The sequence below is a fragment of the Pseudomonas paraeruginosa PA7 genome (assembly GCF_000017205.1).
In the GTDB taxonomy this organism is placed as follows: domain Bacteria; phylum Pseudomonadota; class Gammaproteobacteria; order Pseudomonadales; family Pseudomonadaceae; genus Pseudomonas; species Pseudomonas paraeruginosa.
Window position 1 is genome coordinate 3,099,591 of sequence record NC_009656.1, and the last position, 114,872, is coordinate 3,214,462.

General features: G+C 62.8%; 94 protein-coding genes and 3 pseudogenes (2 of these 97 cut by a window edge). 47 read left to right on the forward strand and 50 right to left on the reverse strand.

All coding sequences use genetic code 11. From position 1 onward, the window contains the following. The 6 genes from PSPA7_RS14310 to PSPA7_RS14335 form a co-directional block, all read right to left on the reverse strand. Positions 1–73 carry the start of a GumC family protein gene (locus PSPA7_RS14310; RefSeq protein WP_012075778.1) on the reverse strand. 1,916 nt of this gene lie to the left of the window's left edge, so only the first 73 of its 1,989 coding nucleotides appear in the window; its start codon is at positions 71–73; the stop codon falls past the left edge of the window. A gap of 14 nt (positions 74–87) precedes the next feature. Further along, on the reverse strand, positions 88–858 hold the full coding sequence (locus PSPA7_RS14315) for a polysaccharide biosynthesis/export family protein (protein ID WP_003089227.1): 771 nt from the start codon (positions 856–858) through the stop codon (positions 88–90). A gap of 29 nt (positions 859–887) precedes the next feature. After that, positions 888–1,799: a glycosyltransferase family 2 protein gene (locus PSPA7_RS14320; RefSeq protein WP_012075779.1), complete on the reverse strand. Its 912-nt coding sequence runs from the start codon at positions 1,797–1,799 to the stop codon at positions 888–890. Then, the gene (locus PSPA7_RS14325; RefSeq protein WP_012075780.1) at positions 1,799–3,265 is read right to left on the reverse strand and encodes a mannose-1-phosphate guanylyltransferase/mannose-6-phosphate isomerase; all 1,467 of its coding nucleotides are present in this window, start codon (positions 3,263–3,265) and stop codon (positions 1,799–1,801) included. Before PSPA7_RS14325 ends, PSPA7_RS14320 begins: the two co-directional genes overlap by 1 nt. Beyond that, positions 3,265–4,701, reverse strand: a complete 1,437-nt coding sequence (locus PSPA7_RS14330) for an undecaprenyl-phosphate glucose phosphotransferase (protein WP_012075781.1) — start codon at positions 4,699–4,701, stop codon at positions 3,265–3,267. The genes PSPA7_RS14325 and PSPA7_RS14330 overlap by 1 nt, the downstream gene beginning before the upstream one ends. 605 nt (positions 4,702–5,306) lie before the next feature. Continuing rightward, positions 5,307–5,903, reverse strand: a complete 597-nt coding sequence (locus tag PSPA7_RS14335) for a transglycosylase SLT domain-containing protein (protein ID WP_012075783.1) — start codon at positions 5,901–5,903, stop codon at positions 5,307–5,309. Between the two features lie 374 nt (positions 5,904–6,277). Here PSPA7_RS14335 and PSPA7_RS14340 point away from each other — a divergent pair, with 374 nt between their 5' ends. Further along, the gene (locus PSPA7_RS14340; protein ID WP_012075784.1) at positions 6,278–7,201 is read left to right on the forward strand and encodes a LysR family transcriptional regulator; all 924 of its coding nucleotides are present in this window, start codon (positions 6,278–6,280) and stop codon (positions 7,199–7,201) included. A gap of 61 nt (positions 7,202–7,262) precedes the next feature. Here PSPA7_RS14340 and PSPA7_RS14345 read toward each other — a convergent pair whose 3' ends face one another. Then, positions 7,263–7,883, reverse strand: coding sequence for a hydrolase (locus PSPA7_RS14345; RefSeq protein WP_374119556.1), 621 nt, complete (start codon positions 7,881–7,883; stop codon positions 7,263–7,265). Between the two features lie 322 nt (positions 7,884–8,205). On the opposite strand from PSPA7_RS14345, the gene PSPA7_RS14350 reads away from it, so the two are divergent. The 4 genes from PSPA7_RS14350 to PSPA7_RS14365 all read left to right on the forward strand — a co-directional run bounded on the left by PSPA7_RS14350 (position 8,206) and on the right by PSPA7_RS14365 (position 16,249). After that, entirely contained in the window at positions 8,206–11,016 is a 2,811-nt protein-coding gene (locus PSPA7_RS14350) for an ATP-binding protein (RefSeq protein WP_012075786.1), read from the forward strand. Further along, positions 11,013–12,212, forward strand: coding sequence for a response regulator cyclic di-GMP phosphodiesterase PvrR (gene pvrR / locus PSPA7_RS14355; protein ID WP_012075787.1), 1,200 nt, complete (start codon positions 11,013–11,015; stop codon positions 12,210–12,212). The genes PSPA7_RS14350 and pvrR overlap by 4 nt, the downstream gene beginning before the upstream one ends. Positions 12,213–12,293: 81 nt before the next feature. Beyond that, positions 12,294–15,545, forward strand: a complete 3,252-nt coding sequence (locus PSPA7_RS14360; RefSeq protein WP_012075788.1) for a hybrid sensor histidine kinase/response regulator — start codon at positions 12,294–12,296, stop codon at positions 15,543–15,545. A 53-nt stretch (positions 15,546–15,598) separates the two neighbouring features. Then, positions 15,599–16,249 carry a response regulator gene (locus PSPA7_RS14365; protein WP_033999836.1) on the forward strand — a complete coding sequence of 217 codons (651 nt, stop codon included), beginning with the start codon at positions 15,599–15,601 and terminating at the stop codon, positions 16,247–16,249. Between the two features lie 95 nt (positions 16,250–16,344). Here PSPA7_RS14365 and PSPA7_RS14370 read toward each other — a convergent pair whose 3' ends face one another. The 8 genes from PSPA7_RS14370 to PSPA7_RS14400 all read right to left on the reverse strand — a co-directional run bounded on the left by PSPA7_RS14370 (position 16,345) and on the right by PSPA7_RS14400 (position 25,120). Further along, positions 16,345–17,061 (reverse strand): fimbrial biogenesis chaperone, encoded by a 717-nt coding sequence (locus PSPA7_RS14370; RefSeq protein WP_012075790.1) that lies wholly within the window; start codon positions 17,059–17,061, stop codon positions 16,345–16,347. After that, a complete protein-coding gene (locus PSPA7_RS14375; RefSeq protein ID WP_012075791.1) occupies positions 17,051–18,397 on the reverse strand; it encodes a fimbrial protein in 1,347 nt (448 codons plus the stop codon). Before PSPA7_RS14375 ends, PSPA7_RS14370 begins: the two co-directional genes overlap by 11 nt. Further along, positions 18,394–21,000 carry a fimbria/pilus outer membrane usher protein gene (locus PSPA7_RS14380; protein WP_012075792.1) on the reverse strand — a complete coding sequence of 869 codons (2,607 nt, stop codon included), beginning with the start codon at positions 20,998–21,000 and terminating at the stop codon, positions 18,394–18,396. The genes PSPA7_RS14375 and PSPA7_RS14380 overlap by 4 nt, the downstream gene beginning before the upstream one ends. Continuing rightward, complete coding sequence (locus tag PSPA7_RS14385; RefSeq protein WP_012075793.1) at positions 20,984–21,730, reverse strand: fimbrial biogenesis chaperone; 747 nt, start codon at positions 21,728–21,730, stop codon at positions 20,984–20,986. Before PSPA7_RS14385 ends, PSPA7_RS14380 begins: the two co-directional genes overlap by 17 nt. A 94-nt stretch (positions 21,731–21,824) precedes the next feature. After that, positions 21,825–22,373, reverse strand: coding sequence for a fimbrial protein (locus tag PSPA7_RS14390; RefSeq protein WP_003157878.1), 549 nt, complete (start codon positions 22,371–22,373; stop codon positions 21,825–21,827). A gap of 349 nt (positions 22,374–22,722) precedes the next feature. Beyond that, positions 22,723–23,106 carry a hypothetical protein gene (locus PSPA7_RS31105; RefSeq protein WP_069734892.1) on the reverse strand — a complete coding sequence of 128 codons (384 nt, stop codon included), beginning with the start codon at positions 23,104–23,106 and terminating at the stop codon, positions 22,723–22,725. A 246-nt stretch (positions 23,107–23,352) separates the two neighbouring features. Beyond that, complete coding sequence (locus tag PSPA7_RS14395) at positions 23,353–24,072, reverse strand: MOSC domain-containing protein (RefSeq protein ID WP_003157877.1); 720 nt, start codon at positions 24,070–24,072, stop codon at positions 23,353–23,355. 121 nt (positions 24,073–24,193) lie between these two features. Next, positions 24,194–25,120 (reverse strand): LysR family transcriptional regulator, encoded by a 927-nt coding sequence (locus PSPA7_RS14400; protein ID WP_003157876.1) that lies wholly within the window; start codon positions 25,118–25,120, stop codon positions 24,194–24,196. An 80-nt stretch (positions 25,121–25,200) separates the two neighbouring features. Here PSPA7_RS14400 and PSPA7_RS14405 point away from each other — a divergent pair, with 80 nt between their 5' ends. Both PSPA7_RS14405 and PSPA7_RS14410 read left to right on the forward strand, forming a co-directional pair. After that, positions 25,201–26,523 (forward strand): MFS transporter, encoded by a 1,323-nt coding sequence (locus PSPA7_RS14405; RefSeq protein WP_012075794.1) that lies wholly within the window; start codon positions 25,201–25,203, stop codon positions 26,521–26,523. 9 nt (positions 26,524–26,532) lie between these two features. Continuing rightward, on the forward strand, positions 26,533–27,465 hold the full coding sequence (locus PSPA7_RS14410; RefSeq protein ID WP_003152465.1) for a carbon-nitrogen hydrolase family protein: 933 nt from the start codon (positions 26,533–26,535) through the stop codon (positions 27,463–27,465). Between the two features lie 184 nt (positions 27,466–27,649). On the opposite strand, the gene PSPA7_RS14415 is transcribed toward PSPA7_RS14410, so the two are convergent. The 10 genes and pseudogenes from PSPA7_RS14415 to PSPA7_RS14460 all read right to left on the reverse strand — a co-directional run. Continuing rightward, positions 27,650–27,961 carry a c-type cytochrome gene (locus PSPA7_RS14415; RefSeq protein ID WP_012075795.1) on the reverse strand — a complete coding sequence of 104 codons (312 nt, stop codon included), beginning with the start codon at positions 27,959–27,961 and terminating at the stop codon, positions 27,650–27,652. Continuing rightward, a complete protein-coding gene (locus PSPA7_RS14420) occupies positions 27,958–29,541 on the reverse strand; it encodes a nitrite reductase (protein ID WP_012075796.1) in 1,584 nt (527 codons plus the stop codon). Before PSPA7_RS14420 ends, PSPA7_RS14415 begins: the two co-directional genes overlap by 4 nt. Positions 29,542–29,558: 17 nt before the next feature. Continuing rightward, a complete protein-coding gene (pdxR, locus tag PSPA7_RS14425) occupies positions 29,559–31,172 on the reverse strand; it encodes a MocR-like pyridoxine biosynthesis transcription factor PdxR (protein ID WP_012075797.1) in 1,614 nt (537 codons plus the stop codon). A 169-nt stretch (positions 31,173–31,341) separates the two neighbouring features. Then, positions 31,342–32,082, reverse strand: coding sequence for an SDR family NAD(P)-dependent oxidoreductase (locus tag PSPA7_RS14430; RefSeq protein WP_012075799.1), 741 nt, complete (start codon positions 32,080–32,082; stop codon positions 31,342–31,344). Positions 32,083–32,114: 32 nt separating this feature from the next. After that, positions 32,115–32,477, reverse strand: coding sequence for a YMGG-like glycine zipper-containing protein (locus PSPA7_RS14435; protein WP_012075800.1), 363 nt, complete (start codon positions 32,475–32,477; stop codon positions 32,115–32,117). A gap of 202 nt (positions 32,478–32,679) precedes the next feature. Next, on the reverse strand, positions 32,680–33,123 hold the full coding sequence (locus PSPA7_RS32095) for a hypothetical protein (protein ID WP_138009460.1): 444 nt from the start codon (positions 33,121–33,123) through the stop codon (positions 32,680–32,682). Positions 33,124–33,471: 348 nt separating this feature from the next. Continuing rightward, entirely contained in the window at positions 33,472–33,843 is a 372-nt protein-coding gene (locus PSPA7_RS14445) for a hypothetical protein (RefSeq protein WP_012075801.1), read from the reverse strand. Continuing rightward, positions 33,840–34,166: a hypothetical protein gene (locus PSPA7_RS14450; RefSeq protein ID WP_012075802.1), complete on the reverse strand. Its 327-nt coding sequence runs from the start codon at positions 34,164–34,166 to the stop codon at positions 33,840–33,842. Before PSPA7_RS14450 ends, PSPA7_RS14445 begins: the two co-directional genes overlap by 4 nt. A gap of 323 nt (positions 34,167–34,489) precedes the next feature. Next, positions 34,490–34,762 carry a colicin immunity domain-containing protein gene (locus PSPA7_RS14455; RefSeq protein ID WP_012075803.1) on the reverse strand — a complete coding sequence of 91 codons (273 nt, stop codon included), beginning with the start codon at positions 34,760–34,762 and terminating at the stop codon, positions 34,490–34,492. Positions 34,763–34,870: 108 nt separating this feature from the next. After that, positions 34,871–36,985, reverse strand: a pseudogene (locus tag PSPA7_RS14460) (S-type pyocin domain-containing protein); the annotation flags it as partial. Between the two features lie 354 nt (positions 36,986–37,339). Here PSPA7_RS14460 and PSPA7_RS14465 point away from each other — a divergent pair. Next, positions 37,340–37,870, forward strand: coding sequence for a recombinase family protein (locus PSPA7_RS14465; RefSeq protein WP_374119554.1), 531 nt, complete (start codon positions 37,340–37,342; stop codon positions 37,868–37,870). 113 nt (positions 37,871–37,983) lie between these two features. Here the strand turns inward: PSPA7_RS14465 and PSPA7_RS33025 are convergent. Continuing rightward, positions 37,984–38,718 (reverse strand): annotated as a pseudogene (locus tag PSPA7_RS33025) (ISNCY family transposase); the annotation flags it as partial. Then, complete coding sequence (locus tag PSPA7_RS33030) at positions 38,628–38,975, reverse strand: helix-turn-helix domain-containing protein (protein WP_374119555.1); 348 nt, start codon at positions 38,973–38,975, stop codon at positions 38,628–38,630. The pseudogene PSPA7_RS33025 and the gene PSPA7_RS33030, both read right to left, overlap by 91 nt. Positions 38,976–39,215: 240 nt before the next feature. Here PSPA7_RS33030 and PSPA7_RS31115 point away from each other — a divergent pair, with 240 nt between their 5' ends. Genes PSPA7_RS31115 through PSPA7_RS31125 form a run of 3 tightly spaced genes read left to right on the forward strand, consistent with a single transcriptional unit; the run spans position 39,216 to position 43,092 of the window. Then, on the forward strand, positions 39,216–41,060 hold the full coding sequence (locus PSPA7_RS31115) for a TnsB C-terminal domain-containing protein (protein WP_012075806.1): 1,845 nt from the start codon (positions 39,216–39,218) through the stop codon (positions 41,058–41,060). Positions 41,061–41,071: 11 nt separating this feature from the next. Continuing rightward, on the forward strand, positions 41,072–41,926 hold the full coding sequence (locus tag PSPA7_RS31120) for a TniB family NTP-binding protein (RefSeq protein WP_161440562.1): 855 nt from the start codon (positions 41,072–41,074) through the stop codon (positions 41,924–41,926). Between the two features lie 8 nt (positions 41,927–41,934). Beyond that, on the forward strand, positions 41,935–43,092 hold the full coding sequence (locus PSPA7_RS31125; protein WP_071535376.1) for a TniQ family protein: 1,158 nt from the start codon (positions 41,935–41,937) through the stop codon (positions 43,090–43,092). On the opposite strand, the gene PSPA7_RS31130 is transcribed toward PSPA7_RS31125, so the two are convergent. Together PSPA7_RS31130 and PSPA7_RS14485 are read right to left on the reverse strand one after the other, a co-directional pair. Next, entirely contained in the window at positions 43,066–43,941 is an 876-nt protein-coding gene (locus PSPA7_RS31130) for a tyrosine-type recombinase/integrase (RefSeq protein WP_012075808.1), read from the reverse strand. The two genes, PSPA7_RS31125 and PSPA7_RS31130, sit on opposite strands and share 27 nt — an antisense overlap. A gap of 160 nt (positions 43,942–44,101) precedes the next feature. Beyond that, entirely contained in the window at positions 44,102–45,202 is a 1,101-nt protein-coding gene (locus PSPA7_RS14485) for a tyrosine-type recombinase/integrase (protein WP_012075809.1), read from the reverse strand. 87 nt (positions 45,203–45,289) lie between these two features. Here PSPA7_RS14485 and PSPA7_RS14490 point away from each other — a divergent pair, with 87 nt between their 5' ends. From PSPA7_RS14490 to PSPA7_RS31135, 6 genes are all read left to right on the forward strand, one after another. Beyond that, positions 45,290–46,165, forward strand: a complete 876-nt coding sequence (locus tag PSPA7_RS14490) for a DNA-binding protein (protein WP_012075810.1) — start codon at positions 45,290–45,292, stop codon at positions 46,163–46,165. A 702-nt stretch (positions 46,166–46,867) separates the two neighbouring features. Further along, positions 46,868–48,721: an HAD hydrolase family protein gene (locus PSPA7_RS14495; RefSeq protein ID WP_171941853.1), complete on the forward strand. Its 1,854-nt coding sequence runs from the start codon at positions 46,868–46,870 to the stop codon at positions 48,719–48,721. Then, positions 48,711–49,829 carry a phosphoribosyltransferase-like protein gene (locus tag PSPA7_RS14500; protein ID WP_012075812.1) on the forward strand — a complete coding sequence of 373 codons (1,119 nt, stop codon included), beginning with the start codon at positions 48,711–48,713 and terminating at the stop codon, positions 49,827–49,829. The genes PSPA7_RS14495 and PSPA7_RS14500 overlap by 11 nt, the downstream gene beginning before the upstream one ends. Continuing rightward, a complete protein-coding gene (locus PSPA7_RS14505) occupies positions 49,822–51,717 on the forward strand; it encodes a hypothetical protein (protein ID WP_012075813.1) in 1,896 nt (631 codons plus the stop codon). Before PSPA7_RS14500 ends, PSPA7_RS14505 begins: the two co-directional genes overlap by 8 nt. 5 nt (positions 51,718–51,722) lie before the next feature. Continuing rightward, the gene (locus PSPA7_RS14510; protein WP_033986780.1) at positions 51,723–52,769 is read left to right on the forward strand and encodes a hypothetical protein; all 1,047 of its coding nucleotides are present in this window, start codon (positions 51,723–51,725) and stop codon (positions 52,767–52,769) included. Positions 52,770–52,797: 28 nt separating this feature from the next. After that, entirely contained in the window at positions 52,798–53,865 is a 1,068-nt protein-coding gene (locus PSPA7_RS31135) for a PfkB family carbohydrate kinase (RefSeq protein ID WP_071535374.1), read from the forward strand. Position 53,866: 1 nt separating this feature from the next. Here the strand turns inward: PSPA7_RS31135 and ybiA are convergent, their stop codons facing one another. Further along, positions 53,867–54,379: a riboflavin biosynthesis intermediates N-glycosidase gene (gene ybiA / locus PSPA7_RS14520; protein ID WP_012075817.1), complete on the reverse strand. Its 513-nt coding sequence runs from the start codon at positions 54,377–54,379 to the stop codon at positions 53,867–53,869. A 276-nt stretch (positions 54,380–54,655) separates the two neighbouring features. Here ybiA and PSPA7_RS32100 point away from each other — a divergent pair, with 276 nt between their 5' ends. From PSPA7_RS32100 to PSPA7_RS14535, 4 genes are all read left to right on the forward strand, one after another. Next, positions 54,656–54,865 carry a hypothetical protein gene (locus tag PSPA7_RS32100; RefSeq protein WP_012075818.1) on the forward strand — a complete coding sequence of 70 codons (210 nt, stop codon included), beginning with the start codon at positions 54,656–54,658 and terminating at the stop codon, positions 54,863–54,865. A 68-nt stretch (positions 54,866–54,933) separates the two neighbouring features. After that, a complete protein-coding gene (locus PSPA7_RS14525) occupies positions 54,934–55,335 on the forward strand; it encodes a hypothetical protein (protein WP_012075819.1) in 402 nt (133 codons plus the stop codon). Beyond that, the gene (locus PSPA7_RS14530) at positions 55,332–55,640 is read left to right on the forward strand and encodes a hypothetical protein (RefSeq protein WP_012075820.1); all 309 of its coding nucleotides are present in this window, start codon (positions 55,332–55,334) and stop codon (positions 55,638–55,640) included. The genes PSPA7_RS14525 and PSPA7_RS14530 overlap by 4 nt, the downstream gene beginning before the upstream one ends. An 87-nt stretch (positions 55,641–55,727) precedes the next feature. After that, positions 55,728–55,919, forward strand: coding sequence for a hypothetical protein (locus PSPA7_RS14535; protein ID WP_023435641.1), 192 nt, complete (start codon positions 55,728–55,730; stop codon positions 55,917–55,919). An 89-nt stretch (positions 55,920–56,008) separates the two neighbouring features. Here PSPA7_RS14535 and PSPA7_RS33135 read toward each other — a convergent pair whose 3' ends face one another. Continuing rightward, on the reverse strand, positions 56,009–56,149 hold the full coding sequence (locus tag PSPA7_RS33135; RefSeq protein ID WP_489097713.1) for a hypothetical protein: 141 nt from the start codon (positions 56,147–56,149) through the stop codon (positions 56,009–56,011). A gap of 221 nt (positions 56,150–56,370) precedes the next feature. Here PSPA7_RS33135 and PSPA7_RS14540 point away from each other — a divergent pair, with 221 nt between their 5' ends. After that, positions 56,371–59,061 carry an AAA family ATPase gene (locus PSPA7_RS14540; protein WP_012075821.1) on the forward strand — a complete coding sequence of 897 codons (2,691 nt, stop codon included), beginning with the start codon at positions 56,371–56,373 and terminating at the stop codon, positions 59,059–59,061. A 193-nt stretch (positions 59,062–59,254) separates the two neighbouring features. Here PSPA7_RS14540 and PSPA7_RS14545 read toward each other — a convergent pair whose 3' ends face one another. Continuing rightward, positions 59,255–62,947 carry a hypothetical protein gene (locus tag PSPA7_RS14545; protein ID WP_012075822.1) on the reverse strand — a complete coding sequence of 1,231 codons (3,693 nt, stop codon included), beginning with the start codon at positions 62,945–62,947 and terminating at the stop codon, positions 59,255–59,257. A 195-nt stretch (positions 62,948–63,142) separates the two neighbouring features. Here PSPA7_RS14545 and PSPA7_RS14550 point away from each other — a divergent pair, with 195 nt between their 5' ends. Next, positions 63,143–63,445: a hypothetical protein gene (locus PSPA7_RS14550; RefSeq protein ID WP_010794183.1), complete on the forward strand. Its 303-nt coding sequence runs from the start codon at positions 63,143–63,145 to the stop codon at positions 63,443–63,445. 32 nt (positions 63,446–63,477) lie between these two features. Here the strand turns inward: PSPA7_RS14550 and PSPA7_RS32915 are convergent. Then, a pseudogene (locus PSPA7_RS32915) lies at positions 63,478–63,642 on the reverse strand (BPSL0761 family protein); the annotation flags it as partial. Positions 63,643–63,737: 95 nt separating this feature from the next. Continuing rightward, a complete protein-coding gene (locus PSPA7_RS14555) occupies positions 63,738–64,739 on the reverse strand; it encodes a DNA-binding protein (protein WP_010794184.1) in 1,002 nt (333 codons plus the stop codon). 105 nt (positions 64,740–64,844) lie between these two features. On the opposite strand from PSPA7_RS14555, the gene PSPA7_RS14560 reads away from it, so the two are divergent. From PSPA7_RS14560 to PSPA7_RS14585, 7 genes are all read left to right on the forward strand, one after another. Next, positions 64,845–65,891, forward strand: coding sequence for a site-specific integrase (locus tag PSPA7_RS14560; RefSeq protein ID WP_077488341.1), 1,047 nt, complete (start codon positions 64,845–64,847; stop codon positions 65,889–65,891). Positions 65,892–65,920: 29 nt separating this feature from the next. Continuing rightward, entirely contained in the window at positions 65,921–66,664 is a 744-nt protein-coding gene (locus PSPA7_RS14565) for a DUF5131 family protein (RefSeq protein ID WP_003111049.1), read from the forward strand. A 21-nt stretch (positions 66,665–66,685) separates the two neighbouring features. Then, positions 66,686–68,002: a three-Cys-motif partner protein TcmP gene (locus tag PSPA7_RS14570; protein ID WP_003111048.1), complete on the forward strand. Its 1,317-nt coding sequence runs from the start codon at positions 66,686–66,688 to the stop codon at positions 68,000–68,002. 411 nt (positions 68,003–68,413) lie between these two features. Continuing rightward, complete coding sequence (locus PSPA7_RS31145; protein WP_012075823.1) at positions 68,414–69,823, forward strand: saccharopine dehydrogenase NADP-binding domain-containing protein; 1,410 nt, start codon at positions 68,414–68,416, stop codon at positions 69,821–69,823. Between the two features lie 15 nt (positions 69,824–69,838). Continuing rightward, on the forward strand, positions 69,839–70,567 hold the full coding sequence (locus PSPA7_RS14575; RefSeq protein WP_003111046.1) for a hypothetical protein: 729 nt from the start codon (positions 69,839–69,841) through the stop codon (positions 70,565–70,567). Then, entirely contained in the window at positions 70,564–71,469 is a 906-nt protein-coding gene (locus PSPA7_RS14580; RefSeq protein ID WP_003120172.1) for an EamA family transporter, read from the forward strand. The genes PSPA7_RS14575 and PSPA7_RS14580 overlap by 4 nt, the downstream gene beginning before the upstream one ends. Before the next feature lie 7 nt (positions 71,470–71,476). Next, positions 71,477–71,941, forward strand: coding sequence for a GNAT family N-acetyltransferase (locus PSPA7_RS14585; protein WP_003120171.1), 465 nt, complete (start codon positions 71,477–71,479; stop codon positions 71,939–71,941). A gap of 179 nt (positions 71,942–72,120) precedes the next feature. Here the strand turns inward: PSPA7_RS14585 and tnpC are convergent, their stop codons facing one another. From tnpC to PSPA7_RS14615, 6 genes are all read right to left on the reverse strand, one after another. Next, entirely contained in the window at positions 72,121–72,483 is a 363-nt protein-coding gene (tnpC, locus tag PSPA7_RS14590) for a Tn3 family transposase post-transcriptional regulator TnpC (RefSeq protein ID WP_003111043.1), read from the reverse strand. After that, a complete protein-coding gene (locus tag PSPA7_RS14595; RefSeq protein WP_003111042.1) occupies positions 72,480–75,494 on the reverse strand; it encodes a Tn3 family transposase in 3,015 nt (1,004 codons plus the stop codon). The genes tnpC and PSPA7_RS14595 overlap by 4 nt, the downstream gene beginning before the upstream one ends. Positions 75,495–75,637: 143 nt before the next feature. After that, positions 75,638–76,864 (reverse strand): IS256-like element ISPa1328 family transposase, encoded by a 1,227-nt coding sequence (locus tag PSPA7_RS14600; protein ID WP_010794468.1) that lies wholly within the window; start codon positions 76,862–76,864, stop codon positions 75,638–75,640. Between the two features lie 85 nt (positions 76,865–76,949). Then, positions 76,950–79,481, reverse strand: a complete 2,532-nt coding sequence (locus PSPA7_RS14605) for an ATP-binding protein (RefSeq protein ID WP_012075826.1) — start codon at positions 79,479–79,481, stop codon at positions 76,950–76,952. A gap of 354 nt (positions 79,482–79,835) precedes the next feature. After that, on the reverse strand, positions 79,836–80,108 hold the full coding sequence (locus PSPA7_RS14610) for a hypothetical protein (RefSeq protein WP_041025355.1): 273 nt from the start codon (positions 80,106–80,108) through the stop codon (positions 79,836–79,838). Between the two features lie 804 nt (positions 80,109–80,912). Then, entirely contained in the window at positions 80,913–81,833 is a 921-nt protein-coding gene (locus PSPA7_RS14615; protein WP_012075827.1) for a LysR family transcriptional regulator, read from the reverse strand. Between the two features lie 215 nt (positions 81,834–82,048). Between PSPA7_RS14615 and PSPA7_RS14620 the strand changes: the two genes are divergently transcribed. Next, positions 82,049–83,257, forward strand: a complete 1,209-nt coding sequence (locus PSPA7_RS14620) for an MFS transporter (RefSeq protein WP_012075828.1) — start codon at positions 82,049–82,051, stop codon at positions 83,255–83,257. Positions 83,258–83,350: 93 nt separating this feature from the next. Further along, complete coding sequence (locus PSPA7_RS14625) at positions 83,351–84,454, forward strand: alpha/beta hydrolase (protein WP_073624825.1); 1,104 nt, start codon at positions 83,351–83,353, stop codon at positions 84,452–84,454. A gap of 138 nt (positions 84,455–84,592) precedes the next feature. Here PSPA7_RS14625 and PSPA7_RS14630 read toward each other — a convergent pair whose 3' ends face one another. The 8 genes from PSPA7_RS14630 to PSPA7_RS14665 all read right to left on the reverse strand — a co-directional run bounded on the left by PSPA7_RS14630 (position 84,593) and on the right by PSPA7_RS14665 (position 94,746). Beyond that, positions 84,593–86,176, reverse strand: a complete 1,584-nt coding sequence (locus PSPA7_RS14630) for an aldehyde dehydrogenase (NADP(+)) (protein WP_012075831.1) — start codon at positions 86,174–86,176, stop codon at positions 84,593–84,595. 116 nt (positions 86,177–86,292) lie between these two features. Beyond that, on the reverse strand, positions 86,293–87,297 hold the full coding sequence (gene araD1, locus PSPA7_RS14635; protein ID WP_012075832.1) for an AraD1 family protein: 1,005 nt from the start codon (positions 87,295–87,297) through the stop codon (positions 86,293–86,295). Positions 87,298–87,324: 27 nt separating this feature from the next. Further along, positions 87,325–88,500 carry an L-lyxonate dehydratase gene (locus tag PSPA7_RS14640; protein WP_012075833.1) on the reverse strand — a complete coding sequence of 392 codons (1,176 nt, stop codon included), beginning with the start codon at positions 88,498–88,500 and terminating at the stop codon, positions 87,325–87,327. A gap of 29 nt (positions 88,501–88,529) precedes the next feature. Beyond that, positions 88,530–89,852, reverse strand: a complete 1,323-nt coding sequence (locus PSPA7_RS14645) for an MFS transporter (RefSeq protein ID WP_012075834.1) — start codon at positions 89,850–89,852, stop codon at positions 88,530–88,532. A gap of 186 nt (positions 89,853–90,038) precedes the next feature. Next, on the reverse strand, positions 90,039–91,289 hold the full coding sequence (locus PSPA7_RS14650; protein ID WP_012075835.1) for an OprD family porin: 1,251 nt from the start codon (positions 91,287–91,289) through the stop codon (positions 90,039–90,041). 169 nt (positions 91,290–91,458) lie between these two features. Next, positions 91,459–92,472 carry a 4-hydroxythreonine-4-phosphate dehydrogenase PdxA gene (locus PSPA7_RS14655; RefSeq protein ID WP_012075836.1) on the reverse strand — a complete coding sequence of 338 codons (1,014 nt, stop codon included), beginning with the start codon at positions 92,470–92,472 and terminating at the stop codon, positions 91,459–91,461. Next, positions 92,469–93,428 carry an amidohydrolase family protein gene (locus PSPA7_RS14660; protein ID WP_012075837.1) on the reverse strand — a complete coding sequence of 320 codons (960 nt, stop codon included), beginning with the start codon at positions 93,426–93,428 and terminating at the stop codon, positions 92,469–92,471. Before PSPA7_RS14660 ends, PSPA7_RS14655 begins: the two co-directional genes overlap by 4 nt. Next, a complete protein-coding gene (locus PSPA7_RS14665; RefSeq protein ID WP_012075838.1) occupies positions 93,421–94,746 on the reverse strand; it encodes an MFS transporter in 1,326 nt (441 codons plus the stop codon). The genes PSPA7_RS14660 and PSPA7_RS14665 overlap by 8 nt, the downstream gene beginning before the upstream one ends. Positions 94,747–95,011: 265 nt before the next feature. Here PSPA7_RS14665 and PSPA7_RS14670 point away from each other — a divergent pair, with 265 nt between their 5' ends. From PSPA7_RS14670 to PSPA7_RS14740, 15 genes are all read left to right on the forward strand, one after another. Beyond that, complete coding sequence (locus PSPA7_RS14670; RefSeq protein ID WP_012075840.1) at positions 95,012–96,025, forward strand: tripartite tricarboxylate transporter substrate binding protein; 1,014 nt, start codon at positions 95,012–95,014, stop codon at positions 96,023–96,025. A gap of 27 nt (positions 96,026–96,052) precedes the next feature. Beyond that, positions 96,053–96,583 carry a tripartite tricarboxylate transporter TctB family protein gene (locus PSPA7_RS14675; RefSeq protein WP_012075841.1) on the forward strand — a complete coding sequence of 177 codons (531 nt, stop codon included), beginning with the start codon at positions 96,053–96,055 and terminating at the stop codon, positions 96,581–96,583. Continuing rightward, complete coding sequence (locus PSPA7_RS14680; RefSeq protein WP_012075842.1) at positions 96,580–98,100, forward strand: tripartite tricarboxylate transporter permease; 1,521 nt, start codon at positions 96,580–96,582, stop codon at positions 98,098–98,100. The genes PSPA7_RS14675 and PSPA7_RS14680 overlap by 4 nt, the downstream gene beginning before the upstream one ends. A gap of 67 nt (positions 98,101–98,167) precedes the next feature. Then, positions 98,168–99,115, forward strand: a complete 948-nt coding sequence (locus tag PSPA7_RS14685) for a LysR family transcriptional regulator (protein WP_012075843.1) — start codon at positions 98,168–98,170, stop codon at positions 99,113–99,115. Between the two features lie 81 nt (positions 99,116–99,196). Then, positions 99,197–99,673, forward strand: a complete 477-nt coding sequence (locus PSPA7_RS14690) for a hypothetical protein (protein WP_012075844.1) — start codon at positions 99,197–99,199, stop codon at positions 99,671–99,673. A gap of 298 nt (positions 99,674–99,971) precedes the next feature. Then, on the forward strand, positions 99,972–100,778 hold the full coding sequence (locus PSPA7_RS14695; RefSeq protein ID WP_012075845.1) for an ABC transporter substrate-binding protein: 807 nt from the start codon (positions 99,972–99,974) through the stop codon (positions 100,776–100,778). Positions 100,779–100,857: 79 nt separating this feature from the next. Further along, on the forward strand, positions 100,858–101,574 hold the full coding sequence (locus tag PSPA7_RS14700) for an amino acid ABC transporter permease (protein ID WP_012075846.1): 717 nt from the start codon (positions 100,858–100,860) through the stop codon (positions 101,572–101,574). 1 nt (position 101,575) lies between these two features. Then, positions 101,576–102,253 (forward strand): amino acid ABC transporter permease, encoded by a 678-nt coding sequence (locus PSPA7_RS14705; RefSeq protein ID WP_012075847.1) that lies wholly within the window; start codon positions 101,576–101,578, stop codon positions 102,251–102,253. Positions 102,254–102,441: 188 nt separating this feature from the next. Then, positions 102,442–103,212 (forward strand): HpcH/HpaI aldolase family protein, encoded by a 771-nt coding sequence (locus tag PSPA7_RS14710; protein WP_012075848.1) that lies wholly within the window; start codon positions 102,442–102,444, stop codon positions 103,210–103,212. 34 nt (positions 103,213–103,246) lie between these two features. Then, the gene (locus PSPA7_RS14715) at positions 103,247–105,319 is read left to right on the forward strand and encodes a TonB-dependent receptor family protein (RefSeq protein WP_012075849.1); all 2,073 of its coding nucleotides are present in this window, start codon (positions 103,247–103,249) and stop codon (positions 105,317–105,319) included. Between the two features lie 70 nt (positions 105,320–105,389). Next, positions 105,390–106,589: an ATP-grasp domain-containing protein gene (locus tag PSPA7_RS14720; RefSeq protein WP_041025356.1), complete on the forward strand. Its 1,200-nt coding sequence runs from the start codon at positions 105,390–105,392 to the stop codon at positions 106,587–106,589. After that, positions 106,586–108,358, forward strand: coding sequence for an IucA/IucC family protein (locus PSPA7_RS14725; protein WP_041025357.1), 1,773 nt, complete (start codon positions 106,586–106,588; stop codon positions 108,356–108,358). The genes PSPA7_RS14720 and PSPA7_RS14725 overlap by 4 nt, the downstream gene beginning before the upstream one ends. Next, positions 108,343–109,488 (forward strand): MFS transporter, encoded by a 1,146-nt coding sequence (locus PSPA7_RS14730; protein ID WP_012075852.1) that lies wholly within the window; start codon positions 108,343–108,345, stop codon positions 109,486–109,488. The genes PSPA7_RS14725 and PSPA7_RS14730 overlap by 16 nt, the downstream gene beginning before the upstream one ends. After that, a complete protein-coding gene (locus PSPA7_RS14735) occupies positions 109,485–111,239 on the forward strand; it encodes an IucA/IucC family protein (protein ID WP_012075853.1) in 1,755 nt (584 codons plus the stop codon). Before PSPA7_RS14730 ends, PSPA7_RS14735 begins: the two co-directional genes overlap by 4 nt. Further along, on the forward strand, positions 111,236–112,420 hold the full coding sequence (locus tag PSPA7_RS14740; protein ID WP_012075854.1) for a type III PLP-dependent enzyme: 1,185 nt from the start codon (positions 111,236–111,238) through the stop codon (positions 112,418–112,420). Before PSPA7_RS14735 ends, PSPA7_RS14740 begins: the two co-directional genes overlap by 4 nt. Here the strand turns inward: PSPA7_RS14740 and PSPA7_RS14745 are convergent. Together PSPA7_RS14745 and PSPA7_RS14750 are read right to left on the reverse strand one after the other, a co-directional pair. Further along, positions 112,417–113,301: a PoNe immunity protein domain-containing protein gene (locus PSPA7_RS14745; RefSeq protein WP_012075855.1), complete on the reverse strand. Its 885-nt coding sequence runs from the start codon at positions 113,299–113,301 to the stop codon at positions 112,417–112,419. The genes PSPA7_RS14740 and PSPA7_RS14745 overlap by 4 nt on opposite strands. Before the next feature lie 161 nt (positions 113,302–113,462). Beyond that, positions 113,463–114,872, reverse strand: partial view of an EAL domain-containing protein gene (locus PSPA7_RS14750; protein WP_012075856.1) — the 3' portion only. It continues 192 nt past the right edge of the window; the window shows 1,410 of its 1,602 coding nt (coding positions 193–1,602); its start codon lies off the right edge, out of view; its stop codon occupies positions 113,463–113,465.

Below are 114,872 nucleotides of genomic sequence, written 5' to 3' on the forward strand. Positions count from 1 at the left end.
CGGCCAGCTTGAATTCGCGCTGGTAGATGAACAGCAGGCGCAACAGGTCACGCAAGGAACGGATTTCTATCATGGCGATGGCGCTCCTCAGCGATCGTTGTTGACGGTGTAGCTGACGCCGACGCCGATGGACTTGGCGAAGGGCAGCAACTGGTTGAGGTAGACGTCGACGCCCTCGATGCGATCGCCGACCATCGACTTGGGCACGAAGACGATGTCGCCACGCTGCATGGCCAGGGGCTTGCGGCCTTCCGGGCCGATCTTCATCAACTGGCTGAAGTCGAGGAAGTAGGCGTGGTAGCGGCCTTCGGAATCCTCGCGCATGAGCGCCACGCGGCGGGCGTCGCCCACCGGCAGGATGCCGCCGGCGCCGAGGATCGCCTGCTCCATGTTGTTGGCCGCCGGGATCGGCACCGCCGACGGGTTGCGCACCGCGCCGCCGACGAACACGGTGTTGCCCGGCGCCTGGTTGATGTTCACCGTGACCCGCGGTTCGCGGTAGATCGGCGCGAGCTTGGTGGTCAGCTCGTTGGCGATCTCCTGCGGGGTGCGATGCGCGGCCTGGATGCGGCCGATGAACGGGTAGTAGATGCTGCCGTCGTTGAGCACGGTGTAGAGCGTCAGCTCGTAGATGGTGGCGACATTGAACGCCGAGAGGGTCGGCATCTCACCGGCGTCGCGGACGATCCGCAGGGTGTCCCCGACGCGCACCCGTTCCATCGCCGGAGGCAGCCTGGCGAGCTCCTCCAGGGCGCGCTTGCCGCTGTCCACGGTGTCGCTGTCCGGTGCGGGTATCCGTGCGGGTGTGTTGCATGCGGCCAGGGCGAGCATGGCGAGCATGAGGAGGGTGCGTTTCATGAGGGGGCACTTCCTGTAGGTCATGATGTTCACTTCCAGTAGCCTGGAAACATGCTGATGCGGCGCTTGAGGGCGACCGGCAGGTGGCGTTCCAGCTGGCCCAGGCGGTAGCCGAGCAGCTTGAACGCGCTACGCAGCGCTATTTCAGGTACGCGATACAGGGCGCCGGCGGCACGCAAGGCCTGTATCTCGGCGAGGACATAGCGCTTGCCCTCGCCACCCGCGCCGCCGAAGGCGGCACGTATCCAGCGCTCGCGGCCGTAGAACACGCCGATGTCGAAGTAGCGGCGGAACTCTTCCAGCAAGCGGTAATCGTGGGAATGGTAGACCTCGGCGCTGGCCGCGTAGCGCACCGCGTAGCCGGCCTGCAGCAGGCGCGCGGCGACATAGGCGTCCTCGCTGCCGATGACGTCCTCGGGGAAGCCGCCGACGGCCGCCAGGGCGTCGCCGCGGTAGGCGGAGAACGAGTCGGAGCTGAAGCAGGTCTTGATTCCCAGTTCGGCGGCGTCGGCCAGGCGCTTGCTGCGCCCCTGCGGCGGATAGTTGAAGCGCCGTGCCTGGGCGCCGAGCAGGCCGGCACCGGGGTGCGGCAGTTGGCGGCCGTAGGCCACGCCGATGTCGGCCTCGGCGTAGAGCTCGTCGAGCAGGTTGGCGAAACTGTCGGGCGAGGCGGGAATGGCGTCCTGGGTCAGGTAGATCAGCGCGTCGGCCTCGACCTGCTGGCTGGCCCAGCGCCGCGTCCCGCCGTGGTTGAAGCTGGCCGGCTCGATGACCTCGACCCGCGCGCCGAAGGCGCGGAAGCGCTCCACCGTGTCGTCGCTGGAGCGGCTGTCCACCACCAGGATGCTGTCCGGTTGCCGCCGTTGCGCGGCCAGCGCCGGCAGCAGTCGGTCCAGGTGCGCGCCGGCGTTGCGCGTGGGAATGACCAGGGCGCAGCGCATCAGGCTTTCTTCTCGTCGCTGGCGGGGGCGCGACCGTAGATGTCGTTGAAGCGGACGATGTCGTCCTCGCCGAGGTACTCGCCGCTCTGCACCTCGATCATCACCAGATCGATGATCCCCGGGTTGCTCAGACGGTGGCTGTGGCCGGCGGGAATGAAGGTGGACTCGTTGGTATTGAGGAGGAATTCGCGCTCGCCGTTCTCCACCAGCGCCATGCCGCTGACCACGATCCAGTGCTCGCTGCGATGGTGGTGCATCTGCAACGACAGCGAGGCCTTGGGCCGCACCACGATGCGCTTGATCTTGAAGCGGCGGCCTTCCTCGAGCACGGTGTAGGTGCCCCAGGGCCGGCTGACCGTGCGGTGCAGGCGGAACGCGTCGTGGCCGCGGCGCTTGAGTTCCTGGGCGACGAACCTGACGTCCTGGCTGCGCGCCGCGTCGGCCACCAGCAGGGCGTCGGGGGTGTCGACGATGATCAGGTCGTGCACGCCGACGGCACCGACCAGGCGCTTCGGCGAGTCGATGTAGCAGTTGCTGACGTCGTGCAGCACGCTTTCGCCGCGCACCTGGTTGCCGTTTTCGTCCGCCGGGCTCAGCTCGCGCAGCGCCTGCCAGGAGCCGATGTCGCTCCAGCCGATGGAGCAGGGCACCACGGCGACCTTGTCCGAGCGTTCCATCAGCGCGTAGTCGACGGAAATGTCCGGCGCCTCGGCGAAGGCCCCGGCGGCCAGCTCGCGCTGGCGGCACTGACCGTTCTCCAGGCTGCTGCCGTCGGCCAGGGCGGCGCGGGCGGCGACCAGCACGTCCGGCGCGTGGCGCTCCAGTTCCGCCAGCACGCTGGCGGCCTGGAAGCAGAACATGCCGGCGTTCCACAGGTACTTGCCGCTGTCCAGGTAGGACTGGGCGGTGGCCTGGTCGGGCTTCTCGACGAAGCGCGCGACCCGGAAGCCGTTGCCCAGCGGGGCGCCCTGTTCGATATAGCCGAAGCCGGTCTCGGCGCGCTCCGGGGTGATGCCGAAGGTGACCAGGTAGCCCTGTGCCGCGAGTTCGCGAGCCTTGGCCACCGCCGCGGCGAAGGCCTGCTCGTCGCGGATCAGGTGGTCGGCGGGAAGGATCAGCAACTGCGCCTGGTCGCCGAAGTGTTCCTGCACATGCAGCGCGGCGGCGGCGATGGCCGGCGCGGTATTGCGTCCCACCGGCTCCAGCAGCAGGTCCTGGGCCAGGCCGCTGCGGTTGACCGCGCGGTAGTCGTCGAGGGTGCGGAACAGCAGGTCGCGGTTGGTCACCGTGAGCAGGCGGGCGACGTCCGGCAGCCCGGCGATACGCAGGAAGGTCTTCTGCAACAGGCTCTGGTCATCGGCCAGGCGCATGAAGGGCTTCGGCATGCTCTCCCGGGAAACCGGCCACAGGCGGGTCCCGGAACCGCCGGAAACGATGCAGGGAATCAGCGGGGCGACGGCGTTCATCAGTAGACTTCCTTGGTCAGGAGTACGGCGGGCACCGTACGGAACAGGATGTAGAGATCGAACCACACCGACCACTTGGCGATGTATTCGAGGTCGTATTCCACGCGTTTCTTGATCTTGTGCAGGGTGTCGGTCTCACCCCGGTAGCCGTTGATCTGCGCCCAGCCGGTGATGCCCGGCTTGACCCGGTGGCGCGAGCTGTACTCGCTGACCGCTTCCTCGAAGGGAATGCCGGCGGCCTTGGTCGCCGTGGCGTGGGGGCGCGGGCCGACCATCGACATGCTGCCGGCGAGCACGTTGAACAGCTGCGGCAGCTCATCGATGCTGGTCTTGCGGATGAAGCGGCCGACCCGGGTGATGCGGTCGTCGTCGCGGGTGGTCTGGCGCTCGGCGTTGGCGTCGGCCTTTTCCGCGTACATCGAGCGGAACTTGAAGACCCAGATCAGCCGGTTGTTGTAGCCGTAGCGTTTCTGCCGGAACAGCACCGGGCCCTTGGAGTCGAGCTTGATCGCCAGCGCCACCAGCGCCATCAACGGGGCGAACAGGAGCAGCGCGAGGCTGGCCAGGACCAGGTCCTCGCAACGCTTGATCAGCGGCGACCAGCCGCGCAGCGGCAGTTCGGAGGCGTTGAACATGGGGATGCCGGAAACATCGACGATGCGGTTGTGGGCATGGCGGAAGGCAGCCATGTCCGGCACCAACAGGACGTTCACCGGCAACTGCCGCAGGCGGTGGACGATGGCGCCGATGCGCCCTTCGGCGAACCAGGGCAGGGCGACCAGCACCTGGTCGACCTGTTCCTGGCGGATCAGCTTCTCCAGATCCTTGGTGTTGCCCAGCAGCGGCAGCGAGTTGTAGTTCTCCGGGACCCGCTCGGAGCGGTCGTCGATGAAGCCGATGATGCCCGAGCGGATGTCGTGGTTGCGCATCAGGTATTCGGCCAGGTGCATGCCGCTCTCGGTGAAGCCGAGGATCACCGTGCGCTGCAGGTACATGCCGCGTTTCATCCAGGTCCGGTACAGGCGCAGCACCAGCAGGCGTTGCACGCCGAACAGCACCAGGCTGCCGGTGAACCAGAAGATCACCAGCTTGCTGCTCAGGTAGGGGAACAGGCCCAGGCCCTGGTACATGAACAGCAGCAGGCAGAACGCCGAGGCCCAGGCGAAGAACATGATGCGGAAGCGCAGGCGGTTGCTGAAGATATCGTCGGAATAGACATCCAGGGCCTGGAACATGATCACCGTGAGCGCACCGAAGAACAGCAGCAGCCCGAGCATGTCGCTGCGCAGTTCGACGGGCACCAGGCCCGGGTAGTACAGCAGGAACAGCGCCGGGGCGATGGCGGTGAGCGCGTGTACCAGCTTGGTCGCTACCAGGAAGTACTCGATGAATCCAGCCCGTGTCAGCGACAGGCTATCTACCGACTTCGAATGCATGTTGTTTGCTCTGCCGATCACAGGCAGTCCATTGAGTGGATAGGGAAGAGCAAGGCGATGAAGCGTCAAATTAGTGACTTTTTTTCATTTGCCACAGGGATTAGTCATTTTCCCGTCGAATAGGTTCATTCGTCGATAGTGGCTTTGTGATGGCTATCTTAGCATTGCCTGGAAAATAACCGTAGTCTGGGTAAGTTTTTTTAGTCAATTTATTGACGGATTTATGACGCCAAACTTTTATGCAAACAGTAGACGAGGGAAACTGGCGTCGCCAATGCGCGGGCGCTCTGGCCCGGGAAGCTGGGCGGCGGCGGAGACGGGCGGCGGGCGAGTGAAAGAGAGCGTCGCGAACCTATGGCCACGGCCTGGCCAAAGCGCGCAGGCAGGGCGTGTCGACCTACGCTCTGCGACAAACTTTCGCGCCGGTTCCCCAGGGAGTCGCGTGAAGAGGGAGTGCGCGGTGGCGTTCCTGTGGCCGCTGGCAGTGCGAAAGCGCCGATCCGGCCTGGAGCTGCCTCCGCCCGGCCGTCAACGAACTCGCCCCGCCATCCATCGCGGGACGCTGGCCGTGGCGCGGGAGCGAAGCCGTATCGCGCGCGGACGGGCTACCAGAACCAGCCGCCGCGTGACAGTTCCTGCTGGCAGCTGCGGTACTGGGCGCCGAACAGCGAGGCGCGCGACTGGACCTTCTGTGAGACGTTCTTCAGCCACGGCTTGGCGTCGTAGCTGCGGTTGCGATAGCCGCCCCAACCTTCGTGGTAGTTCAGGTACTGGCCGTAGGCGTCCCACTTGGACACACCGTTGACGCGCTGGCTCTTCTGGATGTACCAGCCCATGAAGTCCAGGGCGTCGGCGAAGTCGTCGCGGCTGGCGCCCCAGCCTCCGGCCTCGCGCTTGTAGTCGGCCCAGGTCTCGTCCTTGGCCTGGGCGTAGCCGTAGGCGGAGCTGACCCGGCCCCAGGGGATGAAGCCGAGGAAGAAGTAGCGCGGCGGCAGGGCGTCATGCCGGAAGGACGATTCCTGGTACATCATCGCCATCGGCACCTGGATCGGCGCGCCCCAGCGCTGCTGCATCTTCAGCGCCGCCTCGTGCCACTTCGGTTTCTCGCGGAAGATCTCGCAGAGGTTGTCGGGGTTGGCGGGAGGCTTGGTGGCGCAACCGGCAAGAGCCAGGAGCAGGGCCGGCATCGAGAGCCGAAGCATTGACGGGGATTCCTTTGGCAGGCGACGGGATCGCGGAACGCTGGCGCTTTATACATTCTTTCGGGACGCATATGAATCGGCGAACGCGACCCGGACGAACGGCATGCTCATCGTGCCGGACGCGCTACGGCGCCCGCCGACACCGGGCCGTGCTGTCGGAAAGGAGGCTCCCGCCAATGTACGAGCCGGCGTGCGGCGGGGCGGGTCCTGGTTGGGCGAGGCGTTCTGGGAAATCGAACCCGATGATCGAGAAAACCGTTCGCCGCGGTCTTGCCGTGCCGGTGCCGGACGACCAATCATGACCGCCTTCCGCACCGGTCGGCCGGTGCTTCCATTCGAGTCCGGGGCCGGGCCCCGCCAGGCTGGAGGCGGCGATGAACAAGTTCGTGGACATGGCCAGTTTCGTCACTGTGGTGGAAGCGGGCAGCTTCTCCGAGGCCGCGCGTCGGCTGGGAACCGCCAAGTCGGTGGTCAGCCAGCGCATCCAGCAGCTGGAGCGGCACCTGGGGGTGGTGCTGATCGAGCGCGGACGGGTGTTCCGGGTCACCCAGCTGGGGCGCCACTATCATGACTTCTGCGTGCAGGTGCTCGGCGACGTGCGCGACATGGAAGAGTCCATCCAGTCCTTCGATGGTGGTTTGCACGGGGTGCTGCGGATCGCCGTGCCGGTGGCGTTCGTCGCCCACCTGGCGCCGCTGATCGCCGAATTCTCGCTGATCTACCCCGAGCTCAAGATGGACATCGACGCCGACGACCGCCATGTCGACCTCAACCTGGGGCGCTACGACGCCGCGGTCCGGGTCGGGGTCCTGGAAGACTCCGCGCTGGTGGCCCGGCGCATCACCGCGAACCGCCACGTCATCTGCGGCAGTCCTGGCTACCTGGACAGGAAAGGCCGCCCCGCGTCCGCGGAGGAGCTGCGCGAACACGATGGCCTGCTTTCCATGCGCCGCGCCCACCATGGCATGTGGAGGCTGGGCGTGGAGGGCCGGGAGCAGTCCTTCCGGATCCGCAGCAAGATGCGCTCCGACAACGCGGACATCCTCCTGGGCGCGACCCTCGCCGGTGTCGGCCTGAGCATCATGCCCACCTTCCTCGCCGGCGCGTACCTGCTGGCTGGGCAACTGGAAATCGTCCTGCCCGGCTGCGTGCCTCCGGGCGGCGAGATCTCGGTGGTGTACCGGCGAGCGCAGCGCGCCTCGCCGAAGATCAATGCGTTCGTCGAGTTCCTCGCGCAGCGGATCGGCCAGCCACCGGCATGGGACCGGCAGCTTGGCGAGCTGCTGGGAGAGCTTTGAATTCGCCGGAGGCGGCGGGGCATGGCGCCGGAAGCGTTCGGGGCTCCCGGCGCGAGGCGCCTCAGCTGTCCAGAAGCTGGGTTTCCCAGGCGAAGGCCACACCGGTGGCGCCACCATGCTCGGCATTCACCGCGTTGACGGCGCCGGCCGTGTCCTCGCGCGCCCAGTCCCGCTGCAGTTCGCCCTGCACGGCCATCCAGGTGATGGGCGTGGCGCCGGCCTGGATCATGCGGCGCACCGCCATTTCGTGGGCCTCCGGGCTCACCCCGCCGGAAGCGTCGGTCACGAAGTAGACCTCATAGCCGTCGGCCAGGGCCTGGATGACCGGCATCGCCAGGCAGATCTCGGTCCACAGGCCGGCCATCACCAGCTTCTTCCGGCCGGTCTTCCGCACCGCGTCCACCACGCGCGCATCCTGCCAGGTGTTGATGAAGGTCCTGTCGATGGGCCGTTGCTCCGGGAAGACCTCCTGCAACTGGGCGATCAAGTGGCCGCCGCGATCCTCGACGACCGTGGTGAGTATCACCGGAATGCCGAACGCCCTGGCGGTCTTGGCCAGGCCGGTGACGTTGTTGATGACCATGCTCGGTTCATGGCTGTGCAGGTTCATCAGTTGATAGGGTTGGTGGTCGATCAGCAGCATGACGCACTCTTCGGGGGTCAGGAGTGCCTCGAGTCCGATGTAGCGCATGGTTCTTTCCTCGTTGTCCGATTGGCCTTGTGGCGCCGCCAGTCTTGTCCATGCGTGCGGACTTCGGAACGGCGTAAAAATGGAAACGAGGTTCCGTTTTCAGGAACGCCGGGCGGCGCCATCGCCGAAACGCCAGGCCCGGGGCGGTGTGCGGAACCTTGTCTTTCCGGGTCGGCTGGTGCCGCCTGTGGTCGAGTCATGCGGGTGGGAGCGGGTTGCATGGTCAAGGCGCATCCGCGGGTGTCAATGTGCGCGAATTCACAATAAGAAACGTCTGATTGAGGGGTTACCTTCATGCCGTCAGTCTTTCGGCATGAAGTTGCAGAATTTCCTACAGCCTTTGGATAGCGGGTTTTCCACTCCGAGTGCCGCGCTCAAGCTGCTGCGCATGCTCGGTGGCGCATTGATGCTGAGCCTGCTGTGTGGCCTGGCGTTCACCGTGAACATGGCTTTCAACCACCAGGTGTCGCTCGCTCGACGCGCGATGAACGCGGCGATGTACGAGGCGCAGCTCTATCTCGGCCAGCGTGAAGCGCTGCTCGATCATCTGAGCGGCAGTGTCGTGCCCCTGGCGGCAGGCAGGGCGCTGGTCAGCGAAGCGTCGAACGATGGCCAGGCGCTCCCGCCGTCCATACTGCCGCTGGGTGGCAGCGGACAAGGGCTCCTGCTGTCTGCCCGCGAGCTCGCCGAACTCGGGGACAAGCGCCTGGGGCTGCTGTATGCCGTCGATGCCGGAAACGGACCGGCGATCCATAGGCTGGTCTCCGGGGTTGGCTCCGAATCGCCGATTACCGCCGCGCTGGCCGAGGCGCTGTACCGAGCCTCGCAGGCGGCGCCGGCGGCGCGCATCCACTGGCTGGCCGAGGGCGGAGAGCGCCGGCGCCTGTTCCTCTTCGAGGCCCTGGACGGCGGGCATGGAGGTGGCTGGCTGGGTCTGGAGATCCATGGCGAGATACTCGACGCGATACTGCGCAGGGCTGGCGCAGGCAGCTATCTGCTATTGGACGGGCACGGGCAGGTAGCCTTCGCCGAGGAGGGTGGAAGCCTGCGCGCGGAGGAGCTGCGCGCGCTCGCGCAGGGAGACGGCTTCGGCTTCATCGGTTCCGCGCCCATGCCGCAGCACATGGCGCTGCTCAAGCACATAGGTTCCTCGAACTGGGTGCTGGTCTATTGCATCGGTATCGAACGGCTGCTGTTGGCGCTGTGGCAGCCGCTACTGCTGGCGTTCTCGCTGGCCATCGGCGTGGGTACGCTGCTCCGTCGGCTGGGCAGGCGTATCGAAGAGCGCCTGATGAAGCCGGCGGCGCAGCGTCTCGAGGCGCTCAAGGAAAGCGAGGCTTTCTCCCGGGCGGTCATCCAGGCTGCTCCCGTGGCCCTTTGCGTATTGCGCCGCGCCGACGCCGCGGTGGTCCTGGAGAATCCGCAGGCGCGGCAATGGCTGGGCGGCGGCGAGGTGGTCCGCCGCGCGGCGCCGGGCTGGATTGCCCGGGCCTTCGCCGAAGGCGGCGAGCCTGTCGGGGAGGAGCTGGAAACCGAGGCCGGGTTGCACCTGTACCTCAGTTACACCATCACCCGCTACAAGGGTGAAGACGTACTGTTCTGCGCCTTCAGCGACATCAGCGCACGCAAGCAGATCGAGGCGGAACTGGCCCGGGCCAAGCTGCTGGCGGACGCGGCCAACGAAGCCAAGACGCTGTTTCTCGCCACCATGAGCCATGAAATCCGTACACCGCTCTATGGTGTGCTCGGTACCCTGGAACTGCTGGGGCGCACCGAGCTGAGCCGCCAGCAGGCCGGCTACCTGCAGGCGATCCAGCGTTCTTCGGCGACCTTGTTGCAACTGATCAGCGATGTACTCGACGTATCCAAGATCGAGGCCGGCCAACTGGACCTGGAGTCCATGGAGTTCGCCCCGGTCGAGCTGACCGAAGAGGTCGTGCAGTCGTTCGCCGCCGCTGCGCATGCCAAGGGCTTGCAACTGTATGCCTGTCTTTCGCCGGAGCTGCCGGAGCGCATGCGTGGGGCTGCGGCTTCCATCCGGCAGATACTCAACAATCTGCTGAGCAATGCGGTGAAGTTCACCGACAACGGGCATATCAGCGTGCGCCTGAAGGCCAGCGTGGTCGATGCCGAATGCGTGATGCTGACCTGGCAGGTCAACGATACCGGGACGGGGGTCGCCGCCGAGGACCAGCACCGCCTGTTCGACCCGTTCTACCAGGTGCGTCGCTCCGAACAGCTGTTGGCCGGCACGGGGTTGGGCCTGTCCATCAGCCAGCGCCTGGCGCAACTGATGAATGGCAACCTGAGGCTGGTCAGCGAACTGGGGCTGGGCAGCAGTTTCAGCCTGAGGCTGCCACTCGAGCGCATCGCGGTACAGGCGGAACCGCAGGAACTGGCCGGGCGGGACATCCGGGTGATGGCGCCAGCCCGTGACCTGGCGGAAAACCTGTGCGGCTGGATCGCCCGCTGGGGAGGCCGGGCCCGCCTCGCCACGCCGTCGACCCTCGACGAGGTGGACGCCAGCAGCGTGCTGGTCGAAGTGTTGCTGCCGGGTACGGCGGCGATGCAGGCGCGATGGCCGGGATGCAGGGTGGTGCTTTCCCCGGAGGGGAGCGTAGAGCCCCAGGCCCAGGGCTGTGACTGGCTGGTGGGCCTGAACAGCCTTGGCGGCTTGCGTCGCGCGCTGGGCCTTGCCCAGGGCTGCGTCAGCGAGAGCGCGGTTGTCCACGGACAGATCGCGCCCCTGAGCAACCTGGGGATACGCATCCTGGTGGCGGAAGACAATGCGATCAACCAGTTGATCCTGCGCGATCAGCTGGAAGCGCTGGGTTGTGTCGTGGAACTGGCTTTCGATGGCCGGCAGGCGCTGCAGCGATGCCTGTCGGGTGACTTCGACGTGGTGCTCACCGATATCAACATGCCGAACATGAACGGCTATCAACTGGCGACGGAGCTCCGCCGGCGCGGCTACCGACGGCCCATCGTCGGCGCAACCGCGAATGCCATGCGCGAGGAGCGCGAGCGTTGCCTCGCCGCCGGCATGAGCGACTGCCTGGTCAAACCGGTGGATCTGGATTCGCTCCAGAACTGCCTGATCGATATCCTCAAGGTGGATCGATGAACTTGAAATCCTATCGGGTGCTGGTCGTCGAGGACCAGCCGTTCCAGCGCGAGTACCTGCTCAACCTGCTTCGCGAACGGGGCGTGCAGTGCCCGATGGGGGCCGGAGATGGTGCCGAAGCATTGCTTTGCCTGAAGCGGGAGAGGTTCGACCTGGTCCTCAGCGACCTGATGATGCCGGGCATGGATGGCATCCAGATGATCCAGCAACTGCCGTATCTCAAGCATCGTCCCAAACTGGCGCTGATGAGTTCCTCGTCCCAGCGCATGCTGCTCAGCGCCAGCCGGGTCGCCCAGAGCCTCGGGCTTTCGGTGATCGACCTGCTGCCCAAGCCGACCTTGCCCAAGGCCATCGGCCAGCTTCTTGAACAGCTGGAGAAATGCCTGAGGCAGGACCTGGAGCCTGAGGCCGATGACCTGCCCCATGGTCGGACGGCGCTGCTGGACGCCCTGCACAACGAGCAACTGGTGACCTGGTTCCAGGCCAAGAAGTCCCTCCACACCGGACGCATGGTCGGGGCGGAGGCATTGATACGCTGGAACCACCCGCAGCGGGGGCTGCTGCTGCCAGGATGCTTCATGAGCGATATCGATGCCTCGGGGTTGCACGAGGCACTGCTCTGGCGCGTACTCGAACAGACGCTGCAGGCCCAGGCCTCGTGGCGCAGGGCGGGCTACGAGATTCCCGTCTCGGTGAACCTGCCGCCGCACCTGCTCGACAGCCAGGACCTTCCGGACCGGCTCTGCGAGTTCGTCGGCAGTCGCGGCGCCAGCGCCGGCTCGCTGTGTTTCGAGTTGACCGAGAGCAGTGTCGCCACCCTGTCGAGCAATTACTATGCCGGTGCCTGCCGTTTGCGCATGAAGGGGTTCGGGTTGGCCCAGGACGACTTCGGTCAGGGCTACAGCTCTTTCTTCAACCTGGTCACGACCCCTTTCACGGAGCTGAAGATCGATCGCTCCCTCATACATGGATGCGTGGAAGACAACGGCCTCAATGCAGCCGTCACCAGCTGCATCGAGCTCGGCCATCGTCTGAATCTCGACGTGGTGGCCGAGGGGGTGGAGACCTGCGAGGAGTTGAATCTTCTTCGTCGCCTTGGCTGCGACCGGGCGCAGGGTTTCCTCATCTCGGAGGCGGTGCCGGCGCACGTGTTCGAGCAGCAACTGCGGGAGGACGGACCCAGCCCCCTTGCCTGACGCCGGCCACCCGACCATCGCGGAGTCGATCGCAGCCAGCAACAGTCAGCGCGCCAGCGTCGCTGGAGGAAACTGCATCCCGTGAAGTCCGTCCGTATCCTGGAACATGACAACAAGCTGCTGCTCAAGTGGGCGAGCGTCTCGCGGAGCCTGAACATCGGGCTGCTCTGCGTGGCGGTATTGACCGTATTGCTGTTCAGCATCTGCTACTGGTCGTTGGGGCGACTGCTCCAGGAAGAAGAGGACAAGGTTTCCTTCCACTTCACCCGGCTGATCGGCGACATACGGGAACACGAGGCCTTCCTCGTGCGCATCGCACGCAAAAGCGACAAGGCCACGCAGAAGCACGACCATGACGTGGTGCCCCTGCAACGCCGGCTCCTGGCCAGGGAAGAAGGTGTCGAGGTCTATGAGGGGCGGGAATTTTCCTTTGCCATGCCGTTCCTCCTGGCTACTCGCCACGGGGTCGACAGGAATGCGTCGTGGGGGCCGTTCTCCCTGGGCGTCCTGCTCGCCAACTTCTACGGCGGCTTCTGGAGCCTTTCGGCATACCCCGCGCCGCAACTGCTGATCTACGATCTTTCCGGAAGTACCCGCCTGGCCGTGCCGGCGATCCACGCCATGGCGGAACGCGAGAGGCTGCGCGAGAACCAGCCGATGATGGTCGACCGCATGCTGGCGCGCCTGCGCGAAACGCCACCGGGCGCCGCCGACCACCCTGTGCATTGGGTGCGCGCGGACCGCTATCGGGGGCAGGCGCCCGAGCTCCTGGGAATCGTCAGGGTCGATCTGCCGGAAGCCCTGTGGTGGCGGGATGAGCCGAACCACCTGATCGTTGCCGCGAGTCTGCTCGACCTGCGGAGGATCAACGATTTCGAGCAATTGATGGAGCGTCCGGTGTTCGACTCGTACAGCCTGGTTTCGCCGGAGGGCGATCTGCTGGTGGGCGAGACACCGGCCGAAGGGCTTGGCGACGGCCTGAACTTCACCCGCCACGGGGTGGCGATTCAACTGCGCAGCCAACCCGCAGGCGGCTGGCTCGCGGTCTACCGCATCGGTTACGCCAGTTTCTTTCGCCATGCCCAATGGCTGCTGGCCGGCCTGCTGCTGGTTCCGGCGCTCGTCCTGGGCGGCTGGCTCGGCCTGCGCTGGTACGCGCGCAGCGTCGTCCATCCCGCGCATCGGGCGCACCAGCAACTCGTCGAGAGCGACACGTTCAGCCGGACCCTGATCCAGACCGCGCCGGTGGCGCTGGTGGTACTCAGCCAGGATGGTCGGCAACTGGTGACCTGCAACCAGCTGGCCGGCCAGTGGCTGGGCGGGGCCGCGGAGATCCTCGCCCTGACGTCCCGCTGGAAACTGCTCGACGCCCAGGGGCAGGTGGCGGGAGGCATCTGTGTGCAGGTCGGCGGGCGCTACCTGCAGGCGGCTTTCGCCGCGACCCGCTATGCCGGCACGGAGGCGGTGCTGTGCGTGTTCAACGACATTACCGTGCATTGCGAGGCGGAGGCGGCGCTGGCCAGCGCCAAGCGGGCGGCTGACGCTGCCAGCCAGGCCAAGACGTTGTTCCTGGCCAGCATGAGCCATGAGATCCGTACCCCCCTGTACGGTGTCCTCGGCACCCTCGAACTGCTCGATCTCACCGAGCTGAACGAGAGGCAGCGCGCGTATCTGCGGACCATCCAGGGCGCCTCCGGGACGCTCATGCAACTGATCAGCGATGTACTGGACGTCTCGAAGATCGAGGCGGGGCAGATGGCCCTGGCGCCTGTCGTCTTCGATCCACTGGAACTCACGCAGGAAGTGCTTGGCAGCTTCTCCGCCAGCGCCATGGCCAAGGGGTTGCAATTCTATGCCTGCATCGACCCCGACGTACCCGCGCAGTTGATCGGCGACGTGGCGCGGATCCGCCAGGTCCTCGCCAACCTGGTGAGCAACGCAGTGAAGTTCACCGATATCGGTCGTGTGGTCCTGCGCCTGAAATTGCTGTCACGGGAGGAGGGTCGGGCCGCCTTGCAGTGGCAGGTTGCCGATACCGGCATCGGTATCGCGATCGAACAGCAGAAACGCTTGTTCGAGGCTTTCTATCAGGTGCCCGGGGTGCCCCATGCCGGCGGCACGGGGCTGGGCCTGTCGATCTGCTGGCATCTCGCGGAGATGATGGGTGGCACGCTGCGTGTCGTCAGCGAAGCGGGGCTGGGCAGCAGCTTCAGCCTGGTGCTGGATCTGCCCGAGACCGAACCGGAGGGACTGGCCCGCCAACCGGAACGCTGGCTGCAGGGAGCTGTCCTGGTGCGTTCGCCGGTGCGCGAACTGGCCGACAGCCTGAGCGGCTGGCTGGCACGCTGGGGCTGTACCGTGCCCGGCGGCGCGTCCTGCCCCGCGGAGCCCGGCCAGACGGTGCTGCTGGATCTGCTGCCGGCGCCGAACGCGACCGTATGCTGGTCCGGGCCGCGGGTCTGCGCCTCGCCGGCGGCGCCGAGCCAGCCGGAACTCCGTGAAGACGGCTGGCATGTCAGCCTGCACGATCTGGCGGGCATCGGCCGGGCCGTGGCCCTGGCCCTGGGGAAGGAGATACCGCAGGCGGTGGCGCCAGACCCCGCGCTGCGCTCGCGGAAGCTCGAACTGCGGGTACTGGTCGCCGAGGACAACCCGGTCAACCAGGCGCTGCTTCGCGAGCAGCTCGAGGAACTGGGCTGCCACGTGAGTCTGGCCAGCGATGGGCGGCAGGCGCTGCAACTGTTCGACCACCAGCGCTTCGACCTGCTGCTCAGCGACGTCAACATGCCGAACATGACCGGCTACGAACTGACCCAGGCCCTGCGCGAACGCGGAGAAACCCTGCCGATCATCGGTGTCACCGCCAACGCCCTGCGCGAAGAAGGCGAGCGCTGCCGGGCGGTGGGCATGAACGCCTGGCTGGTGAAGCCGATCACCCTGCATACGCTGCACGAACAGCTCGGCGCGTTCGGCGCTGGGGGCATGTCGCCAGCCGCCGACGCGCAAGCGAGCGCCAGGCCAGACCAAGCCTGCGACGAGGGTCTGGCGCCGCGGGTGCCTGAACGCATGCGTGGGCTTTTCCTGGCGACCATGAGCAAGGATCTGGACGCGGCCCGGGAGGCGCTCCGCCGGGGCGACCCGGAAGGGTTGCGGCAGGGGCTGCATCGCATGGCCGGCTCCCTGGCGGTCACCCGTGCGCGGGCGCTGGTCGCGCTGTGCCAGCGGGTGGAGGAGGGCCTGGTGGAAGGAACGCTCGACTGCGCCGCCGGAGAGGTCGCCGAAGTGCTCGCCCATCTCGCGCGGGCGCTGGAACAGGTGAGACGGACCGGCTGATGCGGCCGGACCTTCGCTGAGAGGAACAGCTCAAGTCAATGCAAGAGAAGCCTATGAGTAAATTGAAGATAGTACTGGCCGATGACCATCCGATCGTGCGCATGGGCGTATGCGACATGCTCGAGCGCGATCCCCGCTTCGAGGTGGTGGGCGAGGCGTCCAACCCCAGCGAACTGGTATCGCTGTACCGGCAGGCCGATCCGCACATCGCCATTACCGACTACAGCATGCCGGGGGATGAGCGCTATGGCGACGGGCTGAAGCTGATCGACTACCTGTTGCGCAATTTTCCTCGTACCCGGGTGCTGATCTTCACCATGGTCAGTAATCGCCTGATCCTCGACAGCCTCTACGACCATGGCGTCGCCGGCGTGGTGCTGAAGAGCGGTGAGCTCGACGAATTGCTCCTGGCGCTCGACGTCGTGCTGCAGAACCGGATCTACCGCGGCGCGCACATGATCGACCCGGCCAACGTACTGACCAGTCGCGACGAGGTGGAAAACCGCTTCGCCCGCCTGTCGATGAAGGAATTCGAGGTGCTGCGTCACTTCGTGTCCGGAAACAACGTCTGCGACATCGCGCGCCTGCTGAAGCGCAGCGTCAAGACCGTGAGCACGCAGAAGATCTCGGCCATGCGCAAGCTGGAAGTGAACAGCGACCAGGCGCTGATGACCTTCTGCGTAAGGGCCAACCTGTTCCATTGACGGGTTGGCGTTCCCTCGCGGGCAAGGCGCGGAAGACCGGGCCGGGCTCGCCAGCGCGCGGCGGCATCCTGCCGCGTTCGGCTGGGAACCCCGTTTCAGCGCAGGGCGGTCCGTCCCTGCCGGAGGTTGCCGCCGTCGTCCAGCCAGTGGAAGCGGATCGCCTGCTTCCCGCTCGGCAGCGTCTGGCCGGGAGCCTGCATCTGCCGGGAGAAGGGCGCCAGCAGCAGGGCGGAGAGCAGCGGGGCACCGTCCTCCTGTTCGGCGCCGGCGAGGCTGACGAAGTAGGCGGTGGGGTTTTCCACCAGCAGCGCTTTTCCCTGGCGCTGGAAGCGGAGCTGGCGCGGAGCCTCCTCGGCCGCCCTGGCAAGGGCACGGGGACGGTGGATGACCTTCATCTGGGTGCGCAGGGTGACGGTCAGCCGGGACTGTCCTTCGGCCGGCGGTTCCCCGGGGCGCGGCGGGATCTCGTAGATGTTCAGCCAGTACAGCGCTTCGCGGTCCCCCGGCAAGGCCTGGCCGGTGCGCAGCAGGCGCAGGCTGCGCTGCTTTCCGGGATCCAGGCGGAACACCGGCGGCAGCGGCATGAACGGCGCGCGGGCGGTCTGCGGCGTCGAATCCAGGTCGCCATCGTCGATCCAGGCCTGCACGATGACCGGGTAGGCATTCTGGTTGACCAGCAGCAGCGAGGCTTCGCGCTGGCCTTCGGCGATCACCACGCGGGTGCGCTCGGCGGTGACTCCGGCTTGGGCATCCAGCCCGAGCAGCAGCGCCAGGCCGAACAGTGCGCCGCGCAGTCCGCGCTCACTGGACACGGATCACCACCTGGGCGGTGGCCTCGACGCGTCCCGGGGTGACACCGGGCATGCTGCCCAGGGCAAGTTTCTCCAGGCGCGCGCGGAAGGTCTCGCTGTACTGGCTGATGCCGCCCACTTCGCCGGCCAGGTTCGAAGCGCCGCCGATCACCGGATACCAACCACGCGCCTCGGCGTTGCTGCCCATGGCTGAATCCTCGTTCGCCAGCAGGTTCATCGCGCTGCCGTCGCGCAGCAGACGGATGCCTACGCCCTGGGCCATGCCGGGCTGGCCATAGCGGTCGGACAGCAGGTAGGAGAGGCCGCCGCTGGCATTCACCAGGCCCAGCGAAGCGGCCGCCGCCAGGGCGCCGGGAGACGCCTTGATTCCTAGCGCCGTGCCGTTGGCGGCAGTGCTGTTGAGCACCCCGGTTTCACATTTGAAGGCCACTTCGAAGGGCATCTCGCGACTGGCGCCGGCCTTGATCTCACCGAGCGAGATCGAGGGGAACACGACATGCGGGGTGACATTGGTAACGGCGCAGGTGGGATAGCGCTTGAGCGTCACGTCGTTGTACAGGCCGATGGCACCTGGCCAGTTGCCGTGCCAGCCGGAGTAGTTGCCATAGTGGGTCTCGCCCACCCGGGGATAGAGCAGGCCCGGCCCCTTGATGGCGATGTAACCATTGGGCTGGGTGTACCCATACAACTGCGAGGCGATGTTCTGCGAGTAATAGCCTGTGGTTTCCAGCGGCGCCCGGAACAGCTCGGCGCGTATGGCGCTGAGATTCTTCGCCTTGACCAACTGGTAACCGCGCGAGTCGATGTCCAGCCCGGTGAGCAGGCGCTCGCGCCAGACATCGGTGAAGTACAGGCCGGTTTCGACATGGGTCAGGCGCAGCAGCACATTGCGCCAGGCGGTACGGTAGGCGGACTGCAGGCCAATGGAAGTACCCACGCTGTCGCCGCCCTGGTACCAGCCGCTGTAGAGGTTGTCGGCGTTGGTCGAGAACATCTCGTACACCTGGTCCTCCGGCGCGCAGCGGAAGAACACGCGTTCGGGGTCGTAGCCGGCGCTGTCGCCGTACTGAGTCAGCGGCGCCACCGAGCTGGCGATCAGCGTGCCGTCGGGCTGGAAACTGGCATCGCTGACGTTGATCACGCTCGGCAGGCCGAGGGAGCCGTTGCAGGTGTCGCAGGCACCGGCCCAGGTGCCGGCCGTACCTTCGCCGGGACGGATCTGTGTCGTGACGGTGGTGGTGGCGCTGCCCACGGCCGTGACCTTGTAGCAGGTCGCCCAGGCCGGGGCGGCGAGCAAGGGCGCGAGCAGTGCCAGGAGATGCAAGGCTGTCTTCATGGTGCCTCCGGTTCGGGCGTGCAGATGCCATCCAGGCGGATCACCGCCTGGTCGGATGCGCCGGCCTCGCGAGGGCTGGCGTCAAGGTCGTAGTCCAGCAGGCAGGCGTCTTCCGGGCGCTCGCCCCATTGCACGCGCAGGCGGCCCTGGTCGCCTTCGGCGCGGGCATAGACCTGGCCGCCCTGGCCGACCATGCCGATGGTCACGCCGCGCCTGTCGAGTACGTCGGCGCCCAGGGGCAGCGCGCCGCCGTCGGGAAGCTGCGCCTGGATCAGCAGCGGGTGGCCGGTCAGCGTCTTGAACCTCACGTGAACGGCGGCGCCGGCGTAGGGCGCTATCTTGCGTTCGGTCTCCACCAGTTCGGCCGTTTCGCCCATGCCCTGGGGGTCGAGGCTGACCGGGTTGTAGCGGTAGGGCGAGAGCGAGGGCACCACGGCATAGCCGTTGCCGTCCACCCGCGCGCCCTGGCCGCCGCGAACGCCCGCGCCGCTGGCGCCCTTGGCCTCGATCAGGGCGAAGGTGTCGCCGACATAGGGCCCCAGGGTCAGGCCGCCGCGATGCAGCACGGCGGCGCCGCGCAAACCGGCATTCAACTGCCGGTAGCTGGCGCTCTCGGCGTAGCCGGCGTTGACCGTGGCCACGGCGGTCTGTTTCTGCAGGCTGCCGTTGAAATCGGTGCCGCGGGCCTGGCTGTCGCGTCCGGCGTTGATGGCATAGCTCAGGCTGCGGTCCTCCCCGAGAGTACCGTTGAGACCGGTCTGGTAACTGCTGCCACGGCTGTCGCCCGAGCGCCGCGAGGCCATCGCGCTGAGGTTCGGCGCGCGGCTGGAGGAACCCAGCGGCAGGGACAGCGTCAGGGTCAGGGTATCGTTGCGCTCGCTGCCGCGGCGCAGGTTGTACTGCGGCGGCAGCGACGGGTCGTAGTCGTTGTCCAGGTCGCGGTACCAGGTGGTCTGCTGGCGCGAGTAGGCCAGGTTGTAGCTGAGCCGGCGCCAGGTGTTGCTGTAGCCGAACTGCAACTGGGTGTCGCGGCTCTTGCCGTCGTAGTAGTCGCTGGTGGCGCCGGACAGGTAGAGGTTGCCGTATTCGCCCAGGCCCTGGTTGACCAGCACGGTGAACTGGTTGCGCTGCTTGTAGCTGCTGGAGTTCCAGGTGTCGTGGCGCTGGTCCGCGTGGCGTGCCGACAGCGCGTCGCCCAGGTCGCGATAGCCCTCGGTGGAGTACCGGTAGCCGGCGAGGGTGAGGGTGGTCTGGGTCGGCTGGAAGGTGCGGCTGTAGTTCAGGCCGACACGCCAGCCCTGCTTGCGCTGGCCGTTTTCCACCGTGGCGCTGGAAAAGGTGGTGTTCAGGCCGAAGGCGCCGTAGCGCGTGGCGAACACGCCGCCGCCGAGCAGCGCCAGGTAGTCCTCGGCCATGCGCGCGCCAAGGTTGGCGGTCAGGGCGTTGGTCAGGCCGCGCTGGTAGGTGAAGTCGCCGAACAGGTCGTTGCCGTCGCCATACTGGCGCGCCTGGCCGAGGGTGGCGGCATAGCGCGAGATACCGGGGCGCATGGACTCGGGAACCGCGGAAAAGGGCACGGAAAAGCGCGATACGCTGCCGTCGGCCTCGATCACCTGGACATCCAGGTCGCCGTCGTAGGCGGTGCCGTAGAGGTCGTCGATGACGAACGGGCCGGGGGCGACGACGGCCTCGTGGATCTTCTTGCCGTTCTGGCTGATGACCACCCGCGCATTGCTGTTGGCCGTGCCGCGCACCTGCGGCGCGTAGCGGCGCTGCGACTCCGGCAGCATGCGGTCGTCGCTGGCCAGGCGCACGCCACGGTAGCCCAGGCTGCCGAACAGGTTGCCTTCGGTATAGCTTTCGCCCAGGGTCAGCTCGCTGCGCAGGCCGGGCACCGCGCGCTGTACGTAGGTACGGATGCTGTTCCAGTCGCTGCGGGTATTGCCGGCATAGCTGGAATAGGTGTAGTTGGACTGGTGGCGCAGGCGCCAGAGGCCGAGATTGATCCCGCCGCTCAACCCCAGGTAGCCGTAGTCCGAGTGGCCATTGCCCGCTCCGTCGAAGCTGGAGCGGTACAGGCTGGCGTCGTAGTTGACGAAGCCCATGGTGCTGCCGGCGTCCCACTCGTCGGGGCTTACGTAGCCGCGCGGCTTGAGGTCCAGCAGGGCCTGGGGGACCGAGAGGTCCAGGCGCAGGCGGGCGGTGTCGAGGGTGAAGGTCGAGCCGGGCAGGCGTTCCAGCAGGCCCTGGCAGGCTTGCCTATCGTTCCCGTCGGTATTGGGGACCGCGTGGGCGCCGAGCGTCTGGCGCAGGAAGCGCTCGCTGAAGCAGGGCTCGACGCCATCGTTGCGGCTGCGGAATTCGACCCTGGCGCGGCTGGCGTAGCTGCCGTTGAGGTAGATGTCGACGTGGTAGCTGCCGGGGTCCACCTGGTTGGCGCGGTTGAAGCGCTCCAGGCTGCCGCCGGCCAGGCCCGAGCCCAGCAGCAGGTTGTCGTCGAAGCGATATTGCTCCGCACCGGCCAGGCCGGTGACGGCCAGCGCCAGGCTGCCCAGTGCCAGCGGCGCCATGTGGGCGCGGCGGAAGTCAACGCGGCAGAACATGGCGAACATCCAGCCGGGCGCCGTAGTCGTTGATCAGCAGGGCACTCAGCCGGACCGCACCCGGCGGGAGCGCCGAGGGGTGTTCCGCGACCCATTCCGCCTGGCCCATGGGCGGGACCATGCTCGAGCGAAGTTTCCACTGGCGCTCGCCAACGCTGAGCGTCGCCGCCGCGAAGGAGGCATGATAGCCGCTGGGGTTCTCTACCCGCACACGCCAGGCGCCGTGCTCCTGGCGCAGGCTGAAACGCAATTTCTCGGCCAGCGAATCCGAACCGCCGGCCAGCGGGGCGGGGCGGTAGAACAGCTTCAGGCGGTTGCGCTGCAACAGCAGCATCTGGTTTCGGTTCGCCTTGGCGGCATTGCGTGGCGGGATCTGCAGGACGTTCAGGTGGAACAGCGATTCGCGATCCTGGGGCAGGGCCGGCCCGGTATGGACGATGCGCAGGGTCTGGCCGCTGCCGGGCGCCATCCGCGCCACCGCCGGATTGACCAGGAAGGGAGCGTCGGCGCTCTCCGGAGACGAGGCGGGGTCGTCGATGTCGATCCACGCCTGGATCACATTGGGAAACGGGTCCTGGTTGGTCATCTGTACGGTCTTTTCCCGGGCGTCGCCGGGATAGATCACGCGGGTGCCGGTGATCACCACGCTGCCCTGGACCGGAAGGGTGGCCAGCGCCAGGGCGAGCGCGAGCGTCGCCGCCTGAAGCGGGCGTAGTGGAAAACTCTTCATCCTGTTCACCTTGTGGCCGTGGCGGCAGCCGGACAGCGAGCCCGGGAAACCATGGCGGAATGCGGGAGGCGCCGCTGGGACGGCGCCTCCGGTATCACTCGTAGCGCAGGGTGTAGGTGAGCGAGCCGAGCACCGGCCCGGGGGTGACGGTAGCCGCCTCGGAAACGTACTGGACGGCGTAGTCGTAGCTGGTGCTGGTCTGGCCTTCGGCGAGCACGATGTCGCCGGCGGCCACGGCCGCGCCGCCAGCCAGGTTGACCGCGGTACCGCCCGGCGCCGTGAGCAGTTGCAGGGCCACGCCGGTGGCGCCGCCGCTGGCGGTATTGGTCAGGTTGCCGGCGGTGGTCGCGTTGGTGGCCTGGAACAGCGCCGAGAAGTGTTCCTCTTCACCGGTGCCCGGCGCGGCGCAGCCGGTCAGTTGCAGGGTGAAGCTGGTTTCGCCGGCTGTCTTGCCGACCGTACCGTTCAGGGCGCTGACCGGCACGCTGTTGAGCATCACGGTGGGGTCGGTGTTGCCATCGACGATGGCCGAGCAGGTCTGGTCGGTCACTTCGCCATTGAAGGTGATGGTATTGGCCGCCGATGCGATGGCCGGCACCGCGAGCAGCGTAGCGATAGCCAGGGCAGATGCTTGAAGTTTCATTTCATTGAGCTCCTTGTTGAGTTGTGTCCTCGGAGCAATGATGTGGCATGCGCTTTTCCCGGTATCTAAGACGATTCTTAATCGGATTGGATTCCTGACCCAGGCAGGGCCTGCCGTGGCGCGATACGAGGCGATGTGGCGTGAATGGCCGGAAGTTCTTGCCGGGCCTGGAAGGACGACGGCCTGGAATGGGCGAGGGGCCGGCACAGCTCGCGCTGGCCGTTATGGGGAGGGAAGTGGGGGCTTGCGGGACAAATCGCCGACCGTGACCGGATCTCCTCACTTCAATGTCATCGCGAGCGGGAACTCGCTGACATGGGGCGAATGACCATGAAGTGCCGAGCAATATTCATCGGTGCCTCTCGGATCGATATGTCGGGTCTTTGCTCGCGGGAGCCTCGCAGGCCGCACAGGAAGTCGTTTCCTGCCCGACAAGGGCTGACATCGTGCTGCTGTCCAGAGGAGGATCGTATATCTCCCGGATGATGATCGAGTGTCGCGTTGCCCATTCATGGAGTATTCGCCGTTCCCGGCAGTCCATGTCGCTTATCAGAACGAAATGCCGGACGCAGCCACTGCGCGCGAGCAACCTGAGCGTTCCCTTGTCGGTGGCATTCAGCCGGAAATCGTCATGCACACAATAGTCGTAGCGATAGCCCGACTGCAGGGAGGCGCGCAGCTCCTGGCGATCCAGGCAGAGGCTCAGATGGTAGTAGCCAAGGTGGTTGAACAATGCTCCGTACCTGAGCAGGCGACCTGGATTGGCGCATAGCACCAGCGCGCGTCGGGGGTGCCCGGACATCTCTCGATCCCTCTGAGTCGTCGTCGATGGGGCGAAACTCTAAGAGCGTGCAGACGTGCTTTTAATCAGATGTTTCCTAAACGGGCTCCTTCCTCGCCTCAGCTCAAGGGCAGCAGCTTTCCGCACTGCCGTAATCGACTTCGCGTCCACCCGGGGGCGTTAAACCGCGGGGGAATCCTAGCGTGCCGTGGCATCGTCCGCTTGCCTCGCAGAGCCTTCCAGGCGCGGTCCCCAATCCTCGACCTGGCCTTTTTCCAGGCGCCGCTCCAGGGTGCGCCGCCAGGACGGGGTCAGTGGCAGCGCCAGGCATTCGCGCAGCAGGTCGGTGGCGACACGTTTGTCGAACAGCACTTCCGAGAGTCGCAGCAGCGACCATTCGGGATGGCGCCGTTCGACCAGCCGCAGGACATCGCCGGCGGCCACCGCGCCTTCTTCCAGCACCCGGTAGTACCAGCCGGTGCGACCGGTCTCCTGGACCCTGAGGGACATCCCGGCGACCTCGAAGCGGTCGTTCAGCTTCCAGCACGGCATGCGTCCCTGGGACACCTCGAGCAAGGCGCTGCCGGCCCGGACGCGATCGCCTAGGCAGACGTCGGCCTCGCTCCAGCCGGTGGTACTGAAGTTCTCGCCGAAGGCGCCCGCCTGGCGCAGCAGGGGATGCTCGCCCAACTCGGCGATCCAGGCGGCGTAGTGCTCGCGCGGGTAGTGGTGGATCGCTTTCTCGACGCCGCCGTGGACGCGCAGGTCGCCTTGCTCGTCGCCTTCCAGGCCGAGGACGGTCACCGCGACGGCGCCATCGCGCGGCGACTTGGCGATGCCGCTGCGCGAGCCGGGGCGGGTGAAGGGGCGTGCATGGCCGGTGAGCAGGGCATCGAGGGGGAGGGCGGGCTGGGTCATGGCAGGATTCTCGAGGGCGCAATATAGTATCGACTAAATACAATGTACGCAGGATCGGCCATGCCGCCGATCCCTGTCAAGGCGCCGGCCGCTCCGGATCTGCGTGAAAATGCCGCAGCCGCTAGCCGAGACGCTGCGCGATCTCGCCGACGAAGCGCCGCAGCCAGTCGTGGTGGGTCTTGTTGTGCTTGGCCACGTCCCAGACCATGAAGCAGCGGAAGGACGGCACCGGCAAAGGCACCGGGCAGCAGTGCAGATCCATCATGCGGCTGTAGGTCTCGGCGGCGAAGGTGGGGAGGGTGGCGATCACCTCGCCACTCATCAGGGTCGAGAGGGCGCCGGCGAAATGGGTGAAGGAGGCGGTGACCCGGCGGGCGTAGCCGGCGCTCTCGAACAGGTCGTCGATGAAGCCGCGACGGCCGTCATAGGAGATGCGCACATGGTTCGCCGCGAAATAGTCGTCCAGGCCGATCGCCGCGCCGGCCATGCTCCCGCGCGGGCGGAACAGGCAGGAGTAGGACGAGGAGAACAGCACCTGGGACGAATAGCTGGTGTTGAAATCCTTGGGTTCGCTGCAGATCACCAGGTCCATGTCCGGGTCCAGCAGGGACTGTTTCCACAGCGAGCTGTTGCTCTGGTGGAAGGCGAAGCTCACGCCGAGCCCCTCGGCCGCCGCGGCATTGACGATGCAGGGCGCCAGGTAGGACTCGATGTCGTCCGAGAGCGCGATGTTGAACACGTAGCTAGAGTCGTGCGGCGAGAATTCCGGTTCCGCGGCGAGCACCCCGGAGATCGAGGTCAGGGCCTCGGCGATCCGCGGCGCCAGCTCCATGGCCTTGCGCGTCGGTTGCATGCCCGAGGCGCTGCGGATGAACAGCTCGTCGCCGAAATGCTCGCGCAACCGGCGCAACGCCGCGCTTACGGCGCCCTGGGTCACGTGCAGGACGACCGCCGCGCGGGTGGCGCTGCGTTCGCTCATCAGGCAATGGAAGGTGAGCAGAAGATTGAGGTCTATCCGCGCGATATTACGTACGTTAATCCGGCTCATATTTGCTAATCGTTTGCCCTGTGGCCGAGGTGATTCCTAGTCTGGCGCCCACAACAACATAACAAGCGCCGGAGAATCCTGTGGACATCATTCAGCAACGCGTCGCCGCGAGCGACATCCAGGCCCGGGGAGGGCGGTCGGACCTGCGCACGCGGGCGATCGCGGTGGGCATCGGCAACTTCATGGAATGGTTCGACTTCGCCATCTACGGCTATTTCGCCGCGATCATCGGCACGCTGTTCTTTCCTTCCGCCGCGCCGGGGATCTCGCTGCTCTCCTCGCTGGCGGTCTTCGCCGTGGGCTTTCTCTCGCGCCCGTTCGGCGCGCTGCTCCTCGGCCCCATCGGCGACCGCCTGGGCCGTCGCGCGGTGCTGATCGTCACGGTGTTCGGCATGGGCTTGTGCACCACGATCATCGGCCTGCTGCCGTCCTACGCGGCGATCGGTATCGCCGCGCCGATCCTGCTGATCGTCATGCGTTTCATCCAGGGCATGATGGTCGGCGGCGAATGGTCCAGCGCCGGCATCTACATCGTCGAAAGCGCGCCGGCCGACCGCCGCGCCACGGCGGCCAGCGTGATCACCGGTACGGCCGGCCTGGCGTTCCTGTTCGGCACCTTCACCGCGGCGGCCATCTCCAGCGGGCTCAGCGAGGAGCAACTGCATGCCTGGGGGTGGCGCCTGCCGTTCGTGGCCTCCATCGTCATGACCGGCATCGCCGTGTTCATCCGCCGCCGGCTCGGCGACACGCCGGTCTACGAAGCGCTGCAACGGCAGCGCCGCGAGCAGCGGGTCCGGGAGCCGAGCCGCGCGGTGCGCCGGCGGGCGTTCGTCACCAGCTTCGCGTTCTCCGCGCTGTTCGGCGTGTCGCTCTACTACTTCATCACCTACGCCAACAACCACCTGGTCGCGACTGTCGGCCTGCCGCGCAGCAGCGCACTCTGGCTGTGCAGCCTGGCGCTGGTGGCGTACTGCATCGCCAACCCGCTGGTCGGTCGCTTCAGCGACCGCTTCGGCCGCCGCCGCCTGCTGCTCGCGGCCGCCGCCGCGCTGACCCTGCTGGCCTATCCGGTCTTCCTGTTGCTCAACAGCGGCCAGCCGCCGGCGATCCTGCTCGGACTGGTCATCCTCGGCCTGCTGGTGGCGGTTACCGCGGTGATGGACGTGGTGCTGCTGGTGGAAGTGTTCCCGGCCTCGATCCGTTCCAGCGGCGCCGCGCTGGGCCATAACGTGGCGCTCGCGCTGCTCGCCGGCCCCGGGCCGTTCATCGCCGCCGCGCTGATCCGCCAGACCGGCGACGCCAACCTGCCGGCGGCCTACCTGGCGCTGGTTTCCCTGGCCTGCTTGCTGGTGCTGTGGAAGACCCTGCCGGAAACCCGTGACAACGACATCACCCAGTACTAGGAGTACAGAATGACCCGTGTAGCGATCATCCAGGCCGCATCCGTGCCCTACGAACCCATGGCCAGCGTCGAGAAGGCCTGCGTCATCCTGCGCCGGGTGGCGCGGCAGGGTGCCCGGCTCGCCGTGTTTCCCGAAGCGTTCATCGGCGGCTACCCGAAAGGCGTGAGTTTCGGCAGCGTGGTCGGCAACCGCAGTGGCGCAGGTCGCGAACTCTACGAGCGCTACGTGCGTGGCGCGGTGACCCTGGAGGGGCCGGAACTGGCGGCACTGGCGGAGGGCGTCGAGCAGACCGGGGTGACGGTGGTGGTCGGCGTCATCGAGCGCTTCGGCCGCACCCTGTATTGCACGGCGGTGACCCTGGTTCCCGGGCGCGGCATCGCCGGCTACCACCGCAAGCTGATGCCCACCGGCCAGGAACGGCTGGTCTGGGGCTTCGGCGACGGCTCGACCATCGCCGCGGTACCCAGCGACATCGGCGTGCTGGGCAGCGTGATCTGCTGGGAGAACTACATGCCTGCGCTGCGCCAGGCCATGTACGCCCAGGGCGTGCAGCTGTATTGCGCGCCGACAGCCGACGACCGCGACTCCTGGGCCAGCTCGATGGTGCATGTCGCCCTGGAGGGACGTGTCTTCGTACTGTCGGCGTGCCAGGCGATCCGCCTGTCCGAGTATCCGCCGGAGCACCGCGCCGCGTTCGGCCTGGATTGCCCGGAGGAAGGGTTCGTGATGCGCGGCGGCAGCATGATCGTCAGCCCGCTGGGCGAAGTCCTCGCCGGGCCGGTCTACGAAAGCGAGACCGAACTCTACGCCGACCTCGACCTCAGCCAACTGGAAAAGGGCAATCTGGATTTCGACCCATGCGGGCATTATTCGCGGCCGGACGTGTTCCAGCTGAAGGTCAACACCGCGCCGCTGCGGGCGGTGAACTTCAGCGACGAGTAGGGCACTGGGCGCGTGGCGTCCGCCAGCTGGCGGATCGATGGCTGGGAACGTTTCGACCTCGGCCGGCGCTCCGGACCCAAGCCCGGGGTAGCCCTGGCCACCCCGGGACCTGTCCGCCCTCGGCGACCCTGGGCTGCCGGGCAAAAGGCGCGAGCGGCGGCGGCAGCGACCAGGGGAGGGCGGATCAGGGCTCCTGGCCGGCGAAGTAGCGCGCCGCGGCCTCTATCTGCGTATCGGAGAGGCCGGCGGCGATGGGTGACATCGCCGGGTCCTTGCGCGCCCCGCTGCGGAAGTCCTGCATCTGCTTGCGCAGGTACGCCTCGTGCTGGCCGGCCAGCTTCGGGAAGTTCGGCGCGACGCCATGGCCGTCGGCGCCGTGGCAACTGGAGCAGATCGGCAGCAGGTCGCGCATCTCGTCGGCGCCATGGGCGGACGCTCCGAGCGTGGCCAGGAACGTCAGCAGCACGGCGCACCGGTGAAGGGCTTTTCCGCTCATGGCTTCACGCTCCCTTCCAGGGCCAGCGGCAGGCCCACGGTGCCCCACTCGGTGCGGGCACGGGAGAAGATCCCGGCCGGCGTCTCCAGCGGATAGCTGGCCACTTCTTCGAGGCTGTGGCTGTCGTAGATGTGCAGGCGGTCGCCGGTATAGCCGCCGCTGACATAGAGGTATTTGCCGTCGCGGGTGTACTCGGGGAAGTACAGGTGCCCGTCGGCCTCCAGGGTCCTGACCACGCTCAGGGTGTTCTTGTCGATCAGTTCGACATGCCGCGCGCGGCGGTCCTTGTCGACGATATCGACGGCCACGTAGGGTGCGTCCGGATGCGCCGCCGGCGACTCGGTGGCGCCTGAAACCGGGATCTGCTTGACCATTTCGAAGGTCTTCGCATCCCAGACCGTCACGACGCTCTTCTTGTCGCAGGTGCCGATATTGGTGCCGAATGCCAGCATCCGCCCGCCGATCGGCGTGACCGCGCCGGAGCCGACGTGGGGCTGGCAACCGCCCTCGAGGGTCTTGACCAGCCTGCGTTGCTGCAGGTCGACCACCGCGAAGGCGTTGCCGACGTAATCGGCGAGGAACATGTGGCGGCGATCCGGGGCGAGGAAGGCGTCGTGGACGAAGCGCCCGACCTTTTCGATGCGGCTGACGATGGGCGCCTGCGGCTGCCGGGGGTCGAGTATCCAGACCTGGCCGGTCTGCCGGACGGCGATGGCGAAGGTGTTGTCCAGCGGGCTGGCGATGACCATGCTGGAAGCCGACTCCACGGGCTTGCCGTCGTAGTCGGTGCCGCGCAGCTCGACACGGCTGAGCGGCTCCAGGGTGCGTGCGTCCAGCAGGGTGACGATTCCCGGGGCGAAGGAGCCGGACAGCAGGTAGCGGCCGTCCGCCGATACCGCGATCGACGGCCCGCTCAGGCCGGCCTTTACCTTGCGTACCGCCTTCAGCGAGTAGAGATCGATCTTGTAGACCTCCGAGGTGTCGGTCTTCAGGTAGCCCCAGCGCGGGTTGACCGGATCGTAGTCGAGGATGTGCGGCGCATATTCGGTGGCGATCTCGCCCACCTGCCGGTTGCTCTTGCCGTCGTAGAAGACCACCCGTGCGGCCGGCGCCTTGCCGTGCCGGCCGCGGACCATGACCGCCATCAGGTCGCGCACGTCGCCGTCGTACACCGGCTTGTCGGGAAGCGTGGACTCGTCCGCGAGGACCTCGACCGAGTTGCGGATGTCCTCCAGGGTCCATTCGGGCTTGCCGCGCGGGGTGGTCTTGATGAAGTGCGCCAGGGCGCGGATCTGCTCGTCCTCGAGCACGCCCAGCCAGGGCGGCATGAGGGTGTCGGGAATGCCGAACATGATCATCGAGCGTAGCGCCGTCTCGCTGGAGTTCAGCGCGGCGCTGTGCAGTGCCGGAGCGATGAAGCCGCCGCGGTCGGCGCCGTGGCAGGTGGTGCAGTTGTCCTGGAACAGGCGCTCGGCTTCGCCGGGCGAGCTGTCGGGCGGCGCGGCGGAGGCGAGCGAGGCCGCGGCGCAGAGGGCCATCGGCAGGACGCCGAAGGCCGAGGCGGGACGGGCGTTGTACATGGCGCGGTTACCTTGTGCTATGGACTGTCCGGCAGGGTAGCGGCGTCATGCGGGAGGCCATGGGTACAAGGTGCGCCCGGTTCAGGGGTACAGGCGCGGGACGGGGCGCTGGGCGGGGAAGGGTGGTTGCCGGCCTGGCGTTCGAGGTGCGCGGCGATCCGGGCGATCCGCTGGATGCCGCAGGCGATGTGCTGCAGCGAAAGCGCGGCGTAGCCAAGCAGCAACAGGCGTTCGCTCGCCAGGCCCTCCTTGGGGAAGACGGCGGCGGCCTGGTCGAGCGTATAGACGCGGATGCCTTCCTCGGCGCAGGCCCGCGCCAGGGCATGCGCCGAGGGCAGGCCGGGGGGCAGTTGCCAGCACAGGTGCATGCCGCAGTCCACGCCGCTGAAGGCGCTGCCCGGAAACAGGCGCTCGAGCGCCGCGATCAGGCAGTCGCGCCGGCGCCGGTACTCGCCACGGATGAGCCTCAAGTGCGCGGCATAGGCACCGCAGCGAAGGAAGTCGGCGAGGACTACCTGCGGCAGCCAGGGGCAGGCGTGATTGAGCAGCGCCTTGGCACGCACCATGGCCTCGCGCAGGCCGGGCGGGCAGACCACGTAGCCCAGGCGCAGGCCCGCGCCGAGGCTCTTGGAGAAGGTCCCGAGGTAGATCACCCGCTCGTGGTCGAAGGCCTTCAGGGCTGGCAACGGCACGCGCTGGTAGCGGAAGTCGCCGTCGTAGTCGTCTTCGAGGATGTACGCGCCCTGGCGCTGCGCCCAGGCCAGCAGGGTGCGGCGGCGCTCCAGGGAGAGCGTCATGCCCAGCGGGTAGTGCCGCGAGGGCGTCACGTAGGCCAGGGCGCAGGCGCGTTCGGGCAAATGCGCTACGCACAGGCCCTGGTCGTCCACCGCCACCGGCAGCGTTTCGCGCCGATGATAGGCGAACAGGTTGCAGGCGCCGGCATAGCCGGGGCTTTCCACTACCACCGGGCGTCCGTCCTGCGGCAACAGCGAGACGATCAGGCTGAGCGCCTCCTGGATACCCGAGACGATGACGATGTCTTCTGCGTCGCAACCGATCCCGCGCATCCGACCCAGATGCTCCACCAGGCACTGGCGCAGGCCCGCATCGCCTGCCGAGGGCGCGTAGTCGGTCAGGTAGCGCGGGTTGCGCCGGGCCTGCCGGGCCGAGGCCTTGAACCAGGTTTCCTGGGGAAAGAGCTCGGCGGAGGGGCAGCCGAGACTGAAATCGATGGGCGCCTCGACGCACTCCCGGGTGGCGGTGACCCCCGGGGATTCGGGCAACGGCTGGCGCATGTCCGGCAGGAGGGCCGTCGGTGCGCTCCGCGCGGCAGGGCGCGGACGTACCTGGCAGGTGGAGAGGCTGCGGTCGGGCAGCGGATCGGCGACGAAGGTGCCGCGCGTCCCGTGGCTGAGGATGTAGCCTTCGGCGCTCAGGTGCTCGTAGACCTGCAGCACGGTGTTGCGTGCCACTCCGAGGCTCCGGGCGAATTCGCGAATCGGTGGCAGTTGCTGGCCGGGCCGCAACACGCCAGTGAGCAGCTTGCCGCGCAACTGTTCGAGCAGCTGTTGTTGCAGCGAATGCCTGCCGCCCCGTTCCAGCAGCAGCGGAAGCTGATGTATCCCGCGCATGATCGGTTCTCCAGTGACCTGCCCGCATGCTGCTTATGGGCGGGGCCGGAGGGACATGACCTGAATCAAGCCGGGAGAAGACTGGCGGGGAGGGGCGGATGAGGCGCAAGCGGCAGGCGCCGCGCTGGAGTCGCCGGCGCCCCGCCAGGGACGGCCGGAAAGAGCGCTTTCAGCGCAGTCCGTAGCCCTTGTCGACGATCAGCTCCTGGCCATAGAGGCCGGCGGACTTCGTCGACAGCAGGAAGGTCACGACATCGACGATCTCCTGCGGGCTGAGGAAGCGGCCGTCGACCAGTCGCAGGTTGATGTCGCGGGTGACGGACTCCACCTGGTCGCCGCTCAACCCCAGCGAATGCCAGATCGGGGTGGCGGTGGGGCCGGGGGAGACGACGTTGATCCGCACGCCTTTGCCCGCCCACTCCATCGCCAGCGTCCTGGCCTGGGCGATCAGCGCGGTCTTGGAGGCGATGTAGGCGGCGAGGCCGGGGAAGGTCACCTGGGTCAGGAAAGTGCCGATGAAAACCACGCTGGCCGGCGTACGCATCTGCTGGCTGAGCACGGCGAAGGTGTTCAGCGCCCCGGCGCCATTGACCCGCCATTGCTGCTCGAAGGCCTGGCTGTCGAGCCCGTCGGCGAGCCGGGCGATGCCGGCATTCGGCACCAGGTAATCGACCGCCCCGATGGATGCGGCGCGCGCGGCCAAGGCAGCCAGGTCCCGCTCGCAGGTGACGTCGCCCGCCAGCCAGTGCAAGCGTTCGCCCTGGTGCGCCTGCAGCGCTTCCGGCGGCTGCGTATGCCTGGCCATCGCCAGGACCGTTGCGCCTTGTGCGAGCAGCGTCTCGGTCAGTTGCAGGCCGATGCCGGAGCTGGCGCCGGTGACGACGGCGAAGCGCTCGTTGAATTCACTCATGGGAGTTCCTCGTGAGGTGATGGAAGCGGGGCCTACCGGGAGCTGGCCGAGGCCGGCACGAGACGGATGCCTTGCACCTGCACCGGATCGCCGGTCTCGAACTCTGCGTTAGGGGAGCGGAAGCGTTCGGTCGAGCCGTCCGCGTGGCGTACGATGTAGGCGTTCTCGCTCAGGCCCGTCGCCTGCTGGACGGCACCACCGCCCAGGGCGCCCAGGGCGGCACCGGCGATCGCCCCGAACGGCCCGCCCAGCGCCGCGCCGACCATGACCCCGACGACGCCGCCGGCACCGTAGCCGACGCTGTGATCACGCTCCGTGGAAACCACCTCGGTGGCGTAGGAAAAGGGAGTAGCGGTTGCCAGGGTCAGTGCGACGAACAGGGATACGCGTTTCATGGGAAATCCTGAATGGGAAGGAGTCGCTAGTGGCTTTTCATTTCCTGTGCCAGGTTTTTTATTGATCCAGATCAATGGGTTGGGCTTCTTGGTGTCCTTTTGACTTGAAAATTCTGGAGTCAAAATGACACTTTGCTAGTCGGATTGACCGCAAGGCCCGCTCTTGCAGTGCGAGGAAGGAGCACCGGGCGGCGGCCCCATGTCACCACCCAGGGACGCGGCGAAGTGGGGCCGGAATCAATCTCTGCGTATCGTTTTTTTCGGTGGCAAGGCCCGGGGATCGATCAGCATCATGAAGGCGCCAAGGCTGGCTGCATCCAGCGCGCCGGGCAGACGTGCCAGGGTGGCTGCGACGGGCAGGGGCGCGCGCTCGGTGGGTAGATGGATGCTGGCTCCGGTAGACCAGCGCGCTGTGACAGATCCCGGCGAGCGAGGCATCACCCAGCGGTTCGCTGGCGAGAAGTCGCGCGTTGCAGATCAGTACGTCGAACGGATGCCCGGTGCAATGTCCCAGCAGGCAGGCCTCGGATGACGACGTGGCAATTGCGATTCGGTGATAGCTCAGCCGGTTGAGCATCCGTTCGAGGAGCAGCGACTGAGCATGGCAGTTTTCGGCGATCAGGAGGCGCAGGGTCTTGTTGACCAAGGCAGTATCCTCGGGATCGCTCGATCGTTCAGCGCATGATGCAGCCTCAGTCGGCATCGCAGCAGTTCCAGGTGCAGCAGGTCCAGCCGCGGGAGGCGTTCGGGACGCGGGTCACTGTAGTGCCTGATGGCAGCTCCGCCCCGCACGTTGTGAGTCAATGTCAAGGCCAGTTAGTAATGTCTCTCGTCCAGCTAAATAGAAATGTCACTGCATGACTGCTGAAGAGGAATGATCCGGCCACTGGCAACTCGACCTCTGCTAAGTTCAGAAAGGGTAGTGCAAGCAGTCGTGTCACCAACCGCCATCTCGGGGTCCAAAGTTAGACCCGGTGAAATTTCCGTCAGCCGATCAACATCGTTTGTCTCGTGTCTGATCGATGCGTTCCTGCATCGCCTGCATGACTTCTTCGTGGGTGTACAACTTGGCGCTGGGGTCGTTGGCTTCCCGCAGGGCTTCCTCGACCTCGCGGGTCATCCGCTCATAGTCTTCCGGCCACAGGACTTGCTCCATGCGCAGAGACGCCTGCCCCAGTAGGTGCAGCAGGCCGAACAGACGCATGTCGTTGGTGGCGACGATGTGTTCTCGAATCCACTCTTGGATTACTCCGCAGGCCCGATGTGTTTCTGGCGTTGACGTGCCGTCGTAGTCGGCTGGGAATCCCACATCTTTGGCGAGTTGTGCCCAGGTGCTGGCCAGTGCCTGGATGCTGGATGTACTCATTTGCTCATCCACTTACGCAGCAGTCGCTTTTTCAGGGCGGCCCGCTCTTGCGGACTCCGTCCCTTGAGGTTGGCGATGCGATCCGCCGTAGCGTCCTGGCGTTTGATGGGCCAGTAGGAGCGACCATCCTTGCCCATTGATCCAACGTTGCTGACCTGATTCTCCAGCAGCGGCAGATGGGCGCTCAGTGCGTCCGGCGATGCGCTGGCCAGCGCAGTGCGCTCGCCGGTTCGCCAGCGCTGATGCCAGAGCTTTTTGTCCTCGCGCTCGCTACGGCAGGTCGTGTGCCCGACGATGGGCGTTTTGCGGCGGCTGCGACTCATAATGTGATTGTCTCCAAGGGTATTCAGAACAAACTGGTTAGGCTGCAGCCAGGGTAGCTGTAGCGACCAGCAATCGAAAGCGCCCCGACCTGCAATCCATCGTGGCCAACCAGGATTATCTGCGACTGAAACGGGCGGGTCACACGGGAAGCTCGGTCGAAACGCTGAAAATGCCACTACTCGTATCAAAAATGGTGCGTTTACCCGTTTTTACGCGACCGGGACCGAATCTGATGGCTTATTCGGAAGTTTCCCTAAGAAGCAGACGAAGCCTATAAACTGACTTCGCCTGATCTGTATTTTTGGATATAGAAGACTATCAGCTAGATATATTTATATTTCTTCAAAAGCTCTCTAACTTCCTGTTTTAGCTCCTCTTCATTTATCTCGCCATCATCATCCTTCGGGCCATCCGTGAAGCAATCTGCCATTCCAAACATAAGTCTGAGGCAAGCACCAAGATTATCATCATCCTTTTTCAGCAATCCTGACGCACCTTCGCTACGCCACATTTCAAAGAATTTTTTTGTGAAACTCTTTCCGCTTAACGATCCATCCAAAAAATTTCTTGCAAGATCAATAAGTGCCATACTCATTTAAAGCACCTCATTCTCAAGGTAGTTTTTTTCCTGTTTGCTTCCTGGTTCAAGATACCACCCTGACAAAAACATTCCATCCTCTTTGAGAACAACCACAATTTTAGTGTCAGGATTGTAAAATACCTTGGATCCTTGATATCTATGATAAACACCTTTTTCGATAGTTGAAGGTGAGCTAAGGTGTTCCAGAATTTTATCTCTGAACTCCGTCAAGGTGGTGTTATTTGCATTTCTGCCGGCGAAGCCAAAGTCATCGGCATGACTTTGATATTTCTTAAGCAGCTGCTTTCTCGTGAATATACCACTATCAAGAGGACTACTGAGCATTACATAAACAGGTTTTACTCCAGAATCCGCCGGGAAAATCACGATCAAATCATCCAGGCTCAACGGCACTCCCGGATAGGACTCCGGCTCGGCCTGTACTGGGGTGATCGTTGCGCCCTCATACACCGGAATCGGCTGCGGCACGACCGGAGTGGTGCTTGAGGGGTTCTGGCTTCCTGGAGGGGTAACAGGAGTCCAGGTCAAGGTCAGCGGGGGTGTATTCGGCACGGTGGACTTTGCGGGAACCGTCACCTCATACCGGCCTGTCGCAGTATTGAGGGTCGCGGCACGAACAGGCACGCCTTTGGGGACAGTTGCCCCGTCGGTCAGCACCGCGGCAATCTGCGACTTACCACTCGGGCTCTCTTGTGCAGCACTCGTGAGTCGTACCGGCATATCAACCGTGCCACCGGCCTTGGCAGCGCTTTGCAAATCAGCCGTGCCAGGAAGACCCAGAGCGGATGCCTCCAGTGCCAATGCGTTACGAACGCCGGCAGGAACCTTGTCACTGTCTTTACCAGCCTGGTCGGAATACAGCGACAGCACCGCGAAGGCGGCAACGTATGCGCCAGGACCACTACCAGCAATCTGAACCAAACGATTGACAGCATTCGTTAGGGAAGCCGCCAGGCGAGCCGTCTCCACTGCCGCACTACCAAACCCGGCCACCGAAATCAGCGGCGCAGAGGTAGCTGGCATCGCCAAGGTGTTCGCAGCCTGGATGATCTGACCTGGTACTCCATCGGCTGTTTTTTGCAGATCGTTGGTCGCCGCACGCTGTGCTTCGGCTACCGCTGCTGCGACCTCTTTTGCCTTAGCCTGCAGCGCTGCTTCGGTCTGCTGGGCAAAGGTATTCACTTTGGCATAGGTGCTTTCAGTGAACTGTCGAAGGGTTGCTTGTGCAGCTTGCGAAGCCGCCTTGGTGGGGCTGGCCTTGACCTGGGCGGATAGCCTGTTGACCTCGGTTTCGACCTCGGCGGCCGCATTGGTCGCAAACTGAGCCAGCGCTTGTTTTCGTGCTGTCGAAAACGCCGTGGCTTCGTTGACGATCCGGTTGACTTTGGTGTTGAAAGCCGTGACCTGGGCTTCTCCACTGGCCTGTGCTGCCAAGGCAATCTGATTCCGAAATGCCGCGCTGATCAGGTTCGCGCTGGTCGAAATCTGGCTGTTGGCTTGTTGCTGGGCTTGCGTTGTCTTGACCTGCACCGCCTGGGTTGCCGAGGCGACTGCACTACTGATCTGGCTGGAAATCTGGGCCAGACTTGTATCCACGGCTTGCACACGCTGCTGGACCTTGGTGGCGGTCGGAGCGGTGATCGCGTTGAAGTCGGCACCGAGCTGTTGAGTGACCTGCTGGGCTTCCAGGCGTGCCGCTTCTTCGGCTTTGCGTTTGGCTTCCGCTTCTGCTTGACGCTGGGCTTCTGCCTCCGCCCGGCGGCGATCGGTTTCAGCATTGAGCTTGTTCAAGCGCTCTTGAAGACTATTGATCTGATCGTTAAGAATAATAACATTATAGTTTGCCTCCAACTTGCCAATACTACGTGAGCTCTCAACCATGTCTAGAGCACTGTCCAGCTCAGGGCGCTTTTTGTTAAGAAGCTCTGTGGCAACAAGAGTGGCTCTCTCCAGCCACTGTTCAGGTGTAAAGCCTGACGGCAGTGGTGGATACTTGCTGTCTATCGCATCCAGCTCCTTCTGTATATTTACCTCTAGGTTTTTCTTCTTCTCTTTGTAATCTTGTTCAATGGCGTATATGGCGCCAACGAAAGGATTGCCTGCCGGATAGTTATTTAATATATCTTGCCTATCTCTCGATACATTTATGGAGACTCCTCCAGGTTTTCCTGAGCGGCTTGAGTATCTAACAATCAGTGGCGGTGGTGCATCGGCCATAGTTCTTACCTCGATTTGAGCTTGTGAAAATATACAGAGGCATTCTTGCTGGAGTATATGCCCACTGGAACCCGACTTCTAAAATCAACGTCAACGTACTGGGAATACACGACCATCAACTGCAATATCCCGTATCCTGATGACCCAGAAGGTCCAACCCAGGCTATCCCCTTCTGCAGAGTTGCCCCCTTTGCGCAGTAGGTTCGTGTATGCGTCCATCAAACGAACGTTTTCTGGACGCCAGCCTCGTTCACCTCGGCCGGCCCCGAAAGCCGCATACCTTTATTCCAGTAACGAGTTCCCACTTTCAAAATTCACCTATGCTGACCCTTTCGCGAGTTTCTGGACGAAGTCATGCTGATTGGGCACGTGCGCATCTCCACCGACGATCAACTGCTGGACCTGCAACGCGATGCGATGGCCAAGGCGGGGTGCGAGCGAGTGTTCGAAGACACAGCCAGCGGCGCCAAGGCCGATCGGATCGGCCTTGCCGCGCTTCTCGCCAATCTACGGCGCGGCGACACGGTGGTGGTCTGGCGGCTGGACCGGCTTGGCCGCTCGATCAAGGACCTGATCTACGTGGTCGAGCAATTGGAGGATGCCGGCGTGGGTCTGAAGAGCCTGCAGGAGAACATCGACACCACGTCGACGGGAGGGCGTTTGGTTTTCCATCTCTTTGCCGCGTTGGCCGAGTTCGAGCGCAACCTGATCCGTGAGCGCACTCATGCGGGGTTGTCGGCGGCACGTGCGCGCGGCCTATTGGGTGGCCGCAAAAAGCGCCTGGATCCCGCCAAGCGCAAAGACTGCCGCGGATTTCCCGGTACCGATTGCGAGCGCCGACTGTCGCGCTGCGCTTGGACGAGCTGGGCGACCTGCAGCACATGACCCAGGCGCTTGCTCTCGACGATGGCGCCCTGATCTATCTCGCAGAGCTTGTCATAAGTGGTAAAGGGCAGGGCGGTGCCGTTCACCCTGGGTTCGATGCGGCCGTCTGGGTAGTGGTAGATCTCGACATAATCGCCCTCCAGGCGACGGGACTGCGGAGTGTCAGTTAGCAGATACAGCACCTTGTCGTACTGCACGGTCAAACGCTGCGAAACCCGGCGCGCTTCTCGCCAGGCGAATATCAGCTCCAAATCTTCATCACTGCGCAGCGGGCGATGGCAGTCATGCTCTGATCGCGGCAGCTTGGCAAAACGCGCGTTGTAGCTGGCCATAAAGTGGGCTGCAAAGGCATTGGCGTCGGCCATGTTGCTGATTCCGCGAAGCCGCAGCTCCTTGACCAAGCGATCCTGCAGAGTGAGGTTCGCACGCTCCACACGACCTTTGGCCTGGCTGCTGTTGGCACAAATGCTCTCGATGTTCAACTCGTACATCGCTCGGCCGAACTGGGTATAGCCGTCGCCGCCCTGAGGCGCCTTGTGGTTACTACGGAACACGCTGGCTTTGTCGCTGTAGAAGGCCAGCGGCTTTCCATGCCGCTCTAGGTAGGCGCGGGTGGCGGTGAAGTAGCTAAAGGTCGATTCGGCTTCGGTGAAATACAGGTGCATCAGTTGGCTGGTTGCATCATCAATGAAGACCAGCAGCGTGCAGGCCGGTCCACGATCCTCGAACCAGCGATGATCGCTGCCATCGATCTGGATCAGTTCGCCGCAACAGGCGCGCCGGTTGCGTGGCTGATAGACCTTGGGCGGCCGTTGCTTGTGCGGTACCCACATGCCGGCATCGACCATGATCCGTCGTACCGTTTCCTTGGCCAGCTTAAGGTCGTGGCACTCGACCAGTTCTGGCCACGTCGACGAGACGTTAGGCCGGCTGGGCCGTCCTCGCGATAACGCAGAACCAGCCGGTGCACCTGACGTGTCGTCAGGCGCAGACGCTGCGCCGCAGCGGCAGGTTTCAACCGACCTTCGATGATTGCCTCGATGACCTTGAGGCGATCCAGCTCCCGCATGCTCATGGTGACCCATCCGCAAGTTGCCGCAGTCATGGCGTGCCTCCTGTGATGCAGGAGGGAAACCCTAGACGCCGATTTGGGACATTTCTATTTGGCTAGTGTCGATTTCAGTTAACCGCAAGCACAACTAAGCTGTTGTTATTTATAGAAAATATTTCTAACTCCGCAAAAAAACCTCCCCATTACCAATGAATTTATTGCGATTAATGAGAGTTGCGCTTGACTTACTCTAATTAATGCAAATCTACAAAATGTATTATTTTGCGAGCTCTTATGAAGATTTTGAATAAGGGGCAGGGCGTCCTATGGGACGGAAAGCTATGTGCCTACGAAGCCTCCCTGGGGCCAGACTTGGTACAGGTCTACGTGAAGGAAGAAAAGAAATATCAGTCGGTGCCTGTCGGGGAGTTGGCAATAGTTTCATCAACGGAGGGAAGGAGCGAAAAGGCTGTAAGTGATATATCCGAAATAAGCGAAAAAGAGTGGCGGAAAGCAAAGTTTCGATTTGAAATGATAAAAAAGTTTTTAGAGGGTGAGCGAACGACAGAAAATCTATCTAAATTATCTAAAAGGCTCAGGCTGAGCTCTAGCAGGGTCTATACGTTGATTAGAAGCTTCGATGAAAGCATGGGACCTAGATGCTACTTGAGGGAGAAGTCCGGAAGGCCCGTTGGTTGTCGTCAGCTTGACCCTCGCGTTGAAGAAATTATTGAGGCCGCCATAAAGAGCGAATGGAACGGTCCTGGATCTCGTGTAGCGAAAGTTTGGAAGGCGGTAAAGAGCGTATGCGAGGTCGCAGGGTATTCTGTGCCAGCATTTTTGACAGTTAAGTCGCGCCTGCATGACAGAGGGCAGTTCCAGCTCGACAAATTAAGGATCGGGCTTAAGGCGGCAAACGACCTGCACCAGGCTAGGCCTGGAAAGAATGAGGCCAATGCCCCTCTACACCGATGGCAGATTGATCACACGGTGATCGACTGCATTATTGTGGACGAGATAACCCGAAAGCCTCTCTGCAGGCCTTGGGTTACCTTGATAATCGATGTATATACGCGAGTTGTCATTGGATATTACCTTTCAATACACGCACCCAATACTTACAGTGTTGCCATAGCTCTCACTCATGCTGTTCTTCCCAAGAATAAATGGCTTGCCGTCCTAGATGATCAGGACCTAAGTCATCCTTACTATGGGCGACCTATAGAGTTGCACATGGACAATGCAAAGGAGTTCAAGTCTAAGCCATTCAGGAGAGCCGCGGCTGACAACCAAATCAAACTTGTATGGCGCCCCAAGGGCAAGCCATGGTGGGGCGGACATATTGAGCGCTTGAATGGAACACTCGCTATGGGGTATGTCCACTATCTCCCGGGGACCACCCTCTCGAACGTCGAGGCAAGAGGTGACTACGATAGCGAAAAGGAGGCCTGCCTTACATTCTCGGAGTTCAAGTTATGGTTTGCCAGGGCTATTCAGATATACCATCATGAAAAACATAGAGCTCTGGGCGTTTCGCCACACCAGAAATGGATGGAGGCATTCACAAAAAGTGGTGTGCTAACACATCCTGCACTCTTGGATGATCCTATGAAATTTTTATTGGACTTTATGCCGGAGGAGAGTCGGTGCATAAGCAGGTCTGGAATTATATTTAAAAAATTCAATTATTGGTCGCCAGCCTTGGCGCCATACGTCAAATCAGGAAGCTGCAAGGTAAAGTATAATCCGCTCTCGCTTAAACAAATATGGGTATGGGTGCCTGGCGGTAGATATATAGAGGTTCCATATTCAGATTTGTCGCTTCCTGATATTACTCTTGAGGAACTGAATATTGCCAAAAAGCAGGTCTCTGAAGAGGCAAATAAGCATCCGGGTCATGAATCAAAAATTTATTCTCGTTTGGTAATTAATCAGATAAACAAGAATCGCCAATTGGTTGAGCGGGCTAAATTGGCAACCAAAAAGGCGAGAAAGACTAGTGAGAACTTGAGGCAAGGCGAGTTCTTTCACGAAATCTTGCCTGTTGATGTTCCGGAGAACGCCTGTATGACAAGTGAGGACTATACTGATTTAGACTCTTCACCTAAGCCAAGCCTATACGATATAGATCTCTCATGAGTGAGCGACAAATGAGTAGCTTCGAGCATGTTATAGAAGGACGTCGACATCTTGTGGAGGCCGAAGAGTGTCTCCGACTGAACGTAATCTATGAAGATGTCTGGATTAATTACCCAAGCGCAGATTACGTTTTGAAACTGATTGGCACTTTCCTAAGAATGCCAGAGAAGATTCAAGCGCCTAGTGTTCTAGTGTATGGCGACCCAGGCATAGGGAAAACGGCGTTATTTCAAAGGATAGCTCGAACATACGGTTTTAGCTCTGGTGTAGAAAAGTGTGTTGCCTGCCTAACTTTGGCGGAAGAGAATCCCGAAAATAGCAAGGCCTTTCGCTCGCTGGTTGTTCGTGCATTAACGGCAGGGGCTTATGATAATCCCAATCTTGCAGACGAGACTTTGCTTTCCTCCATTCGATCACTAAACATCAAAGCACTGGCAGTAGACGAGCTAAATGATATGCTTCTATGCTCTGCGTCGGAAGTTCGTAAGAATATTAGGCTCTTGAAAAAGCTCTCTGGCAGGCCTTTTGGTCTGTCAGTCATTGGTCTAGGTACTGCTGATAGTGAGTCCGTGATTGGCTATGAGAAACAGATGGATCGCCGATTTGAGAAGATTAAACTCAAGCCGTGGCAAGCCAGCGAAGAGTTTGAGTCATTCTTGGCGAGTTTTGAGGCTACTTTGCCCTTGAAATATCCATCCAGGCTATATTCTCGTCGCAATATAAATTATTTGCTCAAGGAAACGGATGGAATTCTTGACGAGATACTGAAGCGGATCTGCAATGCAGCCGCTTATGCAATCCTTGAGGGTGGAGAAAAGATCACTATGGATCTTCTAAAGAAGGGGGAGCGACGGCCCATATTCTAGGAGGCGTCATGATGATCTTTGCGGAAGACGAGTCTATTTCATCATGGATTTGCAGGCAGATAGTCTATAGGCGTCTAGAGGCTGCTAACGCAAAGTGGTTGCTGCTGTCGGATTTTATTCGCGGAAAAGAGCTACATGGAGATATTGATTTCAATTACAGTGAGCAAGATGCTGAAAGGGTAGAGGAGTTAATTGGTGCACTTCCGAGTAATTTTCTCAATCAAGCCAAGCCCTCTCCGTTCTGGCTGCTACCAGATCACCGAGCTCGTGCTTCGTTCTGCAAGCTGTGCGTGAAGAGAGATCTCCTGACATTCAGAGTGCCAGTGTGGCGGCGTGACTGGTCTACCGGATGGTACGTTGTCTGCCCCGAACACAAAGTGCCTATGACTACTCTCAAAGGCCCATATGGCGTGCTCAGAACCGAAGATCGAAACAAGTCGGCAAGTCGTTATCTTCTTGAGTCCCGAGATCTGCAACCTGCACTCGCAGAGAGTCGCGAGCTATCGACAGAGGGTGTGAATTATCAATGCAGACAGGTTCAGGCGCTGGTCGGCATGGCATGGTCTCTACAGAGACCGATTCTTGCGGCAGTAGAAGCCGGGGATATCAATCAACAACAACACGATGTGGTGCTGGATCTCTGTAGCGCCATGCTTCGCCCCTATACGCCTAGTGTTGAGGGTACTCCCTACGTGCAGTGGATTGCTCAGCACGTTTTTGGTCGAGAATCCCCAGGTCCGCTGGACGAACCCGTAAAAAGAATGCGCGTAGATTATGAGCAATTCCAGATGTCTCTTGAGCAATCGGCCCAGACTCCCTGCGCCCATCGGCGAATGATCGCTCTTGGATTGACTGCATGCATTTTGGGGTGTGATGATGTTTATCCGCCTTGGGCTGATTTCGTGGATGCAAGTAGGCAGCGTGGGTTGTTGGTGGCAGATAGCCCGGACTGGCTTTACTGTGCGGTGCTGGGCCCAGCGGGGTCGCACGCGAGGATGTGGCACCTGAATCGTATTAGAGCGTACGCCCCACCACTTAGAGAGTATTTTTTAGAGCTGATCAATAGCCCAGCGCCAAGCTCTAGATTAAAAAATGTGTCGCGCAACATTATACGTTTGGCTCCTGAAGAGCAACCCGCCTCACCTGGCATACCTAAGCTTTGCTAGCGCAGGTGCCCAACCGACATGGTTCATGATCTCCATGAACCCCCAGCCTTGGTTGTATGCCCACTCTGCAAAACCGACACGAAGGCTGTGACTGGTAAAGTCAATGTCTATTTCGGCCTGTTTAGTTAGCTTTCTAAGAGCCTCATTGACGTTGGATTGCCTTGTGTTATCAATAGTCCCCCAGCGGCTGATTGCAGGGAATACAATTCCAGAGGTGAGGCCTGACACGGTCAGCCATTGCTCCATTGCCTGAACGGGGCAATGTGGTTCCATTGCAGGAATATTGAGAAGAGCCCCTTGGTCGGCGTTACCCTTATAAATTACCATGCCTTCAGCGGGTGTGATCAGTATCTGCTCAACCTTGAGTGAGTTAAGATCACCGGATCTAAATCCACGCCAGAAACCTAACGAGAACATGGCTTTGTCTCGATACATGCGTAGCAACTGCTCCTTCTTATTTTCGCTGACTGCTCGTTGAAGCACGCTTTCATGAGTACTCATGATCTTGTCGAAATTATGAAACTCCAAGGGAGGCCGGCTTCTTCCCCCTACCCGACAGATCCGCTCGGCCTCACTCAAGGCCTGTCTGACGCGCGATGTTTTGGTTGGATCCTGAAATCCAAAACCATAGTGCCAGTGTGACAGCGCAGCCATGCGATGTGAAATTGTACTGAAAGAATAAGTGGTTGATAGATCCGCTATGTAGTTGAGGATCATATGCTCAGTTGCTGGAAGAAGGCCGCCATTGGACTTGAAATGCTCTCGAGCCTGTCGATAGGCTTTTTCGGTGGCAGCAGATATCGGTCGTTCATATTGTGGCGAGCGTATATCCCGAATATCTTTCTCCACAGGAGACTCCTCAATCGAGCGATATGGAGTTTATAGTGTAGCCAAGCCACCGGGAATTCGACTGCTCAACTTTTGTGCGCCTTGTGCATCTACCTCACTCTTTCGACATCTGCGCACCTATCTTCACTCTGTGTGTCCCAAGGCTCCTGCGCCAATAACGCTATTCTTCAGGGTAGTCAGGCACTTCCAACGGCAGAGCAAGCAAGCGAGTCGCGCGACTACCCAGCAAGGTGCCGGCCTGGAAATAGCCCATCACCGTGGGCACCGAGCGGTGTTCGGTCATGGTCATGACCTCGCCCAGCGGTACGCCCTGGCGTCCGGCTTCGCTGACAAAGCCCGATCTCAGGCTATGCGCCGCCCAGTCGCCCTCGAGCCCAGCCAGTTTGGCCCGACGCTGCACGATGCGCGCGACCTGGTCGCTGGACAAGCCTGCCGTCCCCACCCGACCGCCGCGGTAGAGCCGCCGAAACAGCGGCCCCGTAGCGGCGGGCGCCACTGCCAGCCAGGCCGCGAGTGCTTGTGCCGCGGGGCCACGCAGTGGCTTTTCCCGGCGCATGCCTTCTGTCTCGGTTTTGGTGACGCCCAGGGCATAGAGCCAGGTGTCGGCATCCAACTGACGCACATCGCCCACCTGCAGGCCGACGACTTCCGAGCGCCGCCGCCCGCCGCCGCTCCAGGCCAGGAGGAGGAGGGCGCGATCGCGCAGCCCGCGCACGCCATCGGTGCAGGTGGCCAACATCGCCTCCAGTGGCTCGCGCACCGCCGCGGTTTTTTTACGCACGCTGACGCCCTGGCGCGCCTGGGCCTTGCGCGCATCGCGCAGCAGCGTTTTCACCGCCACCGTCTCGGTCGGGCTCGGCCAGCTCTTCAGGTCATGCCACTTGGCGAGCACCGCCAGGCGATGGCGCACCGTGTTGTAGCTCAGGGCGCCGAGTTTGGCCTTGACGCCCGCGTCGACCAGCGCGGCATCCTGCTCCGGCGGCAGTAAGTGAACCCAGTCACCGTCTGCCGGGCGCGCCAGATGATCAAGGATGAACTGCACCGCCACCGCCTCCGGCAGAGCGCTGTCTTCTAGATGGCGGTGGTAGCGCAGCTGCAGCCAACCGGCCCAGTAGGCGAGGGCGCTGCGGTAGCTGCGCACGGTATTGGCCGCCGTGCCCGCCGCCACGAAGGCCGCGGCGGCGGTGCGGGCGTCGGCATCGAGACGATCGACGGAAAGTGGAGCGATTCCACTGTGAAGTGGCAGTAGCGTAGTATTCATTACGTTCAACGTACTAAAAAATATATTTCTATTCGTTTAGGTCGGATAACATTCGATTATCAGACTTAATATAACGGGAGGCAGGGCATGGCGGTAGGCGTACCGGAAACCGAGGTGTTCGCGGCGGCGGATGCGGTCTTGGCGCGGGGTGAGCGGCCGACGGTGGAGCGCGTGCGCCTGGAGCTGGGGCGCGGCAGCCCGGCGCGGGTCGGGGCCCTGCTCGATCAGTGGTGGGAGCGGCTGGCCCAGCGCCTGCGCGGCGAAACGCGCTTACCGGCGCTGCCGGCAGAGGTGGCGCAGGCCTTCGTCGCGATATGGCAGCAGGCCATGCTGCTCGCCGATGGGGTGGCCGAGCAGGCGCTGGCGGAGCGTCGTACCGTGCTGGAAGCCGAGCGGCTGCGCGTCGCCGCGGTCGAGAACGAGAGTCGCCAGGCCGTGGCCCAGGCCCGACAACAGGTGGCCGCCGCACAGGCAGCGCAACAGAGCGCGGAGACGCGCCTGGCCGACCTGGAGCTGCTGCTCGTGCAGCGCCAGGCGCAGTTGGACGACCTGCAAAGCCGCTGCGTGGCGCTCACGACGGAACGGAAGGAGGCCCTGCACGACGCCAGCATCCTGCGCCAAGAATTGCAGGCGGCGCAGCGCCAGCTGACGCGGGAGCACGAATCCTCGGCCAGCTATGTGCGCGGCGTGGAGGACCGGGCGCACCGCGAAGTTGATCGCGCCCGCGAGGAGAGCCGGGCAGCGGCTGCTCAACTGAAGACGGCCGGGAAGCAACAGGAACAGCTGCGCCAGCGGCTCGATACGGCGCTGGCTCAGCTCAGCGAGGCGCAGCAACTCGCTGCCGCGGAGTCGGCACGGGCGCTGACCCTAGCGCAGCAGCTAAGCCCACCGGTACGCACTCGGCGCGCCAGCACCAAGCCAACGAAGTCAGCCAAGCCAGCGAAACGGGCGGATTCGGAATAACGCCCGGGAGTTGTCAGTCGCCCGGACGGGCAGATGGCAAGCGAGGCAAACTTGTCTGGCGGTCTCAAATTCGCTCAGGACTGCGTCCATCATGACCACTGCAGTCACATCTAGCGGTCGACGTGTTGTCGGTCCCAGTTAGTCCAAGTATTCGGCCAGATAATTGACCAGCTTGGAAGCGGTTACCGAGACTGTTGCCAGCACTATGCGCGCGCGGTAGTCGTGTCGTTAGAATTCATGGAGCAGATGCGAGGTCACGGGCGTCGTATCAGGAAGATTCGGCCCACTTGTGTGCCGTTGAGACAGAGAAACTATGCAATCCGAACTCATTAAGAAGCGCATCATTGGCAACCTGATCGACGAGTTCGTCGAACTCGTCGCTTCGACGCTGGAGGTGGCGGCATAACGCAACCGTTGACCTGGTAGCCTGGCGCATTGGCAGCGCTGGGCTCGCCGACCTTGACCCTGGGTTAGTCGACGCCGCTGCACGGGGAATCGATCAAGATCGGGGCAGAGTATTGGAGCTTTTCGATGATTGCTCTAACCTCTGGATCAAGGCGAGATGCCACTACGCAATGGCCGCAAGACTATCAGGCTAGGAAGGGAGACCAGGTGGGAAAGCCATATGCCGCAGAACTAGACGCTATTCCCTCGACGTTTGAGTGGGCAACTCAGCAGTCAGTCGAACCGTTGCAGCGGTACTTGAGTCGCTGGACCGGCGAATACGCGTGCTTTGTCGGCTCCGGCGGCTCGTATTCGGCAGCTTATGCCGCCGCCGAACTTCGGGAGATTGCGCACGGTTCCCCGACGCGAGCACTGACGCCGATGGAGCTGTCGGCTAAAGCCCGGTTCACCCCAAGCTCCAAGGTCATGCTGCTGTCTGCCGAAGGGCGCAATCCTGATGTGCTAGCCGCCGCTTCCTATGCCATGCAGTCGGATATGACCTGCGCGGCGCTGACTTTGACGTCGGACAACCCGTTGATTCGGCGTGCCGGAGAGAACCTTGCCACACGGGTATTTGCTTATGACATGCCGTGGGGAAAGGACGGGTACCTGGCGACCAACACGCTGATCGCCACCGTATTGCTGCTGCACTGTGCCTTGTTTCCCAAAAACTATAGTCAGACGTTTCTCGCCCAACTGTTTGAGGAGCAGAGGCTGCGTAACCTTCGCGACCAGTGGTACCAGGACAGTACCCTCAGGGCTATAGGCGGGCGTAACTTCATCGTGTTGCACGATCCGATGACTAAGTCATTTGCGATTGACCTCGAATCGAAGCTTTCAGAGTCTGCCGTAGCAAAGGTGGAGATCGCCGACTACCGCCAGTTTGCTCACGGCCGCCATTTGCAGTTGGCCTCCGATACCAAGGGAACTGCCGTCATCGCGGCCTATAGCGCTGAGGCACGCGCACTTGCTGAAGCAACCCTGGCGCTGTTCCCGCCGGACATTCTGACCTTTCAGCTCGAAATTCCCGGCGATGAGCCGAACGAATTGGTGGTTGCCGGACTGGTGATGGCGACGCTCTTGACTGAAGCCATTGCCGGCGCGGTGCAGCGCGACCCAGGACAACCGACAGTGCCGCAGTTTGGTCGGGACATTTACCGGCTGGACAGCAGCCACCACTACCAGGGTGTGTCCCAGTCCACCAATCGCTACCGACTGGCAGCGAGACGCAAGTTTGACCACCTCAACGTCTCCGACGAGGAAATGGCGAAAGCCACCGTCGCCGCCGAAATCTACGAGGCCAAGCTGGAAGGCGCACGGTATAGGGCCATCATCAGTGACTTTGATGGCACCCTGTGCAATGCCGAGCAACGATACAGCGGTATGTGTCCGGCCATTGCACAGCGCATCATGGAGTTGATTGAGGATGGAGTGGTGTTTTCGATCGCCTCCGGCCGTGGTGGCTCGTTGCGGACGGACCTCATGAAAGCGTTTCCACCGGACTATCACCCAGTCATCTGGGTCGGCTACTACGGGGGCTCACTGATCCAGCCCCTGAACGTCGAGGTTGAACATCCCGCCGCCAATCAGGACTTCAAGAGCCTGCTGGGGTGGTTGAAAACCACGGTGTACTACCCTCGACTGAAAAGCTTCGATGAGTCGGTCCGGGGCGGGCAGTTGACCATTCGCGTGTCCAGCCCTGAGGAATCGAGAAAGTTGCGCTTGGCGCTGCGCACACGTCTCAATGCGGCGGGCTTGTCGACCTGGCGGGTTTTTTGTTCGGGACATTCCATCGATGTGCTGGATAGCCGTACCAACAAGAACAACGTCGTGCGCACGATCGCACAGAAATTCGGATTCGATCCGCTCACTCAGGTACTGCGCCTAGGAGATAGTGGGGATGAAGACGGCAATGACTATGAGTTGCTGAGTGAGGGCTGTAGCCTGAGCGCAGACCGCGTTTCTGCCTCGCTTACCTCCTGCTGGAATTTTGCCACCCCAGGTTGCAGTCAGGCCGGCGCCACTAAGCGGTATTTGGACCACCTGCACAAAGTCGAGGAGGGGTACGAGTTGCGTTTCGACCTGCCAAGGAAGGTGTCGTTTGAAAAGTAGTATTGCGCTGCGATTGCTCGCAGACCAATTAGCATGGACCGATGAAGAAGTCACCGAGGAGTTTCCCGCCCTCCAGCTGATGGTCACGCACAAGTACGACGGCTACCAGGGATTTCAACCGGCTTCGCGATTTCACGTCGCCCTGTTGAATTGGTTGAGCCAGTTCGCTTCAGTCGAGCAGAGGCGTCTGGCTTTTAACTTCATCAAGGATCGCCTGATCTACATTACGCAGCGCGAGATGCATCATCTGGTGAGCCTGATGATGCCAACCTTGGATCGGCTCATGCGCAAGCAGGTGGCTGCCGAACTGGGCATTCAGTTCTTTGAGACGTGGACAGACACGGCGGCAGAACGACGCTTGGGCTTGCTGCGCCGGAGGACACTGTTCGTCGGGTTGAGCGACGGGGCGCGTATCGACGTTTTCCGCCGCTACAATGAGGGATTGATCTCCAATGAACAGGTAGTGCCCTTCAGCGAAATGTCTGAACAGAAGTGGACAAGCTTGGTCGATGAACTCGGCAAGTGGCTCAAGAAGCACGACTACAAAGATGAACCGGCCATTTTCGAGGCAGTCTGCCTGGTCGACGACTTTGCCGGCTCTGGCGCCTCGCTGTTGCGATTCGACGAGAAAGAGCAGCGCTGGAAAGGAAAGATCAACAAATTCTACGAGGCCAATGTTGGCAAAATTGGCACCTCGCTGGCCCTTCAGTGCCAACTCTATGCCCATCATCATTTGGCTTCGCATCAGGCCGAGCAGACCATTGCCCAGCGGCTGACTGGGTACAGCGCCAACCACACCGAATTTTGTTTCAAGTCCACGTTCTCCTACGTGCTCCCCAGCGACATCGTCATTGGCGAGCAGACCGAACCAGCGGAACTGGTGCAACTGATTAAGACCTGCTACGACCCCGGCATTGAGGATGACCATCTCGGGAGCGCTGCGTGGTTCGGCTATAGCGGCTGTGGTCTGCCGCTGATTCTTGAGCACAACACTCCCAACAACTCCATCGCGCTGCTCTGGGCCGATTCCTCCGGGGCGAGGCAGTCCTGCCCGCATCAAATGAAGCCTCTCTTCGCCCGACGGAAACGGCACTCAAGTCATGGATAACCCATTCAAGAAGCGCGCCACCGAATATGTGGCCGATCCAAGCACGCTGCTGCCGCTGGTCAGCCATACCCCCATCCAGGAGTTCTTTTCACCCGACGGCGGCGAACTCCTGGAGAAGCTGAGCATCGTGGTGGGCACTCCAGGGTGTGGCAAGACCACTATTGCTCGCGTTATCGAGTTTGAGTCGCTGGCGACCCTGGCCCGCGATCCAGTGGAAATCAACAAGGAGCTGGCGACGACGCTCACGCACTTGCGCATCCTGGAAGACAGCACGCCGTCCCTCTTGGCCTATCGCCTGCCGATGACCACAAACTTTCGCAGTATCTGGGATCTACCCTATCCCGAGTCGCTCCGAGCGACACTCTTGCGGGCGTATGTGCAATCAAAAGCCGTACTGGGCTGGTTCCGGCAGCTTGAGAGCATTGAAAGCATCGACCTCGAGCAAATCGAGATCATTACCCGTAGCGATTCGGAGTCGGCACGAGAAGTCCTCAGGGCCGACACGCCCAGCGCGTTCCGCGAGAAAGCGCGGCAGGTCGAGCTCGCCGTATTCAAGGTGATTACCGCGCTAGTCGCACCCAGTGAACGGGACTTGGCCGAAGTCATTAATACCAAGTACGACGTCTTTGAATATATCGAACGCATTCGTGTCAAAAATTGGGTGAGCAGTTCGAACCTTGTATATGCCGAGCTGCGCCCAATGGCCATTGTGGACGATGCTCATGAACTGCATCCATTGCAGTTCGCTCAACTGCGTGATTGGCTAAAAAGTCGGAACATTCGCGTCGGACGATGGGTGATGTGCCGCCCCGATGTGGTGTCACCCGAGGATTACCGGGAGGCAATGGCCAAGGATGTACTGGAAGAAGAGCAACGCCATGGCACGGCGCGTGGGCGTGATTACATCCTCAAACTGATGCAGCCCAGTCACCGCAACACCCGACGGTTTCAGGTGGTGGCTCGTGACATCAGTGCGCGCTATCTCCATGGGATCACAGAACTGTCCCGGCGTTCGGTGAGGAGTTTAGGCGGCGTTCTTGATCACGATCATGTGGTGCTCGCGCCCGCGCAGTTGGAGCAGTTGCGTAATAGCGTTGAGACGTTTGCACGTGAATCAAAGCTCTCGGACGCGGTGCTCCACTCGCTCCGTTCGCGCATTCCCGCAACACTTCCAACTGACGAAGCGACAGCGGCGTTTCGCATACTGCTGCGCCGAGAGTGGAACAGGAGCCCGCAACTGGGTCTACTTGATGATGACCCCGCTGAGGAACCTGTCACGGGTGATCGCCCAGTCAGCTCAGCGCTGCTTGAGGGCGCTCGCCTGCAGTTGTTTCATGAGTTCGGTCGGCCTTACTACTTCGGCATGGACAAACTCGCCGAGGCGAGCAACAACAACATCGAGCAGTTCATTCGTCTTTCCGGCGTGCTGATCGATGAACTTATCGCTCGGGTGGTGCGCGGCAAGACCCCAGAACTTTCGGCGAAACTCCAGCATGATGTGTTGCGAAAACTGGCTGCGCGGATCATGGAGGAGTGGGATTTCCCCTATCATGCGCTGGTTAAGGATGTGATCAGTGGGATGGCACAGCGATGCCTGGAGCGCACCTTGCTGCCCAATGCGCCTCTCGATCACGGCGCTAACGCGATTGGCATACCCCAGGAAGAAATGGACCAGGTGCTGGCACGGTCCGAGCGGCTGACCCGCGTCCTGCACTACGCCTTTGCTTATAAAGCGCTGGTCTTCGTGCCGCAGTATCGCTGTAAAGGGCGGGTATGGTGCCTGCTGGAGCTAGGTGCCATTCCCAGCATTGCCTATGGCCTTACGCTACGTCGGGGGGGATTCATCGAAGACACGCTGTCGGGGCTGCAGTCCCTACTCAAGGAGTGAGCACCTTGCAACTGATCACTCACAAAGATAAAGAAGAGTGCCTAGCTTTCTTTAATGGTTACTTTACGGCCGACAAGAAGGCACTATTTGTCGGCACCTTGGGCTTCAACGATGCCTGCCTGTACTTTCCACGCTTGATTGCCGCGTTGGAATGCTTCGACTTTCTGTTTCTGATTGAACAGCGGCCCGAGGTCTCGGCCATTCTCCAGGCATCTGCCGATCAAAACCGGCACGAGTTAGAGCGCTGCCTGGTCGGACGGAGCGTCAGCTTCGGAACGGTCTCGATCATTGCCGACGACACTGCAAGTATTGCCGGTCGGAGCGCGGCTTCTGCCTTTAGCCAATGGCTAGCCAAGGGCTATTCCGACGTCATAGTGGACGCGACCACTATGTCGCGCGGGGTCTGTTTCCCCTTGGTACGGCAGGCATATGAAAGCGCTCCCACACGCGCCCACGTGGTGATTGCCGACCGACCTGCCAGCCCCTTGAAGGCCGCCGCAATGTATACGGAGTCGCCGCAGTACATGCACGGATTCCAGGCCGATATGGGTACCGACGAAGTGACCAATGCCATCAAGCTGTGGATCCCGCAGCTGTCTGAGAACAACCATGACTCGCTTGAGCGCATCTACCGCAAGGAACAGCCGGATGAAGTCGCACCTATCCTTCCATTCCCGGCGCTCGACCCGCGCCGTGGCGACCGGTTGCTGCGCGAGTTTCGGCGCCTCATCTTGTCGGACTGGGACGTCAATCTCCTGGATATCATCTACGCGCATGAGTCGGACCCAACCGATGTGTTTGAGACGATCAAGCGGATACACAGTGGACGCAGCATGGCCCTGGGAGACTTCAAGGCGACGCCGCCCCGAACCATCTTATCGCCCAGTGGCAGCAAGATGGGCAGTCTGGGGATGCTGTTTGCCGCCATTGCGCTAGATCTGCCGGTGATATACTGCGAGACGATGGGCTACCGATGTGACGACCACGCAGTTCCACTGGTCTCTACGGCGATGCCAGATCGCATGTGGCATGCTTGGTTGCGCAATCGGTAAGCATCTCCCAGGACAGGGAGGAGGGCGTATGTGGCAGCAGAATCGAATAGTCGGTACCGGGCTGTTTGCGCTAGACGTAATTCTTGGGGCGGACTCGCGCCGATTAGGCTCTGCGCTAGGTGGCTCGACAGGGAACGTCCTGTCAATTTTGGGGGCCCTCGGCTGGACCGCAACCCCAGTTGCCAGCTTTGGCCAGGACATTGCAGGTGAACGCCTCTGCAACGAACTGCAGTCCATTGGCGCCGATTTACGCTTTGTGGACCGTTCCAGCGCTCAACGGACCAATGTCATCTATCAGCATCAATTGCCGACAAGCCGTAATGGTTCGGCGACTCATCGCTTTAGCTTTGCTTGCCCGTGCTGCGGGGAAAAACATCATCCGGTGGTCGAGTTCGACGGCAGCATCGTAAGTAAGGCGCTCGAGGGGCAGGCCCAAACCGACGTCTTTTACTTGGACCGGCCCACCAGAGCGGGATACGAACTGGCCAAGTCTTACCACGAATCGGGCGCACTGGTGGTCTTTGAACCTTCCAGTGCGGGAGATGACCCGGAGCTATTTGAGGCGATCTTGCACCATGCGCATATTGTTAAGTACGCAGATGAGCGCTTTAAGGCACTTTCGTGCGACATGCCGAGTTCCGTTCTGGCGGAAATCCAGACATTAGGCGCGAGCGGCTTGCGATTTCGCAGCGCCGCCACCGGCCGCGCGTGGCGTCAACTATCGGCCTTTGCCGTCCCCCAAGTTGAAGACACGTCCGGTGCTGGCGACTGGTGCACCGCCGGACTGGTGTATGCCTTACTGCAGAGATGCTCGCGCACTTGGCACGACTTGCGGGAGTTGGAGCTGGAGCATGCGCTGGCATTTGGCCAGGCCTTGTCCTCACTCAACTGTCTCACCCGTGGAGCCAGGGGGTTGCTGAAGATTCTCACGCCAGCTGAAATTCTCTCGCTGGCATGGGAACTGTGTGCAGACAGGGCCAATCAGCAGGGCCTGCTGGGAGCCAAGCAATTTGGCAAGCTCACCCAGCAAAAGGCGCAGACCTTAACCCTTGAAGGACATGATGCGCCGCAGGTTTGCTGTTCGGCGAAGAGTTAAGCTAAATCGCTGGGACGACCTTTCTGGACTTTTTGGCTGGATTGTTCGCCGGCTTTGACACCGCGTGCAGGAGTTCCTCCCGAACTTCCATGAGCAAAACCCCAAGCATGTTTTTCCCCTTACCGTTGACTTCGCCCCACGTGCGATTGACTTCGTTGTCGACTGTGGCCGACTCCACCAAGCGCGCCTGCTCGGTCGACAGCAACAATGCTTTCAAGTCCTCATGCTGGGTGAACTTGGCCAGGAGGATTGCACGCATCCGATCAAATTTAATCTTCGACCAGCCAGGTCGGATATCCCACCAGTAGAGCCCATGGGCCGCCATGGCAACGAGAGCGGGAGAGGGCGCACTTAGAATCCAATCACGCACGGCTTCCTTGCGTGGCTTCCCCGCCTGGTAGGCGTGTTCAGATGTGGGGTAAACAACCCCCTCAAACAGGACTTCACGTTTGTATAGATTGCTGAAGGCGCCATAGGGCTTTTCGTTTGCCCGATAGAAACGAATTTCCTGCATTGCTGCTCCTTTGCCGAATACGCTCGCGAATGGCCTCGCAACTGCTCAACGAGTGGCCACAGAAGTCCAAGCATATGGCTTGCTCGCGAGTCACGCTAGCAAGCCGATGCAGCTATCTTACGGGGCGCTCGCCATCAGAGCTAAGGACGGTCAGAGACTGGCACTACAAGTCCGGCGCCCACATAGTGCCGATGAAGTCACTCTGCTGGCCGATGAGCAACGGTAGCAATTGGCTGAGACCTCGAGGCCAATGCGCTGAGGCAGGAGCTGCAGGCCGTGCAGCAGCAACTGGTGCAGGAATATGATGGCACGGCCACCTATGTGCGTGGGGTGGAAAATCGCGCCCACTGTGAAGTCGATCGCGCCCGGGAGGCGAGTAGGGCGGTGACCGTCCAACCCAAGACCGTGAGCAAGCAGCCGGTGCGGCCCAAGCGCACCCGCGCCACGCCGGCGAAACGGCAACGAAAACCGACAGGCTCCAGCTAGCGAAGGGACTTTGCCCGCCGCCGGTTTACGGGCATGCTGTGAGTGAAATGCGCCAAGAGGAACGAGCCATGACCCGGGAGGCATTCCAGCCAGCGGCGCCGTCGGCTGCCGAGCTGAACGACCACCTGCGCCCCGCGAAGGGGACGGCCTATTCGGCTGAGCGCTATGCCGAGGTCTTCGGCCTCAGCCCGGCCGCTTTTGCCGCGCAGCTCGATGCTTATCGTCACCGCCAGCCGGGTGCCGTCAGCGCATCCGAAGCGGCCGCCGCGCAACAGTTCATCGAAGATTCCTTGCGCGTGGTACTGACCGTTGTCGAGAGCGGGGTGGCCGTCGAGCGGGCGATCGCCTGGTTTCGCCACGAGTCCTTACCGACCTTCGAGCAGCGGACCGCGGAGCAACTGGTCAGTCAGGGCCAGGTCGAGCAGGTGTTGCAGTTTCTGGCCTCTTGGCAGGCCGGGAGTCAGGGATGAGTCACGTTACCCAACGGCAGGTCGGTCCGCAATCGACCTACCACGCCTGCTATCACACCGTCCTGCGCGCCATGGATGCAGGTTATGACGTTCGCGGCTATGTGCTGGCGGAGATGGTGAAGGCTTGCCTCGCGCATCGCGCCACCCTGTCTGCGGCGCAGCGGGTGTATTTCGCGCAGTACGCGCCGACGGAAGCGGCGGCCTATCTGGAAAGGCTTGCGGCCATGTTGCTGTTTGGCCCCAAGGGGCGCTTTTCGCCGCAAGAGTACCGCTACTCTACTGATGAGCGACCGATCCCAGCATAGCAGGCCGGTCCAGGTTGCACTCACGTGGCCTGGCTGGGACCGTCTACTCGATTGCCTGCGATGTAATTACGTGATGAGGATATGACCATGGTTGAGGCCAAAACCTGGCGAGTGGCCTGCCAAGACCCTGGAGACGGCAGCGGTGACGCCATCATCGAGCTACCTTCCGCGTTGCTCGATGGTCTGGGATGGGCCGTGGGGGATGAGTTGGTCCTTGAGCATATCGAGGGTGTGCTCTCCTTGAAGCGCAAGCTCTCGCCCAGTGAGCCAACCGACTAGATCTGCCCGTCGTGGATATTTCTGATGTGAATTGACTGCATGGGCCGAGGGACCTGTTGATGGGCAACGGAACCCATGCGGCCAGCGCATCAAGTTCCAGTTGGACGGATTCCGCCTCGGCCCGGATGCAGGCATCCTCGGTCGGCAATGCGGGGGGCGCCCTCGACGATGGTCCGTGCCATGGAATGAAGCCTCAGCAGCTCGTCGCGCAGTGCAACGACATCGCCCATGTGGTCGTCTTTTCACCAGTCGTTCGGTCGTGAAAGCGGGATGCAATACATGGTATTGCATCCCACCGCGCTGGGCGAACGTCGCACCTACCTTGTCTACGAGTTCGCGCCCTAACCTGTTTGATTCTTACGAGTTGCCAGGTGGCGGGACGTCTACATTAACTTGCTACGTCTAATCCCATTCCTTATATGTATCGTCTGTTCAGGCAAAGGAGATTGCTATGTCATTGTTGGACGAGATCATCGCGTGGTCGGGTGGACTAAGGCCCTGGCAGCAAGAGGCCCTTCGTCGCATCTTTGCGCGGCCCGAGCTTTCTCAGGTCGACCTCGACGCTATCTTGCAGATGCTCCGCGAGCAGGAAGGCGATGGCACGGCCACTAGCGTCGGCAGACCGTTCAGCATCGATGACGTCCCGGGCGCCGGCAGTGGCGCTACCGTCAGACTGGTTGGAGTATCTGGGCTGGATCAGGTCAACGGTTTCCCTTCCGGCCGAGCCTTTGACCTAGTGCCGGAGGGCATGACCATCCTTTTCGGCCACAATGGTGCCGGTAAATCCGGCTATGCCCGCGTCCTCAAGAATGCCTGCAAGGCCCGGCATCGCGTGGAGGTCCTGCCCAACGCCTTTGAGGCAGTGGCTCCGCCCAGACCGCCTTCCGCAGACTTCGCCATCCTGGTGGATGGCTCGCCGGAAACGGCACGTTGGGTCCAGAACGGGCCGGCCCATCCGCATTTGAGCGCCGTCTCGGTGTACGACGTGGCCTGTGCCAACGACTACATCGACGCGGAGGGTACCCCCGCGTTCCAACCGTACGGCTTGACCCATCTCACGCGCCTGGTCCTACTGCAGCGCGACCTGCAAGCCCGCGTCGCTGCCGAACGCAGTGCGTTGGTCCTCGATACCCGGCCGTTCGAGCAGTTGAAAGGTGACACCGAGGTCGGCCGCTACATCGCCAGCCTGGGCAGCGACTCGGACCTCACGATGCTTGCTCGGTTGGGGACGGTCAGTGACGAGGAACTCAGGCGGCTGGAGTTTCTGAAGCGGACACTGCTGGAAACCGATCCGGGGCCCCAGGCGTTGGCCATGGAGCGTTTGGCTACCCGCCTGGAGCAAGCGCAGCAGCGTGCGGAAGTGGTCCAGCGCTGGGTGAACGACCGGGCAATTGCGCGGGCAAAAGATCTGATCGAAGCCGAGAAGGCCGCGCACATTGCCATGCAACTGGCGCAAGCGCGGCTCCACGGCACGGTCACGGCGGGCGACGATGAGGCGCCAGCAACCGCTACGCTCACCACCTCGTTGCTGGAGGGAACTGGCAACACGCTGTGGCAATCGATGTATCGGGCCGCTGAAGCCTTCTCGCGGCAGGCCGCCTATCCCGAGCACCCGTACCCGCACCTGGAGTCGGACGCGCACTGTGTGCTTTGCCAGCAACCCTACGCAGCGGACGCGGCCGAGCGCATGCATCGCTTTGCAGCCTTTGTGGCTGACAGCGCCACTGCGGACGCTCAGGCCGCCAACGCTGCGCGCCTGGAGGCGCTCGGGAAGGTAAAGGTGCTTGATCGCAGTGTTCTGGACGCGCCCACGCTGGCTGAGGTGGCTGAGCGTCTGCCTGATCTGCATGCCGCCATCACGGCAGCAGTTTCCGTCTGGGCCGCCCGGCACACCTGGGTTACCCAAGCCTTGGACGCTGGGAATTGGGCCCCCGAGTCAGCGCTGCTTCCGCCGGAGGCGAACCTGGATGGTGCCTTCGCCGCCAAGGCCACCTCGCTGCGCGCCGACGCCAAGACCCTGCGTGCCTCCGCTGATCCCGCCGTACGGTTGGCCCTGACCCGGGAGCTGGCAGAGCTGGAGGCTCGACAACGCCTGTCCGGCCAACGCGCTGCAGTTGAGCGTTTTATCCAGGACAGCCAGGTGCATGACAAACTGAGTCGCTGTCATGGCGCGCTCAACCCACAGGCGGTGTCACGCAAACTGACAGCCCTGGCCGCGACGCATGTAACCGAGGCCCTGGCCACCACCATGAATGCCGAGTTGAAGGCCCTGGGCTACAAGCGCCGGGTACAACCAGACCTGACCGGGCGTACCGACCTCGGTGTGACCAAGGTGACGCTGCGCCTGAAGGACATCAGCGCAAAAGCCTCCAAGGTGCTGTCGGAAGGTGAACAGCGCGCCTTGGGGTTGGCCATGTTCCTGGCTGAACTCGAATCGCTGCCGCACACGTCAACGGTGGTGTTCGACGATCCTTCCACCTCCTTGGACCATGTGTATCGCCGGGCCATCGCCCGACGCTTGGTGGCCCTGTCCGAAACGCGCCAGGTACTGGTGCTTACCCATGACGCCGTGTTCTTGACCGAACTGGCCATGGCGCTTCACCGAGCCGAGCGCTCGGCCAATTACAAGACCATCGGTTGGGATGAGTCGCCAGGATTGGTGAGCGAGGGGCTGACCTGGACCACGATGGACACTAAAGCCCGCCTGGCTGATCTGCGCGAGCGGGTGAAAGCCCTGAACGCCATCGACGGCAGTTATCCGGATGATGAACTCGAACGGCAAATTGCAGCGGGCTACTCCAGTCTCAGAGGCACCGTCGAACGGGCCATCCGCGAGATCTTCCTGAACAACACGGTCCAGCCGTTCAGCGACGTGGTCAGCGTCGAAGCATTTGGCGCCGTGGTCGGCCATCCCGCGGAGGAGTGGGAGCAGCTGCAGGACGTCTATGCACGGGCATGTGAAGCCACGGAAGCCCATGACACTCCCGGTGAACGCCAACTGGCGCTGCCCACGCGCGAGGAGCTGCTCGGCGACATCGCCCTGGTCCTGGAGCTGGTCCAACGTGCTGCCACGCGCCGAACCGCCTACGAGAACCAGCGCCGGGAACGGACTACGCAACGGAAGAAAGTCTTCGGCGGCTAGCTATGCCATGATCAGGCCGGGCCCAGTTTGGGGCTCGGCTTCATCCAAGGAAAGGCTGGGCTACTTCTCGTGAACTGGCGATAGATTTGGCTTCTATCGCCCGAGCACTGCAGGACGGCCGTTTTAGCGACCTTCAACCCGCCCTTGATGGGCTCAGCGACTGGTCAAAAGGCACCTCCCAGGAATCACGCCATCAGAGCGAGATGTGGTCTTTTGCGACCTTGAATGTCCGATGCCCATGACGTGAGAAGCCGCCTTGTCTCCCTGCCAACCGGTGGAAAACAAACGAATGTAGAAGTGGACGCATTTGCTGCCAGGCCACGGCAGTTGCGAGCACCAACCATCCCTCGCTGGCCGACTGATCGATGCCCCCTGCATCATGCACTTCGACGTTACCCTCCGCCCAATACAAACTCTCCACCATCGTGTGACCTTCCTCGTTTACCCAGCGGAAGAGCCCCTCAGACGACGGTTGCCAATTGAGTTCCCAGCCAAGTAATGGATTCAGTGCAATGAATTGTGAATTGGCAAAGATTGATCCCCCAGCCACAACCGTAATGGGGATGCGGTCGTCGAGGCTCAGCAGGTGAGGGTAGTCGCGCGCGGCATAGCGTTCCTGGTGCCAAAGCAAACTGATGTCCGGCATTTGGTCCGTGCTAAATGGCAGGCGGGCATGGCCAACTACGGTTAGGTGGCCTTCTTCCTCCCGGTCTCGGCCCTGGCTGACGGTAGCTGTCAACTCAGCCAGGACCACGCAACCGCCTGAAGGAATGGGCTCAAGTTGCGGCAGTACCTCAGCAACCGAATCAAACCATTCCTCAATCGGGTACTTACCCAATGCCTCTCCCGCCGGCACACTCACCCAAGCCGGACGTGTGGTCGGCGTACGCAAATTGATGATCGGATCAGAGCAAGTGAGAAAACGCTCAAAGAAATGCGGCACCCACTCGATGACCCCACCATCGCACAGTTCAGCCAGCAGACAACCGAAAGCGTGCTGCGCGACCGTGGAACGCGAGCGCCGATACGTGAGTTTGATCCCCAAGCACTCTCTGAGCTGCCGCTCTTTGTGTTCAACCTCCGAAGACCACGTTTCTTCCGGGGCGACAAGTGGCATCAACTGCGCCATGCGATGCGTAAGTACCTCGAAGCTGAAATCGGTTGCCTCTGACAGCACCCTAAGCGCACTGTGGAACATGCGCGTCAAATCGAACGGATCCTTGGTATCAGGTAGCGGCGCGCCAGGTGGTGGCTCCCCCGTTAGGCTGGTTTCTGTCCTGCGCGCCGGGGGAAGCTGAAGCTGATAGATGGCCGGAAGAATTCGAGGTCCTGGTGCCGTCGGCAGGGATTCTCCTAGCTCGCCCAAAACATTCTGGGCTGCCAGCCGTACCACCCCCAAAGGCGACCACGCTAAAGCCTCAAGCTCCGAAAGGAATTCGGCGGCCAGGCTGCTGTTCGCAACCGCCATGCAGTTCAACATGGCTAGTGCAGCTGTCTGATGTCGGAAGCTTCCTCCAAGCGCCGCTTGTAAGCGGCATCGCACGCTTTCGGCGTTTCCATTGAGAGCTGCGATATCGATCAGACCGCGTCTGGCTTCCCAGGCCAATTCAATTGCTGCGTCGTCCATATCCCGCCATAGCAATTGAACTGCAGTATCTGCGGGCTCGACCTCGCTAGGCGCAAGCCTAAACTCCGGCGGCTCGAATGGGCTTTCTTGAAGGTCGACAAGCGCCGATATGTGCTCATCGATCTCTTCCCACAATTGGACAACCGGTAACCGATCGGTCAAGGCGAGCAGCAGATCGTCTAGATCGACCACCAGGTCCGCTGCTGAGAGTCTATGGCTAACAAAGTCGTCGACAAACAGCGCAAGCGCCCGGTCTTTCCCCTCCTCGGGATCAAGCAACTGGAAGCAGCGTGCGGCAGATAATCTCGACCCACCATCGTAAAAGCGTGCCCAGCCATATGGCTTCCCTCTTGTAGCGACACGCTCAGTCGCCTGCTCCGCGAGTGACCGCTCCCCGGTCGCGATGGCATGTCGAACGAACAGCTCCAACTCGTCATTGGATAAGTCCATGCTAAGCAGCGCCTGGGCTGCTCTGCGCACGGCGCCGCTGACACTTTGGCCGAAAACTGCTTTTATGGTTGGCTGCCAGTCAAATCGGCCACTCGCCTTCGCGCCCGCCAGCGCAGACGTGAAGTCTGCCGGTCGCCCAGCAAGACTCTCGACTTCTTGTGGCGAAAGCTCAGCTCCATTTGTCTGCACTAATTTAGGCGATGCGTCGCGCTCGCTCTCAGCTTCAGAGGTGTTGGATTCCCTTTTTGACCCATTGAGTAACTCAAGATACAGATGGCCAGACTGCGCGCGTCCCTCGGCTATCGTGCGCAGTACCCCAAGCGCACGTTGGACCTTCAAATCTCCAGCGATTGCTGACTCCAAGAGAGCCTCAAGTCCACGGTGAACATGCTGCTCATAGCCTGCAAACGGCAGAACCAAGCGTGCCGCGGCGATAGTAGCCTCCGCAGCACGAGGCACATCCGTAGACTTAAGCTCTGCGCCAAGCAGGGCGCCGAGAACAGTGGCACGCTCCGCTAAGCCTTGCGCCAGTAACCACTCACCGATTCTCAACGCGGCAACAGGCCAACGTCGTGCCATCGCTTCGAGCAGGTCGCCAGTTGCCTCGGACATGCCCCGGCCGCGTCCTGACTCGTAGAGGAGGGGGATCAATCTGAGGAGCTTGGCTGCTGCAGATTCAACGCATGTCGGCTCTGCTTGCTCTGTAATCAAACGACAGACCCATCGGGTCCAGTCCTGGATTTGCCGATCCTTACGATGGTAGATGCCAAAGCTACTCTTGATCATCGTGTCGAGCGCCACGCGCGCCTTGTCGATGCGGCGAAGCGTCAACCAGGCAATCGCGGAAGCGTGTAAGTCCTCAAGCCGCTCATGCAGTTCCCACGAAGCGTCTATTTCGCCATCCATTTCCTCCAGCAGAGCTTCAGTTCGATATCCGTCCCCATCTACGCCGTATGCCGCGAGGATGACTTTTCGACGCAGCGTGGTGGACCAGATGATCTCACCCGAGCGGGTTGAACGCCGCCACTCCTGAATAAAAACGCCCAGGGTTTCTTCGAAGCACTCACGGCTATGCGCCTCAGCTGCAAGCAGAGCACGCGCGTATAGCTCGCTGCTTGCGCGGTCTATCGCATACCAATCGTGCCAACGATTCACTTCCTGATATGTGCGTCGCCGAAAGGCTAAAAGTGGTTCCAACTGGCGAACGAAGGCGGATGCTGCCAATTTTCGATCTGCGTATGCCTCGCCCCAGAGAGTAGCGACCACTACGACCAGGCGTTGAAACAGTACGCACCCGAAATCCCCCTTTCGCTGACCTCTAGGAATCTCCGACATAGCCATCGGTCGACCTCGGGCCGCAAGCGCTCGGGCCTGTCGGAACAGCGCTTCCACAGGCGCAAATGGTTCATCTTCTCCATGTTGAAACGAGGTAACAGCGAGCGGGGCCACGATCTCATTGAGGTAAACATCTGCGTGACTATCCAGAGGGGAAAGCCGAGCTAGCACATCAGCAAAGTAAGCCGCTTCGAGAGGAGATGCTTCAGTCGCTGGGATACCACTCAGGACCTGTGCCATCGCATCAAGAGGATTTCCAAATAATGCAAGACCATCAACATGCAATCGGGCCATGCGAAAATCGAGTCGAAGCAGGACCTCTCGCCCCAATTCCGTGGTGCCGAGAAACGCTGCAAACTCCGAATATGTCTCCTCATTCGCCGCATCTTGGATAGCAGCACCGACCTTTACCAAGAGACTAAATCTTGCCTCTTCGCTGTCCTGGGGGCATGCCGAGATAAGGGGGAAATTCATTCATTTGGTCTGTAAGTAGCTGTTTTTGATCATGAAAGCCCTAGGGCGATGATCGCATTAACCACACCCGCCTCTATCTTGTGCTGCGAACTCCATTCCCATCCGCCGACAGCGTTTTTGATCCGCTCGTAGCGCAGAAACGACTTTGAGGCTTTTGGATGGCCCTTTCCTCAACCGTCGCAGGAGGTACTGATCATGGAGCACACTGCCGCTCAACCGGTTGAAACGGTCGTAGACATTACCTGTGATGTTTGCCGCCAGAGCACTAGCGTTGAAGGTTATGGTCAACAGTTTGGAACCCTTCAGGCACACTGGGGGTATGGCTCCAAGCATGATGGCGAGCGCTACAAGGTTCATCTTTGCGAGCTTTGGTTTTTCCGCACACTAAGCGGCCTACGTCGCGAGCGCATGGTCAACGCCATGTTCGACGAGGAGCCTGATTCCACGAAGGATGAGTTCGGCCTGGTGCGGCGTGACGAATTCTGGGGCGATGGCTGAGCCTGAGCGCAGATATCAGGAGTGGTAGCCGTTCAGTCTTCAATCGAAGAGCTGAAGACAGGCTCGAAAATCGAACCCGCCGCTTGCTCCTCATTCCGGCCGGCCTGCAGCATGTCGCCCTTGCTCGGGTAGTGACACAGCAGCCGCCGAGCCTCATTGCGGATGGACTCCGACAAGGTGGTGTCACGAGAGAGCTCGACGAGAAACTCCTAGGCCTGCACCACCGAGCGGGTACGTTCGTAGGGTAGCGTCATCTGAACCTCCACTCCGCTTCTGACCTCAGTGTGCCGGATCATGAGCTACTTGCGCCACCGCTGCTCGTGGGCGGTGCCTGCCCGAGCAATTTCAGTTGCGCGGTGGCTTTAGCCAGACGCTCCTGCAGGCTCTGGGTTTGCTGTGCCTGAATCGAGGAGGCTTCACCAAGCCGGGTCACCTCATCCTGCAGAGCGTGGCAGCGCTGCTCCAGGGCTTCATTCGTACGTTCAATGCTGGTCAGCGTGTTCTGGGCGACCTCCAGAGCCTGAGCCTTCTGCGTCAGTAGCTTCTGCTGCGCATGCTGATCCTTCTGCTGCTGCCGCGCCTCGGCAAGCAGGCGCGCATTGTCGCGGTTCAGGTGGGTCAGCTCGTCCTGCTTGACGATCAGGGTCTGCTGTAGCTGTCGCAGTTCCAGTTGCAGTTGTTGTACCTGCGACTCGTGCCGGCGCTGCTCTTGCTCACGCTGCTCCTTGCTGGCCTGGCGATAGTGCTCCAGGGCATCACGGGCATGCTCATGCTTGTCCTCCAGCGAGCGAATCTGCCCGTCGCGGTCTTGCAGGCGCGCTTCCTGGTCGTGGTTGGCTTGCTGCAGGCGGGCATTCTCGACCTCGGCCTGTTGGCGCAGCTGTTGTTCCTGCAGCAGTGCTTGCTGGGCAGCCTGGAACTGCTCCGTGAGCCCAGCGCGCTGACCTTCCAGCTGCTGGATACGGCTTTCGGCCTGCCGAATCTGGTTCTGGTAATCGAGTCGTTCCCGTGCCAGTTGTTCGCGCTCCTGGGCCACGTCGGCCTGCGCTTCCTCCTTGAGCTGATCCGCCAACTGGGCCACCAGGTTGGCCAGCTGCTCGCTGAGCGGCAATGCGGCCGCGTTCCGGCCGCGGTCGGCGTCTTCGAGTTCTTTCAGGTAGCGATGGATGGTGGTTTTCGAGCCGGTATTGCCCAGCTCGACCCGTATTGCGTCGATGCTGGGATTCTCACCCCGCGCCAGGATGGCCTGGCGGGCTTTCTGAACCAGTGCCTTGTTGATGCCGCCGCGGGCCATGGTCTGCTCCTACGATTTCATAATTGATTACATACCATGTATTTACATACTAAATTGTCATGAAGTAAAGCAGGATTTGAAGGCTTGTTTCAGATAAAATAACCGATGATTATTCAATATGATTGGCAAAAACGGCTGCTTCGCGGTCGTTTCCCAGTACACAAAGGGCACGCACGGGCGATGAAGGACGTCGAGCGCTACCTGCAAGCCGGCACGCGGGAAAACACCCGGCGTAGCTACCAGTCGGCCGTCGAACATTTCGAGGTGACCTGGGGCGGCTTCTTGCCGGCCACGAGTGACTCCATCGTGCGTTACCTGGTGGACTACGCCGACACGCTGAGCCTCAACACGCTAAAGCAGCGCCTCGCCGCCCTCGCGCAGTGGCATATCAGGCACGGCTTCCCCGATCCCACCAAGACCCCGACCGTACACCAGGTACTGAAGGGAATTCGCACCCTGCACCCGAGCCAGACAAAGCAGGCCGCGCCGCTGCAATTACAGCATCTGGAGCATGCGGTTGAGTGGTTGGAGCAGGAGGCTATGTGTCTGTTTCAAGCCGAAGACCTGGCGGGATATTTGCGCTGTCGGCGGGATACGGCATTGCTACTAATCGGCTTCTGGCGAGGCTTTCGTAGCGATGAACTGTGCCGCTTGCAGGTGGAGCACATTCAAGCCGAAGCCGGTGCTGGCATGACGCTGTTTTTGCCTTGGAGCAAGGGTGACCGGGACAACCTTGGCACCACTCACTACGTACCTGCGCTGAGGCGGCTGTGCCCAGTACAGGCCTATCTCGACTGGATCGGTGCAGCAGGGATTGCTCGAGGGATGGTTTTTCGTCGGCTGGACCGTTGGGGCAACTTGAACGAGGCTGGCTTGAATCCTGGCAGTCTGATCGTCCTACTGCGGCAGATACTCCAGCGTGCGGGGATCCAGGCTGACCTTTACACCAGCCACTCATTGCGTCGAGGCTTCGCCACCTGGGCCACGGCCAATGGCTGGGACATTAAGGCGTTAATGACCTACGTGGGGTGGAAGGACATCAAATCGGCGATGCGCTACATCGACCCTGCCATCTCCTTTGGCGGCCTCGCTGCGAGGCCTGCTCTCGAACTAAATGCCAGCACTTTGACTCAAGTGCCAGCTTCTCACTAACATCGACGCACGACAGGAGTGACGGTGCAATGAGTACGCAGACCAGCATCGAATGGACGGAAATGACCTGGAACCCGGTGGTGGGTTGCACCAAGGTGTCGCCGGGCTGCAAACACTGCTATGCCGAGAACATGGCGCGTCGCTTGCAGGCCATGGGCACGCCCGGCTACGAGAACGGCTTTCGCCTCAGCCTGCGCCCAGAGAAACTGCAGGAGCCTCTGCAGCGCAAGAAGCCGACCATCTACTTTGTCAATTCCATGTCTGACCTGTTCCATGAGCAGGTGCCGGACACCTACATCGACCAGGTGTTCGCGGTTATCCACCAGGCCTCACAGCACACCTTCCAGATCCTCACTAAGCGGGCCGAGCGCCTGGCCGACTATTTCAGCCAGCGCACACCGCCGGCCAACGCTTGGCTGGGGGTCTCGGTCGAGGACCGGGAGTACGGCGTGCCCAGAATCGACTGCCTGCGTGGCATCAACGCCGCGATCCGTTTCCTCTCCGCGGAACCCTTACTAGAAGACTTGGGTGAACTGAACCTGACTGACATCCATTGGGTCATCGTCGGCGGCGAGTCCGGCGCCAAGGCCCGGCCAATGAAGCAGGAGTGGGTGGATAACATCCACCGCCAGTGCGATGCCTTTGGCGCTGCTTTCTTTTTCAAACAATGGGGCGGCTGGGGCTCCGATGGCGTGAAGCGTTCAAAGAAAGCTAATGGCCGGCTGCTGAAGGGCCAGACCTGGGATGAAATTCCGCTGCTGACCCTCGCCTGATACCAAAACAAGGACGACCCGATGGCCAAGGATGACGAGAAGTACCGCTGGGACTGGGCAACCCAAACCTTTCCCACCATCGATCCACACAGCAAGATCAAGCACCAGATCATCGACGACTACATCCAGGCCTACATCGATGTCCTGATGCGGAATCAGCAAATGCCACTGCTTGGCCTATCAATTGTCGATGGCTTCAGCGGTGGAGGTATATATAACGACAGCGCAGGCGGTCACCACTTCGGCTCCCCGGTGATCGCCCTGGAAGCAATCCAGGAGTCGGAAGTGCGCAACAACGTGGGGCGCATCAAGCATCGACCGATCTGCTCGCAGCATCACTTTGTGGATGTGAAGCCGAAGAATACTGCTTGCTTGCACGCCGTCCTGGCCAGCCGCGGACATCAGGCCCGCATTGGACAGGACATTCACCTGCATACCGCCGAGTTCACCAAAGCTCTTCCGGCCATTGCGCAAAGCCTCAAGGCCTTTGGAAAAAGCGAGCGCGTTCTGTTTCTGCTCGATCAGTACGGCTACGGAGACGTGCCATTCGGCCAGATCAAATGGATCTTCCAGCACCTCAGCAATGCTGAGGTCCTGCTGACCTTCAATGTCGACTTTCTAATCACGTACCTAGCGGACCGCCACGCCAACCGCAAGGCTATTGCCAGTATCGGTCTAGAACAGTATGTCCCCTGGGAACAGCTACGGCACTTAAAAGCACATAGCTCCCAGGATTGGCAGTACCTGATCCAGCGCTATCTGTCGGACGGGATCAAGCAGGAAAGCGGCGCGCAGTTCATGACGGTGTTCTTCATTCGCCCACACGGCACCAACCCCATGGCCTACTGGTTCATCCACCTGGCGAACAGCTACCGCGCCAACGACGTGATGAAAGCCATACACTGGAAGTACGGCAACAATTTCTCCCACCTGTTATCACCGTCCTGCTTCTTTGGTTACGACGCTAACCGGGATGTGGGGGTGACCGGCCAGCCGGACCTACTCTGCGAAGGAGAACACCAGTTCGACCAAGTGACTGATACCCGGATTCGTGGGGAACTGTCCGAGCTGCTACCCAAACAGGTATTCGAAGTCGAGCGTCGTCCCTTCATCCAGCTCATGACGGAGCTCACCAACTTCACCATGGCAGACGAAAGTCGCGTGAAGCTGGCCCTGGATGTCGCGGTGGCCAACGGCGATATCCAGGCAGTGGACAAGGAAGGCAAGAGCAGGCGGCGCAAAGGCACGAGCATCAAGTCCACCGATATCCTGATCGCGCCGCCGCAGAAGACGTTTTTCTTCTTTCCCCAACAGAAGAAGACGTCCAGGGACACATGACCATCAACACCGCTGCCGCCAACAGTGTTAGATCTGATCCTGGCCTTGTCGACCGAAACGCTGGTCAAGCGCTCCACTGCGGTTAAGGCCTGGCCCCTTCTCTGGGCCTGGCTGCCAGTCTTGATTGCAAGCTCCAACGAGTGCGGCGATAAGAAGGGAGTTTCAAGCGGGCAAGCCCAAAAACTGCATAGTGCGTGATGTGCAAGTGAAAATCATTGTCACTTGCCACGGAGCTGACTAAAACCTGCCCAGTTGGCACCTCCCTCTCCGAAGTTAACTATCGATTAAGTATTTGATTTAAAAAGAAAATATAGGCGATCCAGAAAAATAATTTGACATGCCAGCCAAGTTCAAAGTAGACATGCAGGCATAGGGAAACAGATTTTCATAATAGACAGTAAGGATGCTTGAATGGGTTTTTCAATTAATCCCCCCCAGCGAATTGTCTTTGTGGGACTAGGAACGATTGCCCAGTCCTTCCTTCCTCTCCTTTCTAAGGTTCACGACTTATCTACTTTAGAAATCTACGCGATCGATCCAAAAACACCACCGCTTATTGAGTACTTTGCTAACAGTTTTGGCTTAAAATTTATCAACTCTGCAATTGATCAAATCAACTATCGCGACATTCTTGTGCCGATTCTTGGTGAAGGGACGGTTCTAATAAATCTATCAACCGATGTCTCAAGTCTTGCCCTGATAGAATTATGCCGCTCCGCAGGGGCTCTTTATTTAGACACATGCATTGAGCCGTGGAAGGGCGGATATGATGACCCAACCATACCACTGCATAAGCGAACTAACTATCACTTAAGAGAACAAATGCTGTCTCTGAAAAAGAGGCTAGGCTCAGGGGTGACGGCTCTCGTGGCGCATGGCGCGAATCCTGGGTTGGTATCCCACTTCGTTAAACGTGCTCTTTTAGATTTAGCGGAAGAGATATTGGGTGATTGTAAAAAGCCCTCTAATAAAGAGCAGTGGGCTATCCTAAGCCAAAGATTGGGTGTCAAAGTAATCCATGTCGCAGAGTACGACTCGCAAATTTCTCAGAAATCTAGGGAGAGGGGTGAGTTCGTAAATACTTGGTCAGTGCATGGGTTCATAAGTGAGTCGCAACAACCGGCAGAGTTGGGCTGGGGAAGTCACGAGCGAAGTCTACCCACGGATGCGTCAATGCATACAGATGGATGCGGAGCAGCAATCTATATTGAGAAGCCAGGGGCCTCTGTTAGAGTTAAGACATGGACGCCATTCAACGGCCCTAGCTTAGGTTATTTGGTAACTCATCACGAGGCAATTTCAATTGCTGACTTTTTGACGCTCAGAACTGCCGATGAGACATATAGACCAACTGTCCATTATGCCTATCGCCCAAGCGATGAAGCAATTCTCTCTGTACATGAATGGTTCGGCAATGATTGCATGACTCCAGAAAAGACAAAAGTACTTCGTCCTGGTGATATCTTGTCGGGTTCTGATTACCTCGGTGTTCTTCTTATGGGGCACGAAAAATCTAGTTATTGGTATGGATCTATCTTAAGCATCGAAAAGGCCAAGGAACTTGCCACTCTCAACACTGCAACAACGTTACAGGTAGCAGCCGGAGTTCTTTCCGGTTACTTATGGATCCTGAGCCATCCGTCGGCAGGAATAATTGAAGCCGAAGACATGGATCATGAAGTGGCACTATCTTATATTTCACAGTATCTAGGCGAACTAAAAGGGGTTTATTCGGACTGGAATCCTACCAAAAACAACCCAGGCACCTTTTCGGCCATAGATAGCGACTCTCCCTGGCTGTTCTCAAATTTTGTCCTCTGAACAAGGAGCGTTCAAGTGTCAAATGTTAAGTCGGGTATTGGTCTTAAAAGCTACGAATGGTCATCCCTGGAGTTGCTGAAGGGTTTGTCAATTGAACAGATAAAGTCGAATCCCTCAAAGCTCGAGGAGCGTCGGCCTTTCTTTTGGCATGACATGAGCTCTGAATTTGATTCAATAAACTTCTTGCGCTACTTGTTTGGCCGTCGCGACATTCAATTTAGCAATGAATTTATCGAGTTCGTATGCCTGTGGCATCTCGATGAGCAAAATCATTATCGCGGACTGAGAAAGATTAATAGCGTACTTTACTCCATGCCGGAAGACATGATTGATCGCGAGATTAGATCGAACTCTCCGGACTTTTCTCATATCGAAGACTTCATGAAGGATGAATTCACAATTCTTCTCTCTATCGCATTTGATGAAGTGACCAGCACAAGAGCCTACAAGCAAGATGTAAGCTTCTTTGACTCGTTTGAAAACGAGTCTCTTTCAACCTGGATTAGATATGCTGCCCGTGATGAGGCAGCCCATTACGGTAATGCAATGAAAATTCTTCGCCTTAATCACTCTCATCGCTTTGATGAGGTTGAGGCGATTCTAGACAAGATCGTGGAATTCGAAACTTCAGAGAGCTTCGACTATCAGCGAACCTTTATATTTGACCATGACACCGACGACTTTTCTCATGTTTTATTGAAGGATAGTCGCGATACCATATTAGAGGTACTTCGAGGAAAATGACCTGGTTAGTTATGGCACTTATGGCTCCACTGCTGTGGAGCCTTTCAAATATCCTGGACAAGCTGGCAGTGATCCATCATGCGAATCACTGGACTACATTTATATTTCTCCTGAGCATTGGAAATCTTCTTTATTCTGCGCTGATTTTTCTTCTCTTTACACCATCTGACTTTGACACAACCTCAGCGCTTCTGAACCTGCTGTCAGGATTATGCATTTTTGGAATGTATTTCCTATACGCAATGCCGCTGAAGTCGGTCGATATCTCTACTGCGATTGCGCTTCATCAGTTAACTCCTTTGCTGGTGCTTGTCGTATCGATCCTCTTGCTTGGCTATTCGCCAACAGGGATTGAGCTGCTCGGCATTGCCTTGGTTTTTGTCGGGGTTTACTTTGCTGTGGCAATCGGCAAAGGGAGACCAGGCTCGATAAGTTTATCAGCAGTATTGCTTCTAATAGGTTCAGCAGTTTTTGGGGCGGTGGCTACGCTACTATACGATCACCTGCTCCTGAGTCACAGCCTGCCCTCGGTTCTTATGTTTAACTATGCAGGCTACGGTCTTGGCGGGACTCTGATGCTGCTGGTTCCGAAATGGCGCCATTCCATCGCAAAGGATGTCTCCGAAATGCCACCAAAGGGCTGGGCGGTGTATGCGCTGAGCAATCTCTTCGACGCCGGTGGATACGCGCTTTTTATTGGCGCATTATCTGCTGGTGGAAACGTTGCGGTGGTCTCGGTTTTGGTCAGTCTTCACCCGGTATATGTGCTAGCCTTAAGTCATTGGCTAGCAATAGTTGACCCAAAGATACTCAGCGAAAACTTTAGCTCGTCGGACGCATATAAGCGCATGAGCGCCATAGTCGTAATCGTTGCCGGCGTAATAATGATGACCAAGATCTGAAGATGCCATGAGCAAAAATTCAAATATCAAGTTGATCTCAGCCTCAATAGATGATGAGCTCTTACTCGTGGAGCTAATGAAAAAATACCACCTATACGATGGTATTGAGATGACTGACGAAGACAGGCTGGCTGCACTTCGCCCTCTCTTGTCATCTTCAGAAAAGGGCAACGTTTGGATTATTTGTCTTGGCAGCAAGCAGATTGGATATATTGCTACTTGCAATTGTTACAGTATCGAGTTCAGGGGGATTGAGGTCTGGATTGATGAATTTTATATCGATGAACAGTGCCGAGGACAGGGATTTGGCAGTGAGATTCTAGAAAAGGTCAAGTCCTTCTTGAAGTCTCAAGGTGCCGCAATAGTTCATCTAGAAGTGGACGAAAATAATCCTAAAGCAGTAAGCCTTTATAAGAAGTCAGGTTTCGAATTTCGCGAGCGATTCGTTATGATGAGTCATAGTCTCAAGTAAAGATATACATTTTGAGTGGTGCCTATGATTACGCAGCCCCTTGTCAAATTGGCTGCTGAACTGGTCGACGTTCGGGCAATGCCGGCGTTTCTTTGTCGTGATCGCTCAGCGGCTACCGAATCGCTAGGTCACTGATCAAGCCGGGCTGATTCCGGCTCGGCTTGATACGGTTTAACGAGCTACTGCTGATGCTCAGGCTCAAGACTGGTCAAGGGAGTTAGGAAGCCCTGAGCGGAGCGAATCCACGTCGCCAGCGCTTCTAGGCCCAACTGCACAGATTCTGCTTCAGCCCAGATACACGCGTTCTCGGTGGGCGCAGCCGGGGCAGTCCCCTCGACGATAGTCAGTGCCATTGCGTGCAATTTCAGCAGTTCGTCACGCAAGGCGGTGATACCACCCATTTCCGAGAGGCATGCATCCAGACCTTCAACTAGCCGTAGAAGTTGGGATGTATCGAATCCGGCTCGCATTCTGTCCAGTGCTGCGATGTCCACCTCACCGTAGGGTGTGACTCGAAAAGACGCTGACGCAATCTCGATCATATTGCCTCCTCGGCCGCGGCCTTACTGGTCGAGTTGACTCGCAACGAGCCGGCAGCCTGTTGGAATACCGAATCCTTGATCCAGGGCTCCGGCGGTCGGTTGAGCTTAAGGTTGAACTCGCCGAAACGCTTGACGTTACTGGTCAGGTAGGGGCTAAGAAAGGACACGTCCTCATCGGTAAACTGCCACCCTTCGCGGGCTAGTTTTTGCAAGATGCGCATCATGTCCACGGTGTTCTGCAGAATCACCGACGAAGCCACCATGTCGTTGTAACGCAGACGTTTCTGCTGCTCGTCCGGATCGTTTTCGGCAATTACATCGCCGCCAAAAGAGAGCCACTTGGAGAAGCCGTTGTAGGACTCGATCTTGTTGGTGTTCGCAGTGACTTCCTGGCGCAGCTCTCGGCTGCCAATCCAATTGAGCAGGAAAATCGTGCGGATAACACTGCCCAGCGTCTGTGCTGCGAGGTAGAGCTTGTTGCGCCGGCTGTAAGAGCCAAGTTTACGTAGCAGCATGGGCGAGGAAATCTTGCCGGCCTGGATCGACAGCGCAATCTGCATCAGATCCTGCCAGTGAGTTTCGATCAGGTGCCAGTCGGCAGTGTCGGTGAACAGTCGGTTTATGTGCTTGTACGATACGCCTCGATCCGGTCGGCACATCACTAGGTCGCGCCAGTTGCGGATACGCGGCATCAGATTGATACCCAGGAGATGAGTGAAGGCGAATACTGTGGCCGACTGGCCCTGGGTGTCGGAGTAGACCGTATCGGGCTCGACGCTAAGGCTGACTTTGAGCAGTCCCTCTATCACATAGATCGCCTCCCAGATGCCTGGCGGGATGAAGTGCTGGAACACTGCAATGTAGTTGTTGGCCACGTGTCGGTACGCCACGGCCCCCATCTTGCGATAGCGGAAGTGGTAGCCGGCCAGTAGGTTGTCGTCATAGAAGTCGAACTGGGTACCGTCTGCGGCCACTGCTTTGCCATCGCCCCAAAGCTTGGGCAGGTCAAGTTGCAGATAGAGCTCCACCAACTCGCGATTAGCCTTGTCCAGTTTCTCCAGCGAGAGGTGGCGGCGATTGGTATAGGACAGCATATGCGGTGTGACATTACCGGCCAGATGCCGCGCGGCCTGGCTGGGACCGAGATTGCAGCCCATGGCGAAGATCGTCATCAGGTAGCGCTCGGCCGGCTCTTTGAGCTTTGGCTCGTTGCCGGACATCGGTCCGAAATGCCGCGTGAACTGAATCCAGTGCTCAATGTTGGCCATAATGTCCAGCACGTGCCTGGCTGGCATACGCTGCATAAGCGCCGTCTGTAGCGAGATGGCTGAAGGCGGGATGTCCCGTGCCATCACCCGCCGCAGTACCGGCTCGCCTGCATCGTTGATCGACACATCCCCTCGACAGGAAGGGAACTTGTCATCTAACTGTTGCGCGGTTTCCTCCAACTGGCTCTTGAGCGAGGCGACAAACTCCTTCGCTGTGGTAGGAAGGCCCACCTTCTCGCAGTATGCCGGTAGCCGCTGGAGACACTCTTCCCAAGGCAGCAACTGTTTACGGTAGTCGGCGAAGGATTCCGATCCCTGCACGCACAGATCACCCGAGCGCAGTTCACTGGCCAGGTAGGAGAACACGCAGACCTCCAGATAACGTCGGTTGGTAGGCGGCCCTTCACTGGTAGGGCGACGCACGATCTTCACCCAGCGATCTGATGCAAACGACAAGTCGACATGCTCATCGATCCATTCACGGTGCAGATTCTCACTGTCCTGAATGAGCTGAAGCGCCTGGATAAGTGAGCGATCCTGGGTGGTGGGCTCCAACTGGAGAAGGTGGCTGAGGCGAAACAGCAGTGAACGATGGGACTTGAAGTGCCTCCAGATCAGCGGCAAGTAGTTATTACCTCCTGTGGCCTGAACTTCAGCACAAACCTCTCGCAACCGATCCATGTTGCCATCGGGGGAGAGGTATTCTCGAATCAGGCTACCAGCCTCCTGGTCATCCGGCTCTTGAACCAGAATCTGCACCACGCCGTCCAAGGTGGCCGCCAGTTGTTCCAACTTCTGACGTTGACGTGCCTGGATTTGCTCCAGCTCCTCCTTGGCGCGTTTGTGGATCGTGGAGATTCTTCGGATGAACATCTCGGCCAGGTGATCTCGGGTTCGCACCCGCATACGGTAGATCAAAGCAAGCATCAGCGTGTAACGCTTCGGCAGCGAGCAGTCCTTCAGTTCAGATACATCCGACGCCGCAGCTTGGGCAGCAAAGTGGCGAATTTTCGTATCGACGATCCCATCAAAAATGGCATCCAGTTTCCCGAAACTCTCTAGCCAGGCTAGGTGGTCGATCAGTACCTCCAGATGCTTGCGCGAGGGTTTCTTGGGTGCCTGTTTGAGTGTGTTGAAGTCACTCTGCCGACGCCCGAAGTCCGTGTCGAGAAGATCCCTTAGCTTATAGATCACCTTGATTGGAGCTCTGGCTACCACAAGGTTGAAGATTTTCTCTTGTGCTTCTGCACGAGCGGCTTCTGCTAGGTCATTCAAGGTCGAATAGGCGGGCAGCTCGTAGTTTTGGCGCAGCAACTCGTCAATGATCGCATTAATAATGTCAGCGCGCTGTTCGAGGAGGGGAGCCATCAACTGTGCATGCGTGGATGCTATGTCTTGACCATCCGAGCCGTAGAACGGTCGAACCCCAAGTTTTTCCCGAACGGCACTCATATGGCGGTAAAGCTGCATCCACTTGTAGGGTGATAGCGCAACCTTGCTGCGTAGACCTATTTGTGTGCGGATGAAATCGACAACTGGCTCCGGCACTTCAGCGATTTCTGGAAAGTATCGGAGTACCTGAAAAGTCTTGAACAGAACAGCGAGATTCAGTCGGAATGCTGCATTAGAGCGACTTTTGACCCACGTGACTTCTTCCTCGGAGAAGCTGAATTCACGCTGAAGCTCGGCCCTCGAATAGGAGCGCGACAAAACAGGGTAGGCGGTACGTTCGAGGGATGCCATGTGTCACTCCTTTCCTTGAACCAGACGGAAAAGATAGACCATGAGGTGCAAGCCAGCGCTTGCCGGATAGAAAGCCTTTCAGAGCAATGGCTTACATTCCAAATGAAGAGGGTGTGCAGAATTTTGTGTAACCGGGGTTAGGGTTACTGCTGCGGCAGGCGGTCTTCGTAGCTGATCGTAAAGCGAGTCAGCGCCGCCTTCCAGTCACGGATCGGCATCGTCCATTTCTTGCTGATGTTGCGTAGCGCCAGGTAGAAGAGTTTCAGCAGCGCCTCGTCACTGGGGAACGAGCCGCGGTTCTTGGTAATCTTGCGCAGGCTCATGTTCACCGATTCGATGGCGTTGGTGGTGTAGATCACCTTTCGGATCTCCGGCGGGAAGTCGAAGAACGGCGTGATCCTGGCCCAGTTGCGTCGCCAGGACTGGCCAATCGGCAGGTAGTCGTCATCCCACTTGGCCTCGAATTCACCGAGGCGCAGTTCGGCCTCGTCAGCGGTGCTGGACTGGTAAATCCGCTTCAGGTCGGCGGCGACCTCCGCCCGCCGCTTCCAGGACACGTAGTTCAGGCTGTGCCTGACCATGTGCACGATGCACAGCTGCACGCTGGTGCGCGGGAACACCGCCTCGATGGCCTCGGGGAAGCCCTTCAAGCCATCCACGCAGGCGACGAAGATGTCCTGAACGCCACGGTTGCGCAGTTCGGTCACCACCTGCAACCAGAACTTGGCGCCCTCGTTCTGGGCGATCCACAGGCCGAGGATTTCCTTCTCGCCGGCCAGGTTGATACCCAGCGCCAGATAGACCGCCTTCACCCGCACGGCGCCCTCGCGCACCTTGCTGTGGATGCAGTCGAGGTAGACGATGGGATACACCGTATCGAGCGGGCGCGACTGCCAGGCCTTGACCTCATCGGCCACCGCGTCGGTCACCGAGGAGATCAGGCTGGGTGACACCTCGGCACCGTACATTTCCTGCAAGTGCGCCTGGATCTCGCGCACCGTCATGCCGCGGGCATACAGCGAAAGGATCTTGTCGTCGAAGCCCGTCCAGCGGGTCTGGTGCTTCTCGATGATCTGCGGATCGAAGGTGCCATGCCGGTCGCGCGGTACCTCGATGGGCAGTTCACCGAACTCGCCCTTGAGTTTCTTCTTGCTGAAACCGTTGCGGGTGTTGCCCATCCAATTGCTGACAGGCTGATGCTTGTTGTGGCCCAGGTGGTGGGTCAGCTCGGCATCCAGCGCACGCTCGACCAACTTCTTGGTCAGTTGCTTGAGGATGCCGTCGGTACCGATCAAGTCTTCAGGCTTCTGATAATTGGCCAGAAGCTGATCCAGCAGTTCGTCGGTAATGGTGTGGGGCGTCTTGTTCATGGTGTCTCCAGTTCTCAGCGACAGTGTCGCTCATGAGCCGGTTACACAAAATTTCGGACACCCTCCAAATGAATGAATTTTCCCCTTATCTCGGCATGACCCCGTCCTCGTCCGTAGATGGCGCCGGGTCCGAGTCCAACCGTGGGCCACTCGAGTCAACGCGTACATGACCAATTGCCTCGACCACTTGACCTAATGGACGAAATCGCCAAGCCACTGAAGCCCATGCATCCAGCACCGCGTCACCAGCCGCAGTGACACCCTCAACACCAGCTAGCACGTCAACGGGTTCCGCGGCGTCAAAAAGCTTTGCCGCGAATGCCGCGCTGCCCTCTTGTGACAATCTCCCAGACCATTGCAATGCAACCAGATCGCTCACCATTAACTCACTACCAGCCATTAGTAATGAGCCTCGGATTGTCTCGTCAGCCAAGCGGAGCTGAAGGTCGGTGAGAGCGACACTTTCTAGAGCTTCGTCCCTCTCTGCCAGTTCCTTGTGGACGAGTAGTAGGCCGGCAAGAGCGACTACATCGCGCTCGCCGGCGGCCGCTCCAAGACTACGGTGTATGTCCTCACGAATATCCGCCAGTGGCCGCCCCGCGAAGTATTGCTCGCGGAACCATGTTTGTTGCGCACGCTCAAGCAGAACCCTTTTTTCGCCGGCGTGCTCTAGGTGATAGAGGCACTCCCAGCGCAGCTCCGGTGGGGAGGTTGGCTCTCCAGCTATAGCGGCCAAGCGTTGGTGAAAACGTACCGCCTTAGCCGGATCACGGCGGCCAAATACGTCTACTTCGGTCCGCTGAATTACGAACTGCCGAAAGCTGTTGTGGAAGAACGCCCACCGTTCTGAGGTGATTTGACGGAAAAGGTAGAAGGCACTGCCCGCAAATCGCTCTACCGCTGAGTCGAGGGCGAGCATCTTGATCGTCGACAGCTCAATCGTTCCTTTGACCCGGGATATGAGCCCCAGCAGCTCTCGTACCTCGCCGTCATGCTTGAGTTGCTCCCAATACGCTGCGTACTCGGCGTCCGTGTCACCGCCGAAGTCCTGCATCTCGTTCAAAAGCCCGGCTGCAGCTGTTGAATTCTCGGCGGTAGCCAAGCGCTTCACCAGGTATGCCAAGGAGAGTGGGTGGCCAGCACAACGGCGGTACACGTCATCTTCGTCCTCTCGGCTGAGGACAACGTTGGGTATTGCGGTTCGCACAATGTGACGGACATTCGCGCGTGAGAGCGGGTCCATGGCGATAGTTCGCGAAGGTTCGTCGAGGTGCGCGCGAATCGGGCGAAGTGCGGGCGATGGTCCCCCCAGCCCCACTGGCTGCGTTCCCAAAACGATCAAGACGCCATCCGGAATGGCGGCAGGGGACGGCAACTCCTCAATCAGGGAACGCTCAGGACTCTGCTCCCGTTCGATGTGATCAAGACCGTCGATCAAGATGATCGTCCGTACCCCAGACTGGCGAGATTCCTCTCCTAGCTCGCCGAGGAGCGTGCCCAATCGCTCGCGCTGGGCATGCAGCGTATCCGGTATGGCAGAGAAGCGGTTGGCACGCCCTACGCCGAGACCCGACAACGATAGGCATAAGTCATGAAGAAATGCCGCGGCTTCACCGCGCCCGGTGCGAGGATCATCCCTAACGAATGCGTAGTAGCGGACGAGTCGGATACCTTCCCGATAGCGGAGAGTTTGGGTCAGCGTTGTCGACTTGCCGGACCCCGGCGGTCCCACCAATGCCAGATAGCCCCGCCGAAACTGCGCAACCGCTTTGTCCAGAGCTGCGACCGTTTCCTGGATCGGCTGATAAAGCTGCTCGTCTACCGGGAACTCATGTTTGAATCGAAGCGCAAAGCGATCGCTCCATCCCAGTCCGTGGAGAATGTCCTCAGGACGAAGCTCCACCGGTCCCGAAGTACTTGAGACGCGCTGCATAAAGAAATGCGCCAAGGCATCAACGTCTTCGGCGCGGCGAACTTCTTGCGACGTAGTTGCGTGTGGCAGCACAAATCCGAGGTCAAGCTCACAGTCTGCAATGAAGATCGTAAGCTCATCGTGAGGCAGTCCCGTGGCTGCCGCGATCGCGTCAATCTTTGTTGACCAGGCAGCGTAAATGGGATCATTGACGTCGAACCAATGCGCGCGTGCAGGGAAGGCATTCCTCAGAAAGGACTGCAAGTGGGAAGGTTGCCCATCTATACGACCATCCTTCATATCGCGCGCCGACGGGCTGTCATGCATAAGATAGTGTGCATGTATCCGTCGCATTGGATGTGCTGCTCGCAACCGGCGCCACCCGTCTGCCATTAGCTCGAAAGGGGCAGGGTAGGGCTTGTTTGAAACCGTGGTTGCAGTCACCAGCTCATTGAACTTGACCTCGTTCTGATACTCAGACCACTTGATCTGATAGGCATCTAGACGACCTGGGCGAGCAATCATGACGTCATCGAGGCGTCCTGCGTCTGGATCGACGAGGCGAACCCACTCCAACTCGCCTTGCTGAAGCGCCTCATATGCGAGTGCCGCTGCAACTCTGTACTGCGCCGATAGATTGCGAATAGCCCGGCGTTCGCCATCAGCAGGGGGTTTGGGTTGGGGGGGGGTGGTCCGAGTGGTCATGGCAATCCCTTGGTCAATTCCTCAAAGCTGAAACTAACGTGCATCCAACAGCAGGCTCAGTTCCTTAAGCAAGAGCAAATGGAAATTCGGGCCAGTCCACGTAATTCCATGGCTCAAACAACGAGTCTCGGCACATGCCATTAGGAGTTTTCGCGTATCTGGCGGTGGCAATTGTAATCAGGAGGAGGGGACTCACACAGGAGAGTGATGGCAAAATCAATCCTAGTCTGTTTGACGGCGATGGAGTACTCGCCACAGATGCTGCACGACGTTAGGAGCCCTCCGGCTTCAATACCCTAATAACCGGAGTCCTGATTTCACGATGCGGTGGGCATCAAGCCGGCAGAGGCCAGGTTATTGCTCATGCTCAGGCACGAGATTGACCAGCGGCTTGACGCATGTCTGTGCAAAGCGAACCCAGGCGGCCAGTGCCTCTAGGTTCAACTGCAATGACTCAGCTACTGCCCAGATGCAGGCGTTTTCAGTGGGTACTGTCGGTGGGGCACCCTCGACCAGGGGCCAGGCATCCAGACTGTCCACCAGGTCCAAGAGCCGGGACGTGTCGTAGCCGTCCCGAACCTGCTCCAGTGCGGTTGCATCCACCTCGCCTGAGTCATTGCGGGGCATGCGATGTCTTATCTAGCCGTCCCGGGTCCTGGGACTTAGGACAGACCAGGGCATGTAATCCGTGACGATGCAAGGGGGGGGAAATCTCGGGAGACCGCTCTGGGATTACACGCGAGCTTGATCGGGTTACATCGACCGGTGTCGAGGACGTCGCCCAGGAGACCTTGAGGGTGTTGTCGCAACCGCTGTGTCGATCACCTCTATTATGGGACTCAGGCAGCCCTGCCTGTGAGGCGAGGAGTATGTCCAATCTAATTGCAGGAATATCTGTAGGCTTCACAAGAGGAAGCCTCTCCAAGTGTCTGAACCAAAGGAATTCCTATCGTTAATGTGAAAATTCCAGCCATTTAGTTAAACCGACAGCTAGATCGAGACATTACTATTTGGCCGTAACATCCTGGATTCGCATAATGTATATTATGTTAAATTAAATATGACCTAGGTGGAACTCACATCCTTTGCGATTGAGCTTTCGGCTCGAATCTCGCCCTCTTGCCCGACACTGATAGTTAATAACCCGGCGCCGTTGTCGCCGGGTTCCTCGACATCGCTCGCAAGGATGTTTCGTTCTCGCGCTCCGACGACAACCTCCGGCCCAGGTTGGCCAGGAGGTCCTCGCCCTCGAACATTTCTTCCCACCATGCGTATGCGTCGCGTGTCTGTGAGCTGGCCTGAACCTGTGTCCGAAAAACAGCAGGTGCCTGAGGCTGGATGGTCAAACGTCGCATCTCTGGCGATTGTCGCCGTTTTCACAGATCGTCCACCCCGTGATGAGTGGCCGGCGACCGAGTCCCTGCATGCCCGCTACCCGCCGCCTATGGTCGTTCCCCTGGGCCTGGTGTAACGCAGCGCATCCACGACCAGGCTGAAAGCCGGCGATGGTTGCCGACGGTTCGGGTAGTACAGGTAGTAGCCAGGGAACAGTGGGCACCAGTTTTCCAGCACTCGCAGCAACCGGCCCTCCTCGATATGCGGAGCGAATTCCTCTTCGGGGAGCCAGGCGATTCCCAGCCCCGCCAGCGCGGCATCCACGATATTCGGCGAGGTGTTGAAAATGAGCTGTCCATCGACACGGACGTTCACGTGTCGATCTTTCCGCTGAAAGTCCCAGGCATACAGGCCGCCGCCGGACTGCATGCGCATGTTGATGCAGTTGTGGTCGACCAGATCGCGAGGATTCCTGGGCTTCGGATGTGCCGCAAAGTAGGCCGGGGCCGCGACGACCGCCATGCGCACTGGCGGCCCAATCGGCACGGCGATCATGTCCTTGTCTATGGTGTCGCCCAGGCGTACGCCGGCATCGAACCGGTCGGCCACGATGTCCCGAAAGGCATAGTTGATGTCGAACTCCACCTTGATGTCTGGATATTCCAGCAGCAACGGGGTGAGCCTGGGTAGCAACAGGGTTCGCTGGATGTGATCGCCACAGGTAATGCGAACCGTGCCACTTGGTTTGTCGCGCAGCGCCGACAACTCGTCCAGTTCCGCCTCGATCTCGTCGAAGCGATTGCCGATGGCATTCAACAGGCGCTCCCCTGCCGCCGTGGGCGAAACGCTGCGCGTGGTGCGGGTGAGCAAGCGGATCTGCAGGCGCGCCTCCAGGCCGCTTATCGACTGGCTCAATGCCGACTGCGTCACGCCCAGCTGGGCGGCGGCACGGGTGAAGGTGCCCTCGCGGGCGACGGCAACGAAGGACAGGAGGTCGTTGAGGTTACGTTTGATCATGGCCAATTCTTCCACGGACCATTAATTAGTAGAGCTTATATACCCATTAAGAATTGTTTAGCTAGTAACAGGCCGCCGCATACCCGAATATTCATTTGCAGCAATCATCTCCGCCTACCGCACCCTGACTTCCCTTCCCTGCCGACTCAGCCCAGGCGTTTGTCACCAGCGGAGCCGATCTCTTCTTTTCACTCTTTGGATAAGCCAGTTTTTTCATGACAACCCGCGCACTCGATACCGCCAACGAAAACCCTGAACAATCGGGCTCCTGGAGTGGCGTCCTGGCCATTGCGGTTTGCGCCTTCGCACTGGTCGCGTCGGAGTTCCTGCCGGTCAGCCTGCTGACTCCCATCGCCAACGACCTGGGAACTACCGAGGGCATGGCAGGCCAGGGCATCGCCATCTCCGGCGCCTTCGCCGTTTTAACCAGCCTGTTCATTTCATCCGTTGCCGGCAGCCTGAACCGCAAGACGCTGTTGCTGGGACTGACGGCGGCAATGGGCATGTCCGGCGCAATCGTCGCGCTCGCGCCAAACTATTTCGTCTACATGCTGGGCCGGGCGCTGATCGGCATAGTGATCGGCGGCTTCTGGTCGATGTCGGCAGCCACGGCCATGCGCCTGGTGCCTGCCAACGACGTGCCGCGAGCCCTGGCCCTCGTCAATGGCGGCAACGCTCTGGCGACAGTGGTGGCCGCGCCGCTGGGCGCCTGGCTAGGCACCCTCATCGGCTGGCGAGGGGCTTTTCTCTGCCTTGTGCCGGTAGCCCTGGTGGCACTGGCCTGGCAATGGACCACCCTGCCCTCCATGCGGGCCGGCGCGCGTGCTCCCGGCCCGGGCAATGTGTTCACGGTATTCGCTCTGCTCAAGCGTCCCGGTGTGATGCTCGGCATGCTCGCCAGCAGCCTGTTCTTCATGGGCCAGTTTTCCCTGTTCACCTATGTGCGACCATTCCTGGAGACGGTCACCGGCGTACATGGCGCGCATGTTTCGCTGGTACTGCTGGTGATCGGTGCAGCGGGCTTTATCGGCACCCTGCTGATCGACCGGGTTCTGCAACGGCGCTTCTTCCAGACACTGGTCGCCATCCCGTTGCTGATGGCCCTGATCGCCCTGGTACTGACGGTCCTTGGCGGCTGGCCCGCCATCGTTGTCGTCCTGCTCGGATTGTGGGGACTGACCGGTACCTCGGCCCCCGTCGGTTGGTGGGCCTGGATCGCCAGGGTGTTCCCAGAGGACGCCGAAGCCGGTGGCGGCCTGTTCGTCGCCGTGGTGCAACTCTCCATTGCCCTGGGCTCCACATTGGGTGGTCTGCTGTTCGATCGCACTGGCTATCAGGCGACCTTCTTCGCCAGCGCCGCGTTGCTGCTGATCGCAGCCTTCCTGACCATCCTCACCGCACGCTCGAAAGCCCCGGCCGGCTAGACCCCGGGAACGCCCGGACGCGACTTGCCTCGCGCCGCAGGCCAGGTCGTCGAGCCGAATCCCACCACGTCGATCTGATCGATGGAGAACGCCATGGAAACCAAGCACAGCAATCGAGCTCGCTCTCGCAAGGGTGCCCTGAGGGGCGCAGTCCTTGCCGGTGCGCTGATGGCTCTCGTCGGCTGCCAGACCAGTCCGGCGGCAACGACTTCGTCAAACACCGGAGGAACCAACATGCAGCTGCAATTGACCCAGGAGTGGGACAAGACCTTTCCCCTGAGCGCAAAGGTCGAACATCGCAAGGTCACCTTCGCCAATCGCTACGGCATCACCCTGGCAGCTGACCTGTACCTGCCGAAGAACCGTGGCGGCGATCGGCTGCCGGCAATCGTGATCGGCGGTCCGTTCGGCGCGGTCAAGGAGCAGTCCTCCGGACTGTATGCGCAAACCATGGCCGAACGCGGATTCGTCACGCTGGCGTTCGACCCATCGTATACCGGTGAGAGCGGCGGTCAGCCACGCAACGTCGCTTCGCCGGATATCAATACCGAAGACTTCAGCGCGGCAGTGGATTTCATCAGTTTGTTGCCGGAAGTGAATCGCGAGCGCATCGGCGTCATCGGCATCTGCGGCTGGGGTGGCATGGCGCTGAACGCCGTGGCCGTGGACAAGCGCGTCAAGGCGGTGGTGACCAGCACCATGTACGACATGACGCGGGTCATGTCCAAGGGCTACAACGACAGCGTGACCCTCGAACAGCGCACGCGAACGCTGGAACAACTGGGCCAGCAGCGCTGGAAGGACGCGGAAAGCGGTACCCCCGCCTATCAGCCGCCCTACAACGAACTGAAGGGTGGTGAGGCACAGTTCCTCGTCGACTACCACGACTACTACATGACACCCCGTGGCTACCACCCGCGGGCAGTCAACTCCGGTAACGCCTGGACGATGACCACGCCGCTGTCGTTCATGAACATGCCGATCCTCACCTACATCAAGGAGATCTCGCCACGCCCGATCCTGTTCATCCACGGCGAAAGGGCCCATTCACGCTACTTCAGCGAGACCGCCTACGCCGCTGCCGCAGAGCCAAAGGAGCTGCTGATCGTTCCGGGCGCCAGTCATGTCGACCTGTACGACCGGCTGGACAGGATTCCTTTCGATCGGATTGCCGGATTCTTCGACGAGCATCTGTAGCGTCGTGCACGCCAGGGCAACAGCGCCGGGAGATTGATTCGGCCCGCTCCCCCGCGTCCTGCCGCGCACCTCTCCGGTTTTTTCCGCGCCAGCGAGGTCCCGCTCCGCTCGAGACCTCGCCCCTCCCTGGCACCCCTTTCAAGCAACCGCCGCCCGCGTCCCAACCCCGTCCACCAACCGCGCAATCCCCAATGGGTTGCCATCCTTCAGCGCTTCCGGCAGCCACGCGTCCGGGTAGTTCTGGTAGCACACCGGGCGCAGGAAACGGTCGATGGCCAGGGTGCCCACCGAGGTGCCGCGGGCGTCCGAAGTGGCCGGGTACGGGCCGCCGTGGACCATCGCGTCGCAGACTTCCACGCCGGTCGGGTAGCCGTTGAGCAGCAGGCGTCCTGCCTTCTGTTCCAGGAGCGGTACCAGGTCGGCGAAGGACGCCAGGTCTTCCGCTTCGGCGATCAGGGTCGCGGTGAGCTGCCCGTGCAGCCCATGCAGCGCGCGCTTCAGTTCGGCGTGGTCGGCGACCTCGACGACCACGCTGGCCGGGCCGAAGACTTCTTCCTGCAGCAACTCGTCGCCCTCCAGCAGCAGGCTGACGTCCGCCTGGAACAGTTGCGGCCGGGCCTGGCGGCCCTCCTGCGGTTGCCCGGCGAGATGGCGGACGCGCGGGTGGGCGTGCAGCGCCGCCAGGCCTTTTTCATAGCTGGCCAGCGTGCCGGCGTTGAGCATGGTCTGCGCCGGCTGGTCGTCCATGCGGGCGGCGAAGCGTTCGAGGAACGCCGAGAATTGCGCAGAGCGGATGCCGATGACCAGCCCGGGATTGGTACAGAACTGGCCGCAGCCGAGCACCACCGAGGCACTCAGTTCGTCGGCCACGGCCTCGCCGCGCTTCTTCAGCGCCGCCGGCAGCAGCACCACCGGGTTGATGCTGCTCATCTCGGCGAACACCGGGATCGGCTGCGCCCGGGCGGCCGCCATGTCGCAGAGGGCGCGGCCGCCCTTCAGCGAACCGGTGAAGCCGACCGCCTGGATCGCGGGGTGGCGTACCAGCCGCTCCCCTACTCCGCCGCCGTAGATCATGTTGAACACGCCCGCCGGCATGCCGGTGCGCTCGGCCGCGCGGAGGATCGCCGCGGCGACCCGTTCGGCGGTGGCCATGTGTCCGCTGTGCGCCTTGAACACCACCGGGCAGCCGGCGGCCAGGGCCGCGGCGGTATCGCCGCCGGCGGTGGAGAACGCCAGGGGGAAGTTGCTCGCGCCGAACACCGCCACCGGGCCGAGGCCGATCCGGCACTGGCGCAGGTCGACGCGTGGCAGCGGCTTGCGTTCGGGCCGGGCGCGGTCGATGCGCGCGCCATGGAAGTCGCCGCGCCGCAGGACTTCGGCGAACAGGCGCAGCTGGCCGCTGGTGCGGCTGCGTTCGCCCTGGATGCGCGTGGCCGGTAGCGCGGTTTCACGGCAGACGATGGCGACGAAATCATCGTCCAGCGCGTCGAGTTCGGCGGCGATGGTATCGAGGAATTCCGCGCGGCGGCTGGCCGGCAGTTGCCGGTAGTGCGGGTAGGCGCTGGCGGCGGCTTCGGCGGCGGCGTCCACTTCTTCCGGGGTGGCTTGCACGAAGCGGTACGGCAGCGCCTCACCGCTGGCGGCGTCGAGGCTTTGCAGGAAGAGCGTGCCGGCCGCGCTGCGGGCGCCGCCGATGAAGTTGTGTCCGAGGATGGCTGTCATGTCGACCTCATACAGGGGAAGCCCCGCCGGGGATGGCCGGCGGAGCCGGAGCCAAGGGCTCCGCAGGAATGAAGGAATCCATGCCGCGGGTCCGGCCCATGCGCGGCGGTTGGGGGTCAGAGCGCTACTACCCGCCCCGGCGCCAGTGCCGTCTCGACGGCGGCGATGCCATTGCGCAGCGGCGCGCCGAACTCGGTCATGGCGATCTCGAAGACATCCCCCGGAGCGGCCTTGATCCCGTCGGCGAAAGACAGCGTGGCGGTGCCGAAGTAATGCACGTGGACGTCGCCCGGACGGAGGAACTGCGCGTACTTGAAATGGTGGTACTCGAGGTTCTCCAGGCTGTGGCACATGTTGTCCTCGCCGGAAAGGAACGCCTGTCGCCAGAGCACTTCGCCGTCGCGCAGGATCCGGCTCTCGCCCTGCAGGTGGCGCGGTAGCTCGCCAACCCGCAGCTCCGGCCCGTAGCAGCAGGCGCGCAGCTTGGAATGCGCCAGGTACAGGTAGTTGCGGCGCTCCATCAGGTGGTCGGAGAACTCGTTGCCCAGGGCGTAGCCGAGCCGATAAGGTCGGCGGTCATCGCCGATCAGGTAGAGCCCGACCAGCTCCGGTTCCTCGCCGGCGTCCTCGGCGAAGGCCGGTAGCGGGAGGTCCGCGCCGGGGCGCACGACGATGCCGCCGTCGCCCTTGTAGAACCATTCGGGCTGCGCGCCGACCTGACCCGCCGGTGGCTTGCCGCCCTCCAGGCCCCACCTGAAGATGCGCATGGTGTCGGTCAGCGCGGTCTCGTCGCCCTGGTGCTGCTGGTGCTGCTGGTGCATGCGGTCGCGCGTCGCGGCGCTGCCCAGGTGGGTCAGGCCGGTGCCGCTGACCAGGCAATGGGCCGGGTCTTCATGATCCAGCGGCGGCAGCACCCTTCCCTCCTCCAGCAACCCGGCATAGTCCGGGCCCGGTTCGCTGCCTCGGCGCAGCACCTCGTCGTGCAGGCCGATGCCCGCGCGAATCGCCGCCAACCCCAGTTCGCGGGTGCTGTGCACGCCGCGCAGCACCTGTATCCCGGCGCCTTCGACGACGCCGACCCGGCGCTGCCCTGCCCGGTCCTCGAATTGAATCAGCCGCATCTCGGCTCCTCCTGTGCGCTCCGAGTATCACTCGATGATGGTGAAATCCCTGAGGTGCTCTTCGGATAGCTCCAGGCCCAGGCCGGGCTTGTCGTCGTCCAGCTGGATATAGCCGTCGACCGGCTGCGGCTCGCCCTTGAACACGTAGTAGAACAGCTCGTTGCCGACCTCGACGTCGAACACCGGGAAGAACTCGGCCATCGGCGAGGCGGTGCTGGCCATGGTCAGGTGATAGTTGTGCAACTGTCCGGCGTGCGGGATCACCGGCACCGACCAGGCCTCGGCCATGGCGTTGATCTTGCGCGCGGCGGTGATCCCGCCGACGCGGTTGGTGTCGTACTGGATGACGTCCACCGCGTGGCGCTCCAGCAGATCCTTGAAGCCGTGGCCGGTGAACTCGTGCTCGCCGCCGGAGATCGGCATGATCCCCATCTTCTTCAGCTCGACGTAGCCCTCGATGTCATCGGCGATCACCGGCTCCTCCAGCCAGCGCGGTTCGAACTCGGCGAGCTTCGGCAGCATCCGCCGGGCGTATTCCAGGGTCCAGCCCATGTAGCATTCGAGCATGATGTCGACGTCCGGGCCGGCCAGTTCGCGTAGCGCGCGGACCTGCTCGATGTTCCTGCGCATGCCCGCCGGGCCGTCCTTGGGGCCGTAGCCGAAGCGCATCTTCAGCGCGGTGAAGCCCTGGTTCAGGTAGCCCCGGGCCTCTTCGAGGAAGGCGTCGAGATTGTCGTTGGCGTAGAGCTTCGAGGCGTAGGTCCAGATCTTCTCCTTGGTGCGTCCGCCGAGCAGCTTGAACACCGGCTTGTTCACCGCCTTGCCCATGATGTCCCAGATCGCCAGGTCCACCGCCGAGATGGCTGCCATGCCGATGCCCTTGCGGCCCCAGGCGTGGGTGCGGCGATACATCTTCTGCCAGATGTACTCGTAGTCGAACGAGTCCTCGCCGATGCAGATCGGCGCCAGGTAGAGATCGATGATTTCCTTGGCCACCCGTGGCGCCAGGGCGCAGTTGCCGACGCCGACGAGGCCGTCGTCGGTCTCGATCTCCACCACCAGCCAGCCGTGGAAGCGGAACGAGCCCATGGCGTCGCCCTTCTCGAACAGGATGTCGCTGGCATTGGTGCAGAAGTGCGCCTGCGGCGGGACGACCTTGCCCTTCCATTCGAAGACGCGGGTACGGACGGATTTGATTTTCATGTCGCAGCTCCTATCGGTGCGTAGTGGGGTCAGCCGGCCTGCCGCGCGCGCAGCGGGACGGACGACGATCCGGAGGTCTTCAGTCGAGCCAGCAGGCAGGCGCCGAGCAGGCCGACGGCGGCCAGGGCGAACATGCCGGCGCGCGGGTCGGCGAACAGGTTTTCCATGAGGGTCTTGAGGTTCGGCGCGACGAAGCCGCCGAGGTTGCCCAGGGAGTTGACCAGGGCGATGCCGCTGGCGGCGGCCGCGCCGCTCAGGTAGCCGGTGGGCAGGGTCCAGAACAACGGCTGCACCGCGACGAAGCCGGACGCGGCGAAGCAGAAGGCGATCACCGCCAGGCCAAGGTTGCCGGCCAGCGCCGAGGCGGCGATGCCGGCAGCGGCCATGCCCAGCATGGCCACCGCGAGTGGGCGGTGCAGGCCGCTGCGGTCGGCATGGCGGGTCACCAGGCGCGTCACCACCAGGGCGCAGGCCCAGGGAATCGCAGTGATCAAACCGACGTTCAGGCCGACCTGACCGTCGAGGAAACTGGCGATGCGGGTCGGCAGGTAGAACACCACGCCGTACACGCTCATCTGGATGGTGAAGTAGACCAGACAGAACTTCAGCACCTGGCCGTTGCGCAGTGCGCTGAGGAAGCCGTGTGGGCCGCGTGCCTGTTTGCGGGTGTCTTCTTCGGCCAGCTCGCCTTCCAGCGCCCGCTTTTGCTCGTCGCTCAGCCAGCCGGCATCGCGTGGGCGGTCGACCAGGTAGAAGTAGGCGGCGATGCCGACCAGCGAGGCCAGCAGGCCCTCGGTGACGAACAGCCACTGCCAGTTGGCCAGGCCGAATATGCCGTGGAACTCCAGCAGCCAACCGGACAGCGGGCCGCCCAGCACCAGCGCCAGCGGCAGGCCGAAGTAGAACAGGCCGAGCGCCTGGGCACGGCTGCGCTGCGGGAACCAGTAGGTGAGATAGAGAATGATGCCGGGGAAGAAGCCCGCCTCGGCGACGCCCAGCAGGAAGCGCAGGACATAGAAGGTCATGGCGTCGTCGGCGAACATCATCGCCGCCGAGACCAGGCCCCAGCTGACCATGATCCTGCACAGCCAGACCCTGGCGCCAAGGCGGTGCAGCATCAGGTTGCTGGGAACCTCGAAGCAGGCGTAGCCGATGAAGAAGATGCTCGCGCCGAACGCGAAGGCGGCATCGCCGAGCCCGCTGTCGGCTTGCAGGAAGGCGCGCGCGTAGCCGACGTTGGCCCGGTCGATGAAGGCCAGCACGTACATCAGGATCAGGAAAGGCAGGAGCCGCAGGCGGCTGGTGGCGATCGCCGAGGACAGCAGCCTGGCGTGGTCGTTCATGGCGCTCATGGAGGACTTCCCTTCTTGTTGTTGTTCGACGCGGAGGCGGCATGGCCGCTTGCGTTGGGCCGACTGTAGCCAGGCCGCTCCCGCGCGGATAATCACTTCTGCGCATTCGTCGATAACCCCAGGCAATACCTTTTCGCCAATGAGCCAATCGTCGGTTATCGGCCAGGGCCAAGCGCGGCCCCACGCTCAGAGCAGCGGCAGGGAATACGAGAGGATCAGACGGTTCTCGTCGACATCGGCGGCATGGTTGGAACGCAGCATGGCGTTGCGCCAACGCAGGCCGAGGTTCTTCAGCGGGCCGCTCTGGATCACGTAGGCGATGTCCACGTCGCGTTCCCAGGCGCGGCCGTCGGCCATTGCCTTCGTCCGGGCATGGGCGCCGCTGGCGTAGCGGGCCATGGCGGTCAGCCCGGGAATGCCCAGGGCGACGAAGTCGTAGTCGTAGCGCAGTTGCCAGGAGCGCTCGCCGGCGCTGGTGAAGTTGCGCACCTGGATGTCGTTGACCAACGGCGTGCTGGTGCCGGCGATGTAGAGCATCCCGTGGTCGCCGTACATGCGCTGGTAGCCGGCGCCGAGGCTGTGTCCGCCGTGGGTCGCGCTGAAGAAACCGCTCAGCGCGCGGTTGTCCAGTTCGCCGAGCTTCGCGGCACCTTCGTCGCGCGTGTCGAAGAGCCCGACGCTGGCGCCCAGGCGCCAGCCGCCGAAGCTCCGCTTGTGGCTCAGGCTGTAGTAATCCTGCCGGTAGATGTCTTGCAGTCGCGCCTGCCACAGCCCGACCTGGCTGCGCTCGGCGTTGAAGCGGTATTCGGCGCCCAGGTAGTCGAAGCGGTCGGAGAACGCCCCGCCTCGCCCATCCACCGAGAGATCCTGGTGGTCGCTGGAGTTGCGCTGGCTGAGCGAACGCATCTGCCCGCCGTGCAGGGTCAGGCCGGCGATTTCCTTCGAGGTCAGCATGCCGCCCTGGAAGGTCTGCGGCAGCAGGCGGCCGTCGTTGCGCAGGAGGATTGGCAGTTCCGGCAGCAGTTCGCCGAGCTTCAGTTCGGTATTCGACAGCTTCAGCTTCGGCGCCACGCCCAGTCGCGCGTAGTCGTCCGCGGCGCGTCCGTCGGCGTGGCGTGGCAGCAGCCCGGAGCCGGCACGATCAGGGCTGCTGTCGAGCTTCAGGCCGAGCTGGCCGAGCAGCTCGACGCCCAGGCCCAGGGTGCCCTGGGTATAGCCGGATTTCGCCTGGAGGAGAAAGCCTTGGGCCCACTCCTCCTGTTTCGACTGCGCCGCGCCGGGCTGTCGGAAGTCGCGATTGAAATAGAGATTGCGCAGGCCGAGGCTGACAGTGGCGTCTTCGATAAAGCCCTCGGCGCCGGCGAGCGACGGCAGGCCGGCCAGCAGGACCGGAGCGAGCGAGGCGGATTTCAGCAGGTTCGGAGCGGAACGGGTCATTGTTGTTTTTCCTTTTCCCAGGCCGAAGCGAGCCGTGGAGCGCTGTGGCTCCAGGCGATGTGTCTCGTCGAAGGTGCGAAGCCCCCTGCCCCGCCGCGACGGTACAGGGAGGCGTCAGGAGCGCGTTACGAGGGGGCGGCGCTCTGGTTGTCGTGTCGCATGCAAGCGATCAGGCTTTGCGCCTGCCCATCCGGCAGGCGATCTCGAACGCCTGGCGGGTAGCGCCGACGTCGGCCCGGCCCTGCCCGGCGATATCGAAGGCGGTGCCGTGGGCCGGCGTAGCGATGGGGATCGGCAGGCCGCCCTGGACGGTCACGCCACGGGAGAAGCCCATCAGCTTGATCGCGATCTGCCCCTGGTCGTGATACATGGTCACCACCGCGTCGAAGGCGCGGGCGTCGCCCTGCACCTTGAGGAAGATGGTGTCGGCGGGATACGGGCCGTCGGCGTCGATGCCCTCCTCGCGCGCCTTGCGTACCGCCGGGCCGATGATGTCCAGCTCCTCGCGGCCGAAGCTGCCGTTGTCGCCGTTGTGCGGATTCAGCCCGCAGACGCCGATGCGCGGCCGCGCCAGGCCGCTGCGGCGGAGCGCGGCGTCGATCAGGCGGATCGCCTCCCCTACCCGCTCCTGGCTGAGCAGGCCCGGCACCTCGGCCAGGGCCACGTGGGAGGTTACCCGCGAGGTCCAGAGGTCGTCGAGAACGTTGAACTCGCAGAACGGGCCGTCGAATCCCAGGCGTTCGGCGAACCAGTGCAGTTCGTCGCTGTGGGCCATGCCGGCCATGTGCAGCGAGGTCTTGTTCAGCGGGCCGAAGAGGATCGCGTCGGTCCTGCCGCCGCGGGTCAGTTCGAGGGCCAGGGCGAGGGTCTCCAGGCTGTAGCGGCCGCCGGCGGCACTCGCTTCGCAGCGTGGGAACTCGCCCTGGCCCTGGCCGTGCCAGGGAAGCAGCAGTGGCGTGGCGTCGGCGAAGTCCAGGGTTTCCAGCGAGTCGATGCGCCGGTAGGGGAATTCGCAGCCGGCGATGCGCATGCCGCGGCGCGCTTCCGCTTCGTCGGCGATCAGCAGGACATGCGCCTTCCCGCGCACCTCGGGCTCGGCCAGCAGGCGGGCGATCAGTTCCGGGCCGATGCCGGCCGGGTCTCCCAGGACCATGGCCAGTCGCGGTAGGGTTGGAGTGTTCATGCGGAAGTCCTCGGGTCGGGCGATGCCTGCTGCAGGCGTATGGTGTCGGGCACGGTGCGGTAGATGCGCCGCGCGTTGCCATGGAAGAGTCGTTCCTGGTCGGCGTACGGCAGGTCGGCGACGATACGCTTGAAACCGCCATAGATGTCGTCGAACGAGCCGCACAGGCTGTCCACCGGGAAATTGCTGGCGAACATCGTCCGCTCGACGCCGAACAGGGCGATGGTCTCGCGGACGATCCAGGCGTTGTCCTCGACGCTCCAGCACCGGCCGGCCTGACCGAGGCCGGAGATCTTCACCGCCACGTTGGGCCGCTCGGCGAAGCGCGCCATGGCCCGCCGCCAGCCGGCCAGGCCCTGCTCGCTGCGGTCCGCCGGCAGGCCGGCATGGTTGAGGATCAGCAGCGTGCCGGGAAAGTCGCGCGCCAGCCGCTCGGCCTCGGCAAGGTTCCACCAGGGCGTCTGCAGGTCGAAGTGCAGGCCGTGGCGCGCCAGTTCGGCGTAGCCGCGGCGCCAGCGCTCGTCGCTCATCAGGCTGCGCGTTTCGCCGACCTGTACCGGCCGGGTCGGTCCGCCGGGCTTGTGGCGGACACTACGGACCCGCGCGAAGCCCGCCTGCGCCGCCAGCACCTCGGCGGCGTCCGGCGCGTCCAGCCAGGCCTGGGCCACTACGGCGTGGGGCGCGCCGTGGCGTTCGGCGAGCCGGTGGACGAAGCGGGTCTCGCCGAGCGGGTCGCGCGGGTCCCACTCGGTTTCCACGTAGACCGTCTCGACCACCCGGTGCGCGCCCGCGTCGGTGAAATAGTCGGCCGGCAGGTAGCGCCGCTTGATCGCGCTGTAGTCGCCGTAGCGGAACGGGATGTTCTCGCCGTCCGACAGCCAGGGGTGGTAGTTCACCTGCGGATCCCAGAAATGGTGATGGGCGTCGACTATCGGTCCGTCGTACAGCTCAGCCATGTTCAGCCTCGTTCGTGTCCAGGGAAATCAACAGGGTGCCGGCGATGAAGGTCGCCGAGCATAGGGCGAAGAAGCCCAGCACCGCGGCATAGCCGCCCAGGTGCTGCAGCAGCAGCCCGACCAGGATCGGCACGGCGATGCCGCCGAGGCTGCCGGCCATGTTCATCACGCCACCGATCAGGCCGACCCGCGACGGCGCGGCGAGCAGAGCCGGGAAGCTCCAGTACAGGCTGCCCCACATCAGGAAGAAAGCGGTCAGCGCCAGCAGGGTCACGGCGGCATAGGCGTCGCTCATGCCCGGCAAGAGCAGGAAGGCGACCAGCGCCACCAGCCCGGAGAACGTCAGCAGTCCCTTGGCCGCCAGGCCGCGGCGCACGCCCTTGCGGATCAGCAGGTCGCAGAGGAAGCCGCCGACCAGCGAGCCGATGGCGCCGCAGAGGAAGATCACGAAGGTCGCCGCGCCGATGCCCTTGATGTCGAAGCCGCGCGCCTGGGCCAGGTAGCTCGGCCCCCAGGTCAGCAGGCCGAAGAACACCATTGCCCAGCTGGCGCGGCCGAGGACGATGCCGGCCAGCGAACGGGAAGCGATGCCCAGGCCGCCGCTCGCCTGTCGGGCGGCGTCGGCCGGCGGCGCGGCGCGGTCGGCGTCGATCCTCTCCAGTTCGGCGGCGTTGACCCCGGGGTGCTCGCCGGGCCGGTCGCGCAGGTAGTGCCAGGCGAGCCAGGCCATGGCCAGGGTGGCGATGCCGGCGATGAAGAAGGCGCTGCGCCAGGAACCGAGCGCGGCGATCAGGTAGGCGATGACCAGGCCGCCGAGGGCGACGCCCAGTGGCCCGCCGCAATCCATCAGCACGGCGCCGCGGCTGCGCTCGCTGGCGCCCAGCCACAGCGAGTTGAGCTTGCCGCCGGAGGGGAACAGCGGCGCCTCCGCCGCGCCCAGGGCGACCCGCGCGAACATCAGCGACAGGCCGCCGCTGGCGAAGGCGGCGAGGGTCTGGAAGGCCCCCCAGAGCCCGGTGGACCAGCCGATCACCCGGCGCGGGCCGTAGCGGTCGATCAGCCAGCCGCCGGGAATCTGCAGCAATGCGTAGGCCCAGAAGAAGCTACTGAGGATCAGGCCCTGCATGCCTGGCGTCAGTTCGAATTCACCGGCGATGGTGGGCATGGCGATGGACAGGGAGACGCGGTCGACCAGGTTGATCACGGTGAGCGCGAAGATGATGGCGAAGATGCGCCAGCGGACGTTGCTGGGTTTTGCGGCAGTGGCCTTTTTCTGGGCAGGATCAGCCTGGAGCACGGCGGTCTGTGCCTGAACCATGGGTCGTACCTCTTTTTTGTTGTTCTTGTGCTGCGGACCTGGGTTGGCAGGTCCGGCAGACCCACTATCCGGCCTTGCATCGATAACCGTCTAATCAAAGCTGCTCATATGGCCATTTCCCACGGTTATCGCTTGGCGCTTCCTGCCCGCGTCTCCCAGGGATAACCCGGGGCTATCGGTGTATGCCTTATTTTGAGTGGACGCTTATCGGTTCGCTTCGCACACTCCGGCCTACCCATAACAACAACGACAATCAGAGGCCTCCATGCGAACCGTATCCGCGCGCTCCATCCCGTCGCTCCTCGCCGCCTGCGCCCTGCTCTGCTGCGCCGCCCTGCCCGCCCTGGCGGACACCTGGAAACCCACCGAGAACCTGGAGATCGTCGTGGCCGGCGGTCCCGGCGGCGGCACCGACCAGCTCGCCCGGCTGATCCAGTCGGCGATCAGCCAGAACAAGCTGCTCGAGGTCAATACCGTGGTGCTGAACAAGGGCGGCGGCAACGGCGCCGAGGCCTTCCTCGACCTGAAGCTGGCCAGGGGCGATGCGCACAGGCTGGTGATCGGCACCAACAACGTCTACCTGCTGCCGCTGGTGGCCAGGCTGGGCTACCAGTGGACCGACCTGACCCCGGTGGCGGCGGTCGCCGAGGACGATTTCATCCTCTGGACCTACCAGGCGGCGCCGTGGGCGGACGCCTCGGCATTCTTCGCCGATCTGAAGAAGGACGCGGCAGGCATGCGCTTCGGCGGCAGCCAGTCGAAGGATGTCGACCAGACCCTCAGCCTGCTGCTCGGCAAGCAGGCCGGCGCCAGGCTGACCTACATCCCCTTCAAGAGCGGCAGCGAGGCCTCCATCCAACTGGCCGGCAAGCACATCGCCGCCAACCTCAACAACCCGGCGGAAAGCCTCAGCCAGTGGCGCGGCGGCCAGGTCAGGCCGCTCTGCGTGTTCAGCCACGAACGCATGATCTACACCGCCAAGGTCACGGCGGAGCAGTCCTGGGCAGACATTCCCACCTGCCACGAACAGGGACTGGGCATCGACCAGTACCGCTTCCCGCGCACGGTGTTCCTGCCCGGCGGCGTCAGCGACGCGCAGCGCGCCTTCTACGTCGAGTTGATGCGCAAGGTCAGCCAGACCGCCGAGTTCAAGGACTATGTCGCGCGTTCGGCGCTGGCCCCGACCTTCCTCGCTGGCGAGGAACTGGTGGCCTACATCGAGCGGGATCGCCAGCGCGCCATCCCGCTGTTCCGCGACGCCGGCTGGCTCCGCCAGTAACGCCCGCCACGCGAACAGGAGACGCGCATGTCCAGTTCATCCGACGCGCCGCTGGTGTCCACCCGCTGGGTGGAGATCGGCCTGGCGCTGTTCACCGCCGCCCTCGGCGCGCTCGTCATGTACGGCAGCCTGGATATCGGCATCGGCTGGGGCGACGCCGGTCCGGAAGCCGGCTACTTCCCCTTCTACATCGGCCTGCTGCTGAGCGCTGCCAGCCTCGGCAACCTGCTCATGGCGCTGTGGCGCTGGCACGCGCTGGGCTCGACGTTCGTCGCCCGCGCGGCGTTCCGCCGGGTGCTCGCGGTGTTCCTGCCGATCGCCGCCTACGTGGCGGCCATGCCGTTCGCCGGGATCTACCTCGCCTCCGCGTTGTTCATCGCCTGGTTCATGTGGCGCGACCGCAGCCGCGACGAACCCTACGGTGTGCCGCTGATCGTCACGCTGTCCTGCGGCGCGGCGCTGGCCAGCTACCTGGTCTTCGCCCTCTGGTTCAAGGTGCCGCTGGATGCCGGGGTACTGGCCGACCTCGCGGCCTACGTCGGGAGCGCCAGGCCATGAGCGAATTCGATTCCCTGATGCAGGGCATGAGCCTGGTTCTCAGCGCCCATCACCTCGGCCTGATGGTCATCGGCGTGCTGCTCGGCATCCTGGTCGGCGTGCTGCCGGGCCTCGGTGCGCCGAACGGGGTGGCGCTGCTGCTGCCGCTGACCTTCAGCATGTCGCCGGTGGCGGCGATCATCCTGCTTTCCTGCATGTACTGGGGCGCGCTGTTCGGCGGCTCGATCACCTCGATCCTGTTCAATATCCCCGGCGAGCCGTCGTCGGTGGCCACCACCTTCGACGGCTATCCGATGGCGCGCAACGGCCGGGCCGGCGAAGCGCTGACCGCCGCCTTCACCTCGGCGCTCCTCGGGGCGCTGGCCGGCGTGCTGCTGCTGACCTTTCTGTCCACCCATATCGCTCGCTTCGCCCTGGCGTTCAGCTCGCCCGAGTTCTTCGCCGTCTACCTGCTGGCGTTCTGCACCTTCATCGGCATGAGCAGGAACCCGCCATTGAAGACCCTGGTGGCGATGACGATCGGCTTCGCCATGGCCGCGGTGGGCATGGATACCGTGTCCGGCGACCTGCGCCTGACCTTCGACCAGCCCTGGTTGCTCTCCGGGCTGAGTTTCGAGGTGGCGGTGATCGGTCTGTTCGGCATCGGCGAGATCCTCTGCACGGTGGAGGAAGGCCTGGTGTTTCGCGGCGAGCGCGCACGCATCACGCCGAGGGTGATCCTGCGTACCTGGGCCAGGCTGCCGCGCTACTGGCTGACCTGGCTGCGCAGCGCGCTGGTCGGCTGCTGGATGGGCGTCACTCCGGGCGGCCCCACCGCCGCCTCGTTCATGAGCTACAGCCTGGCGCGGCGCTTCTCGAAGAACCGCGAGAACTTCGGCAAGGGCGAGGTGGAAGGCGTGATCGCTCCGGAGACTGCCGACCACAGCGCCGGCACCAGTGCCCTGCTGCCGATGCTGACACTCGGCATCCCGGGCTCTGCGACCGCCGCGGTGATGCTCGGCGGCCTGATGATCTGGGGGCTGCATCCCGGGCCGACGCTGTTCGTCGAACAGCACGACTTCGTCTGGGGCCTGATCGCCAGCATGTACCTGGGCAACGTGGTGAGCCTGATCGTGGTACTGGCGACCGTGCCGCTGTTCGCCTCGATCCTGCGGATTCCGTTCGCCATCGTCGCGCCGATCATCGTCATGGTCTGCGCCATCGGTGCCTACTCGGTGCACAACGCCATGCTCGACGTGGTCCTGATGCTGCTGTTCGGCGCGCTCGGCTACCTGTTCAAGAAACTCGGCTACCCCATCGCCCCGCTGGTGCTCGCCGCGGTGCTCGGCGACAAGGCCGAGGATGCGTTCCGCCAATCGATGCTGTTCTCCGATGGGCAACTCTCGGTGTTCTGGTCCAACCCGCTGGTTGCCAGCCTGACTGGCGCGGCGCTGGCGATGTTGTTCTGGCCGTTGCTGGCGCGCTGCGCCGGGTCGCTGCTCCGGCGTGGCCGACGGGCTCTTCGGCATGCCGCCTGAGCCTGTGCCTGGCGGCGGGGTGGATTTCTTGTCACCCTGGGTTTCCCCGCCGCCAGCGAGATACGCCATGTCCCGGATTCCCGACGCCAGCATCATCCACAGCCGCCTGCGGCTGCGCCAGTTGCGCCTGATGCTGGCCCTGGAGGAACTCGGCTCGCTGCGCCGCGCCGCCGACGAGATCGGCATGACCCAGCCGGCGGCGACCAAGATGCTCCACGAGGCCGAAGACCTGCTCGGCGTCGAGCTGTTCGAGCGCTTGCCGCGCGGCATGCGCGCGACACCTTTCGGCGAGACGCTGATCTACTACTCGCGGATGATCTTCGCCGAGCTGTCCGGGATGCGCGAGGAACTGGTCGCGCTGGAGTCCGGCAACCTCGGCCGGGTCACCGTCGGGGCGATCCCGGCGCTGGCCTCGAGCCTGCTCACCCGCACCATCGCCACCCTGAAGCAGAGTCATCCACGGCTGTCGATGAGCATCCAGGTGGATACCAGCGACGTGCTGGTCCAGGCCCTGCAACAGGACCAGCTGGACGTGGTGCTCGGGCGCATCCCCAGCGGGGCGCGCACCGACGACCTGGTGTTCGACAGCCTCGGCGAGGAGGAGCTCTGCGTGGTGGTCGGCGCGCAGAACCCGTTGTCGCAGGCACGCAAGCTGGACTGGGGCGAGTTGCAGGAGCTGACCTGGGTGTTGCAGCAGCACCCCAGCCCGATGCGCGGGATCGTCAACCAGGCCTTCCACAATGCGCGCATCGACCTGCCGAGCAGTATCGTCGAGACTACCTCGATCATGACCCTGCTCTCCCTGCTGCAGCAGACCGACATGATCGGCATCACCCCGCGCTCGGTGATCGAGGACTACCCGGGCAAGCACCTGCTGGCGATCCTGCCGATCCAGCTGGAGCCGCGCCTGCCGCCCTACGGCCTGATCACCCGACGCAACCGGGTCCACTCCTCGGCGATGCAGACCTTCATGGCCAGCGTGCATGCCGAACAGGCGCGGCAACTGGCGAAGTGACCGGCGCTAGCACAAATGAGCTAATAGCCGCGAGCCGGCTGGACCTCTAACATCCTGCGGTATTTCAACGGAGTGAATGCCATGCCCTCGATCAAGCCCTTCGGTCTCGCCCTGCTCGTCCTCGGTCTCAGCGCCTGCGCCTCCCTCGGCCAGTCGGGGAATCGCGACAACGAGGTCCAGGTCGCCGCACAGAAGCTCATCGGCCAGCCCGCCGGCAAGGCCTTCGAACTGTTCGGCAAGCCCGACCAGGGCCTTGGCCCTTCGTCCTACGGTAGCGGCGGCTTCTACGCCTGGAACCGCGTGCGGACCCACATGGGGCCGGACAAGGTCTTCATACAGACCGGCAGCGAGTACGTCGGCCAGCGCGAGACCTGGGTCGGCGTCGGTGGCCAGGGGGTCGCCGGCATGGCGCCGGTGAGCAGCGAGGCGGTCTATCGCAAGACCGGCTACTACGAGAACCAGACCATCCTCGACTATTTCTGCAGCATCACCCTGTACACCGACAGCCGGGACATCATCACCAACGCCAGCGTGATCGACTGCCGGGACAGCCGCTGACGGCGGCCGCCAGGCCTCGACCCGCCTTCCCGACGACGAAACCCGGCGCGGGAACCTCGGCGGTCATGGCCTTGCGCTATCGTTTTTTATTTCCTTGAATCCTTGTTTTCATGGTTCTTATTTCTTTTGGAAATAAGATAGATCGATTCATTCTTTTCTCCCGACCTTGGGCCCCTGCCAAACTCCTTTCGCCACGGGATACCCCCGCGCCGACACGGCGGCATTCCCATCCGGAATGCCCGCCCCCCATTGCAAGGCCCTGATCGTCGATCACGGCCGACAAGGAGCTGGAACTTTCATGAAGAAACTCCCTGCCATCACCGCCCTCGCCCTCGCCCTGGTCTCCGGCCTGGCCCAGGCCGATCGCCTGGAGGACATCCGCAAGGCCGGCGTGCTGCGCGTCGCGTCCTTCGACAGCAACCCGCCGTTCGGTTTCGTCGACGCCAAGAGCAAGCAGATCGAAGGCCTCGACGTCGACTACGCCAAGGCCCTGGCCGACAAGCTGGGTGTCCGCCTGCAAGTGCTGCCGACCAACCCGGCCAACCGCATCCCGCTGCTGACGGCGAACAAGGTCGACCTGGTCCTGGCCAACTTCACCATCACCCCGGAGCGCGCCCAGCAGGTGGACTTCAGCATCCCCTACTTCTCCTCCGGCCAGCAGTTCATCGTCAAGAAAGGCACCCTGACCTCGCCGGAAGTCCTCAACAAGTGGCGGGTCGGCGTGGACAAGGGCACGGTCAACGAAGGCGTGCTGCGCGAGAAGTTCCCCGGCGCCAAGGTCATAGCCTACGACGACACGCCCTTCGCCTTCACCGCCCTGCGCAACGGCCAGGTCCAGGCCATCACCCAGGACGGTCCGAAACTGATCGGCCTGCTGGCCAACGTGCCCGACCGCGACAAGTACGAAGTGCCGCCCTTCACCATTTCCAACGACCTGATCGGCGTCGGTATACCCAAGGGCGAGAAGGCCCTGACCGAATTCGTCGACAAGAGCCTGCGCGAGCTGGAGCAGGACGGCCAGGCGCAGAAGATCTACGACACCTGGTTCGGTCCGCAGACCAAGACCCCGCTGGCGCGCCTGTACAGGATCGGCGACAAGAGCTGAGCGGCCCGCTTCGCCCGCACCACCGCGCGCCTCACTTCGCTGAGGCGCGTTTTTCGTTCTACCCGACGGAATCCCGCACATGTTCGGCGAACTTCTCGCCCCGCAGTACCTGCGCTGGTTGCTCGACGGCTTCCTGCTGACCCTCGGCCTTTCCCTGCTCAGTTGCCTGCTCGCCACTCTGGTCGGCGCCCCCCTGGCCATCGCCCGGCTGTCGCGCCGGCGCCTGCTGTCCTGGCCGGCGCGCGCCTACCTGGCGCTGTTCCGCAATACCCCGCTGCTGGTGCAGCTGTTCTTCTGGTACTTCGGCGTTCCCGCGCTGCTGCCGGAGGAACTGGTGAGCTGGCTGAACACGCCGCACGAGACGCCCCTGCTCGACTGGCCGTCCTTCGAGTTCCTCGCCGGCGCCTGGGGATTGACCCTGTACACGTCGGCCTTCGTCGCCGAGGAGTTCCGCGCCGGCATCGCCTCGGTACGCCCCGAGCAGCGCGCCGCCGGCCTCGCCCTGGGGCTGACCCAGCGCCAGGTATGGCGCGTGGTGGTGCTGCCGCAGGCCCTGCGCACGGCCCTGCCGCCGCTGCTCGGGCAGTACATGAATGCGCTGAAGAACTCCTCGCTGGCGATGGCCATCGGCCTGGCCGAGCTGTCCTACGCTTCGCGCCAGGTGGAAACCGAAACCTTCAAGACCTTCCAGGCCTTCGGCATCGCCACCCTCCTCTACATCGGCGCCATCGCCCTGATCGAAGCCTTCGGCCAGGCGTTGCAGCAGACCCGCCGCTATCGCCAGGGAGGTGCCTGAGATGGATTTCTCGGTCATCTCGGACAACCTGTCCTACCTGCTGCTCGGCGCCTACCCGGACGGCCCGCTCGGCGGAGCGGCGCTGACCCTGCTGCTGGCGTTGCTCTCCGGACTGGTTTCGGCGGTGCTTGGCCTGGTCCTCGGCGTGGCCCTCGCGGTACTGCCCGGCAAGCCGCGCCTGCTGCTGGTGACGCTGCTCGGCTTCTTCCGCGCGATCCCGGTGCTGATGCTGATCTTCTGGACCTACTTCCTCCTGCCGATCGTCTTCCATGTCGACGTACCGGCGCTGGCCACCGTGGTCTGCGCGCTGTCGCTGATCGGCGGCGCCTACCTCGCCCACTCGGTGTACGCCGGGATCCACAGCCTCCCCGCCGGACAGTGGGCGGCCGCCCGCGCGCTGGGACTGCGGCCGTGGCAGGTGCTGCGCCTGGTGATCCTGCCACAGGCGCTGCCGGTGATGCTGCCGTCGTTCCTCAACCAGTGGGTGTCGCTGATCAAGGACACCTCCCTGGCCTACGTGATCGGCGTCGGCGAGCTGTCCTTCGTCGCCACCCAGGTGAGCAATCGGGTGATGGTCCACCCGACGGAAATCTTCTTGTTCGTCGCCCTGCTCTACTTCCTGTTCTGCACCAGCCTCGACCTTTTCGCCGGGTTCCTGAGCCGGCGCCGGCGGGCCTGAACGGCGTAGTCCCTGACCCGATCGAAGGAACAGTTCGATCGGGCCAGGCTACTCCTCTACTCGCTGGAAGCCCCGTATGACGCGGCTTTTCGCCATCATCCCGGCGCGGAAAATAACAGAAATGTAATTTACATTTATTTGCGACTCGTTATCATTCGCCAGAATTCTCCTAAGAGTGCGCCTCGCGAATGATCCGGCCTTCACCTGTCCAGGCAAGACTGAACGACGGCGAATGCGTCTACGGCTTGCTCAATTCGGTTCCCTCCCCCCTGCTCTGCGAAATGATCGCCCTCGCCGGCTATCACTTCGTGATCCTCGACATGGAGCACCTGCTGCGCTCCGGCGACGACCTGATGCACTGCCTGCGCGCCTGCGAGTCGGCTGGAATCTCGCCCTGGCTGCGGATCCCCGAAGTGGACGCCAAGCTCATCGGCCGCGCGCTGGATGCCGGCGTCGAGGCGATAGTCCTGCCGCGGGTGGAAAGCGCCGCCGAGGTCGCGCGGGCCATCGAGGCCGCGTTCTTCCCGCCGCTCGGCCGCCGTGGCATCACCGGCGGCCGGGTCACCGGCTTCGGTCGCCTGTCCCTGGCGGACTACATCGAACTGTCGAACCGGGCCCGGCCGATCGTTCCGATGATCGAGAGCGCCGCCGGCCTGCGCGCGCTGCCGGAAATCCTCCAGTTGCCCGGCGTCGGCATGCTCCTGGAAGGCGCCCTCGACCTGGCGCTCGACCTGGGACTCGGTCCCGAACCCCTGCATCCGCGGGTCTGGCAGGCCCTGCAGGAAATGGCCGAGGCCTGCCGGGCGACCGGCGTACCGTTCTGCGCCAACCCGCGTACGCCCGAGCAGCGCCGTCACTGGCAGGCCGCCGGCATCCGCGCCTTTCTCGCCGGCGAAGACCGCGGCCTGCTCCAGGCGGCCCTGAAGAACCGCCTGGGCGAGTTGCAATCCACCCCCTGACCCTTCACTCCCTCAAGAGCAGTCGCAAGCACGAATGAAAACAACAATCCCATTACTTGCCCTTCCCTTCAGCCTCCTGGCCCTTGGCATCGCGAATGCCGCGGAGGAGGAAGACGCCGCCCTGGACCCGATGGTGATCAAGGGCGACGTGCTCGGGAAAGCCAGCGATCCCGAGGTGCTCACCTACAGCGGCAGCCGCAGCGTGGTCGATGCGCAGGACCTGAGCAAAGGCAGCGTGCGCGGCCTGGACGACGCGTTGCAGCGGGTCCCCGGGGTGAAGATCTTCGACGAGACCGGCACCGGCGCGCTGCCGCAGATTTCCGTCCGCGGTCTCTATGAAAGCCGCAGCGGGCGCATCCAGGCGTTGTCCGACGGCGTCCCGCTGGCGCTGGCGCCCTACGGCCAGACCGGCATGTCGCTGTTCCCGATGACCCTGGCGACCATCGACCGGATCGACATCGTGCGCGGCGGCGCGGCGGTCCAGTACGGCCCGAACAACGTCGGCGGGGTGATCAACTTCATCAGCCGGCCGATTCCGCGCGAGTGGGAAACCACCCTGCAGGAACGCACCACCTTCGCCCCGGGTGGACGGCAGCTGTGGGACAGCTACCTGGGGACCGGCGGCTACCTGACCGACAACTTCGGCCTGCAGCTGGACCTCAACACGGTCAACGGCGAGTACGGCCGCGAGCACTCCGACACCGACATCCAGAACTACCGCCTGCGTGGCCAGTGGCTCATCGACGACGACCGCGAGCTGACCTTCGGCGTCCAGCGCTATGTCGCCGACATGGACCTCGCCGGCGCCCTGAGCGTCAGGGACTACAAGGACGACCCACGGCAATCCACCCGCCCGCTGGACCGCTTCGAGGGCGATACGGACCGGGTCTGGGGCACCTATACCCAGTACTTCGGCGCGGTCGGGCCGTTCGACTCGGTGGAGTTCAGCTGGACCAACTTCGCCCACAACAGCTATCGCAACTTCGTCGTCGGCCTGCCATTCACCCCGGATGCGCAGCCCGTGACCAAGCAGGACGGCCCGCGCGACTTCAAGGTCTGGGGCAGCGAGCCGCGCCTGAGCATGAGCATCGACGGCGATAGCATCGGCCAGACCTGGCTGCTCGGGGCGCGCTACGTGAAGGAGGACATCGACTACCGGGTCGACCGGCAGAACCTGAACAGTGGCGTCACCAGCGTGTTCCGCGACTGGAGCTTCGACAACGATGCCAAGGCCTTCTACCTGAGCAACGCCATCAGCCTGCTCGACCATCGCCTGACCATCACTCCCGGGGTGCGCTACGAAAACGCGACGATGGACTACTCCGACAGCGTCACCGGTTTCCAGCGCACCAACAAGGCCAAGGAGTGGTTGCCCGGCCTGACCGTAGGCTTCCAGGCCACCGAGGAATGGTTCGTCTACGCCAACGCCCAGCGCTCCCTGCGCCCGCCGCAGGTCACGCAGATCGTCAAGGAGGGCGCGGTGGATGCGGAGATCGCCTGGAACTACGAGACCGGCGTGCGCTACACCCCCTGGAGCGGCCTGCGGGTGGACTTCGGCCTGTACCGCATCGATTTCGACGACCAGATCGAATACAACGCCAGCACCGACCGCTTCGTGAACCTCGGCAGCACCCGCCACCAGGGGATCGAGACGGAGATATTCTGGTCGCCCGAAGCCATCCGCGGCCTGGAACTGCATGCCGGCTATGCCTACCTGGACGCCGAGCAGCGCAGCGGCCAGTACGCGGACAACGAAGTGCCCTACGCTTCCAGGCACCAGGTCATTCTCGACGGACGCTATCGCTTCGCCGAGTTCTGGACCTATAGCCTGGACGGCCTCTACGTCAGCAAGAGCTTCACCGACGCCGCCAACAGTCATGCAGAGAACGCCACGGCCTCGGTCGGCGAGTTGCCGTCTTACTGGCTGTGGAACACCGCCATCGAGCGGGAATTCAAGTTCGCCAACAAGAGCCTGCTGACCGCCTCCGCCGGCATCAGCAACCTCTTCGACCGCCAGTATTACTACCGCGGTATCGATACCAGCCCGTGGGGCCGCCAGCCGGCGCCAGGACGGACCTTCACGGTCGGTCTCAACTACCGCTTCTAACCCACCTACCCCGTACCACACAGCCGTCCGCCCCAGCGGAGGGACGGCTGTCGCCCACCCGGAGGCCGCCATGCAACGACCGCTCGTGATCCTCACCCACATCGCCCATCCCGCCATCACCGAGGGTTTCCTTCCCGCCGCCATGGCGCGTGGGCTGCCGGTGCTGCTGATCACCGACCATGCGCAGCAGCATCGACGCCAGCTGGCGGACGCGGACTATCCGGCCGAACGCCTGGAGATCCACGAGTGCGACGTGTTCAATCCGCTCGCCGTGGTCGAATTGATCAACGCCCATGGCTGGACGTCACTCGCGGTGTTCAGCAACAGCGACCACCTGCAGACCGCCACCGCGCTGGTGGCCGAGACCTTCGCCTGTCCCGGCAAGGATTGGCGTCTGTGCCTGGCGGCGAAGAACAAGGCGCTGATGCGCGAGCGCCTGCTGCGACTCGGCCTGCCCTGCCCCTGGTTCCGCGTGCTGGTGCCGGGCGCGGCACTGCCCGACGAGGTTCCCTACCCGGTCGTGGCCAAGCCGCGTGAAGGAGTGGCCAGCCTGGATGTCCGCCTGTGCCGTGATGGTGACGCGCTGCGCGACTACTGCACGCGTTTCTGGCAGCTCAATCCCGGCCGCGCGCTGCTGCTGGAGGCCTACCTGGAGGGCCCGCTGTTCACCCTGGAAACCCTCGGCGACGGCCAGCGCCTGAGGGCGATCGGCGGTTTCGACGTGAACCTCTCGGCGCCGCCGCATTTCGTCGAGCTGGCGGCGCGCTGGAACGGACCGCTGAGCCGTGAGAACCGTGCCGCGGCCCTGGCCCAGGTGGCTGCCTTCGGCATCAATTTCGGGGTCTGCCACAGCGAATTCATCCTCACTGCGCAGGGGCCGGTATTGGTGGAGATCAACTACCGCAGCATCGGCGATGGCCGGGAGTTCCTGCTCGACCGCCTGCTACCGCAGGGCTGGTTCGAGCGTATCCTCGCCCTGCACCTGGGCGAACCGCTCAGCGAGCCGCTGGCCGCGGCCGCCGAGGCGCTGGTGCATTACCTGGTCGCCGAGCGCTCCGGCGTGCTGAGCCAGGCGCCGGAAAGCTTCAGCGAGCAGGACGACGGCCGCTGGCGTGACTACCGCGCGCTGTATCGCAGCGGCGACGAGATCCGCCTCAGCCACTCGAACAAGGACTATGTCGGCGTGCTGCGCCTGATCGAGCGCGACGACGCCACCCTGCGGGCGCGCCTGCAGGCCAGCCTGGCCGACCTGCGCTGGGTGCTGGCATGAGCGCCGTGGCTTCCTGCACCGACCGGGCGGTGATCGGCCAGCGCATCATCGACTGTTTCCTGCGTGAGGACATCCGCGGCCTGGCCAGCGAGGGTCGGGCCGGCGCGCTTCCGGCCGAGCTGGGCGGGCACTGGCCGCTGGCCGCCCCCGACGCCTGGCTGCGCATCGACCATCTCCCGCTTGGCGAACTCTGGCTGCCGGTCCGCCGCGGAGCACCGCTGCAGGCCTGGAGCGCAACGTGCGATGCCTGGCTGCGCAGGCAGTACGGCGCGGTGCTGCTGGAGCGGGGGCATGGCCGGTGGCTGGAACTCCTCGCCCTGGGGCTGGACGCGGAAAGCCGGGAACTGTTCCGTGACTACCTCGCCGAGGCCGAGTGCGCGGTGGCTCATCGCGCCCTCTGCCGCGAGGCGCGGCGCCGGCATGGCGCCGGCGAACCGCTCGACGCCGCGGGCTGGGATGAGCGCCTGCTGGGCATCGATCGCCTGGCCAGCTACCTCGATCATCCGTTCTACCCGACCGCGCGCGCCAAGAGCGGCTTCGACCGGGACGCCCTGCGCCGCTATGCGCCGGAGTTCGCCCCGCGCTTCGCGCTCAACTGGCTGGCCTTGCCGAAGTCCGAGCTGACCCTCGCCAGCACCGCGCCGGCGCACTGGCCGGGGTTCGCCGAAGTGGGCCTGGACCCCGCCCTGGCGCAGAGCCATGCGCTGCTGCCGGTGCACCCACTGACCTGGGCGGAACTGGAGCGCCACGGCCTGCCGGCGGACGCGTTGCGCGCGCCCGGCAGCGCGCTGTGGGTGCAGCCGACGCTTTCCGTGCGCACCGTGGCCTGCGTCGAACATCCTGACTGGCACATCAAGCTGCCGCTGCTGGTACGCACCCTCGGGGCGCGCAACCTGCGCCTGATCAAGCCGAGCACCCTGTATGACGGCCATACCCTGCAGCGTATCCTGCAGGCGCTGGCCGAGCGCGACCCGGCCCTGGCGGATCGCTACCTGCATGTCGACGAAAGCCACGGCGGCCATGTCGGCGAGCACAGGCACCTGGCCTATATCGTGCGCCGCTATCCGTCCGGCCTGGAGCGCGCCACCCTGGTCCCGGTGGCGGCGCTGGCCAGTCCGCTGGAGGATGGCCGGCTGTTCCTCGAAGCGCTGGTCGAGCGTTTCCACGGTGGCGACCTGGACGACTGGCTGGAGCGCTACCTCGACCTCCTCCTGCAGGTGCACCTGCGCCTGTGGCTGCGTTACGGCATCGCCCTGGAGGCCAACCAGCAGAACGCCGTGCTGCTGTTCCAGCCCGGCCAGCCGCTGCGCCTGCTGATGAAGGACAACGACGCGGCGCGTCTCTGGCCGCGGCGCTTCCTCGCGGCCTGTCCCGACCTGGCCGGCCACTGCGCCGCCCTGCGCGACGAGCGTATCCGCGTCGAAGGTTCCCAGGCGCTGGCGGAGATGTTCACCACCATCACCCTGCAATTGAATATCGTCGCGCCAATCGAGGCCATCGCCGCGGCCCGCCTGGCTCCGCGCGAAGCGCTCTACGCGAGGTTGCGCGAACGCCTGCGCGCCTGCCTCGACGGGCTCGAGGCGGAAGGCCTGGCGTGCGCCGAGGCGCGGCGCTTCCTGCTCGACAGTCCGTGCCTGCCGGTGAAATACCTGCTCAGCGCCGGCAGCCTGTTCAGCAAGGCCTGGTCGGGGGCTCGCGACATCAACAAGTTCTACGGCTACAGCGCCGCGAATTTCCTGCGGGGGGACGACGCATGTCCCGGCGCCTGATGTACAGCGTCCTGCTCGGTCACTACCTGTCGGCGTTCACCGCCCTCGGCGTGCCCCTGTTCCTGCCGCGGATCCTCGCCGACCTGGCGCCGGGCACGCCGGGCTGGGCCATCGGCGTGCTGTTCGTCCTGCCGACCCTGTGCACCGCGCTGGCGGCCCCGTTCTGGGGCCGCCTGGCCGACCGCCACGGGTGCCGGCTGTCCCTGCTGCGGGCACATGCGGGACTGGCGCTCGGCTTCCTGCTGGCCGGGCTGAGCCCCAACCTCTGGACGTTCGTCCTCGCCCTGGTGATCCAGGGCAGCTTCGGTGGCGCCATGGCTGCCTCCAACGCCTACCTGGCGACCCAGCTGGACGACGGCGAGCTGTCGCGCGCACTGAACTGGACCCAGTACTCGGCGCGCCTGGCGATGATCAGCGGACCGGTCCTGCTCGGCCTGCTGACCGCCAGCGGCATGGGCCAGGAACTCTACCGGGTGCTGGCCTGGCTGCCGTTGCTGGCTTTCGTGCTGATCCTCCCGTTGCCTGCCGATCATGGCCGCCAGCGGGCCTCCGGGAGTGCCGGGGAAGCCGGTGCGGGCGCTCTGCCGGGCGACCTGGCGCGGCTGCTCGCCGTGCAGTTCCTGTTCTGTTTCGCGATGGTGCTGGGCTTCCCCTACTTCGTTCCCTATGGCGAGGCCCTGGGCCTGCGCAACGACGCTCTCATCGGCCTGTTCTACGCGCTGCCGCACCTGGTCTACCTGGTGGCCCTGCCGCGCCTGCAGCGCTACCCCGCCAACCTGTTGCTGCCGGGGCTGGGGCTGTTCGCCCTGGGCAACTTCCTGCAGTTCGGCGCCGGCCAACCGCTGTCGCTGTTCGCCTGGCGCCTGCTCGCGGGGCTCGGCATGCTGCTCGCCTTCATCGGCCTGCATCGCTGTCTCAGTCAGCGCCGCCGCCATGGCAGCGCCGGACGGCTGTTCGCCTGGTTCGACTCCAGCGGCAAATGGGCCGGCGCTGCCGCGGGTGCCGCGGCCGGCCTGGCCAGCCAGCACTACGGCATCGCTTCACCGTTCCTGGTCGCCGGCCTGGCCGCTTTCGCGGCGCTGTGGCTGGCGCGTCCCCTGCTCGTCGCTCCTCGGGAGATCACCGCATGACCGCAGCACCCGACTCGTTGTCCCTGCACGACCACGCGCTGGCTGGCGACGCCCAGCGGCACGCCATCGAATGCCTGCTCAACTGCTATCTGCGCGAGTATGCCCTGCCCCGTGGCGAGGCCTGCCTCGACGCGCGTGGCCAGGACCTGCCGATGAGCCTGCGCCAGCTCGCCGGCACCCGCGTCTGCATCGACCTGGCCGGCGGCCGCTTGGCGGTAGCCGCCGACCGCACCAGTGCGCTCGGTCGCTGCCGCTTCACCAGCGCGCCCTATTTCAAGGGTAACGGTCAGGGCTGGCGCCCCCTGGGAGTCATGGAACTGGCGCAATTGCTGCTGGCGCCCCTGGCCAGCGCGGAGCGCCATGGCGAGCTGATGGGGCAGATCCACAACAGCCTGAGCGTCACCCGGGTCTTCCTCCGTCACGCGGTTCCGGCGCAGCAACTGCCGCAGGACAGCCTGCTGCGCTCGGAGCAGCACCAGGTCTGGGGCCATGCCTTGCATCCGACCCCGAAGAGTCGCGAGGGGGTTTCCCTGGAGTCCCTGCTGGCCTGTTCCCCGGAGGTCGGCGCGCGCTTCTCGCTGCACTGGTTCCAGGTCGATCCCTCGCTGTTCCGCCATCTGGGCGACGATCCGCGGGCGACCCTGCGCCAGTTGTCCGGCGAGGAGCATCTCTATCCGTGCCACCCCTGGGAGGTGCAACGCATCCTGGGCAACCCCCTGGTACAACGCGCCATGTCGCGGGGACTGATGTCCTACAGGGGCGCGCTGGGCGCGCCGCTGTATCCGACCTCGTCGGTGCGTACCCTGTATCACCCCGAGCTTGCCTACTTCCTCAAGTTCTCGGTGCACGTGCGCCTGACCAACTGCATCCGCAAGAACGCCTGGTACGAACTCCACAGCGCAGTGGCCCTGACCCGCCTGCTGCGGCCGGCGATGGCCGACCTGGCCAGGCACCAGCCGGGCTTCGAACTGATGCCCGAGCCCGCCGCCAGTACCCTCGACCTGAGCGCGCTGGGCAGCGCCGAGCAAGCCCGCGAAGTCACCGAGTGCTTCGGTATCCTCTACCGCGGCAACTTCGATGCCGGCAGTCGCGAGGCCTATCGCCCGCAGGTCGCCATGGCGCTCTTCACCTGGGGCCTGGACGGCCACGGCATGTGCGCCTCGCGCCTGCGCCAGTGCGCGGCGCGGCTCGGCCTGGGGCGCGAGGAGACCGCCGCGCTGTGGCTGCAGCGCTATGCCGGCCTGCTGCTGGGTGGTGTGCTGCACTGCCTCTATCGCCAGGGGGTGGTCCTGGAACCCCATTTGCAGAACACCCTGCTCGGCTTCGACGACGATGGCCTGCCCTGCCGGGTCTGGGTCCGCGACCTGGAAGGCACCAAGCTGGTCGCCGGGCACTGGCCGGAAGAACGCCTGGCCGGGCTCGACGAACGCACCCGCGCCTCCCTTTACTACAGCCCGGAGAAGGCCTGGAAACGGGTCGCCTATTGCGCGCTGGTGAATAACCTGGGCGAAGCGCTGTTCCATCTTGCCGACGGCGACGCGGCGCTGGAGCGGCGCCTGTGGACACTGCTCGGCGAAGAACTGCGGGCGCAATGCGCGCGGCTCGGCAATCCCGCCGAGCTGAGCGGGCTGTGCGCCGGCGCCGCCCTGCCCAGCAAGGAAAACTTCATGACCCGCCTGTTGCAACGCGCCGACCGCGAGGCCGGCTATACCGCCCTGCCCAATCCCCTGTTCCATGGAGACCGCGCATGAACCTGCCGCCACGCATACGCCTGGCCCTCGCCGACCTGCGTCGACAGCGCGAGGAGCCGCTCTGCGCCTACCTGTACGACCTGCCGGCGCTGGCCGAACGGGTTCGCGCGATGCGCGCGGCGCTGCCGCCCGCATGCGAGCTTTTCTATGCCGCCAAGGCCAATCCGGAGGCAGCGATCCTGCGTACCCTGGCGCCGCTGGTCGACGGCTTCGAGGCAGCTTCCGGCGGCGAGCTGGCCTGGCTTCGCCAACATTGTCCGGAGCATCCGCTGATATTCGGCGGCCCCGGCAAACTGGAAAGCGAACTGGACGCCGCGCTGCTGGCCAACCTCGATGCCTTCCACGTCGAGAGCCTGCACGAGCTGCGCCGCCTGGCCAGCCTCGCCAGGCGGCGCGAGCGACGGATCCCGCTGTTGCTGCGGCTGAACCTGAAGCTGGACGAAACTCCCGACAGCCGCCTGGTCATGGGCGGCAAGCCGACGCCCTTCGGACTCGACGAGGAAGCGCTCGACGAGGCCCTGGCGCTGCTGCGCGAGGAGCCCGCGCTGGAGTTGAAGGGGCTGCACTTCCACCTGCTTTCCCACCAGCTCGACGTGAGCGCCCACCTGCAACTGGTCCGCGCCTACTGCCGCGCCTTCCTGCGAATCGCTGGCGAATCGGGGTTGCCGTTGTCGCTGCTGAACGTCGGCGGCGGGATGGGCATCGACTACCGCGATTTCGCGCGCTCCTTCGACTGGTCGGGCTTCTGCGACGCCTTGCCGGCCCTCCTCGACGAAGAAGGCATGGGGGGTATCCGCCTGCGCTTCGAGGTTGGCCGCTACATCGCCGCGCCATGCGGCTACTACGTGATGGAAGTGCTCGACATCAAGCGCAACCATGGCGAGCTTTTCGCCGTCGCCCGGGGCGGCACCCACCATTTCCGCACCCCCGCGGCGCAGGGTCACGACCATCCCTTCGTCGTCGTGCGCGGCGAGCGAGCCGCGGAAATCGAGGACCAGGCGGTGACCCTGGTCGGCCAGCTGTGCACGCCCAAGGACGTGCTGGCCCGGCGGCAGCCGGTCGCCGCCCTGGCCGTCGGCGACCTGCTGGTGTTCACCCTGGCCGGCGCCTACGCCTGGAACATCTCGCACCGCGACTTCCTCATGCATGAGCCGCCGCGGATGCTGTTCCTGCAGGACTAGTCGCTGCCCTGCGCCCGGGCGTAGTCGACCAGATCGGCGAGGTAGTGCGGGGAGTCGCGCAGGGCCTTGTCGTCCCAGCCGTAGAGCACGCTCAGGGCCGACACTTCCATGGCCCACCAGCCCCAGGATTCGGGCCCGGCCAGGCGGCGGGTCTTTTTCTGGGCCTTGGGCGACAACTGGAAGAACTCCCGGTACTCGCGTTGCAGGTATGGCACCAGCGCCTGCGCGGCGCTGTCGTCCGGGGCTTCGAAGAACGCCCGGAGCTCGCCGAACGGTCGCGGATGGAAGGTTTCCCCGCTGGCCTCGACCAGGCCGAGGGCGGCCGCGCTCAGGTAGTCGAGAAGACGGTCGGTGTCGAACAGAAGAACTTCCTCGACCAACGCGGGAAGAAGGTCCTGGGCGTCGAGCAGCACGCCCATGGCCAGCAGCTGCAACGCGAACGGGTACTGGCCGCTGCGTGGCGCCAGGGCCGGGGTCGCTTCGAAGTTCTCCTCGCCCTGCTGCCGCAGGCTGTCGCGCGCGGCGCCGAGCAACCGCGCGTAATCCAGCCAGAGCGCCGCCGTTTCCCGGTAGACGGGGCGCAGCACGGCGCCCGGCAGGCCCCGGTCGATACCCTTGAGCAGCAGCGTGCTGGCATTCTCCGCGGCGCTGCCCCAGCTCCAGGCGCTCTCCAGCGCCGCATACCCCTGCACCGCGCCAGGCTGCCGGTAGGCGTGGCTCCGGGAAAAGCGTTCGAGTGCGCCGAACAGGCCACGCCAGTCGGCGTTCCAGTCGGCAAGGTCGAGGTTTCGTCGTGGAACCGCGGCGGTGCGGGCGAGATCGCGCCACTGCGGCAGGGCGTCGGCGAGCTGGTTGTCCAGGGCGGGTGTCGGTGCGTACATGCGGCGGCCTGTAGTCATCGCGGCCGTTTCCGGCCGATCCGTGCGATCCGGGGCGGCCGTCCGGGCCTCCACCGGTGTGGAGCGGCGATGCTAGCGCAGCCGCCTGTTCCGCGAAAAGCCGCCACCCTGCAACGCTCCCCCGGCACGCTCGTCGCACGGATTCATGGCCGCATGCGGGCGGGGGGATCCCGGTAATAGGCGAGAAAGGCCTCAAGCGCCAACGCCCTGCCGAAGTGCCAGCCCTGGCCGAGGGCTTCGGGCGAGCGGCGCGAGACGTAGTCCGCCTGGGCCTGGGTTTCGATTCCTTCGACCACCACGCCGATCTGCAACTGTTCGGCCATCGAGCAGAGCTTGTCGAAGATCAGCTCGACGGCTTCGCTTTCGCCGATCGACTGGGTGAAGACCTTGTCGATCTTGATCGCGTCCACCGGCAGGTTGGCCAGGTAGACCAGATTCGAGTGGCCGGTGCCGAAGTCGTCCACGTAGATCTTCAGGCCCAGCTCGCGCAGGCGGTTCATCCCCGCCAGCAGGCAGACCTGGGCCTCGGTGGTGCGTTCGGTCAGCTCCAGGGCGACCTGTGCAGGCAGCACGCGCTCGCGGGCCATCTGGCGGATGGCGAAGTCGATGAATCCGGGATTGGCGATGTCCTTGCCGGTCACGTTGATGCTGACATAGAACCCCGGCTCCTTTCTCAGCAGCGGGCCCAGCTGCCTGAGGGCACGGCGGAAGACGAAGCGGGTCAGCAACTGGATGTCGCCGCTTTCTTCCAGGGCGCCGATGAATATGTCGGGAGACACCCGGCCCAGGCTGCTGTCGGTCCAGCGCGCCAGGGCTTCGACGCCGATGCAGCGGCCGTCCGCCAGGCGCACGATCGGCTGGTAGTGCACCTCCAGCGCCTCGCGCTTCAACGCGCGCAGGAGCCTGGCGGGAAGCTTCTCGTCGCTGAGGAAGCCGAACAGGTAGCTCAGCAGCAACATGACCCCGAAGAACAGCCCGCCGCCCATCGCCGCGGCCATGGCGGCGCGGTCCGGCTCGGTGTTCAGCAGGCCGCGCTCGCGCAGGTGGGAGACCACGCAGAGGTCCTGGTCCGGCTCGCAGCGGCTTGCCTGGCGGGCGCCGGAGACTTCCGGCCAAGCGGGCCTGCCGGGCATCTCCGGGGCCGGGCGCTGCTCACCGGCGAAGCGGTGGTAGATGTAGTCGCCGTTGGCCGAGACGGCGGCGGCGGAGATGCCGGCGTCCGGGTGGTCGACGTCGAAATAGGCATGCGGGGCGATGAACACGATGGCGTTGCCGCGGGCGACCAGGCCGGTCGGCAGCACCTGCAGCGGCAACGGCATGCCCTCGGACCAGAAGCGGGTGCCGGCGCGGTCGACCCGGTCGGGTGCGGACAGCCCCCAGGGCGCGCGCAAGCGGCCGCGCACCCCGGTACAGATCACCTGGTTGCCGCTGATCCGGCCGACGTCGCTCATGAAACGCGACTCGAGCACGATCGAGCGCAGCATCTCCAGGTCGCGGTCGCTGCAGGCCGGCGCGCTGCCGGCGTTCATCTCGGCGAGCATCTGGTCGGCCGC

What these genes read in the sequence shown, in the direction of transcription:
- tnpC (WP_003111043.1), bottom strand. Translation starts at nt 72,483, where the DNA reads ATGATCGAGATTGCGTCAGCGTCTTTTCGAGTCACACCCTACGGTGAG.
- PSPA7_RS14455 (WP_012075803.1), bottom strand. Translation starts at nt 34,762, where the DNA reads ATGAGTATGGCACTTATTGATCTTGCAAGAAATTTTTTGGATGGATCG.
- PSPA7_RS14655 (WP_012075836.1), bottom strand. Translation starts at nt 92,472, where the DNA reads ATGAACACTCCAACCCTACCGCGACTGGCCATGGTCCTGGGAGACCCG.
- PSPA7_RS14335 (WP_012075783.1), bottom strand. Translation starts at nt 5,903, where the DNA reads ATGCTTCGGCTCTCGATGCCGGCCCTGCTCCTGGCTCTTGCCGGTTGC.
- PSPA7_RS14660 (WP_012075837.1), bottom strand. Translation starts at nt 93,428, where the DNA reads ATGGCTGAGCTGTACGACGGACCGATAGTCGACGCCCATCACCATTTC.
- PSPA7_RS14740 (WP_012075854.1), top strand. Translation starts at nt 111,236, where the DNA reads ATGAACCTGCCGCCACGCATACGCCTGGCCCTCGCCGACCTGCGTCGA.
- PSPA7_RS31145 (WP_012075823.1), top strand. Translation starts at nt 68,414, where the DNA reads ATGGGTTTTTCAATTAATCCCCCCCAGCGAATTGTCTTTGTGGGACTA.
- PSPA7_RS14600 (WP_010794468.1), bottom strand. Translation starts at nt 76,864, where the DNA reads ATGAACAAGACGCCCCACACCATTACCGACGAACTGCTGGATCAGCTT.
- PSPA7_RS14485 (WP_012075809.1), bottom strand. Translation starts at nt 45,202, where the DNA reads ATGAATACTACGCTACTGCCACTTCACAGTGGAATCGCTCCACTTTCC.
- PSPA7_RS14330 (WP_012075781.1), bottom strand. Translation starts at nt 4,701, where the DNA reads ATGCATTCGAAGTCGGTAGATAGCCTGTCGCTGACACGGGCTGGATTC.
- PSPA7_RS14650 (WP_012075835.1), bottom strand. Translation starts at nt 91,289, where the DNA reads ATGACCCGTTCCGCTCCGAACCTGCTGAAATCCGCCTCGCTCGCTCCG.
- PSPA7_RS14665 (WP_012075838.1), bottom strand. Translation starts at nt 94,746, where the DNA reads ATGGTTCAGGCACAGACCGCCGTGCTCCAGGCTGATCCTGCCCAGAAA.
- PSPA7_RS14585 (WP_003120171.1), top strand. Translation starts at nt 71,477, where the DNA reads ATGAGCAAAAATTCAAATATCAAGTTGATCTCAGCCTCAATAGATGAT.
- PSPA7_RS14670 (WP_012075840.1), top strand. Translation starts at nt 95,012, where the DNA reads ATGCGAACCGTATCCGCGCGCTCCATCCCGTCGCTCCTCGCCGCCTGC.
- PSPA7_RS14430 (WP_012075799.1), bottom strand. Translation starts at nt 32,082, where the DNA reads ATGAGTGAATTCAACGAGCGCTTCGCCGTCGTCACCGGCGCCAGCTCC.
- PSPA7_RS14715 (WP_012075849.1), top strand. Translation starts at nt 103,247, where the DNA reads ATGAAAACAACAATCCCATTACTTGCCCTTCCCTTCAGCCTCCTGGCC.
- PSPA7_RS14625 (WP_073624825.1), top strand. Translation starts at nt 83,351, where the DNA reads ATGGAAACCAAGCACAGCAATCGAGCTCGCTCTCGCAAGGGTGCCCTG.
- PSPA7_RS31115 (WP_012075806.1), top strand. Translation starts at nt 39,216, where the DNA reads ATGAAGATTTTGAATAAGGGGCAGGGCGTCCTATGGGACGGAAAGCTA.
- PSPA7_RS14595 (WP_003111042.1), bottom strand. Translation starts at nt 75,494, where the DNA reads ATGGCATCCCTCGAACGTACCGCCTACCCTGTTTTGTCGCGCTCCTAT.
- PSPA7_RS14570 (WP_003111048.1), top strand. Translation starts at nt 66,686, where the DNA reads ATGGCCAAGGATGACGAGAAGTACCGCTGGGACTGGGCAACCCAAACC.
- PSPA7_RS14545 (WP_012075822.1), bottom strand. Translation starts at nt 62,947, where the DNA reads ATGAATTTCCCCCTTATCTCGGCATGCCCCCAGGACAGCGAAGAGGCA.
- PSPA7_RS14395 (WP_003157877.1), bottom strand. Translation starts at nt 24,072, where the DNA reads ATGACCCAGCCCGCCCTCCCCCTCGATGCCCTGCTCACCGGCCATGCA.
- PSPA7_RS14720 (WP_041025356.1), top strand. Translation starts at nt 105,390, where the DNA reads ATGCAACGACCGCTCGTGATCCTCACCCACATCGCCCATCCCGCCATC.
- araD1 (WP_012075832.1), bottom strand. Translation starts at nt 87,297, where the DNA reads ATGCGGCTGATTCAATTCGAGGACCGGGCAGGGCAGCGCCGGGTCGGC.
- PSPA7_RS14400 (WP_003157876.1), bottom strand. Translation starts at nt 25,120, where the DNA reads ATGAGCCGGATTAACGTACGTAATATCGCGCGGATAGACCTCAATCTT.
- PSPA7_RS14375 (WP_012075791.1), bottom strand. Translation starts at nt 18,397, where the DNA reads ATGAAGACAGCCTTGCATCTCCTGGCACTGCTCGCGCCCTTGCTCGCC.
- PSPA7_RS14615 (WP_012075827.1), bottom strand. Translation starts at nt 81,833, where the DNA reads ATGATCAAACGTAACCTCAACGACCTCCTGTCCTTCGTTGCCGTCGCC.
- PSPA7_RS14445 (WP_012075801.1), bottom strand. Translation starts at nt 33,843, where the DNA reads ATGAGTACATCCAGCATCCAGGCACTGGCCAGCACCTGGGCACAACTC.
- PSPA7_RS14465 (WP_374119554.1), top strand. Translation starts at nt 37,340, where the DNA reads ATGCTGATTGGGCACGTGCGCATCTCCACCGACGATCAACTGCTGGAC.
- PSPA7_RS14325 (WP_012075780.1), bottom strand. Translation starts at nt 3,265, where the DNA reads ATGAACGCCGTCGCCCCGCTGATTCCCTGCATCGTTTCCGGCGGTTCC.
- PSPA7_RS14620 (WP_012075828.1), top strand. Translation starts at nt 82,049, where the DNA reads ATGACAACCCGCGCACTCGATACCGCCAACGAAAACCCTGAACAATCG.
- PSPA7_RS14535 (WP_023435641.1), top strand. Translation starts at nt 55,728, where the DNA reads ATGGTTGAGGCCAAAACCTGGCGAGTGGCCTGCCAAGACCCTGGAGAC.
- PSPA7_RS14410 (WP_003152465.1), top strand. Translation starts at nt 26,533, where the DNA reads ATGACCCGTGTAGCGATCATCCAGGCCGCATCCGTGCCCTACGAACCC.
- PSPA7_RS14580 (WP_003120172.1), top strand. Translation starts at nt 70,564, where the DNA reads ATGACCTGGTTAGTTATGGCACTTATGGCTCCACTGCTGTGGAGCCTT.
- PSPA7_RS14690 (WP_012075844.1), top strand. Translation starts at nt 99,197, where the DNA reads ATGCCCTCGATCAAGCCCTTCGGTCTCGCCCTGCTCGTCCTCGGTCTC.
- PSPA7_RS14505 (WP_012075813.1), top strand. Translation starts at nt 49,822, where the DNA reads ATGGATAACCCATTCAAGAAGCGCGCCACCGAATATGTGGCCGATCCA.
- PSPA7_RS14735 (WP_012075853.1), top strand. Translation starts at nt 109,485, where the DNA reads ATGACCGCAGCACCCGACTCGTTGTCCCTGCACGACCACGCGCTGGCT.
- PSPA7_RS14565 (WP_003111049.1), top strand. Translation starts at nt 65,921, where the DNA reads ATGAGTACGCAGACCAGCATCGAATGGACGGAAATGACCTGGAACCCG.
- PSPA7_RS14385 (WP_012075793.1), bottom strand. Translation starts at nt 21,730, where the DNA reads ATGAAGAGTTTTCCACTACGCCCGCTTCAGGCGGCGACGCTCGCGCTC.
- PSPA7_RS14420 (WP_012075796.1), bottom strand. Translation starts at nt 29,541, where the DNA reads ATGTACAACGCCCGTCCCGCCTCGGCCTTCGGCGTCCTGCCGATGGCC.
- PSPA7_RS14640 (WP_012075833.1), bottom strand. Translation starts at nt 88,500, where the DNA reads ATGAAAATCAAATCCGTCCGTACCCGCGTCTTCGAATGGAAGGGCAAG.
- PSPA7_RS14550 (WP_010794183.1), top strand. Translation starts at nt 63,143, where the DNA reads ATGGAGCACACTGCCGCTCAACCGGTTGAAACGGTCGTAGACATTACC.
- PSPA7_RS14675 (WP_012075841.1), top strand. Translation starts at nt 96,053, where the DNA reads ATGTCCAGTTCATCCGACGCGCCGCTGGTGTCCACCCGCTGGGTGGAG.
- PSPA7_RS14380 (WP_012075792.1), bottom strand. Translation starts at nt 21,000, where the DNA reads ATGTTCTGCCGCGTTGACTTCCGCCGCGCCCACATGGCGCCGCTGGCA.
- PSPA7_RS14350 (WP_012075786.1), top strand. Translation starts at nt 8,206, where the DNA reads ATGAAGTTGCAGAATTTCCTACAGCCTTTGGATAGCGGGTTTTCCACT.
- PSPA7_RS14725 (WP_041025357.1), top strand. Translation starts at nt 106,586, where the DNA reads ATGAGCGCCGTGGCTTCCTGCACCGACCGGGCGGTGATCGGCCAGCGC.
- PSPA7_RS14490 (WP_012075810.1), top strand. Translation starts at nt 45,290, where the DNA reads ATGGCGGTAGGCGTACCGGAAACCGAGGTGTTCGCGGCGGCGGATGCG.
- PSPA7_RS14540 (WP_012075821.1), top strand. Translation starts at nt 56,371, where the DNA reads ATGTCATTGTTGGACGAGATCATCGCGTGGTCGGGTGGACTAAGGCCC.
- ybiA (WP_012075817.1), bottom strand. Translation starts at nt 54,379, where the DNA reads ATGCAGGAAATTCGTTTCTATCGGGCAAACGAAAAGCCCTATGGCGCC.
- PSPA7_RS14315 (WP_003089227.1), bottom strand. Translation starts at nt 858, where the DNA reads ATGAAACGCACCCTCCTCATGCTCGCCATGCTCGCCCTGGCCGCATGC.
- PSPA7_RS14700 (WP_012075846.1), top strand. Translation starts at nt 100,858, where the DNA reads ATGTTCGGCGAACTTCTCGCCCCGCAGTACCTGCGCTGGTTGCTCGAC.
- PSPA7_RS14435 (WP_012075800.1), bottom strand. Translation starts at nt 32,477, where the DNA reads ATGAAACGCGTATCCCTGTTCGTCGCACTGACCCTGGCAACCGCTACT.
- PSPA7_RS31120 (WP_161440562.1), top strand. Translation starts at nt 41,072, where the DNA reads ATGAGTAGCTTCGAGCATGTTATAGAAGGACGTCGACATCTTGTGGAG.
- pvrR (WP_012075787.1), top strand. Translation starts at nt 11,013, where the DNA reads ATGAACTTGAAATCCTATCGGGTGCTGGTCGTCGAGGACCAGCCGTTC.
- PSPA7_RS14745 (WP_012075855.1), bottom strand. Translation starts at nt 113,301, where the DNA reads ATGTACGCACCGACACCCGCCCTGGACAACCAGCTCGCCGACGCCCTG.
- PSPA7_RS14605 (WP_012075826.1), bottom strand. Translation starts at nt 79,481, where the DNA reads ATGACCACTCGGACCACCCCCCCCCAACCCAAACCCCCTGCTGATGGC.
- PSPA7_RS14630 (WP_012075831.1), bottom strand. Translation starts at nt 86,176, where the DNA reads ATGACAGCCATCCTCGGACACAACTTCATCGGCGGCGCCCGCAGCGCG.
- PSPA7_RS14390 (WP_003157878.1), bottom strand. Translation starts at nt 22,373, where the DNA reads ATGAAACTTCAAGCATCTGCCCTGGCTATCGCTACGCTGCTCGCGGTG.
- PSPA7_RS14645 (WP_012075834.1), bottom strand. Translation starts at nt 89,852, where the DNA reads ATGAGCGCCATGAACGACCACGCCAGGCTGCTGTCCTCGGCGATCGCC.
- PSPA7_RS31125 (WP_071535376.1), top strand. Translation starts at nt 41,935, where the DNA reads ATGATGATCTTTGCGGAAGACGAGTCTATTTCATCATGGATTTGCAGG.
- PSPA7_RS14320 (WP_012075779.1), bottom strand. Translation starts at nt 1,799, where the DNA reads ATGCGCTGCGCCCTGGTCATTCCCACGCGCAACGCCGGCGCGCACCTG.
- PSPA7_RS14530 (WP_012075820.1), top strand. Translation starts at nt 55,332, where the DNA reads ATGAGTCACGTTACCCAACGGCAGGTCGGTCCGCAATCGACCTACCAC.
- PSPA7_RS14560 (WP_077488341.1), top strand. Translation starts at nt 64,845, where the DNA reads ATGATTATTCAATATGATTGGCAAAAACGGCTGCTTCGCGGTCGTTTC.
- PSPA7_RS14340 (WP_012075784.1), top strand. Translation starts at nt 6,278, where the DNA reads ATGAACAAGTTCGTGGACATGGCCAGTTTCGTCACTGTGGTGGAAGCG.
- PSPA7_RS33135 (WP_489097713.1), bottom strand. Translation starts at nt 56,149, where the DNA reads ATGGGCGATGTCGTTGCACTGCGCGACGAGCTGCTGAGGCTTCATTCC.
- PSPA7_RS14680 (WP_012075842.1), top strand. Translation starts at nt 96,580, where the DNA reads ATGAGCGAATTCGATTCCCTGATGCAGGGCATGAGCCTGGTTCTCAGC.
- PSPA7_RS14730 (WP_012075852.1), top strand. Translation starts at nt 108,343, where the DNA reads ATGTCCCGGCGCCTGATGTACAGCGTCCTGCTCGGTCACTACCTGTCG.
- PSPA7_RS14695 (WP_012075845.1), top strand. Translation starts at nt 99,972, where the DNA reads ATGAAGAAACTCCCTGCCATCACCGCCCTCGCCCTCGCCCTGGTCTCC.
- PSPA7_RS14415 (WP_012075795.1), bottom strand. Translation starts at nt 27,961, where the DNA reads ATGAGCGGAAAAGCCCTTCACCGGTGCGCCGTGCTGCTGACGTTCCTG.
- PSPA7_RS14555 (WP_010794184.1), bottom strand. Translation starts at nt 64,739, where the DNA reads ATGGCCCGCGGCGGCATCAACAAGGCACTGGTTCAGAAAGCCCGCCAG.
- PSPA7_RS14610 (WP_041025355.1), bottom strand. Translation starts at nt 80,108, where the DNA reads ATGCCCCGCAATGACTCAGGCGAGGTGGATGCAACCGCACTGGAGCAG.
- PSPA7_RS14365 (WP_033999836.1), top strand. Translation starts at nt 15,599, where the DNA reads ATGAGTAAATTGAAGATAGTACTGGCCGATGACCATCCGATCGTGCGC.
- PSPA7_RS14450 (WP_012075802.1), bottom strand. Translation starts at nt 34,166, where the DNA reads ATGAGTCGCAGCCGCCGCAAAACGCCCATCGTCGGGCACACGACCTGC.
- PSPA7_RS14685 (WP_012075843.1), top strand. Translation starts at nt 98,168, where the DNA reads ATGTCCCGGATTCCCGACGCCAGCATCATCCACAGCCGCCTGCGGCTG.
- PSPA7_RS33030 (WP_374119555.1), bottom strand. Translation starts at nt 38,975, where the DNA reads ATGACTGCGGCAACTTGCGGATGGGTCACCATGAGCATGCGGGAGCTG.
- PSPA7_RS14710 (WP_012075848.1), top strand. Translation starts at nt 102,442, where the DNA reads ATGATCCGGCCTTCACCTGTCCAGGCAAGACTGAACGACGGCGAATGC.
- PSPA7_RS14705 (WP_012075847.1), top strand. Translation starts at nt 101,576, where the DNA reads ATGGATTTCTCGGTCATCTCGGACAACCTGTCCTACCTGCTGCTCGGC.
- pdxR (WP_012075797.1), bottom strand. Translation starts at nt 31,172, where the DNA reads ATGCGCGGGATACATCAGCTTCCGCTGCTGCTGGAACGGGGCGGCAGG.
- PSPA7_RS31135 (WP_071535374.1), top strand. Translation starts at nt 52,798, where the DNA reads ATGTGGCAGCAGAATCGAATAGTCGGTACCGGGCTGTTTGCGCTAGAC.
- PSPA7_RS14525 (WP_012075819.1), top strand. Translation starts at nt 54,934, where the DNA reads ATGACCCGGGAGGCATTCCAGCCAGCGGCGCCGTCGGCTGCCGAGCTG.